General features: G+C 62.2%; 90 protein-coding genes, 1 tRNA gene, 2 pseudogenes and 1 riboswitch (2 of these 94 only partly in view). Of the genes and pseudogenes, 40 read left to right on the top strand and 53 right to left on the bottom strand.

What is annotated here, in order from left to right; all coding sequences use genetic code 11:
- The 5 genes from mgtA to FRT59_RS21565 form a co-directional block, all read left to right on the top strand.
- Positions 1-2,643, top strand: partial view of a magnesium-translocating P-type ATPase gene (mgtA, locus tag FRT59_RS21585; RefSeq protein WP_153872348.1) — the 3' portion only. 63 nt of this gene lie to the left of the window's left edge; 2,643 of the gene's 2,706 nt are visible here — the last part of the coding sequence; the start codon falls outside the window, past its left edge; the stop codon is at positions 2,641-2,643.
- 35 nt (positions 2,644-2,678) lie between these two features.
- Positions 2,679-3,395, top strand: coding sequence for an MgtC/SapB family protein (locus FRT59_RS21580; protein ID WP_034119060.1), 717 nt, complete (start codon positions 2,679-2,681; stop codon positions 3,393-3,395).
- A gap of 289 nt (positions 3,396-3,684) precedes the next feature.
- On the top strand, positions 3,685-4,311 hold the full coding sequence (locus tag FRT59_RS21575; protein ID WP_034119061.1) for a response regulator transcription factor: 627 nt from the start codon (positions 3,685-3,687) through the stop codon (positions 4,309-4,311).
- 1 nt (position 4,312) lies between these two features.
- Positions 4,313-7,927, top strand: a complete 3,615-nt coding sequence (locus FRT59_RS21570) for a transporter substrate-binding domain-containing protein (RefSeq protein ID WP_198809725.1) — start codon at positions 4,313-4,315, stop codon at positions 7,925-7,927.
- Between the two features lie 134 nt (positions 7,928-8,061).
- Positions 8,062-8,484 carry a hypothetical protein gene (locus FRT59_RS21565; RefSeq protein ID WP_034119186.1) on the top strand — a complete coding sequence of 141 codons (423 nt, stop codon included), beginning with the start codon at positions 8,062-8,064 and terminating at the stop codon, positions 8,482-8,484.
- Here FRT59_RS21565 and FRT59_RS21560 read toward each other — a convergent pair.
- From FRT59_RS21560 to FRT59_RS27395, 5 genes are all read right to left on the bottom strand, one after another.
- The gene (locus FRT59_RS21560; protein WP_153872346.1) at positions 8,481-9,443 is read right to left on the bottom strand and encodes an ABC transporter substrate-binding protein; all 963 of its coding nucleotides are present in this window, start codon (positions 9,441-9,443) and stop codon (positions 8,481-8,483) included. The genes FRT59_RS21565 and FRT59_RS21560 overlap by 4 nt on opposite strands.
- The gene (locus FRT59_RS21555; protein WP_153872345.1) at positions 9,440-9,799 is read right to left on the bottom strand and encodes a (2Fe-2S) ferredoxin domain-containing protein; all 360 of its coding nucleotides are present in this window, start codon (positions 9,797-9,799) and stop codon (positions 9,440-9,442) included. The genes FRT59_RS21560 and FRT59_RS21555 overlap by 4 nt, the downstream gene beginning before the upstream one ends.
- Complete coding sequence (locus tag FRT59_RS21550; protein ID WP_153872344.1) at positions 9,799-11,721, bottom strand: TonB-dependent receptor plug domain-containing protein; 1,923 nt, start codon at positions 11,719-11,721, stop codon at positions 9,799-9,801. Before FRT59_RS21550 ends, FRT59_RS21555 begins: the two co-directional genes overlap by 1 nt.
- 91 nt (positions 11,722-11,812) lie before the next feature.
- Positions 11,813-12,017: riboswitch (cobalamin riboswitch) on the bottom strand.
- A 63-nt stretch (positions 12,018-12,080) separates the two neighbouring features.
- A complete protein-coding gene (locus FRT59_RS21545) occupies positions 12,081-13,178 on the bottom strand; it encodes a 3-deoxy-7-phosphoheptulonate synthase (protein ID WP_034119064.1) in 1,098 nt (365 codons plus the stop codon).
- Positions 13,179-13,516: 338 nt separating this feature from the next.
- Entirely contained in the window at positions 13,517-13,651 is a 135-nt protein-coding gene (locus FRT59_RS27395; protein WP_267910996.1) for a hypothetical protein, read from the bottom strand.
- A gap of 145 nt (positions 13,652-13,796) precedes the next feature.
- Between FRT59_RS27395 and FRT59_RS21540 the strand changes: the two genes are divergently transcribed.
- From FRT59_RS21540 to FRT59_RS21480, 13 genes and pseudogenes are all read left to right on the top strand, one after another.
- A complete protein-coding gene (locus tag FRT59_RS21540) occupies positions 13,797-14,546 on the top strand; it encodes a carbon-nitrogen hydrolase family protein (RefSeq protein WP_153872343.1) in 750 nt (249 codons plus the stop codon).
- 1 nt (position 14,547) lies between these two features.
- The gene (locus FRT59_RS21535) at positions 14,548-14,994 is read left to right on the top strand and encodes a GNAT family N-acetyltransferase (RefSeq protein WP_034119066.1); all 447 of its coding nucleotides are present in this window, start codon (positions 14,548-14,550) and stop codon (positions 14,992-14,994) included.
- A 117-nt stretch (positions 14,995-15,111) separates the two neighbouring features.
- Positions 15,112-15,477 carry a helix-turn-helix domain-containing protein gene (locus FRT59_RS21530; RefSeq protein WP_153872342.1) on the top strand — a complete coding sequence of 122 codons (366 nt, stop codon included), beginning with the start codon at positions 15,112-15,114 and terminating at the stop codon, positions 15,475-15,477.
- A 151-nt stretch (positions 15,478-15,628) separates the two neighbouring features.
- On the top strand, positions 15,629-16,270 hold the full coding sequence (gacA, locus tag FRT59_RS21525; protein WP_003190387.1) for a response regulator transcription factor GacA: 642 nt from the start codon (positions 15,629-15,631) through the stop codon (positions 16,268-16,270).
- Position 16,271: 1 nt separating this feature from the next.
- The gene (uvrC, locus tag FRT59_RS21520) at positions 16,272-18,095 is read left to right on the top strand and encodes an excinuclease ABC subunit UvrC (protein WP_153838451.1); all 1,824 of its coding nucleotides are present in this window, start codon (positions 16,272-16,274) and stop codon (positions 18,093-18,095) included.
- Positions 18,096-18,127: 32 nt separating this feature from the next.
- Entirely contained in the window at positions 18,128-18,688 is a 561-nt protein-coding gene (gene pgsA / locus FRT59_RS21515; protein WP_034119069.1) for a CDP-diacylglycerol--glycerol-3-phosphate 3-phosphatidyltransferase, read from the top strand.
- A 60-nt stretch (positions 18,689-18,748) separates the two neighbouring features.
- Positions 18,749-18,824: transfer RNA gene (locus FRT59_RS21510), tRNA-Gly, on the top strand.
- Between the two features lie 173 nt (positions 18,825-18,997).
- Positions 18,998-19,141: pseudogene (locus FRT59_RS21505) on the top strand (integrase); the annotation flags it as partial.
- Positions 19,142-19,525: 384 nt separating this feature from the next.
- The gene (locus tag FRT59_RS21500) at positions 19,526-19,963 is read left to right on the top strand and encodes an HIT family protein (protein ID WP_034119071.1); all 438 of its coding nucleotides are present in this window, start codon (positions 19,526-19,528) and stop codon (positions 19,961-19,963) included.
- A gap of 188 nt (positions 19,964-20,151) precedes the next feature.
- On the top strand, positions 20,152-20,928 hold the full coding sequence (locus FRT59_RS21495) for an N-acyl amino acid synthase FeeM domain-containing protein (RefSeq protein ID WP_233094219.1): 777 nt from the start codon (positions 20,152-20,154) through the stop codon (positions 20,926-20,928).
- A 38-nt stretch (positions 20,929-20,966) separates the two neighbouring features.
- Positions 20,967-21,365 (top strand): nuclear transport factor 2 family protein, encoded by a 399-nt coding sequence (locus FRT59_RS21490; protein ID WP_153838450.1) that lies wholly within the window; start codon positions 20,967-20,969, stop codon positions 21,363-21,365.
- A gap of 69 nt (positions 21,366-21,434) precedes the next feature.
- On the top strand, positions 21,435-22,097 hold the full coding sequence (locus FRT59_RS21485; RefSeq protein WP_034119074.1) for an iron-containing redox enzyme family protein: 663 nt from the start codon (positions 21,435-21,437) through the stop codon (positions 22,095-22,097).
- Between the two features lie 137 nt (positions 22,098-22,234).
- The gene (locus FRT59_RS21480) at positions 22,235-24,067 is read left to right on the top strand and encodes a long-chain-acyl-CoA synthetase (RefSeq protein WP_153872341.1); all 1,833 of its coding nucleotides are present in this window, start codon (positions 22,235-22,237) and stop codon (positions 24,065-24,067) included.
- Between the two features lie 211 nt (positions 24,068-24,278).
- Here the strand turns inward: FRT59_RS21480 and FRT59_RS21475 are convergent, their stop codons facing one another.
- Positions 24,279-25,589 carry an MFS transporter gene (locus FRT59_RS21475; RefSeq protein WP_153872340.1) on the bottom strand — a complete coding sequence of 437 codons (1,311 nt, stop codon included), beginning with the start codon at positions 25,587-25,589 and terminating at the stop codon, positions 24,279-24,281.
- A gap of 93 nt (positions 25,590-25,682) precedes the next feature.
- Positions 25,683-26,999, bottom strand: a complete 1,317-nt coding sequence (locus FRT59_RS21470) for an L-fuconate dehydratase (RefSeq protein ID WP_034119077.1) — start codon at positions 26,997-26,999, stop codon at positions 25,683-25,685.
- A gap of 83 nt (positions 27,000-27,082) precedes the next feature.
- Between FRT59_RS21470 and FRT59_RS21465 the strand changes: the two genes are divergently transcribed.
- Complete coding sequence (locus tag FRT59_RS21465) at positions 27,083-28,069, top strand: LysR family transcriptional regulator (RefSeq protein WP_198809724.1); 987 nt, start codon at positions 27,083-27,085, stop codon at positions 28,067-28,069.
- Between the two features lie 4 nt (positions 28,070-28,073).
- Here the strand turns inward: FRT59_RS21465 and FRT59_RS21460 are convergent, their stop codons facing one another.
- The 3 genes from FRT59_RS21460 to FRT59_RS21450 form a co-directional block, all read right to left on the bottom strand.
- Positions 28,074-29,654 (bottom strand): aldehyde dehydrogenase (NADP(+)), encoded by a 1,581-nt coding sequence (locus FRT59_RS21460; protein WP_153872339.1) that lies wholly within the window; start codon positions 29,652-29,654, stop codon positions 28,074-28,076.
- Positions 29,655-29,727: 73 nt separating this feature from the next.
- Complete coding sequence (locus FRT59_RS21455; protein ID WP_153872338.1) at positions 29,728-31,275, bottom strand: UxaA family hydrolase; 1,548 nt, start codon at positions 31,273-31,275, stop codon at positions 29,728-29,730.
- Between the two features lie 166 nt (positions 31,276-31,441).
- Positions 31,442-32,401 (bottom strand): LysR family transcriptional regulator, encoded by a 960-nt coding sequence (locus FRT59_RS21450; protein ID WP_153872337.1) that lies wholly within the window; start codon positions 32,399-32,401, stop codon positions 31,442-31,444.
- Positions 32,402-32,521: 120 nt separating this feature from the next.
- Between FRT59_RS21450 and FRT59_RS21445 the strand changes: the two genes are divergently transcribed.
- On the top strand, positions 32,522-33,718 hold the full coding sequence (locus tag FRT59_RS21445; protein WP_153838447.1) for a fumarylacetoacetate hydrolase family protein: 1,197 nt from the start codon (positions 32,522-32,524) through the stop codon (positions 33,716-33,718).
- A 114-nt stretch (positions 33,719-33,832) separates the two neighbouring features.
- On the opposite strand, the gene uraH is transcribed toward FRT59_RS21445, so the two are convergent.
- Positions 33,833-34,243 (bottom strand): hydroxyisourate hydrolase, encoded by a 411-nt coding sequence (gene uraH, locus FRT59_RS21440; RefSeq protein ID WP_153872336.1) that lies wholly within the window; start codon positions 34,241-34,243, stop codon positions 33,833-33,835.
- 10 nt (positions 34,244-34,253) lie between these two features.
- Positions 34,254-34,757: a GlcG/HbpS family heme-binding protein gene (locus FRT59_RS21435; RefSeq protein ID WP_153872335.1), complete on the bottom strand. Its 504-nt coding sequence runs from the start codon at positions 34,755-34,757 to the stop codon at positions 34,254-34,256.
- 147 nt (positions 34,758-34,904) lie between these two features.
- On the opposite strand from FRT59_RS21435, the gene FRT59_RS21430 reads away from it, so the two are divergent.
- Positions 34,905-35,576 carry a heavy metal response regulator transcription factor gene (locus FRT59_RS21430; RefSeq protein WP_153872334.1) on the top strand — a complete coding sequence of 224 codons (672 nt, stop codon included), beginning with the start codon at positions 34,905-34,907 and terminating at the stop codon, positions 35,574-35,576.
- Positions 35,573-36,943 (top strand): heavy metal sensor histidine kinase, encoded by a 1,371-nt coding sequence (locus tag FRT59_RS21425; protein ID WP_153872333.1) that lies wholly within the window; start codon positions 35,573-35,575, stop codon positions 36,941-36,943. Before FRT59_RS21430 ends, FRT59_RS21425 begins: the two co-directional genes overlap by 4 nt.
- A 137-nt stretch (positions 36,944-37,080) precedes the next feature.
- Here FRT59_RS21425 and FRT59_RS21420 read toward each other — a convergent pair whose 3' ends face one another.
- A complete protein-coding gene (locus FRT59_RS21420) occupies positions 37,081-38,307 on the bottom strand; it encodes an acyl-CoA dehydrogenase family protein (protein WP_153872332.1) in 1,227 nt (408 codons plus the stop codon).
- A gap of 298 nt (positions 38,308-38,605) precedes the next feature.
- Here FRT59_RS21420 and FRT59_RS21415 point away from each other — a divergent pair, with 298 nt between their 5' ends.
- From FRT59_RS21415 to nikE, 5 genes are read left to right on the top strand one after another with little or no spacing between them, the layout of a single operon-like run.
- Complete coding sequence (locus tag FRT59_RS21415; RefSeq protein WP_153872331.1) at positions 38,606-39,673, top strand: ABC transporter substrate-binding protein; 1,068 nt, start codon at positions 38,606-38,608, stop codon at positions 39,671-39,673.
- A 4-nt stretch (positions 39,674-39,677) separates the two neighbouring features.
- Entirely contained in the window at positions 39,678-41,912 is a 2,235-nt protein-coding gene (locus FRT59_RS21410) for a TonB-dependent receptor (RefSeq protein WP_153872330.1), read from the top strand.
- 48 nt (positions 41,913-41,960) lie between these two features.
- The gene (locus tag FRT59_RS21405) at positions 41,961-43,121 is read left to right on the top strand and encodes an LLM class flavin-dependent oxidoreductase (RefSeq protein ID WP_153872329.1); all 1,161 of its coding nucleotides are present in this window, start codon (positions 41,961-41,963) and stop codon (positions 43,119-43,121) included.
- 5 nt (positions 43,122-43,126) lie between these two features.
- Positions 43,127-43,963 carry an ABC transporter permease gene (locus tag FRT59_RS21400; RefSeq protein WP_153872328.1) on the top strand — a complete coding sequence of 279 codons (837 nt, stop codon included), beginning with the start codon at positions 43,127-43,129 and terminating at the stop codon, positions 43,961-43,963.
- Positions 43,960-45,504, top strand: a complete 1,545-nt coding sequence (gene nikE, locus FRT59_RS21395; protein ID WP_153872327.1) for a nickel ABC transporter ATP-binding protein NikE — start codon at positions 43,960-43,962, stop codon at positions 45,502-45,504. Before FRT59_RS21400 ends, nikE begins: the two co-directional genes overlap by 4 nt.
- Here nikE and FRT59_RS21390 read toward each other — a convergent pair.
- From FRT59_RS21390 to FRT59_RS21370, 5 genes are read right to left on the bottom strand one after another with little or no spacing between them, the layout of a single operon-like run.
- Complete coding sequence (locus FRT59_RS21390) at positions 45,501-46,457, bottom strand: ABC transporter permease (protein WP_198809723.1); 957 nt, start codon at positions 46,455-46,457, stop codon at positions 45,501-45,503. The genes nikE and FRT59_RS21390 overlap by 4 nt on opposite strands.
- The gene (locus FRT59_RS21385; protein WP_153872325.1) at positions 46,454-48,037 is read right to left on the bottom strand and encodes an ABC transporter substrate-binding protein; all 1,584 of its coding nucleotides are present in this window, start codon (positions 48,035-48,037) and stop codon (positions 46,454-46,456) included. Before FRT59_RS21385 ends, FRT59_RS21390 begins: the two co-directional genes overlap by 4 nt.
- Entirely contained in the window at positions 48,037-48,210 is a 174-nt protein-coding gene (locus FRT59_RS21380) for a hypothetical protein (protein WP_198809722.1), read from the bottom strand. The genes FRT59_RS21385 and FRT59_RS21380 overlap by 1 nt, the downstream gene beginning before the upstream one ends.
- A 21-nt stretch (positions 48,211-48,231) precedes the next feature.
- On the bottom strand, positions 48,232-49,308 hold the full coding sequence (locus FRT59_RS21375) for an ABC transporter substrate-binding protein (RefSeq protein WP_153872324.1): 1,077 nt from the start codon (positions 49,306-49,308) through the stop codon (positions 48,232-48,234).
- Entirely contained in the window at positions 49,305-50,666 is a 1,362-nt protein-coding gene (locus tag FRT59_RS21370) for an amidohydrolase (RefSeq protein WP_153872323.1), read from the bottom strand. The genes FRT59_RS21375 and FRT59_RS21370 overlap by 4 nt, the downstream gene beginning before the upstream one ends.
- A gap of 266 nt (positions 50,667-50,932) precedes the next feature.
- Here FRT59_RS21370 and FRT59_RS21365 point away from each other — a divergent pair, with 266 nt between their 5' ends.
- Positions 50,933-52,009: a sigma-54 interaction domain-containing protein gene (locus FRT59_RS21365; RefSeq protein WP_153872322.1), complete on the top strand. Its 1,077-nt coding sequence runs from the start codon at positions 50,933-50,935 to the stop codon at positions 52,007-52,009.
- Positions 52,010-52,021: 12 nt separating this feature from the next.
- Here the strand turns inward: FRT59_RS21365 and FRT59_RS21360 are convergent, their stop codons facing one another.
- From FRT59_RS21360 to FRT59_RS21335, 6 genes are all read right to left on the bottom strand, one after another.
- Positions 52,022-52,825, bottom strand: a complete 804-nt coding sequence (locus tag FRT59_RS21360) for an ABC transporter ATP-binding protein (RefSeq protein WP_153872321.1) — start codon at positions 52,823-52,825, stop codon at positions 52,022-52,024.
- A 17-nt stretch (positions 52,826-52,842) separates the two neighbouring features.
- A complete protein-coding gene (locus tag FRT59_RS21355) occupies positions 52,843-53,598 on the bottom strand; it encodes an ABC transporter permease (RefSeq protein WP_153872320.1) in 756 nt (251 codons plus the stop codon).
- On the bottom strand, positions 53,595-54,377 hold the full coding sequence (locus tag FRT59_RS21350) for an ABC transporter permease (RefSeq protein WP_153872319.1): 783 nt from the start codon (positions 54,375-54,377) through the stop codon (positions 53,595-53,597). The genes FRT59_RS21355 and FRT59_RS21350 overlap by 4 nt, the downstream gene beginning before the upstream one ends.
- 197 nt (positions 54,378-54,574) lie before the next feature.
- Positions 54,575-56,818 carry a TonB-dependent receptor gene (locus FRT59_RS21345; protein ID WP_153872318.1) on the bottom strand — a complete coding sequence of 748 codons (2,244 nt, stop codon included), beginning with the start codon at positions 56,816-56,818 and terminating at the stop codon, positions 54,575-54,577.
- Positions 56,819-57,116: 298 nt separating this feature from the next.
- On the bottom strand, positions 57,117-58,178 hold the full coding sequence (locus tag FRT59_RS21340) for an ABC transporter substrate-binding protein (RefSeq protein ID WP_153872317.1): 1,062 nt from the start codon (positions 58,176-58,178) through the stop codon (positions 57,117-57,119).
- A gap of 12 nt (positions 58,179-58,190) precedes the next feature.
- A complete protein-coding gene (locus FRT59_RS21335; RefSeq protein ID WP_153872316.1) occupies positions 58,191-59,321 on the bottom strand; it encodes an LLM class flavin-dependent oxidoreductase in 1,131 nt (376 codons plus the stop codon).
- A gap of 265 nt (positions 59,322-59,586) precedes the next feature.
- Here FRT59_RS21335 and FRT59_RS21330 point away from each other — a divergent pair, with 265 nt between their 5' ends.
- A complete protein-coding gene (locus tag FRT59_RS21330; protein WP_198809721.1) occupies positions 59,587-60,336 on the top strand; it encodes a class II aldolase/adducin family protein in 750 nt (249 codons plus the stop codon).
- Between the two features lie 98 nt (positions 60,337-60,434).
- On the opposite strand, the gene FRT59_RS21325 is transcribed toward FRT59_RS21330, so the two are convergent.
- The 3 genes from FRT59_RS21325 to FRT59_RS21315 all read right to left on the bottom strand — a co-directional run bounded on the left by FRT59_RS21325 (position 60,435) and on the right by FRT59_RS21315 (position 63,638).
- Positions 60,435-61,478: an alpha/beta fold hydrolase gene (locus tag FRT59_RS21325; RefSeq protein ID WP_198809720.1), complete on the bottom strand. Its 1,044-nt coding sequence runs from the start codon at positions 61,476-61,478 to the stop codon at positions 60,435-60,437.
- 127 nt (positions 61,479-61,605) lie between these two features.
- Positions 61,606-62,031 (bottom strand): N-acetyltransferase, encoded by a 426-nt coding sequence (locus tag FRT59_RS21320; protein WP_153872313.1) that lies wholly within the window; start codon positions 62,029-62,031, stop codon positions 61,606-61,608.
- Between the two features lie 134 nt (positions 62,032-62,165).
- Entirely contained in the window at positions 62,166-63,638 is a 1,473-nt protein-coding gene (locus FRT59_RS21315) for an MFS transporter (RefSeq protein WP_153872312.1), read from the bottom strand.
- 112 nt (positions 63,639-63,750) lie between these two features.
- Here FRT59_RS21315 and soxR point away from each other — a divergent pair, with 112 nt between their 5' ends.
- Together soxR and FRT59_RS21305 are read left to right on the top strand one after the other, a co-directional pair.
- A complete protein-coding gene (gene soxR / locus FRT59_RS21310; protein ID WP_153872311.1) occupies positions 63,751-64,203 on the top strand; it encodes a redox-sensitive transcriptional activator SoxR in 453 nt (150 codons plus the stop codon).
- Positions 64,204-64,243: 40 nt separating this feature from the next.
- The gene (locus FRT59_RS21305) at positions 64,244-65,323 is read left to right on the top strand and encodes an NAD(P)/FAD-dependent oxidoreductase (protein WP_198809719.1); all 1,080 of its coding nucleotides are present in this window, start codon (positions 64,244-64,246) and stop codon (positions 65,321-65,323) included.
- Positions 65,324-65,326: 3 nt separating this feature from the next.
- On the opposite strand, the gene FRT59_RS21300 is transcribed toward FRT59_RS21305, so the two are convergent.
- Positions 65,327-66,250 carry a LysR family transcriptional regulator gene (locus tag FRT59_RS21300; protein WP_153872310.1) on the bottom strand — a complete coding sequence of 308 codons (924 nt, stop codon included), beginning with the start codon at positions 66,248-66,250 and terminating at the stop codon, positions 65,327-65,329.
- A gap of 142 nt (positions 66,251-66,392) precedes the next feature.
- Here FRT59_RS21300 and FRT59_RS21295 point away from each other — a divergent pair, with 142 nt between their 5' ends.
- Together FRT59_RS21295 and FRT59_RS21290 are read left to right on the top strand one after the other, a co-directional pair.
- Entirely contained in the window at positions 66,393-67,238 is an 846-nt protein-coding gene (locus tag FRT59_RS21295; RefSeq protein WP_153872309.1) for an SDR family NAD(P)-dependent oxidoreductase, read from the top strand.
- 160 nt (positions 67,239-67,398) lie between these two features.
- Entirely contained in the window at positions 67,399-68,922 is a 1,524-nt protein-coding gene (locus FRT59_RS21290) for a sensor domain-containing diguanylate cyclase (RefSeq protein ID WP_198809718.1), read from the top strand.
- Positions 68,923-69,157: 235 nt separating this feature from the next.
- Here the strand turns inward: FRT59_RS21290 and FRT59_RS21285 are convergent, their stop codons facing one another.
- Positions 69,158-69,583: a helix-turn-helix domain-containing protein gene (locus FRT59_RS21285; protein WP_153872308.1), complete on the bottom strand. Its 426-nt coding sequence runs from the start codon at positions 69,581-69,583 to the stop codon at positions 69,158-69,160.
- An 81-nt stretch (positions 69,584-69,664) separates the two neighbouring features.
- Here FRT59_RS21285 and FRT59_RS21280 point away from each other — a divergent pair, with 81 nt between their 5' ends.
- Entirely contained in the window at positions 69,665-70,147 is a 483-nt protein-coding gene (locus FRT59_RS21280) for a DUF2938 domain-containing protein (protein WP_153838441.1), read from the top strand.
- A gap of 1 nt (position 70,148) precedes the next feature.
- On the opposite strand, the pseudogene FRT59_RS21275 reads toward FRT59_RS21280, so the two are convergent.
- Positions 70,149-70,289: pseudogene (locus FRT59_RS21275) on the bottom strand (GNAT family N-acetyltransferase); the annotation flags it as partial.
- A 228-nt stretch (positions 70,290-70,517) separates the two neighbouring features.
- On the opposite strand from FRT59_RS21275, the gene FRT59_RS21270 reads away from it, so the two are divergent.
- A complete protein-coding gene (locus FRT59_RS21270; RefSeq protein WP_153872307.1) occupies positions 70,518-71,363 on the top strand; it encodes a DNA/RNA non-specific endonuclease in 846 nt (281 codons plus the stop codon).
- 6 nt (positions 71,364-71,369) lie between these two features.
- Here the strand turns inward: FRT59_RS21270 and FRT59_RS21265 are convergent, their stop codons facing one another.
- The 6 genes from FRT59_RS21265 to FRT59_RS21240 form a co-directional block, all read right to left on the bottom strand.
- The gene (locus FRT59_RS21265; protein ID WP_153872306.1) at positions 71,370-71,609 is read right to left on the bottom strand and encodes a hypothetical protein; all 240 of its coding nucleotides are present in this window, start codon (positions 71,607-71,609) and stop codon (positions 71,370-71,372) included.
- Complete coding sequence (locus FRT59_RS21260; RefSeq protein ID WP_034119108.1) at positions 71,606-71,863, bottom strand: DUF6555 family protein; 258 nt, start codon at positions 71,861-71,863, stop codon at positions 71,606-71,608. Before FRT59_RS21260 ends, FRT59_RS21265 begins: the two co-directional genes overlap by 4 nt.
- A 140-nt stretch (positions 71,864-72,003) precedes the next feature.
- Entirely contained in the window at positions 72,004-73,344 is a 1,341-nt protein-coding gene (locus FRT59_RS21255) for a c-type cytochrome (RefSeq protein WP_153872305.1), read from the bottom strand.
- Between the two features lie 16 nt (positions 73,345-73,360).
- Complete coding sequence (locus FRT59_RS21250; protein ID WP_153872304.1) at positions 73,361-75,610, bottom strand: xanthine dehydrogenase family protein molybdopterin-binding subunit; 2,250 nt, start codon at positions 75,608-75,610, stop codon at positions 73,361-73,363.
- Entirely contained in the window at positions 75,610-76,065 is a 456-nt protein-coding gene (locus FRT59_RS21245; protein WP_153872303.1) for a (2Fe-2S)-binding protein, read from the bottom strand. The genes FRT59_RS21250 and FRT59_RS21245 overlap by 1 nt, the downstream gene beginning before the upstream one ends.
- A gap of 270 nt (positions 76,066-76,335) precedes the next feature.
- The gene (locus FRT59_RS21240; RefSeq protein WP_153872302.1) at positions 76,336-77,271 is read right to left on the bottom strand and encodes a LysR family transcriptional regulator; all 936 of its coding nucleotides are present in this window, start codon (positions 77,269-77,271) and stop codon (positions 76,336-76,338) included.
- A gap of 109 nt (positions 77,272-77,380) precedes the next feature.
- Here FRT59_RS21240 and FRT59_RS21235 point away from each other — a divergent pair, with 109 nt between their 5' ends.
- Complete coding sequence (locus FRT59_RS21235; RefSeq protein WP_153838435.1) at positions 77,381-78,880, top strand: CoA-acylating methylmalonate-semialdehyde dehydrogenase; 1,500 nt, start codon at positions 77,381-77,383, stop codon at positions 78,878-78,880.
- A gap of 173 nt (positions 78,881-79,053) precedes the next feature.
- Positions 79,054-79,830 carry an ABC transporter substrate-binding protein gene (locus FRT59_RS21230; protein ID WP_153872301.1) on the top strand — a complete coding sequence of 259 codons (777 nt, stop codon included), beginning with the start codon at positions 79,054-79,056 and terminating at the stop codon, positions 79,828-79,830.
- Positions 79,831-79,861: 31 nt separating this feature from the next.
- Here FRT59_RS21230 and FRT59_RS21225 read toward each other — a convergent pair whose 3' ends face one another.
- From FRT59_RS21225 to FRT59_RS21145, 17 genes are all read right to left on the bottom strand, one after another.
- A complete protein-coding gene (locus FRT59_RS21225; RefSeq protein ID WP_034119114.1) occupies positions 79,862-80,488 on the bottom strand; it encodes a helix-turn-helix transcriptional regulator in 627 nt (208 codons plus the stop codon).
- Entirely contained in the window at positions 80,488-81,621 is a 1,134-nt protein-coding gene (locus FRT59_RS21220; protein ID WP_153872300.1) for an NAD(P)/FAD-dependent oxidoreductase, read from the bottom strand. Before FRT59_RS21220 ends, FRT59_RS21225 begins: the two co-directional genes overlap by 1 nt.
- Before the next feature lie 13 nt (positions 81,622-81,634).
- On the bottom strand, positions 81,635-82,582 hold the full coding sequence (locus tag FRT59_RS21215) for an ornithine cyclodeaminase family protein (RefSeq protein WP_153872299.1): 948 nt from the start codon (positions 82,580-82,582) through the stop codon (positions 81,635-81,637).
- Between the two features lie 346 nt (positions 82,583-82,928).
- Complete coding sequence (locus tag FRT59_RS21210) at positions 82,929-84,311, bottom strand: isochorismate synthase (RefSeq protein WP_153872298.1); 1,383 nt, start codon at positions 84,309-84,311, stop codon at positions 82,929-82,931.
- Entirely contained in the window at positions 84,308-84,616 is a 309-nt protein-coding gene (locus FRT59_RS21205; RefSeq protein WP_034119118.1) for an isochorismate lyase, read from the bottom strand. The genes FRT59_RS21210 and FRT59_RS21205 overlap by 4 nt, the downstream gene beginning before the upstream one ends.
- The gene (locus tag FRT59_RS21200; RefSeq protein ID WP_153872297.1) at positions 84,613-85,362 is read right to left on the bottom strand and encodes a thioesterase II family protein; all 750 of its coding nucleotides are present in this window, start codon (positions 85,360-85,362) and stop codon (positions 84,613-84,615) included. The genes FRT59_RS21205 and FRT59_RS21200 overlap by 4 nt, the downstream gene beginning before the upstream one ends.
- Positions 85,359-86,957, bottom strand: coding sequence for a (2,3-dihydroxybenzoyl)adenylate synthase (locus FRT59_RS21195; RefSeq protein ID WP_153872296.1), 1,599 nt, complete (start codon positions 86,955-86,957; stop codon positions 85,359-85,361). Before FRT59_RS21195 ends, FRT59_RS21200 begins: the two co-directional genes overlap by 4 nt.
- Complete coding sequence (locus FRT59_RS21190; protein ID WP_198809717.1) at positions 86,950-87,669, bottom strand: VOC family protein; 720 nt, start codon at positions 87,667-87,669, stop codon at positions 86,950-86,952. Before FRT59_RS21190 ends, FRT59_RS21195 begins: the two co-directional genes overlap by 8 nt.
- Positions 87,666-88,811, bottom strand: a complete 1,146-nt coding sequence (locus FRT59_RS21185; protein ID WP_153872295.1) for a Gfo/Idh/MocA family oxidoreductase — start codon at positions 88,809-88,811, stop codon at positions 87,666-87,668. The genes FRT59_RS21190 and FRT59_RS21185 overlap by 4 nt, the downstream gene beginning before the upstream one ends.
- Positions 88,808-89,986: a cytochrome P450 gene (locus FRT59_RS21180; protein WP_153872294.1), complete on the bottom strand. Its 1,179-nt coding sequence runs from the start codon at positions 89,984-89,986 to the stop codon at positions 88,808-88,810. The genes FRT59_RS21185 and FRT59_RS21180 overlap by 4 nt, the downstream gene beginning before the upstream one ends.
- Positions 89,983-91,659 (bottom strand): class I SAM-dependent methyltransferase, encoded by a 1,677-nt coding sequence (locus FRT59_RS21175; protein ID WP_153872293.1) that lies wholly within the window; start codon positions 91,657-91,659, stop codon positions 89,983-89,985. The genes FRT59_RS21180 and FRT59_RS21175 overlap by 4 nt, the downstream gene beginning before the upstream one ends.
- Positions 91,656-92,690, bottom strand: coding sequence for a class I SAM-dependent methyltransferase (locus FRT59_RS21170; RefSeq protein ID WP_153872292.1), 1,035 nt, complete (start codon positions 92,688-92,690; stop codon positions 91,656-91,658). The genes FRT59_RS21175 and FRT59_RS21170 overlap by 4 nt, the downstream gene beginning before the upstream one ends.
- Entirely contained in the window at positions 92,687-93,790 is a 1,104-nt protein-coding gene (locus FRT59_RS21165; protein ID WP_034119125.1) for a saccharopine dehydrogenase NADP-binding domain-containing protein, read from the bottom strand. Before FRT59_RS21165 ends, FRT59_RS21170 begins: the two co-directional genes overlap by 4 nt.
- Positions 93,784-95,529, bottom strand: a complete 1,746-nt coding sequence (locus FRT59_RS21160) for an ABC transporter ATP-binding protein (protein WP_198809716.1) — start codon at positions 95,527-95,529, stop codon at positions 93,784-93,786. The genes FRT59_RS21165 and FRT59_RS21160 overlap by 7 nt, the downstream gene beginning before the upstream one ends.
- Complete coding sequence (locus FRT59_RS21155; RefSeq protein WP_153872291.1) at positions 95,526-97,265, bottom strand: ABC transporter ATP-binding protein; 1,740 nt, start codon at positions 97,263-97,265, stop codon at positions 95,526-95,528. Before FRT59_RS21155 ends, FRT59_RS21160 begins: the two co-directional genes overlap by 4 nt.
- Entirely contained in the window at positions 97,262-102,715 is a 5,454-nt protein-coding gene (locus FRT59_RS21150) for a non-ribosomal peptide synthetase (RefSeq protein ID WP_153872290.1), read from the bottom strand. Before FRT59_RS21150 ends, FRT59_RS21155 begins: the two co-directional genes overlap by 4 nt.
- 38 nt (positions 102,716-102,753) lie before the next feature.
- On the bottom strand, positions 102,754-109,164 hold the full coding sequence (locus FRT59_RS21145) for a non-ribosomal peptide synthetase (protein ID WP_153872289.1): 6,411 nt from the start codon (positions 109,162-109,164) through the stop codon (positions 102,754-102,756).
- A gap of 299 nt (positions 109,165-109,463) precedes the next feature.
- Here FRT59_RS21145 and FRT59_RS21140 point away from each other — a divergent pair, with 299 nt between their 5' ends.
- The 3 genes in view from FRT59_RS21140 to FRT59_RS21130 are tightly spaced (at most 33 nt apart) and all read left to right on the top strand, a layout consistent with a single transcriptional unit that may run on beyond the window.
- Positions 109,464-110,348 carry an ABC transporter ATP-binding protein gene (locus tag FRT59_RS21140; protein ID WP_153872288.1) on the top strand — a complete coding sequence of 295 codons (885 nt, stop codon included), beginning with the start codon at positions 109,464-109,466 and terminating at the stop codon, positions 110,346-110,348.
- Complete coding sequence (locus FRT59_RS21135; protein WP_153872287.1) at positions 110,345-113,407, top strand: hypothetical protein; 3,063 nt, start codon at positions 110,345-110,347, stop codon at positions 113,405-113,407. The genes FRT59_RS21140 and FRT59_RS21135 overlap by 4 nt, the downstream gene beginning before the upstream one ends.
- A gap of 33 nt (positions 113,408-113,440) precedes the next feature.
- Positions 113,441-115,343, top strand: the 5' portion of a protein-coding gene (locus tag FRT59_RS21130) for a TonB-dependent receptor (RefSeq protein WP_153872286.1). The gene runs 245 nt beyond the window's last position; 1,903 of the gene's 2,148 nt are visible here — the first part of the coding sequence; it begins with the start codon at positions 113,441-113,443; its stop codon lies off the right edge, out of view.

The following is a 115,343-nucleotide window of genomic DNA, read 5'->3' as shown; positions in this document are numbered from 1 at the left end:
CACTTCCGCCGGTTGGCGATGCTTGAGACCGTCACCGACGCCAGCGTCAGCCGCGAAGTCCCGCCAAGCCTGGCGCACACCCTGGTGGCTGCGGCCAATGGCAGTGCCGTGCAGTTGTTGAGCGTGCTGGGCAGCCATTCGGCGGGGCTCACTAACCAGGAGGCCGATGCTCTGCGCGTGCAATACGGCCTCAATGAGGTCGAGCACGAGCAACCGCTGCCGTGGTGGGTGCACCTGTGGCACTGCTACAAAAACCCGTTCAACCTGCTGCTGACGTTGCTGGCGGTAATCTCCTGGCTGACCGAAGACATGAAGGCCGCCACGGTGATTTTCTCCATGGTGGTGCTCTCGACGCTGTTGCGGTTCTGGCAAGAGGCCAAGTCGAACAAGGCGGCCGACGCCTTGAAGGCGATGGTGAGCAACACCGCGACGGTACTGCGCCGGGATGCAGCCAAGCGTATTGAGTTACCGATCAAGCAACTGGTGCCGGGCGACCTGATCGTGTTGTCGGCCGGTGACATGATCCCCGCCGACTGCCGCGTGCTCAGCGCCAAGGATTTGTTCGTCAGCCAAGCGGCGATGACCGGTGAATCCATGCCGGTGGAGAAGTTCGCCCATCAGCAGGACGCCCACACCCGGAACCCGCTGGAGTTGGAGAACATCCTGTTCATGGGTACCAACGTGGTGTCCGGCGCCGCCACGGCGGTGATCCTCGCCACTGGCAACAGCACCTATTTCGGTGCGTTGGCGCAACGTGTCACGGCGACGGACCGCGCCACCACCTCTTTCCAGCATGGGGTCAACAAGGTCAGCTGGTTGCTGATTCGCTTTATGTTCGTCATGGCGCCGCTGGTACTGTTCATCAACGGTTTCACCAAGGGCGACTGGACTGAGGCGCTGTTGTTTGCGCTGTCGATCGCCGTGGGCCTGACCCCGGAAATGCTGCCGATGATCGTCACCTCGACCTTGGCCAAGGGCGCGGTGTTCCTGTCGCGCAAGAAGGTCATCGTCAAGCGCCTGGACGCGATCCAGAACTTCGGCGCCATGGACGTGCTGTGCACCGACAAGACCGGCACGCTCACCCAGGACAAGATTTTCCTGGCGCGCCACGTGGACGTGTGGGGCCAGGAGTCTGAAGACGTACTGGAAATGGCTTACCTCAACAGCTACTACCAGACCGGCCTGAAAAACCTGCTGGATGTAGCCGTGCTGGAGCACGTGGAAGTCCATCGCGAGCTGAAAGTCGGCACCGCGTTTCATAAGGTTGATGAGATCCCCTTCGACTTTAACCGCCGCCGCATGTCGGTGGTGGTGGCCGAGCAGGACCAGCCGCACCTGTTGATCTGCAAGGGCGCGGTGGAGGAGATTTTGTCGGTGTGCACTCGCGTACGCCATGGCGACGTCAATGAAGCGCTGAGCGAAGAACTGCTGGCGCGCATTCGTCAGGTGACGGCGGCCTTTAACGAAGAAGGGCTGCGTGTGGTGGCAGTGGCAGCGCAGCCGATGCCGGCAGGGCGTGACACCTACAGCCTGGCGGATGAAAACGACCTGACCCTGATCGGCTATGTGGCGTTTCTCGACCCACCCAAGGAAAGCACCGCACCCGCCCTCAAGGCCCTCAAGGCTCACGGTGTGGCGGTAAAGGTGCTGACCGGCGACAACGAACTGGTCACGGCAAAGATCTGCCGTGAAGTGGGCCTGGAGCAGCAAGGCCTGTTGATGGGCAATGATATCGAGGCCATGACCGACGCCGAGCTGGCCCTGGCTGTGGAAACCACCAATGTGTTTGCCAAGCTCACGCCCAGCCACAAGGAGCGCATCGTGCGCTTGCTCAAGGCCAATGGGCATGTGGTGGGCTTTATGGGCGACGGCATCAACGACGCGCCGGCGCTGCGCACGGCGGATATCGGTATTTCGGTGGACAGTGCGGTGGACATCGCCAAGGAAGCGGCCGACATCATTTTGCTGGAAAAGAGCCTGATGATCCTCGAGGAGGGCGTGTTGGAGGGCCGCCGTACCTTCGCCAACATGCTCAAGTACATCAAGATGACCGCCAGTTCCAACTTCGGCAACGTGTTCTCGGTGCTGGTGGCCAGTGCCTTTATCCCATTCCTGCCGATGCTGCCGATGCACTTGCTGGTGCAAAACCTGCTGTACGACATCTCGCAGATCGCGATTCCATTCGATAACGTCGATGACGAAATGCTCGCCACGCCGCAACGCTGGCAGCCGGGGGAGGTGGGGCGCTTCATGCTGTTTTTCGGGCCGATCAGCTCGATCTTCGACATCACCACGTTCGCACTCATGTGGTATGTGTTCGATGCCAACACCCCGGACCACCAGACCCTGTTCCAATCCGGCTGGTTCGTGGTGGGGCTGCTGACCCAGACCCTGATCGTGCACATGATCCGCACCCCGAAAATCCCCTTCCTGCAAAGCCGTGCGGCACTTCCGTTGATGCTGATGACGGGGGTGATCATGGCCGTGGGGATTTTCCTGCCAATGGGGCCGCTGGCGCATTACTTCAAATTGCAGGCGCTACCGTCGCTGTACTTTGTGTTTTTGCCAGTGATTCTGCTGGCATATATGGCGCTGACTCAGGCGGTGAAGGGCTTTTATATCCGTAGGTTTGGCTGGCAGTAACCGGTCACAGCCACTGCATTCATGGAGATTTTTTTATGCAGGCAATCAACAACATCAACCTCAACTCCCTGGTCGACACTGTAGTCAGCCTCAGTGCGGCGTTTATCCTCGGTGGCTTGATCGGCTTCGAGCGCCAGTACCGCCAGCGCACCGCCGGCTTGCGCACCAATGTGCTGGTGGCCGTCGGTGCGGCGATTTTTGTCGACATGGCCAACCGCCTTGGCGGCGCTGAGGGCGCTGTGCGCGTGGTCGCTTACGTGGTGTCGGGCATCGGTTTTCTTGGCGCCGGCGTGATCATGCGCGAAGAGGGCAATGTGCGTGGGCTCAATACGGCCGCCACTCTCTGGGCTTCTGCGGCAGTGGGCGCCTGTGCCGGCGCCGACCTGATCCTTGAGGCATTGCTGGGTACGCTATTTGTGCTGGCGGCCAATACCTTGCTGCGACCGATCGTCAATAACATCAACCGCCAGCCGATGGACGTGGTGTCGGCAGAGGTCACCAACATCCTCTACGTCATTGCGCGACGCAGTCAGCAACAGGCCGTCATGGTGTTGCTGGAAGCCGAGTTGGCACGCTGCAACTACCCGGCCAGCGATGTCGACGTGCGACCGTTCGGCAGTGAAGAGGTGGAAATCGAGGCCACTCTGGCCGCAACGTCGGTCGATGGCGACGAGCTGGATGCACTGGTGGCGCGTATCTCAACGTCAACCTTGGTGGTGCAGGCTTTCTGGAGCCCAAGTACCACTGACTGACTGTTGTGGGCAAGTGAGGGTCGGCTAGTCTTTATTGTAGAAAAATCCTACATGCAGTCAGGATTATCCCTTCAGATGAAACATTTTTGCGTTGCTAAGGTTGTGCACTTGCGGCTGCTGGGTCTTCGAGGTCTGGCGTCCGTGGTTATGCTGAGTTAATGGAAAGGGCCAGACACCGCTTGGTTATCGTCCTGAGGCTGTGCAGTACCGCTCGTCGGAACTGTCATTTCTCACAGGTATCCAGGTCAGGTGTGATGTGTAAGGGTATTTTGTCCACAAAGGGAAGTTTATGAGCAAAGCATTAATTGTGGATGACCATCCGTTTATCCGTGCGACGGTCAAACATCTCTTGCAACTGGAAGGGTTTGTTGAAATTTATCAGGCGGGGGACGGCGCCGATGCAATGCAGTTGGCGAGGGAGCAACGTCCTGACCTGATTATCCTCGACCTGGCGATGCCCAAGTTGGGTGGGTTGGAGGTCATCAGCCGGGTCAAGGCATTGGGCTTGCCTTGCAAGATTCTGGTACTGACCTCCTACCTGGCGGTGTTTTTTTCCACCCGCTGCATGCGCGCCGGCGCCATGGGCTTCGTGGCCAAGACTGGCGAACTGGATGAGCTGCAAAAGGCCATCAAGGCAATCATGTCGGGATACAGTTGCTTTCCCAGTTTGCCGACCAGTTCGGTACGCCGGGACGACCTGCAGGAAACAGAACGGCAGATGATCGAGTGCCTGTCGGATCGTGAATTGACCGTATTGCAGAAGCTGGCCATCGGGTTGGGTAATAAGGAAATTGCCGAGGATATGCTGTTGAGCCACAAAACGATCAGCACCTACAAGACTCGCCTCAAGGAGAAGTTACGCATGTCTTCGGTAGTGCACTTGTCCAAGTTTGCCCAGCGCAACCATCTGATCTGAAATGATCACCACCGCGTTTACGAGGTTCGCCACGATCCTTTGGATGAGCCTGTTACCCCTGATCGCGGTGGCCCTCGACGAGCCTCACGCTTTGCGGCTGCTGGGGCACTCCCATATCGAAACCACCGCAGTGGGGCTGGGGGAGGCTGATTGGCGCTGGCTACGCGAGCGGCGCACATTGTTGATGGGGATTTCTGCTCCCGATTACCCACCTTTTGATTTGACCAATAACAACGACGAACTCGAAGGTATCACTGCCGATTTTTCCGCATTGATCGGCCAGGCCCTGCATATTTCTATCGAGGTTCGGCGTTACGGCTCCCGCGATGAAGTGGTCGAAGCCCTGAAGCAGGGCGCGGTGGATTTTCTGGGCTCCGCCAATGGCTATGAGGCTGCCGACCCGCAACTGCTTTTGTCGCGCTCCTACGCCAACGATCAACCGACCCTGGTGACCCGCAGCGGTGACAGCCAAGTGTTAAGTGACGACCTGGCAGGCAAGCGTGTGGCAATGCTGTATCACTATATGCAACCCGACGCAGTCCGGGCATTTTACCCCCATGCCCAGTTGGCGCTTTTTGCCTCGACCTTCGAGGCGATCGGCGCCGTGGCGTTTGGGCGCGCCGATGTCTACCTGGGCGATGCGATAAGCATCAATTACCTGATCAATCGTAACCACCTCAACAACGTGCGCATGGCGGATTTTTCCGGCTTGGAAGTCAACCCGTTTGCGTTTGCCGTCGCCCGGGAAAATACGCGGTTACTGTCGATCCTTAATGCCGCGCTGGAGGCGATTCCCGCGAGTGAGCAGATGGAAATCCTGCGCCGCTGGAGCGGTGGCAACCTCGGGATTGTCGGTGTCGACCGGCTGCACTTGAGTGCCAATGAGCAACGCTGGGTGCAGAAAAACCCACGGGTCAGAGTCGCGGTGCTCAACGACTTCCTGCCGTTGTCCTTTATCGGTGATCAGGGGCAATTCGAAGGGTTAAGTGCGGAGGTGCTGTCACGCATCAGCTTGCGCACCGGTTTGAAGTTCGATGTGGTCCCCGGCAGTTCGTTGCCGCGCCAGATCAATATCGTCAGTGCGGGCACGGCGGATATGCTGGCGGTCGTCACCCCCAGTGTGGAGCGTGCCGAAAAGGTGCGCTTTACCCGGCCCTACCTGACCAATCCATTTGTACTGGTGACCCGTGACAGCCCGCACAGCCCGCTCACGCTGGAGGATATGGTCGGCAGACGCCTGGCCATGGTGATCGGCAATGGCCTGCATGATGAGATCTCGCAGAATTTTCCAGGGATTGTGTTCGTCGACGTGGAGAACCCGCAGCAAGCCATGGCGCTGGTGGCCAATGGTGACGCTGATGGTGCGGTCAATTCACTGATCAGTGCGCGCTATCTGATTGCCCGGCATTACCGCGACCGTTTACGAATCACCAGCACAGTCGGTACTGAGCCGGCACGGGTGACCTTTGGGGTCAATCGCAGCCAGTTGGAGCTGTATTCGATCCTGGACAAGGCACTGCTGAGCATCACACCGCAGGAAATGGACGAATTGATTGGCCAATGGCGCAGCGAAGTCATCATTGAAGACAGCTATTGGCTGCGTTATCGCAGCGTGATCATTCAAGGCTTCGGGTTGGCCGCGCTGTTGTTGGTGGTCACGCTGGGCTGGGTTATCTACCTGCGCAGTCTGATTCGTAAGCGCGTGCAGGCCGAGCGGGCGCTTAGCGATCAGATGCGGTTCATGAGTGTGTTGATAGATGGCACTCCACACCCAATTTACGTGCGCGACCGCCAGGGGCGGTTGATGGCCTGCAATAACGCGTACCTCGATGTGTTTGGTTACAAGCTTGAAGACGTGATCGGCCGGACTGTGGTGGAAACCGACACCGACAACCCTCCACAGGCCCAGTCGTTTCAGGAGGATTACCTGCGTTTGATGGCCGGGGGCGAGCCGCAGATTCATGACCGGATACTCAAGGTGCCCAATGGCGATGTGCTGACCATTTACCAGTGGATGCTGCCCTACCGCGACGGCGACGAGAAGGTGGTGGGCATGATTGCCGGCTGGGTAGACGTGAGCGAGCGGCATCGGCTGCTGGGCCAGTTGCAGGAGGCCAAGGACGATGCCGATGCCGCCAACCGCGCCAAGACCACTTTCCTGGCGACTATGAGCCACGAGATCCGCACGCCAATGAATGCGGTGATCGGCATGATCGAGCTGGCCTTGAAAAATGCTGAGCAGGGGCGGGCCGACCGCGACGCATTGGAGGTGGCATCGGTGGCTTCGCGCGGCATGTTGGAGTTGATTGGCGATATTCTTGATATTGCGCGAATCGAGTCCGGGCATTTGTCGCTGAGCCTGGAACCGGCCAACCTGCATGAGCTGCTGGCGTCCGTGGCGCGCGTGTTCGAGGGGTTGGCGCGGGCCAAGGGGCTGGCGCTGCACGTTGAGCTCGACCCATTGAGTGACCGGACGGTGTTGGTCGACCCGCTGCGATTCAAGCAGGTGGTGTCGAACCTGCTGAGCAATGCCATCAAGTTCACCGCCAAGGGTCAGGTAAGCCTCTGTGCTCAGACCGCGGTCGAAGGCGATCGGTTGAAACTGCAGTTATGGGTGCAAGATACCGGTATTGGTATCAGCGTCGAGGACCAGAAGCGGTTGTTCAGTTTGTTTATCCAAGGCACCAATAACCAGCAGTCGGCCCGCAGCGGGTCTGGCCTGGGATTGGTGATCAGCCGCAGCTTGTGCGAAATGATGGGCGGCCAACTGCACTTGAGCAGTGTGCTGGGGCAGGGCACACGAGTGGATGTGACCTTGGCCCTGGCCACGACAGACACGTTGCCGGCCCGAGCGGCACCCTCGGGTGATGTTGCACCTCAGGGCCGCGCGCTGAGTATTCTGGTGGTGGACGACTACCCGGCTAACCGTTTGCTGCTGGCGCGCCAGTTGAGTTTCCTGGGCCACCGCATCACCACGGCCGAGGATGGTGTTCAAGGGGTTGAACAATGGCGGGCCGGACAGTTCGACGGTGTCATTACCGATTGCAATATGCCGCTCAAGAACGGCTATCAGTTGGCACAGGAGATTCGCGCACAAGAGCATGAACGCGGCTTGGCACCCTGCCTGCTGTTGGGATTCACCGCCAACGCACAGCCTGAGGAAGCTGAGCGTTGTCGGCAAGCAGGCATGGATGGCTGCCTGTTCAAGCCTACCGGGCTTGATGACTTGCGGTTGGCGTTGGCCTCGCGCTCGGCCGACCTTGGCCCGTCGCAGCTGGCGACGTTTGACTTGAGCGGGCTGGTTGCGTTGACGGGGGATGATCACCCCGCGCTGGTCGAGTTGCTGGCACCGTTGCTCGAAAGTCTGGAGGCAGATCGTGCCTTGTTGCCACTGCTGGCAAGCCAGGTTGACTTTGCCAAGCTGCACGACCTGGCCCATCGTGCCAAGGGGGGCGCGCGGATGGTCAAGGCGCATCGGTTGATCGGTGGGTGCGAGGCATTGGAGGCGGCGTGTGAACAGCGCGACCGCCAGGCATTAGGGCAAGCGGTTGAGGCCGTGGGTGAGGCGATCGATGTTTTGCATCATGGCTTGAGCGCTTATTGCAATCAGCCTTGACCGTGGTTCATCACCATTCGGAGTATTTGGGAGAACTCCTACATGAACTGGGAATATGCCTGATTTTGTCGTCGGCATATGTCTGGAAAATGGTCGACGCTCACTGCCGAGCGCTGCCTGCCCAAGGGTTTGCCATGCCAAACAAAGCACTGACCATCCTGATTGCTGATGAACAGCATCTGCAACGCTTGCACATCGAGAAAATGCTTAACCAATTGGGGTATTACCGGATTGTGCCGGTGCAGACTCTCGAAGAGGTCCAGATTCTTACCGCCATTCCTGCTGAACCCTTCGATGTGCTGATCATCAACGCGGGGCTGATGGCCCATCCCTATGGGCCTCAGCTTCATGTGCATCATGTGCTGGTATACGAACATCTGGACCTGGGTGCCCCTGCCGGCGTAACCCCGGCGGTGCGGGTGCGTCTGCCGGGCGTGCCGGACATCGTCAACCTCGAACACTTCATCGACATCGTCGATCCATCCGAGGCTGCTCAGGGCCTGCGGGTATTACCGTGGCTGCGTGAGCTATCCCGCGTGCCGGTGGCCCGGGTCTAGGGGGCGTTCTCAACCACGCGGGATGCCGCAGGCGCGTTGTACGGCGCGCTGGCCTTGAGTTTTCGGGCCAATTCAAGCGCCACCTGGCCGCTGCCGATGTTGGGCACCAAATGGGTAAACGGGATAGCGATCATCCGGTTCTCACGCACCGCTCGCAACTTCGACAATACCGGGTCGGTGGTCAGTAACTGGCGCTTGCGGCTGGCGGGGGACCACAGGGCGTCGGCCAGCACAATGACGTCCGGATCCTTTATCAGCAAGGTTTCGCTGCTCACGGTGACACGTGAAAGGGGTATATCAGCCATCACGTTTCGGGCACCGGATGCGGCCAGCAGGGCGGTGACAAAGCCCCGTTGGCCTTCGCTGTCGAGGCCGTTGACCTCACTGTCCAAGTAAAACACCGACACGGGGCTGGCATCGCTCGCCATTGCCTGGGCCTGCCGCAAGTCGGCATCCAGTGCATCGCTCAATGCCTGGGCGCGCTGGGTCTTGTGCAGCAGGGCGCCGAGGGAGCGCAGGTCCTGGCGGATATGTCCGAAGTAATCCAGCGTGTGCCCGGCGCATGCAGATTCAAGCAGGTAGGATGCCACGCCGTTATCGGCCAGACCGGTGCGGGAGGTCACACCGTTGCCGAACGCGCTGGCGAAGCCACCTACCACCAAGTCGGGGCGCTGCGCATACAACACTTCGCTGGAGGGGTATTTGGCGGCAATCACTGGCACTTCGAAATAGCTGCCCTGTCGATGGGGCATACCGTCGTCATCCAAGTAAGCCACCCCGACCAGTGATGGCCCGGCATCCAGGGCCAGCAGCAGGTCGGCCGCGTGTTGATTGAGGGCGACGATGCGTGAAGGCGGTGTGTGCGGCAGCGTCCAGGCCTGGGCGCAATTGCGGTAGCTGTCCGCCAGTACCGGCGCGCTGCAGAGCAGGGCACCCACGCTTAACCACGGCACTCTCATGAGCGCTCCTGGATCAGCATCTCATCGACCACCTCACCGCCCACCAGGTGCACATCCACCAGGCGTATCACATCGGCCTTGCTGTGTACGCCGTACCAGCAACGCTGTGGATACACCGTGAGCACCGGCCCCAGGTTGCAGGGGAATTGGCAATGGGTGCGGGTCAATAGCACGCCGCCGGGCACTTCGATGCGCCGGTGTTCCAGCAAACGGCGGCGCAGGGTTTTCCACAGCTGCAAGGCACCGCGCTGGGTGCAGCGCGGGCCAGTGCACAGCAATACATGGTGGGCGTGGTCGGGGATACGCGACCAGTCGGGATGGGTATCCACCCCGTCGATTTGTATGATGTCGGTCATCAGAAGCGATACGTATAACGCACCTCTGAGGTGAACGGTCGGCCCAGGTTGTCGACGTTGTTGGAGCGGCTGGTGACGTAGTCGCGGTCGAACAGGTTTTCCACCAGCAGGCTCACGCGGTGCTGGTGCGCAGTGTCCAGGTAGCGATAGGCGTCTGCGTCTACCACCGAATAATGACCGTACTCGACCTGCTTGGAGCTGATGACATCGCGAATATAACGGATGGCCGCACCTGCACCCCACAAGCGGTTTTCCGATTCGAAACCAATGCGTGAACGGGCAAAGAAGCTCGGGATATCGTTGATGGTGACTCCGGCACGCGACTCGGTAAGGTTGCGGGTCATGTCCGCCTGCACGCTCCATTGGTTATTGAGCGCCAGCTTGGCGTCGGCCTCGAAACCGCGCATCTGGATCTGGCCCTGGCCATTGACCCACTGCACACCGTCCAGGGTGATCAGGTCGGTGATCTTGCGCTTGAACAGGGTCACGCTGGCGTTGAAATCGCGCCCGGCAAGCAGGCCCTTGTAGTCGATACCCAGTTCGGCGTTGCGGCTTTTTTCCGGCTTGAGGTTGCGGTTGCCCTTTTCGTCATCTTCATTGACGAATAGCTGCTCGGCGTTGGGCAGCTTGTAAGCCGTGCCGTATTGGCCGCGTACTGCCCAGTTATCGTTGAGGTCGTAGAGCGAGGTGAGCATGCCGACGGTGGCACTGTCACCGCCGCTCATGGCCTCGTGGCGCACGCCAATGCTGGGATGCCAGTCGGGCAGGGCGTCGATCTGTGGGCGCAGTTGGGTGTACAGCGCGTGGGCCTGGGCTTTGTTGTCGTCGATTACCAGCACATCGTCCTGGCCCTTGAACCATTGGTTGTCGCTGCCGACGATCAACACATGCCCTCCCGGCAACTCGGCCTTGCCCTCGGCTTGCACGCCCCAGTCGGTAAAACCCCAGTAGTCGTTGTGGTTGATGACCTTCGTACCACCGCCGTCGAGGTTGTTGATGCGGGTATAACGGGTGTCCCAATCGTTGATATGGCCCTTGACGAAATAGCTCAGGCGTTCGTTGATGTTCTGCTCGAAGGTCGCCGTGGCGATCTGCTGAACGCGGTCGTTGGTGGTCTTGTGGGAAGCCACCGGGCGGGCGAAATCCAGATTGGCATCGGCGTATTGGTAGAACAGTTCCAGGCGCGAATCGTCGCCAATGGATTGAATGGCCTTGGTGCCGAAGGTGGTGACTTCGTAGGAGCGTCGTTTGTCCGTGACGTTTTTCATATCGCGGTTGCGAAACGGTTGGTAGCCCTCGGACGCATTGCGGCTGACGTAGGCCAATAAGCCCAGGTCGCCCCAACCGTTGTTGAAGATTTTCTCGACCCGCGCGTCGCCGGTGGTGCCACCGAAGGTATCGACCCCAAGGTTCACTTCGCCGGAAGCCGTACGCGTTTGTGCGCTGCGGGTGACGATATTGATCACCCCCGAGACTGCCTGGGTGCCGAACAGCAGGCTCTGGCCACCCTTGAGTACTTCGATGCGTTCGATAGCGTTGGCCGGCAGGGTGTCGAGGTACAGGCCGCCGTACAGGCGATTGTTCAGGCGCACGCCGTCGAGCAGAATCAGGGTGTCATCGTTGCGCCCGCCGAGCAGGGAATAGGTACCGTAGTCGAACGGGCCGTTCTTCGGCGCTACGTACAGCCCGGGAATGAACATCTGCATCACCCGGGATACGTCGGCGGCAGGTCCGGCCCGCTCGATCTGTTCGCGGCTGACAACCTCGACTTTGCTGCCGTATTGGGCCATGGCCGCGACGGTGGTGGACTCCACCGATGGCGCCGAGACGATTTGCGGGTTGAGTATCAGGGCGTTGTCGTCAGCCAGCAGCAACGGGCTGAACAGGTAGCCGATCAAGGGAGTGAATGAACGTCGAATCATAGTCTTCTCGAAAGTATCTTCGCAGAAGCACGCAGGAGAAGGCATCGAGCACACGCCAATACCGGCCCATGCCCGCCCACCGCAGGAGTTTGCCAAACAGAAATTCCAGGCCGGTCTCCGGGCTCATGCGTCTGGATACCTCCACCTTCCCATGGCGCGATGGCCACAGTGGTGTATCGAAGGGATCACGCATATACCGTTGCGGGGGCAGCACCGGACTTGCTCGAGCGAGCGTACCGGTTTCCCGTTTCACCCCAAGCACGGCGGCAGGGGGCACCTGAAACAGGAGGGCATCTGAACATTCGCACGACCGTTCGTCAACTTTCCCATTCCTGCTGCCCCTCCCATATTTTTTATCTTTATCCGTCAGTCGGTTTGCGGTGGTCCCGCAATCGCTCGGCCGCATCGCGCAACAACTGCTCGGTACCGTTCCAGCCCAGGCAGCCATCGGTGACCGACACGCCGTACTTCATCGAAGGGCTCAACGGCTGGCAGCCTTCGAACAGGTGGCTTTCAAGCATCATGCCGATCAGCGACGTATCACCCTGCAAGCGCTGCTCCAGCACGTCGTTGAATACCGCCGGCTGGCGCAGCGGGTCTTTGCCGCTGTTGGCATGGCTGCAATCGACCATGATTCGCGCCGCCACTTTGGACTTGGCCAGATCCTGCTTCACCTGGGCCACGCTCTGCGCATCGTAGTTCGGCCCGCGATGACCACCGCGCAGTACCAGATGAGTGTCGGGGTTGCCTGGGGTCTGGATGATCGCCGGGTGGCCTTGGCTGTCGACGCCGAAATGGCGGTGCGGGTGGAAGGCGGACCGCATCGCATCACAGGCAATCGCGACGCCGCCGTCGGTACCATTCTTGAAGCCCACAGGCATGCCCAGACCGCTGGCCATTTCGCGGTGGATCTGCGATTCAGTGGTGCGCGCGCCAATCGCGACCCAACTGAGCAGGTCATCGAAGTAGCCGGCAGCCATGGGTTGCAGCAGCTCGGTGGCGATCGGCAAGCCCAGGCGCAGCATTTCACGCATCAGCTCGCGGGACAGGGTCAGGCCGGCGGCCATGTCATCGCTGCCGTCCAGGTGCGGATCGTAGGCCAGGCCTTTCCAACCGATGGTGGTGCGGGGTTTTTCTACGTAGGCGCGGATCACCAGCAGCATCTGGTCGCTGACTTCAAGCGCCAGCTTCTTCAGGTTGCGTGCGTATTCCATGGCCGATTCCGGATCGTGTATCGAGCACGGGCCCACTATCACCAGCAGGCGTGAATCTTCACCATTGAGGATGGCGCGCACCGCTTGGCGGTGGGCGTGGATCTGTTCATTGAGGAACGGGCTGAGGGGCAGTTGGTGCTTGAGTTCAAGGGAGCTGGGCAGGCGCTGGGTCAGGGCTTCATTGGCGCAAGACAGGGCGCTTTTCATGGCAGAGCGGGGCAAAGCGGCGACGGAGGAGTTCATATTCAAGGCTTCCTGGGCAAGCGGCGGGCGATTCCCGCGCGCTTGGCCTACTGGGGTGTTCGACAATTGGCCGTATCGGCTACGTGTGTTGGCTTGCCACCACGGGGTGACCGGTCGGAGGCGGCAGGCTGTCCCGAACGGAGCTGGCTAAATCGCCATGCAGTGCAAGTGTCGTAGCGGTAATAGGTGGCGTAGTTCATGGCTTGATTCCTTTAAGTGTTCTTGAGCAAACAAATTATTAGAGGCTGAAAAAACAAAACCCCCGGTCGGGGAGCCGACCGGGGGTTTAGATTTCTCTGGTAGGCGACCCCTTGAGTAGTGGGCGCCGATTTCAGGTATCAGGCGCGCCAGTGGCTAAACCAATACCCAAAATAAAAGCCGGCCAGTGCGCTCGAACCGTTCACACGGGTGGCCGACACCGAGCGCAAGGCGCTGGCAGCAGGGCAAACCTGAGTGTGGGTGAGTTGCAACATGGTGGCTCTCCAAATGATGGGGGGAGCTTACTAGAGGCGTACCGGTGGATTCAATCAGTAATTTCTATCGTGTGGGGGGACTTACGGCTATGGGTGTGTGCCGATATGCTGATGACACTTAAACAATGATTGCCAGGACGCGACCATGACTGCCTTGACCCTTGCTGCCGCGCAAACCATTTCCATCCCCGGCGACGTAGCGGCCAATATCCAGCGGCACCTTGCCATGATGCGGGCCGCGGCAGAGCAGGGTGTGCAATGGTTGGTCTTTCCGGAATTGTCGTTGACGGGCTATGAACCCTTCCTGGCGGCGGACTTGGCTATCACCCCCGAGAGCGCGGTGTTGGTTCCGCTGCGTGAGATGGCGCGGGAGCTGCGATTGACGGTAGTGGTGGGCATGCCGGTACGGCTGGCGCCACACGCGGGCGTGCTGATTGGCGCGCTGGTGCTGGGAGCGGACGGTTCAGTGGGCGTCTACACCAAGCAGCATCTGCACTCTGGCGAAGAGCTGGCATTTGTAGCCGGGCAGGGCGGCGAGATCCTGGCGTGGGGAGATGAGCGCATTGCGCTGGCGGTGTGCGCGGACTTTTCCCACGCCAGCCACCCACGGCGTGCGGCTGAAGCGGGTGCCACGGTGTATGCGGCCGGCGTGCTGGTGAGTGAGGGTGGCTACGCGGCGGACAGCGCGCTGCTTCAAGGCTATGCAGCCGAGCATGGCATGCTGGTACTGATGGCTAATCATGGTGGCCCTTCGGGAGGCTGGGCCTGTGCAGGGCGCAGTGCGATCTGGACCGGGGATGGCAACTTGCTTGCCGCTGCACCCGGGGTCGGCGACGCGTTGGTGATCGCCCGTCGCGAGGATGGGCTGTGGGCTGGCCAAGTGGTCGCTGTCTAACATGGCGTTTCACCTGCGCCAGGCGACGGATCAGGACCTGCCGTTTGCCCGAAGCCTCACCTATCAAGCCATGAACCGCTACTACCTGCAGTACGGTTTGCTGTGGTCCAACGACGGCTTCGACACCGCCTGGGCGGGTCGCGAGAACTGGCTGGTGTGCAACGATGATGGCGTAATGGGGTTTGTCAGTCTGAGTCGCGACGAAAAGGCCTTGTATATTCGTGAGTTGCACATGCTGGAACACTGCCGCAAGCAGGGTGCGGGCAGTTGGGTGCTGGAACAGATGGCGCTCAAGACAGGCACCGAGGGCCTGGGCTTTTTACGCTTGACCGTGTTCAAGACCAACCAGGCAAAAAGGCTGTATCAGCGCCTGGGGTTGTGCATTGTGGGTGAAGAGGACTGCTTCTGGCGCATGGAGCGGGAGTGTCGCGCACTCACACCGGACTAGAACAAGCACGCTGTACGAATAAGCGCATACTGCTGTCAGTCACTGCTTACAAATTTGTTTAACGAAGTGATGGTGTATCACCTCTCAGGGTGTGCAAATTCAGGGTCATACGTCCAAATGAATGGAATCGGTTCGCGCTTAAGGCAAGAAAGAGAGCGGCTTGGCTTGTCGCAAAAAGCTTTTGGTGAAATAGGGGGTGTTGAAGCCAACGCACAAGGCAAATATGAAAGTGGCGGTCGCGCACCCAAGGCCGACTATCTGTCCCGTGTCGCCGAAAGAGGTGTAGACGTCCTGTACGTGTTGACCGGCAGCCCAACGCCGATCCAACTGGATAACGTCAGCCAGAACGAAGAAAAAGTGCTGGCTAACTACCGCGCGATGTTCAAGGAAGACCAGGATGCAATCCGTCGCCTGACCAGTACCTTGGCCGAACATTCATCCGTATTGAACGCAAAAGCCAAGGCACAACCCCAGGATTCCTGACCTTTCACCCAGGAAACAGCGTTGCTCGCCACCCGGCGAACAGCCACAGCGCGTTGAATCTCTATATATATGCCACTTGCAACTAGGTCTGCGCCTTGGTTTTTTGTTAAGGTGTTCAGCAACCTATAAGACCATATCGCGAGGTGTCTGCTTGATTAGGGTGCTAGTAGTCGATGACCATGATCTCGTTCGTACAGGCATTACACGAATGCTGGCTGACATCGATGGCCTGCAAGTGGTCGGCCAGGCGGAGTCGGGGGAGGAATCCCTGATCAAGGCCCGAGAGCTGAAGCCCGATGTGGTGCTGATGGACGTCAAGATGCCTGGGATCGGCGGTCTGGGTGCCACGACCAAATTGTTGCGCAGTCATCCGGATATCAAGGTCGTGGTAGTGACAGTGTGCGAGGAAGACCCTTTCCCGACTCGCCTGCTGCAGGCCGGTGCCGCCGGTTATCTCACTAAAGGCGCGGGCCTGGCGGAGATGGTACAAGCCATTCGCCTGGTCTTTGCCGGCCAGCGCTACATCAGCCCGCAGATTGCCCAGCAATTGGCTATCAAGTCGTTCCAGCCCACCAGTGATTCGCCTTTTGACGCGCTGTCGGAGCGGGAAATCCAGATCGCCCTGATGATCGTCGGTTGCCAGAAGGTGCAGACGATTTCCGACAAGCTGTGCCTGTCGCCCAAGACTGTTAACACCTACCGCTATCGCATCTTCGAGAAGCTCGCCATCAGCAGTGATGTTGAATTGACCCTGCTCGCGGTGCGCCACGGCATGGTGGACGCCAGCGCCTGACATGACCACACCGTTTGATCCAAGTGCCTTTCTCTCCACCTGCAGTGGCCGCCCCGGCGTATACCGCATGTTCGACAGCGAGGCCCGCCTGCTGTACGTGGGCAAGGCCAAAAATCTGAAGAACCGTCTGGCGAGCTACTTTCGCAAGACCGGCCTGGCGCCGAAAACCGCTGCCCTGGTGGCGCGTATCGCACAGGTCGAAACGACCATCACCGCCAATGAAACCGAGGCGCTGCTGCTTGAGCAGACGCTGATCAAGGAGTGGCGGCCGCCCTACAACATCCTGCTGCGCGACGATAAATCCTACCCTTATGTGTTTTTATCGGACGGCAATTTCCCACGCCTGAGCATTCACCGTGGGGCAAAGAAGCAGAAGGGCAAGTACTTCGGGCCTTATCCCAGTGCGGGTGCGATTCGTGAAAGCCTGAGCCTGCTGCAAAAAACCTTTTTTGTGCGCCAGTGCGAAGACAGTTTCTACAAGAACCGCACGCGACCGTGCCTGCAATACCAGATCAAGCGCTGCAAGGCACCCTGCGTGGGCCTGGTGGAACAGGCAGAGTACGCCGAGGATGTACGCCACTCGGTGATGTTCCTTGAAGGGCGCAGTAACGCGCTCACCGATGAGCTGTCCGGTGCCATGGAGCAGGCCGCCAGCACCCTGGATTTCGAGAAGGCCGCCGAACTGCGCGACCAGATCTCCTTGCTGCGCCGCGTCCAGGACCAGCAAAGCATGGAAGGCGGCACCGGCGATGTTGATGTGATCGCCGCCTTCGTCAACCCGGGCGGCGCCTGTGTGCACCTGATCAGCGTGCGCGCTGGCCGAGTGCTGGGCAGCAAGAACTTCTTCCCGCAGACCGGTATCGACGAAGAGGTTGCCGAGGTGATGGCCGCGTTCCTTGGCCAGTACTACGTCAGCAGCCCTGAGCGCGACCTGCCGTCTGAGCTTATCGTCAACGTGGTGCATGAAGATTTCCCCACCTTGATCGAGGCTATCCACGAGCTGCGCGGCCGCGAGCTGGACATCAGCCACCGCGTACGCGGCACCCGTGCGCGCTGGCAGCAACTGGCCGTGACCAATGCCGAACAGGCCCTGGGCGCGCGCTTGGCGAATCGCCAACACGTTGCCGCACGCTTCGACGCCCTGGCCGAGGTGCTCAACCTGGACGAGCCGCCCCAGCGCCTGGAGTGCTACGACATCAGCCACTCCAGCGGTGAGGCGACGGTGGCTTCTTGCGTGGTGTTCGGACCGGAAGGGCCGATCAAGTCCGACTACCGGCGCTACAACATCGAGGGCGTCACCGCCGGTGATGACTACGCCGCCATGCACCAGGCCCTCACGCGGCGTTTCAGCAAGTTGAAGGACGGGGAGGGCAAGCTGCCCGATATCCTGCTGGTGGACGGCGGCAAGGGCCAGTTGTCCATGGCGCGAGACGTGCTCAACGAGTTGGCCGTGCCCGACCTGATCTTGCTCGGCGTGGCCAAGGGCGCCACGCGCAAGGCCGGTTTCGAGACGTTATACTTGAATGATGCCGCCCATGAGTTCACTTTGAAGGGCGACTCACCCGCACTGCACCTGATTCAACAGATTCGCGACGAAGCCCACCGTTTCGCCATTACCGGCCACCGTGCGCGCCGTGGCAAAACCCGGCGTACTTCAACCCTGGAAGGGGTTGCCGGGGTAGGCCCGACCCGGCGTCGCGACTTGCTTAAACATTTTGGTGGCTTGCAGGAGCTATCCCGTGCCAGCATTGAGGAGATAGCCAAAGCACCCGGTATCAGTAAAAAGCTCGCTGAGCTGATTTATGCAAACCTGCACAGCGAATAGAATGCCTTCTCACCTCGTAGCCAGTTGTGCCGATGAATATCCCTAATCTGATTACCGTTCTACGTGTCCTGCTTATCCCGATTTTCATTTTGTTGTTTTATTTGCCGTATGAATGGAGTTATGTAGCCTCCAGCTCGGTCTTCGCCTTCGCAGCCGCCACCGACTGGCTCGACGGCTACCTGGCGCGCCGCCTGGAACAGAGCACGCCTTTCGGTGCGTTCCTCGACCCGGTGGCCGACAAACTCATGGTGGCTGTCGCCCTGGTGCTGCTGGTGCAGGAGCACGGCAATCTGTGGCTGACCCTGCCGGCCGCCGTGATCATCGGCCGCGAGATCGTCGTCTCGGCCCTGCGCGAATGGATGGCCGAAATTGGCGCCCGCGCCCACGTCGCCGTGTCGAACATGGGCAAATGGAAAACCGCCGCGCAGATGCTCGCACTGGTCATCCTGCTGGCCAACCCGTCGGACTTCTCGTTCTGGGTCCTTACCGGCTACGCCTTGCTGCTGATCGCCGCCGGCCTGACCCTGTGGTCCATGCTCCAATATCTGCGCGCCGCCTGGCCGCATCTGCGCACGACCGTTGAAAAGAAATAAAACTTTTTTGAATCAAGGGGTTGACGGGTTCTGAGATTTCTATAGAATGCGCATCACCAAGCGGGAATAGCTCAGTTGGTAGAGCACGACCTTGCCAAGGTCGGGGTCGCGAGTTCGAGTCTCGTTTCCCGCTCCAAACATAACGCTACAGAGTTCCAGTGAATTCTGTAAGTGATTGAAAAAAGGACCTTCGGGTCCTTTTTTCGTTCCTGTGGGAACCACTGAAATCCAGCACTATCCGGTGTGTTTAAGTCCTGAATGAGAGTCTTGAATTCGGACGCGCACTGAGTTGGTTTTTTGCTGGAGCAGCTTGGAGAGGGGCGTCAGAGCACACTCTCGCAGATCCTGAGACTCTTCAAAAAAGACACCCTGCCAACGCTCGGCCGGTGGTCCATCTACGAAATCAATCGCCACGACCTGATGCACCTCCTGAGCGGAATCGAACAACGCGAGATGCTGAGCCAGGTTGTCCCCGCGCAGCTTTATTTGTTCGCGCAACGGAGCGACCTGAGCAGCGCATTAGAGAGAACACCTTCCAGACCTGAAACGGTTTGATGTGATATCCAGTCGTGGCCTGTACCGTTTTTCAGGGACAGGTACAAAATCCACCTAAGAAAAATTAAATTAAATCAACTTGTTATGTGTTTTTCAGCAGTTCAGATACAAAACATTTCAAAACTCCCGTGTACAGCTGTGGAATCCCCAGCGTAATTTCACCCTCAAGCTAAGCGTTCAACGCTGTCAGGTCTGCAATGGAATTCGGACCGTAGCATCCCGGATCTTCATGCCTCCACCGGGTATGCACCACAACAATAGAGGGAGCTATCCGTGAACTGCATGTTCTGTGCAATCGCCAACAAAGCATCACCGGCTGCCGTTGTCTACGAAGACGAGCAATGCCTGGCCTTTCTTTCCATCCAGCCGATTACGCCAGGCCATGTCCTGGTCATTCCCAAGGTTCACGCAAGTGGCCTGGGTGATATCCCTCCTCAAACCTTTGGCCACATGATGCGTGTGGGTCAACGGTTGGCCGCCGCCCTGCGCGAAAGCGGCTTGAGCTTCAATGAACAACCCTGCGAAGGTATCAACCTACTGCTGTGCGATGGCGCTGTGGCCGGCCAAACCGTGGGCCACGCCCACCTGCATGTGCTGGCCCGTTTTGTCGGTGATGGTTTCAACCTGGGTCATGCAGACCTTCCGCTCGCTACGCCCCAAGTGTTGGGCGAGCGCGCAGAGCAGATCCGTCGAGCCTTGACCTCGCTGCCACCCTTTTAACCGTAAGTCGCTTTAGTCTAAAGGCACGCCCGCACTAAGAGGAGTGACTGCCTTGCTGCGTGCAGTGCGCAAATCAACCACCTGTAGACATCTACGCAAGGAGGCGCAGCCATGTATTGAACTGTGGAAACTTAAGTGTGCGCTGGGCTGAAATAAATAATAAAAATCACAATAAGAAGGGGATTTTCATGCCGTCACTCGCAAGTAATATGACTGCCTTGCCTTCGGCAAGTATGCAGTTGGTAAACGATGAGCCAGCCGGTTCGGCAATCTACAGTTTCTATGATTCAGTACTTCAAGACTTGTGTCAGTCTGACAAGGTCAAAGTCAGGCAAGTGGTTACGCCTGCGCAGTTTTCCGAACTGTCTCGTGCCCGCAACCGGTTGTATGGGCAACGAAAGGTTTATTACAAAACGTTGTTTGGTAACTCGGTAGACGACACCGTCTGCCTGGATGAGTACGATCCGCGCTCTTATGTGTTTGGCTTTTATTATGATGGTGAAATTATCGGCACCCAGCGTATTACGCCTTTCCCTCACGAGTCGGGCGAGTTCATCAGCCATGAACAACTGGTGCAGTTCTCCGGGCCCAATTATGAGCATGACTGCGTCGAACTCTCGCGACTTATTGTCGACAAGCATTCCCCGGTCAAGAATGTGGTCAACGGATTGGCCATGACCGGTGCCTCGCTGGTTGCCCTGCAAGGCGGCTACAGAAAATTCATCACCTACGTGAAACCAAGGCTGGCGCCGAAGTTCGACAGCTTTGTCTTTGATCAGGACGGTATTTTCTTCCAGATCAAAGCCCGCGGCGAACACTACTACGCTCTGTACAAAGGCGATCTGTTGCCGTCGGTCACGCCGTTCTTCGGCCTGCAAAGCTGCCCCGCAGACCTGATGGATATTGATGACTTGATTCGCCACACCTTGGCCGCCCGAACCGCGAGGCTCCCGCTGGCGGTCTGAGCATCCCAAAATAACGACAATATTGAGGTTGATCCAAGATGGAAGCCAGGAACAAAGAAGTGGTCATCGAGTTTTACGAGCGCATGTTTGGCCAGCGTGAACTGGCGGTCGCCGATACATTGATTGCGGAGGAATATGTACAACACAATAACGTATTTATTCCACCGCGCCGCGAAGGCTTCAAGACCTACTTTACGCAGTTCTTCAAGACATTCCCCGAGTCAGGCACCCAAATTGAGCGAGTCTGTGCCGAAGGCGATTATGTTTTCCTGTATGCCAAGCATTGGGCCAGGCACAAGTTCTTCACGGTGAATTACAAGGTGATCGATATTTATCGTGTGGAAAACGGTGTGCTGATGGAGCACTGGGACACCATCGAAGGCTTGGGGTTCTTCTCCAAGTTTATCTACATCATAAAGTCCGTGCTGCGCCTGTAAGTCGGTGCTCCCCAGAAATTATAAAAAGTGTCATAAGCGATTTATCAACCCGCCAAGGAAGAGAGTGAAATGACTGAAGTGACCGAGTTTCGTAAAGAGCTGAAAGCCGTCTGTGATGCCGAATGGGAAAAGATCAAGATCGGCCGTTTTTTCCAGATGATGAAACGCCCCGAGTTGCAGCGCGACCTCTACATCAAGTCGATTGTCCAGGTGTATCACTACACCAAGAACAACGCGATCAACCAAGCGGTGGCGTGCTGGAACCAGGACCACAAAAAGGTTGGCTTGCTGCGTTTTGCGATGAAGCATGCGTTGGAGGAACTGGGTCATGAAAACATGGCGTACAACGACCTGATCGCCATTGGCGTCGACAAGTCCGAGTTCGAAAAACCCATGCTGCCGGCGACCGAGGCGTTCTACGGCTATCTGGATTTCGTCTCTGTATGCCGCGGGATCATTCCACGCCTGGGCTACAGCTTTTGGGCCGAGGACTGCTACGAGCACCTCGAGCCTTTGATGGACGTATGCAAAAACCATCTCAAGCTGACGGATAAAGAACTTACCTTCTTTGTTGCCCACGCGATCATCGACGAGAAACACTCCGAGCAAGTCAACGCGGCCATCGACCGCTGGGTCGTGACCGACGAAGAAAAAGAGTCGGTCAAACAAGTTGCACGTACCACGGTTTATTTGATGGGCAAGATCCTCGAGTCGGTCGCCGACGAGTTCTAAGTCTTGGCAACAGGCGCCCTCGCGCACCCCGCTGCGTGAGGGCTTTTTACATGGCGTGCACAACAATAAAAACGATCGGTTGGTCATGGCGCTTGTCGAGCCGCCTGCCTGCCACGGTCAATCCACTAGGAGGTGCCATGAGTAGCAATAGCGACATGATTACCTGGGGCATGATGCTGCGCAAAATCCCCTCGATCACCCGCGCCATTCCCCGGCTCGTCAGGGGCGTCAAAGTGTCCAAGCTCAAGGCTGATCAACCCTGCGGCCTGGGTTGGGCCTTCGAACAGGCGGTTGCGCGCAACCCTCAAGGACCGGCGCTGCTCTACAAGGACAATCGTTTCAGTTATGAACAGGTCAATCAATGGGCCAACCGTTTCGCCCATTACTTGCTTGCCCGTGGCCTGAAAAAGGGCGATGTGGTCGGCATCTTTATTGAAAATCGCCCGGAATTGCTGGTCAGCGTGCTGGCCGTCAGCAAGATCGGGGGTATCTGCGCCATGCTCAACACCTCGCAGACCCACAACGTCCTGATTCACAGTTTGAACCTGGTCAATCCCTCGGCGATTATCGTCGGTGAAGAGTTGGTACCCTCTTTTGACGCGGTGCGTAACGACGTTGCCATTGATGAGCTGAGCACTTTCTTCCTGGCTGACACCGACACCACGCGCGATGCGGGTATTGCGCCTGAGGGTTACGTCAACCTGACCCGCGTCAGCGAAGAGCATTCCACCGCCAACCCGGCGACCGCCCAGCAGGTCTACTCCGACGACGCTTGCTTCTACATTTACACCTCCGGCACCACCGGTTTGCCCAAGGCTGGGGTGTTCAAGCACGGCCGCTGGATGAAAGCCTACGGTAGCTTCGGCATGATCGCCCTGGATATGCGCCCCGATGACATCGTCTATTGCACTTTGCCGCTCTATCACGGCACCGGGCTGTGCGTGAGCTGGGGCTCGGCATTGTCGGGCGCCTCGGGTTTCGCCATCCGCCGCAAATTCAGCGCCAGCCAGTTCTGGGATGACGCGCGCAAATTCAAGGCCACTACCATTTGCTACGTCGGTGAATTGTGTCGCTACCTGATCGACCAGCCTCCCGCCGGCAACGATGGCGACAACCCAGTGGTGAAAATGATTGGCAACGGCCTGCGCCCCGGCGTGTGGATCGACTTCAAGACACGCTTCAACATCGAGCGGGTCTGCGAGCTGTATGCCGCCAGTGATGGCAACATCGGCTTTACCAACATCCTCAACTTCGACAACACCATCGGCTTTGCGCTCAACGCTTGGTCGCTGGTGGAGTACGAACACGACACCGGCGAGCCGCGGCGCAGCGCGAACGGTTTCATGCAGAAAGTCGGCAAGGGTGGCCAGGGCTTGTTGCTGGCCAAGATCGACGACAACGCCCCGTTCGACGGTTACACCGATCCAGAGAAGAACAAAAAAGTGGTGCTGTGCGACGTTTTCGAAAAGGGCGATCGTTACTTCAACAGCGGCGATCTGATTCGCGATATCGGCTTTGGCCACGCCCAATTCGTCGACCGCCTGGGAGACACTTACCGCTGGAAAGGCGAAAACGTCTCCACCACCGAGGTCGAAAATATCATGGTGCAACACCCCCACATCGCCGAAGCCGTGGCCTACGGTGTGGAAATCAAAAACACCAACGGTCGCGCCGGAATGGCCGCCATCACCCCATCGGCCCCACTGGAGCAACTGGATTTTTGCGACCTGCTGCGTTTCGTCAGAAGCCAGATGCCTCACTACGCGGTGCCGATGTTCCTGCGCATCAAGACCCACATGGAAACCACCGGCACGTTCAAATATCAGAAAACCAAGCTGAAGACCGAAGCGTTCGACCCCGGCCAAACCGGCGAAGACCCGGTCTACGCATGGCTGCCGGGTACCGAAACCTACGTGCGCGTGACTGAGCAGGTGCTGCAGGACATTCATGGCGGCAAGTTCCGCTACTGAAGGGCAACTGCGCGTGGGTTCAACCACCAGGCCCGCAAAGGCGTAAGGCTGCTCTCTAAGCGGAGCGGCCTTACGATTCATCGGAAAACGGGTCTTTGATATCTTCACCGTTCTCGGCGTGGACGGCGATCCCTGCAGTAAATGTTCGTTTCCACCTTCATGGCGGGGTTGGCCCCATATGGCCACCCCCGAAGCGCACTGCCTTGACCTCTCAGGTGGCGGTTTGCTCTTGGCCCTGTCGCAAGCGCGTGCTGACCAGCGCCGCAACGACCAGTAAGCCAGCAATTACCCACAACCCATTGCGCGTGGTACCTGTCGTCTGTTCGATCAGCCCCATCACTGATGGGCCGACAAAGCCACCCAACAAACCGCACGTTGTGACGAACGCCAGGCCACCCGCCAGGGCGGTTCCAGTCAAGCGACTGGAGGGGAAAACAAAGATGATCGACTGCACGACGAACAGCATCAGTGCCGTCAGTGAAAAACCGATCAGGCCAATATAGGAATTGGAAAACGAAGCCACCAGCAGTCCGGCCGACATGGTTAGCAGGCCAAAGAATAGAATGCGTCGGCACCGCTGCGGTGAGGTGGCCAGACGTGGAAAAGTGGCGGCACCAATGGCGGCGGCTATCCACGGTACGGAGGTCAGCAGACCGATTTGCAGCGGCGTCAATGAGCCGTAGTTGCCGATAATGCCGGGCAAGAAGAAGATCACGGTGTAGATGGTGATCTGGTGCACGAAGTAGACGGCGATCGCCAGCCAGATTTGCTTGTCGCGCAACATCTGATTGAGGCGGGTTTGTTGTGGGGCGTCGTCGCTCTCGGCATCCAAGCGCGCTTGGATTTCCCGAGCGTCGGCCGCCGACAACCAGGACGCGGAGGAGGGGCCGTCGGGCAGTTTCTTCCATACTACATAGGCCAGCGCCACGGCTGGCAAACCTTCCAGTACGAACAACCATTGCCAGCCATGCCAGCCGAGCCAACCATCGAGCTGCAACAGGGCACCGCCCAGCGGGCCACTGAGAATATTGGCGATGCAAACACCGAGCAGAAAATACCCCGTGGCGCGGGCGCGTTGTTCGCGGTTGAACCAGTAGGTCAGGTAAAGCATGACACCTGGAAACAAGCCCGCTTCGGCGACGCCCAGCAGCAGGCGCATGACATAGAACGAGGTTTCACCCTGGACGAACGCCATGCCCGTCGAGAGCAGGCCCCAAGTGATCATGATGCGAGTAATCCAGAATCGCGCGCCGACCTTTTGCATGATCAGGTTGCTGGGCACTTCGAACAGCGCGTAGGTCAGGAAGAACAACCCTGCACCCAAGCCATACGCCGCAGCGGAAAGTCCAAGGTCGATGCCCATGCTGGCTTTGGCCAGGGCAATGTTGGTACGGTCCAGAAAGCTCATGACATAGACCACGACCAGCAGCGGCATCAGTCTGCGCAACAGCAGGTTGGTCAAGCGATGCTCGTTACAGGCAGCAGGGGCCTGAGTCACGGCGATGGGGCTTAGGATTGTCATTTTTATAGTCCTAATAGAGTTGGGTGCACGTGTCATGGCGCCCCGTGTAAGGGGCGCCACTGTGCCGTTGTAAGAACGGATGCTGCTTAGCGGTCAGGATTGGGCAAGATCAATCCAAACCGGGCCATTGGGATACTGGTAGCGTTCCAGCGTTTCGGCAGTCATTTCGATGCTGTAGCCGGGCCGTTGCGGGGGCATGTAGCGGCCGTTGCGAATCACCACGGGTTCCAGGAAGTGCTCGTGCAAGTGATCGACGTATTCCAGAACACGATTTTGCAGCGAGCCGGATACCGCGATGTAATCGAACAGCGAGATGTTCTGCACGTACTCGCACAAACCGACGCCGCCGCCATGGGGGCATACCGGCACGTCAAACTTGGCGGCCATCAGCAACACAATCAACACTTCGTTGAGACCGCCCAGGCGTGCGGCGTCCAACTGGCAGAAATCCAGGGCCTGGGCCTGGAACATCTGTTTGAACATTACCCGGTTATGGCAGTGTTCACCGGTAGCGACGCCAATCGGTGCAATGCGCTGGCGGATGGTTGCGTGTCCGAGGATATCGTCCGGGCTGGTCGGTTCTTCGATCCACCATGGATCGAAAGCAGCCAGGCGACGCATGTTTGCCACCGACTCATCAACGCTCCAGACTTGGTTGGCGTCCATCATCAAGGTGCGTTCCCAGCCAATTTCTTCGCGCAGGATCGCAGCGCGGCGCATGTCGTCTTCCAGGTTGGCGCCGATTTTCTGTTTGAAGTGAGTCCAGCCATCGGCTACGGCTTCTCGGGCCAGCCGGCGCATTTTCTCTTCAGAGTAACCCAGCCAGCCCGGGGCGGTGGTGTAGCCGGGGTAGCCTTCGCGCAGCATCTGTGCTTCACGCGTGGCTTTGCCGGGCGCCTGACGACGAAGCAGGGCGATGGCTTCCTCAGGCGTGATTGCGTCAGTCACATAGCTGAAGTCCAGGCAGGCGACGAGTTGCTCGGGTGTCATGTCTGCCAGCAGTTTCCACACCGGCTTTGCTTCGGTCTTGGCCCACAGGTCCCACACCGCGTTGACGATGGCGGCAGTCGCAAGGTGTATCACGCCCTTTTCCGGACCCAGCCAGCGCAATTGACTGTCACCCACGGTGATGTTGTGCCAGAAGCGGCCCATGTCGCTGGTGATCTCTTCCAGGGTCAAGCCGACGATCAGTGGCGCCAGCGATTGCACGGCGGCCACACAGATTTCATTGCCGCGGCCGATGGTGAACGTCAGGCCATGGCCTTCCATACCGCCTGAGGAGTCGGTGTGTAATACCACGTAGGACGCCGAATAGTCTGGCGCGCTGTTCATGGCGTCAGAGCCGTCGAGTGACCGGGAAGTAGGGAAACGGATGTCGCGAACGCTCAGGTGGGTGATTCGAATGCTCATGGAGAACTCTTTTTATAGGTGACCACTTGGGAGTTCGACTGTAGGTTGGTCGGCGATATAGGCATAATCGTCGATTCGTATAGATGGATATTAAAATTGATATGTCAGAGCCGTCGAAAGACCCAACGCTCGCCAGCTCGGCGCCAGCGAAAACCTTCAGCCCGCTGAAGATTTCCAGTCGCCAGATTGCACTGCTCAATGCCCTGGGCGAGTTCCGCAACCTGCGTCGCGCGGCCGCCGCAATGCACACTACGCAGCCGGCTGCGAGCCTGTTATTGCAGCAGTTGGAAGAGCGCCTCGGCGCCAAGCTGTTCGAGCGCCTGCCACGGGGCATGGAACCGACGCTCTATGGCGAAGTAATGATTCATTACGCCCACGGGGCCATTCATGAATTTGAACATGCCGAAGCGCAGTTGGCGGAGCTGGCACGCGGTGCTTCGGGGTTGGTGCGCATCGGCACGGTGATGGGCCCGGTGCCGACCTTGTTGACCCGAGGCGTATTGGCATTCAAGGCGGATAACCCGAAGGTGCGTATCTGTATTGAAGTCGGGACCAGCGACGCGCTGCTGCCGGCGCTGATTCGCGGCGATTATGATGTGGTGCTGGGGCGGCTCCCGGACCAGATCGACAGCCAGGGCCTGGATATTCAACTGTTCGAAAAGGGCGAGCAGATGCGCGTCATTGCACGTCCCGGGCACGCACTGGCCACGGCCGCAAAACTGAGCCTGGCTGACTTGGTGACGCAGACCTGGATTCTGCATCCGATCGGCAGCCCGATGCGCCGCCATGTGGAAAGCGCACTGAAGGCGGGGGGCATGGTGCAGACGCTGGACATCGTTGAAACTGCGTCGATCTTGGCCACCACCTCAATGATCGAGGCCTCGGACATGATCGCCGTGGTGCCCAATGACGTCGCGGAGCACTACCTGCGCTATGGCATGGTAGCGATCCTACCGGTGGAGTTGCCCATCACCATGGTCAACATCGGCCTGCTGACGCGCGAATCTCGGCCATTGTCTGCCGCCGTCAGCAAGCTGTTGGGTTACCTCAAGGAACATGGGAAAGGGTAGAGGTTTACTGGCTGTCGCGGCTGCTCACCCCATTCACCAAGCGCGCGATACCCAGAGGGTTGGCATCTTTCAAGGCATCGGGCAGCAAGGCGTCCGGGAAGTTCTGGAAGCACACCGGGCGCAGGAAGCGGTCAATGGCCAGCGTGCCCACTGACGTGCCGCGCGCATCCGACGTCGCCGGATACGGGCCGCCATGAACCATCGAATCGCAGACTTCCACGCCCGTCGGATAGCCGTTGAGCAGAATTCGCCCGACCTTCTGCTCCAGTAGCGCGGTCAGTTCGCCGAACTGTTCGAAGTCCGCCGGTTCGCCGATGATGGTCGCCGTCAGTTGCCCGTGCAGGCCATGCAACGCGGCACTGAGCTGCGCCTGATCCGCCACTTCGACGAACACCGTGGTCGGGCCGAACACTTCTTCCTGCAAGACTTCATCGCCATCGATCAAAAGGTTGACATCAGCTTTGAACAGTTGCGGCTGGGCCTGATTGCCCAATTGCGCGTTGCCGGCCAGGTGCTCTATGCCAGGGTGCGCGAGGAGTTTTTGCAAGCCTTGGCCATAGCTGCGCAACGTTCCGGCGTTGAGCATGGTTTGCGCCGGTTGATCACCGATCAAGCGCGCCACTTGCTGCACGAACGCGCTGAACTGCGGCGAACGAATACCGATCACCAGACCCGGATTGGTGCAGAACTGACCACAACCCTGAACCACCGAAGCGGTCAGGTCGAGGGCGACGCTGTCGGCCCGCGCCTCCAGCGCCTGGGGCAAGACGATCACCGGATTGATGCTCGACATCTCGGCGAACACCGGAATCGGCTGTGGACGTGCTGCCGCCATGTCGCACAGCGCGCGGCCACCCTTGAGAGATCCGGTGAAACCCACTGCCTGAATCGACGGATGCGTGACCAACGCTTCGCCAACCCCGCCGCCGTAGATCATGTTGAACACACCGGCCGGCATGCCGGTTTTTTCGGCGGCGCGAATCAACGCACCCGCGACGAGCTCGGCGGTGGCCATGTGGCCGCTGTGCGCCTTGAACACCACCGGACAACCTGCGGCCAACGCCGAAGCTGTGTCGCCGCCGGCAGTCGAGAACGCCAGGGGAAAGTTACTCGCACCAAACACCGCCACCGGACCGAGGCCAATGCGGTACTGACGCAGATCCGGGCGCGGTAGCGGCTTACGCTCCGGTAGTGCCTGATCGATCCGCGCCCCATAGAAATCCCCACGACGCAGTACCTTGGCGAACAGGCGCATCTGGCCGCTGGTGCGGCCACGCTCGCCTTGAATACGGGCAGCGGGCAATGCGGTTTCGCGGCAGACCAGCGCCACAAAATCATCATCGAGGGTGTCCAGTTCATCGGCGATTGCGTCGAGGAATTCGGCACGTTTGGCGGCGCTCAGGCTGCGGTAAGCCGGATACGCGATGGCCGCAGCGTTGGCGGCATGGTCAACTTCTTCAACCGTGGCCTGGTGGAAACTGTAAGGCAACTGCTCGCCTGTGCTGGCATCAATGCTTTTGATGATGACAGTGCCGGCAGCGCTGCGCTGGCCGCCGATGTAGTTGTGGCCGGTGATCGTAGACATTTCTGGCTCCAGAAGGGTGGGGTCGCATCGTCTTTTAAGGGGATGTCGGGGGAGGTGAGCAGGGGCCGTCGACTCAGGTGACAGCGCCGATCTGCCAGGGCACGAATTCGTTCTGGCCGTAACCGTGCTGTTCGCTCATGCTGCGTTCGCCCGAAGCGATGCGTAGCATGAGATTGAAGATGGCCTCACCGCAGGCTTCGATGGTCATGGTGTCTTCGGCGATTTCTCCGCAGTTGATGTCCATGTCCTCGCGTTGGCGGTTCCACAAGGCGGTATTGGTCGCCAATTTGATCGACGGGGAAGGGGCACAACCGTAAGCAGAGCCACGTCCCGTGGTGAAGGCAATCAGGTTGGCGCCACCGGCCACTTGGCCTGTGGCCGACACCGGGTCGTAGCCTGGGGTGTCCATGAACACCAGACCCTTCGCGCCGACCTGCTGGGCATACTCATACACATCGACCAGGTTGCTGGAACCTGCCTTGGCGACGGCCCCCAGCGACTTTTCCAGGATCGTGGTCAAGCCACCAACCTTGTTGCCGGCGGACGGGTTGTTGTTCAATTCGGCGCCATTGCGTTCGCAATACGCCTCCCACCAGTGAATCCGTGCGACAAGTTTTTCGCCGACGGCGCGGTTGACGGCACGGCGAGTCAACAGGTGCTCGGCGCCATAGATTTCTGGGGTTTCGGAAAGGATTGCCGTACCGCCACAGGCGACCAAGCGGTCCACGGCATTACCCAGCGCAGGGTTGGCGGTGATCCCGGAATAGCCATCCGAACCGCCGCACTGCAGGCCAACGAGCAGATGCTTGGCACTCACCGGTTCGCGCTTGACCTGGTTTGCTTCTTCCAGCAACGACTTGACCTGGACGATGCCGCTGGCGACCGCCTTGGAGGTGCCGCCGCTGTCCTGAATACTGAACGTGCGCAGGGTATTGCTGCGGCTCAGACCTTGGCTGCTGAGCAGCCCTTCGATCTGGTTGGTTTCGCAGCCCAGGCCGATCACCAGCACAGCGGCAAAGTTGGCGTGGGTGGCGTAGCCAGCCAATGTCCGGCGCAGCAGGGCCAGGCCTTCTCCGGCGGGGTCCACGGCGCAACCGGCGGAATGGGTCAGGGCGACGATGCCATCGACGTGAGGGTACGCCAACAGCGCAGCCGGATTAATGTCGCGGCGGAAATGGTCGGCGATGGCGCGGGCCACGGTGGCCGAGCAGTTCACCGACGTCAGGATGCCGATGTAATTACGTGTCGCCACACGGCCATCCGGGCGCACGATTCCCATGAACACGGGCGCATCGTTCAGCGTCCGCTCGGGTTTCACATCGTGGCTGAAAGCGTAGTCGCGGGCGAAGTCGCCCATGGCCAGGTTGTGCACATGCACATGGTCACCGGCCTGGATTACCTCGGTCGCAAACCCGATGATCTGCCCGTAACGACGCAAAGGTTGGCCTGCCTCGACTCGGTGCGAGGCGATCTTATGGCCGGCGGGGACGGGCTGGCGAACCACCACGCCTTGTGGTTCGAGGACTTCACCCGACAACAATGGCCGGCGGGCGATCAGCACATCGTCCAGAGGATTGAGGCGCAGCACGGCGGCTGCGCCGGTTTTCATAATCAATTCCATCGGGGACTCTCTGGCTATCAAGCGTGGGAGGTCGCTGGCACACGGGCCGCGCCATACCTTTGTCGCGCCACTATAAGAGCCCCCGGACACCGCTGCCTAATGAGACCTTTGGATTGATTGATAACTTTCTCTCATCGATTGGGCGTTCAGACCCTGCAATGGAGGTTCAATGTTTGGTGGCTTCGCGGCGCAACCTGGCGAGCTCCAGCAAGGTATCGGTAAAGTCACGGGCCGCTTCGCTCAGCGGTTCGTTCTTGCGTGTGATGATGCCGTAGTCCTGCGGCTCGACCTTGAACGGTGTGTTGAGCACTTTGAGCAAGCCAATCTGAATCTGCGACTGAACCATGGACTCGGGCAGAAACGCGAGCATCGGTCCCGACTGCAGGAGCTGCAGGAAAGTGGGCATCGAGATGGTTTCAACGGTGTTGGTCGGCGTGCGCATGTTGAATTCGATGAAGGCGCTTTCCATCTGGCGACGTATGGGCGCATTGAAGGGGTACATGACCCACGGCCAGTCACTGAGTTGTTCGGTCGCCACCTCGTCGAGTTGCGCGAGGGGGTGACGGCTATTGACCACCAGGCAAAAAGGCTCGGGCCCTAGCGTCCGAAATTCGAACGGTTGCTGATAACGCTCATCGGTGAAGCGGGCAATGATCAAATCCAGCTTCTTATGCTCGAGCATTTCCAGAAGTTGATTGCTGGTTTGCTCGATCACTTCGATGGACAGCATAGGACGGTCCAGTTTGATCCGGGTAATGGCTTCGGGCAGCACCACCGACGTTGCGGCGAAGATCGCGCCGACTCTCAAGTGACCATGGCCACCTTTGCGGACTTTATTCAGTTGATCGACGAAGGACTGTGTGTCGTACAGCGTCATCCGCGCATACCGGACGACAAACTCACCCAGTTCAGTAAGCGCCATGCTGCGCGTCTGCCGTTCGAACAAGGCGAATCCAAATAATACTTCGATGTCGCGCAGCATCTTGCTGATGGCGGGCTGGGTCAGATTCATCAGCTCGGCGGTGGTGTGCATGTTGCGGGTCCGGGCCAGCGTATCGACCAGCATCAGGTGCTTGATCTTCAGCCACTTGCTGACACTGGCGAATGAAATCTCGTCGTTTTCCATACGGTACTCAACCTGATTGATAACGAAACGATATCAAATGCTGAAAATATGTCATTGGGATTTATCAATCAAGTCCACTAGTTTTTGCCCGAACGACATCCAATTGATAGGGATTGCCTTATGCCCACTGCGAAATTGACCTGTGAAAATACCCTCCCGATCGATGGCTTGCACGGGACACTGATCGGGCGAGCCTGGGTACCGGGGAAGACAGCAGGCCCATCGCCAGTCGTACTGCGCGCCGATGGCGTATTTGATTTGTCCGAAGCGTTCGCAACGTTGAGTGATCTACTGGAAAGTGCATCGCCGCTTGAGGCGGTTCGCAACGTTCGCGGTCGATACATCTGCACCACAGCAGCACTGTTGGCCAACACCGGATCGGGCTCTGACCCTGCCAAGGCGTACCTGCTGCCACCGGTTGACCTGCAAGTGATCAAGGCCGCTGGCGTGACTTTCGCTTCGAGCATGATCGAGCGCGTGATTGAAGAGCAGGCCGGGGGCGATGCGGTCAAGGCCGAAACCGTACGTAGCCTGGTCAAGTCAGCCATCGGCGATAACCTGGGCTCGATCAAACCCGGTTCGGCCGAAGCGGCGCGCCTCAAGGATATGTTGATCGAGCAGGGGTTGTGGTCGCAGTATCTGGAAGTGGGCATCGGCCCTGATGCCGAGATATTTACCAAGGCCCCGGTTCTTGCGTCTGTCGGCAGCGGCAACGACGTCGGTATTCATCCCAGGTCGAAATGGAACAACCCTGAGCCGGAAATCGTTCTGGCGGTGAGCAGCCGTGGGCAAATTCACGGCGCAACGCTGGGCAATGACGTCAATCTACGCGACTTCGAAGGCCGTAGCGCCTTGCTGCTGAGCAAGGCCAAGGACAACAACGCATCGTGTTCGATCGGCCCATTTATTCGCCTGTTCGATGAAAGCTTTTCCCTGGATGATGTGCGCTGCTGCGTGGTCGAGTTGGACGTCGAAGGCGATGACGGTTTTATCCTGCGCGGCAGCAGCTCGATGGAGAAGATCAGCCGCGATCCGTTGGAGTTGGTGGCCCAGACCGTGGGTAGCGATCACCAGTACCCAGACGGTTTCATGCTATTTCTCGGCACCCTGTTCGCCCCGACGCAAGATCGTGAAGAGCCGGGCAGCGGCTTCACTCACAAACAGGGCGATAGCGTGCGCATCGGCAGTCCGCTGCTGGGCGCTCTGCACAACCGCGTCACCTACAGCAATGAGGCTACACCCTGGACGTTTGGCCTGCGTGCATTGATGGGCAACCTGGCCGCTCGCGGTCTGGTGGCAGGTAAGTCGCTGCACTGATTTACCCACTGGAGGTGGCGGGTAGATAAAACACAGGGTGTTGATGCCAAATAATCAAGCACAAATGCCGCCCATGAGATTAGGGGCGGCCTTGTCTCTCTGTCCGGTAGAAGCTCAATTCCCTCTGTAGGTAGAGAAACCGTAGGGGCTGAGCAGTAATGGGATGTGGTAGTGCGCAACGGTACCGTCCACCTCGAAAATAACCGGTACCTCTGGAAAGAAGCTGGAGATTTTGTGAGCTTTGAACCACTCACCGGTTTTGAAGGTGACACGGTAGATGCCTTTTTCCAGGGCCCGACCATCGGGGTACAGCCCGGGAATACGACCTTGCTCGTTTGTCGCTGCGCTGTTGAGCGTGTTCCAGTTCTTGCCGTCCTGTTTTTCCAACGTGACATTGACACCAGGGGACGGCAAACCATCTTGTAAGTTGAGTACATGCACGCTGAGCGGGTTTGCTGCCGCTAATGCCAATGACGAAACGACACTCAATACAACGCCAGCGAAAAAAGTTTTTATTACAGTCATGATCAGGTCCTTAGTTTTTAACAGCAGGTAAAATTTTGTTGATAGCGACTAATGCGCAACCTTCATCGAATGCTGCCCCACCGGCACCGGCCACTCCGATAGCGCCAATGACTTGCCCTTCAAACAACAGCGGCACTCCACCGCCCAGTAGCAATAGCTCATTCAGGGTGTTGAGGTTTTCAGCATCGGGTGTACTGCGAGCACGCTCTGCCAATAGTCGTGTTGGCGTCTTGGTCGATAGGGCGGTATAGGCCTTGCGTTGGGCTGCTAATGTGTTGTGTGGGCCCACGTTATCGTCGCGCTGCAGGGCGACTAAGTTGCCTCCACGGTCGACAATTGCAGCAACACTTGTACCGCCATCGGCATGACACGCTGCCAGCGCGGCATTTAGCAAATCATTGGCCATGGCCAGTGAAACGTCGTTGCGCTGCACAACTTGATCCGGGGCTGCGACGGCGAGCGCCGAGCTCATTGCGAGTGACGTCAGCAATGAAGTCGATAGGCTTATACGCATGCTTTTTCCTTTGTGTTGTCTGGGTGAGTCATAGCCAGACATGATGACCAGTGCATTCCGTCAGAATGATTGCCCCATGATTACCAAGATGTAATGTGCCAAAAACAGCGAGGCGCGCTAGCCTATGCTCCAGCTTTGGAGGAAAAGATGCGTATCCTGGTCGTTGAAGATGAAGCGAAAACAGCGGATTACCTCCACAAAGCCCTGACTGAATCGGGCTATGTGGTTGAGGTCGCCTTGGATGGCCTGGAGGGCCAGTATCTGGCGCAGGAAAGTGAGTTCGACCTGATCGTTCTGGACGTCATGCTGCCGGGCCTGGACGGATGGCAATTGCTTCAGATTATTCGGCGCAAGTGGCAAACCCCGGTGCTTTTTCTTACCGCCAGGGACTCTGTGGAGGATCGGGTCAAGGGGCTTGAATCCGGGGCAGATGATTACCTGGTCAAACCTTTTTCCTATGCCGAGTTGTTGGCACGCGTACGTACTCTGCTGCGCAGGGGACCGCCCCGTGAGGTCGAGCAGTTCTTGGTTGCAGACCTGAGCCTGGATCTGTTGCGACGTAAGGTTACGCGCGGGGGTGAGCGCCTGACCTTAACCAACAAGGAGTTTGCTCTGTTGCACTTGCTGGTCAGTCGTGAAGGGGAGGTGCTATCGCGCTCGTTGATTGCCTCACAGATCTGGCAGATGAACTTTGACAGTGATACCAATGTGGTCGATGTCGCCATCCGACGACTGCGCGCCAAGGTTGACGATCCTTACCCACTAAAGTTGATACACACAGTGCGTGGCATCGGCTACATGCTTGAGGTGCAATCCTGAAACTGTTTCCGCGTGCCCTGAGCTTGCGCCTGGCGGTCATGTTCGCGTTAGTCAGTGCGCTGCTGCTGGGCTCCATTGGTTTTTATCTTTATCAGTCGTTACAGCGAGAAGTCGCGTGGCGCGATGACCAGGCCCTGCTCGGGCGCCTGGAGCGCATGCAGGCGTTGATCAACGACAGTGACAGCATCGAGCAACTACGAAATCGGCCCAAACTTTACGAAAACATGCTGGGCAATCGCGACAACCTGCTGTGGATTGTCGATGACACTGGCCAGGTGCTGATCGAAATCAACCCCGTCAGCATGAGCTTGCCCAAGTTACCTGTCGCAGCCCAGGCTCAGCTCGGTGAGGGCCACTCTTCAGTACCAGTGCGGCTTGCCTGGCAGCATGTCATGCAGGGTGATCGCGGCTTGACCCTGATTGCTGGCAAGTTGTTAAGTGAGCGCGAGCAGATGCTGGCGGCTTACCGACTCAAGCTCTGGCTCGCGATGTCAGTCGGCTCGCTGCTGGCGTTTGTGCTCGGCGGGTGGGTCAGTCAGCGGGGCCTACGACCTGTGCGTCTGCTGGCGAAGCGCGCTGCCGCAATCGATGTACACCATCTGTATCTGCGGCTGGATGAGTTCAACGAACTGAGTGAACTACAAGCGCTCAGCCAGGCGCTTAATAAAATGCTTGCACGCCTCGAAGAGGGGTTCGCCCAGCTGTCACGATTCTCAGAGGATCTCGCCCATGAGATGCGGACCCCACTCTCTAACCTGATGGGGCATACCCAACAATCCCTGAGGCATGGTCGTTCAATCGAGGACTATCAGAACCTGCTGGTTTCCAATCAGGAAGAGTATGAGCGTCTAGCGCGAATGATCGACAGCATGCTGTTTCTCGCGCGTACCGAGCAGGCGCATGCCTCTGTAAGTGATGAGCTCATCAACCTGCACGATCTGGTAGAGCAACTGTGTGAGTATTTTGAAGGTGTGGCGCAAGAACGTGATGTCACTCTGATCAATCACGCCCATGATCAGTTGCGTGGTGATCCTGCCTTGATCCGTAGAGCATTGGCTAACTTGCTGGCCAATGCGTTGCGTTATGGCTCTCCTGCTACGGCAGTGACTATTAGCAGTGTGGTGTGGGAAAACAGGATTGAAGTCACCGTGCACAACCAGGGCCAGCCGATTTCAGCGCAACATCTGCCTCGACTGTTTGATCGGTTCTACCGTTGCGACCCCTCACGCAATCAGCCGGACGATTCCGGTGGCCTGGGGCTGGCAATCGTTCGCTCGATTCTGCAGCTGCATGGCGGTCGAGTGACCGTAGATAGCAGTCAATTAGGAACTAGCTTTCGTCTGGAGTTTCCTATTCGAAACGCTTGAATTGTTTTGTTTAAATGACAGCGCCCGCTTACCCAATTTAATCCGCGTTCACTTACGGATTCCGGACACCTTATAGGTGGAAACATACTTGGGATCACCCCTTTTTCCATACGGCCAAGGGGCGATTTGCCCGCTGACTACTGTCCGCGATCCCGACCCTGTTCCCCTTTGGCCAGGATCGCCGTGTATTCGCCGGGGTCCACCCCGTTGAGGTAGTAGTTGCCCACGTGGTGCAAGCGCCAGCGAATCGGGTCGTGGGTGGTGTGCACGCGGGCATTGCGCCAGAAGCGGTCGAGGTTCCATTTGCTCAGGGCGGAGCTGGCGCCGAGCAGGGAAAACATCTCGCTGGAGATCTTCAGTGAAGCGCTATCGGAATGGGCGCGCACCGTCGCCACCGCCAGAATCAGCTCGCTCTGCAACGCCGTGTCGTGCTCATCCTGCAGGTGCTGGTCGAACAACCGCGCGGCCTCGCGCAACAATGATTCGGCAGCGCGCAAGGCCAGGGCGAATTCGCCAATCTGGCGGATCACGTGGGGCTCTTCACTGGCGCGGTCCACACCACTTTCCACCCAAGGCCTGGCATGCTGGCGCAGGTACTCGACCCCGGCCTGCAAGGCGCCGGCTGCGATGCCCGTGTCAATGGCGGCGTGCAGGATTTGTGGAAAGGTCAGCCCGGTACGTTTCATCGGCCCTTCGCGCAGCAGCACGTAATCTGCATCCAGGATGATGTCTTCGAAGCGTACAGTGCCGCTCACTGAGTGCTGCTGACCGAATGCACGCCAGTCGTCCACCAAGGTCAAGCCAGGAGTGTCGCGGTGCAGCCAGATGCCCGCGCCGCCTTGCTCCGAGGCCGCGGCCAGCCAGATCCAGTCGGCCAGGTAAGCGCCGGTCGAGTAGAACTTGCTGCCGTTGAGCACCAGTTGCCCGTCTGCGCGACGCTCCACGCGGGTTTTCAAGGCAAATTTGTTTTTCCCGCCGACTTCGGCCAAGGCGTTGGCTAGGCGCTTGCCGGCCAATACATCGCTGACGATGCGTTGGCGTGCCGTCTTGCTGTAGTCCTCCAGTATGCCGCGCAGCATTACGTAGTGAATCTGCAGCAATTGGCCGACACCCCCGTCAGCGGCGGAAATGATCCGTACTACCTCCACCTGGGTGAGTATTGACGCCCCCAGCCCGCCCAGCGCCGCAGGCACGCCAATCGCCGTCAGGCCGTAGTCGCTAAGCCATTGAGCCTGGCGGCTGGGCAACTGCTCGTTGTGTGCAGGATCGTTTGCAAGTTGGGCGATCCGCACGGCGGCGGCGGCAGCGGCTTCCAGGGCGTGGCGTTCGGTGCGCAGGGGGAGATGAGGGGCGATGTTACTCATGGATGAAAGTCTCGCAGGGCAGGTAAAAGTAGGTCCATACGGGTGCTGAGCAAGTTCTGCGCCAGCGCCTGTTCGCCCGTGTGCGCTGGCGGTGGCAGGGTGCGTGTGTGGCGTGTTGTGGCAGCGGCAGCAATGGTTGCTGGTGGCCTGCTGCGCTGGCAGCAGTCGGTTGTTTTTAGGGTCTCTAATTTAAATTAAATCCTTGTAAATCAGGTGCTTGTTCTGTTGGCATGGTCGTTGCGATGGGCTGCGTATCTACCCGTTATCGGGTCTTTCATTCGCGCTGATCGGAGTTCCCATGCCCATTGCTGCCACCTTGCCCACCCCCACGCTGGACACGCTGTGGTTCACTCGTTGCCCGGTACCCACCGCGTCCGGTATTGCGTTCAAGTTGGGCTGGTTGGCCGAGGAGTTCGCCCGCGACGGCATCCGCGTTGCCACCTTGCAGGACACTCAGCAGCTGGGGCGTCACCACTACGATCACGAACTGCCTGGGCTGTTTCGCGAAGGCGGCAACGTGCCGGCCCTGGCCGCGCGCGGCGCTGGTACGCCGACACGTTTGATCGGTCTGACCTGGATCGAGGAATGGCAAACCATCCTTGTGCGTCCCGACTCGGGCATTCGCTCTCCCCGCGACTTGCGTGGCAAGCGCCTGGCGCTGCCAGCTTGGGAAGCGGGCGACCGCCCCGGCAGCATCGCCCGTGCCATGAGCTTGTCCGGCTACAAGGGCGCACTCTCGTTGGCGGGCCTGGACTTCACTGATGTCCACCTGGTGGAGGTGGCCCTGCACCCCCGCGACGACAGCCTGCCACCCCAGGAAGGTCTTCAGCGCCTGTGGTCGGGCCTCGATCACCTTGTACGCGGTGAAGTGGACGCGGTGTACGTCAAAGGCGCCTCCGCTGCCGACGCCGCCCAGCGACTCGGGTTGGTGGTGGGCATCGACCTGGACCAGGTCGCCACGCCGCGCCAGCGCATCAACAATGGCACGCCACGGCCCATCACCCTCCACCAAAACCTGTTGGACGAACACTACGACGTCGTGGTGCGTTTCCTCGCACAAACCCTGCGCGCCGCCGATTGGGCCAGCCAGAACCTCGACGCACTGCGGGGCATCCTGGCGGAAGAAACCCGCGCCGCCAGTGCCGGTGTGGAAGCGGCCTATCGCGGCGATTTCCACACCTCACTGCACCCGGACCTGTCGACCGAGCGCCTGGAATACCTGGCGCTGCAAAAAAACTTCCTCTATCGCCACGGTTTCCTCGAGCACGACTTCGACCTCGCCCAATGGGTCGCCCCCCAGCCCCTGCAAGACGCCCGCGCACTGCTGTCGAGCCGTGCCTCTGCCACGCCGACGCAAGGACGCTAAGCCCATGCCCGCACAATGTCGCTACAACCGCCTGGCCTTGGCGATTGCTGGCACCCTGGCGTGGCACAGCCAGGTTGCCTTCGCCGCCGTTGAAGGAGTTGGAGGCAACGATGCCTTACCCACTGTCACCGTCACCGCGCAAAAGCGCGAAGAGTCGCTGCAGGATGTGCCTTCAGCGATCTCTGTAGTCGGCGCCAAGGACATCGAGAGCAGCGGTGGCGGTTTCAGCGCCGGCAAGGCCTTGCGCAACGTACCCAACGCCATCGCCCCGGAGTTCGCCGGGCACCAACGGCCGCGCTGGTACATCCGTGGCATGGGCTCCGGCGATATGGCCTCGACCACGGTCTACCCAGTGGGCATCTACGCCGACGACGTGTACATCGACCCCCATGTCGCCACCGGCTTTCCTCTGTACGACATGGAGCGTGTCGAAGTGCTGCGCGGCCCCCAAGGCACCCTGTGGGGCAAGAACACTACCGGCGGGGCGATCAACTTTGTCTCGCGCAAACCCACCTTTGAAGACCCCGCGGGCTACTTCAAGGCCGATGCCGGCAACTACAACGCCAAGCTGTATGAAGGCGCCTACGGCGGCACGTTGCTTAAGGACAAGCTGGCCGGACGCGTGTCGTTCATCGACCAGAGCAGCGATGGCCAGTTGAAAAACAAGGTGGATGGCCACACCGTCGGCAACATCCACGATCAGGCGCTGCGCCTGCAATTGCTGGCGCAAATAAACGATGACCTGCAAGCCACCCTTCAACTGCATGCTCGTGACTACAAAGGCCAGGGCATTGCCACGCGTGCCTGGGGCGCGGGGCCGGGAGGTACCACACTGTTCGGCCCGGCACCCAAGCCCAATACCGGCCATGCGGCGTTCACCGGCAAGGCTGAGGACCGCATCCAGCACAATGGTGTGCAGCTGGCGTTGAAGTGGAACCTGGGCGATCTGCAACTGGATTCGATCACCGCGTTCGACGACATCCAGGAAAAGGCCCAGGGCCCGAACATGAGCATCTACGAGTTCGGCCGTTCCTATTCTGACGACCATTGGAAGCAGGCGTCCCAGGAACTGCGCCTGTCGTCGGCGAAGAACCAGCCGGTCAGCTGGATCATCGGTACCCATCTGTTCCACGAACACCTGGACAGCGCCGCCAGCAGCGCTTTACTGCCGGCCGACTACAACCAGGCCTTCGGCGTCGCCGATTACGGCAAAACCTCCATCGACCAGAACACCGACAGCTTCGCTCTGTTTGGCAGCACCACCTGGCAGGTCACCGAGCCCTTGAGCCTCACTACCGGCCTGCGCTGGACCCGTGAAACCAAAGACATCGACCTGCAACGCGTGGCCGCCACCGACAGCAACGATGTGTCGTTCCGCAGTGCGAACTCATGGTGGAAGCATTACACCGGGCCGCTGGCCACGACCGTGATCCAGGACGAGAAACGCACCTGGAACAAACTCACCTACGACATCACCCCGCAGTACCAGCTCAACGACAACGCCCGCGTGTATTTGCGCTATGCCAAAGGCTTCCGTTCCGGCGGTTTCAGTGGCGGCGCGTTGGTACAGGCCGAGGCTGCGGTGGTGGCGCCGGAAAACGTCGACGCCTATGAGCTGGGCATCAAAAGCGAGTGGTTCGATGAGCGCCTGACCGCCAACGCCAACGTTTTCTACTACGACTACTCGGACATTCAGGTCAACGCCGTGTCGGTGCGCGACGGCCAAGTGGTGTCGTTGCTGACCAACAGCGGCAAGGGCGTGATTCGCGGCGCCGAATTCGAGCTTGAAGCCCTGCCGATCAACAACCTGCACCTGAATGCCTCGGTGGGCTTGCTGCATACCCAATTGCAGGACTTCGAATCCGGTGGCATTGACTACTCCGGCAACCGCATCGCGCGGTCACCGTCGCGCACCCTGGCGGTGGGTGCCAGCTACCGCATCCCGCTGGACAACGGCGACTCGCTGAATTTCGGCAGCGACTGGCGCTACCAGAGCCGCATCTACTTCCTGCCCACCGCCCAGGAAGACCACAGCGTCTCGCAGGGCGGTTACACGCTCGGCAGCGCCAGCGCCACCTACCATTTTGGCGGGCGGCTGGACCTGGACCTGACCGCCTACGTCAACAACCTCACCGATAAACACTACAAGACCGACAGCGTGCCCTTGCCCTTCGATGTGGCCTGGGACGCGCGGGGTGATCGGCGCACCTTTGGTGTCAGCGCGCTGACCCGATTCTAAGGCCATGCCCACGCGTGCATCCCTGACCTTTTACTGGAGCGACACAGCATGACAATCAAACTCTTGTGGTACCTCACCGCCCCCGACGGCCCGTACCCGTGGGAAGAAGCGGGGCGCTGGGTGACCGGTTTCGAGCAACTCAAGCAGATCGCGGTGGTTGCCGACCGCCTCGGCTTTTATGGCTCGCTGTTGGGCACCAGCCCCAATGCCAACCTGGCCACCGCCGCTGCGTTGATCGATGCCACCCAGCGCCTGCGCTTTCTGGTGGCGCAGTACCCCGGTGAATTGTCACCAGCGGTCCTGGCCAAGTGGGCGTTGAGCTTCGATCAGTATTCGGGCGGGCGCTTGTTGCTCAACCTGGTCAACGGTGATGACAGCGGCCTGGCGTCCTTGGGCGTGCACTTCCCCCACGATGAGCGCTACGACTTCAGTCGCGAATACTGGCGCGCGTTTCGCAGCGTGTATGCCGGTCAAACCCAAGGCTTTGACGGCAAGTACATCAAGCTGGCGCCGCGTGACCCACAGCAGGCCCATCACCCTCTGGGTGGGTGGTTGGCACCGACGCAATCCACCCCGATCGAGTTCTGGGGCGCGGGTACGTCCGATGCCGGGGTTGCCCATTCGGCGGACTTGCTGGACGTGTACCTGAGCTTTGCCGACACCCCGTCACGTCTGGGTGAGAAATTTCGCCGTGTCGGCGCCGAAGCGGCGAAGCGCGGGCGCACCCTGCGTTTCGGCACACGCTTACAGATCATCGTGCGCGAGACCGAGGAGGAGGCGTGGGCCCACGCCGAGTTATTGTTACAGCGCACCTCGCTGCAAACAGCCCTGGACAGCGTCGCGGGGCAACTGCCTCCCGGCGAAACCCTGGGCAGTTACGTCAGCGAAGATCCCCAGGTGCAACGCAACCTGCAGACCCTGCGTGAAGGGCGCCTGCCCTCGGCTCGGGAGCTGGAGATCTACCCCAATGTATGGCTAGGGCCAAGCCTCTTCGGTTTCGACATCCTGCGCCCGGCGGCCGGTACCTACCTGGTGGGCAGCGCCGCCCAGGTCGCCGAGCGCTTGCGCGAGTACCAGGCACAAGGCGTGTCGGCGTTCATTCTCTCGGGCTATCCGCTGATCGATGAAGCCCAACGCGTGGCTGACCTGCTGTTTCCATTGCTGGACCTGGATCATGGTTTCGAGATCCCGTCGTTGTCTGCGAGGTGAGCCCCATGTTGTCTCTTCCTTGGCGCGCTCTGGCGGCCAATCGACAAGTGCGCCAGGGCGCGGGGCTGAGCCTGCTGGTGATCGGCCTGGCGCTCGCCGGGCCGTTGCTGGCGCCCTATGGCGCCAGTGAATTGCTCGGGCCGGTGTACGGCGCGCCCACGGCCGGTGCGCCGTTGGGGTACGACTACCTCGGGCATGACGTATTGTCGCGAGTGTTGGTGGGCGGCTGGAGCGTGGTGTGGATGTCCCTCGCGGCGTCGTTGCTGGCGCTGCTGACGGGCGCCGGGCTGGGGCTGCTGGCGGGGTTCTCCCGTGGGCCGCTGGACCGGCTGATTCGCTGGAGCGCCGACGTGTCCCTGGCTTTTCCCGAGTTGATCCTGGTGCTGTTGGTGGTGTCGTTGCTCGGACGTGAGCCGTGGGTGATCGTGCTGACCGTGGCCTTCGCGTTTCTACCCGGAATGATTCGCCAGACCCGCGCCAGTACCCAGGCCGTGATGGAGCAGGCGTTTATCGAAGTGCTGCGTGCCATGGGATTACCGCGCCGGCACCTGTTGTTACGCGAAGTACTGCCGAACATCCTCACGCCCATGCTCGTGCACTTGGGCAGCATGCTGACCTGGGCCATTGGTATCTTGTCGGGGCTGAGTTTCCTTGGCTACGGTGTGGCGCCACCGGCGGCGGACTGGGGCCTGATGATCAGTGAGAACCAGGGCGGGCTGGTCCTGCAACCCTGGGCCGTGCTGGTGCCGGCCTTGTTGATTGGCGTGTTCGCCTACGCCACCAACATGCTTGCCGAAGGCATAGGTCGGGTGCGCGCCGGGGTGTTGGAGCATACGCCATGAAACCGTTGCGCGTTGAGCACCTGCGGGTGCAACTGGACAGTGGCAGAGACGTGATTGCCCAGATCAATTTCGAATTGAGTGCGGGGCAAATCCTTGGCCTGGTGGGGGAGTCCGGTTCGGGCAAAACCACGTTGGCCACCGCACTGTTAGGCCATGTGCGCAAGGGCGCGCAGCTCACGGATGGGCGGGTGATTGTCGCGGGTGCCGACGTGCTGAGTCTGCATGGCGAAGCGCTGCGCAAAGCCCGTGGCGGTTTGGTCGCCTATATCCCCCAGGACCCGGCGATGGCGCTTAACCCGGCGTTGCGCATCCTCAGGCAGTTGCACGAAACCCTGGCGGCCCATGCGCCGCAATTGTCCCGTGCGGCGCGGCAACAGCGCCTGCGGGAAACCCTGCAGCAAGTGGGATTGCCGGATGACGAGGGCTTTCTCAAACGGTTTGCCCATCAATTGTCCGGCGGCCAGCAGCAGCGGGTATTGCTCGCCCTGGCGTTTATCTTGCGGCCACAGGTGGTGGTGCTGGATGAGCCGACCACGGCGTTGGACGTGACCACCCAGGCGCGCTTCCTGGCCTCCCTGCGTCAGTTGTGCAAAAGCCAGGGCGTGGCGGCGGTGTACGTGTCCCATGATCTGGCGGTGGTCAAGTCGCTCGCCGACCGCGTAATGGTGCTGTACGCCGGCCGAGTGGTGGAGTGTGCCGAGACCGCGCAGTTGTTTCGCCAGCCCAGCCACCCCTACAGCCAGCGGCTGCTGGCTGCGGCCACGTTGGCGGCCAGGCCCTCGACGGTGCTTGCGCCGCAACCGGTACTGTTGGCGGTCAGCGAGTTGGCGGTGCGCTATGCAGGGCGGCCGGTCGTCGAGGGGGTGAGCCTGCACGTGCACGTGGGCGAGTGCCTGGCGTTGGTGGGTGAGTCTGGCTCGGGTAAAAGCAGCGTGTCCCGTGCCCTGGTCGGGCTGGCGCAGGAGGCGTGCGGGCAGTTGCGCTTTGCCGGTGAGCCATTGAGCCTGGCCGTGGGCGGTCGCTCGGCAGAGCAGCGCCGTCGTATCCAGTACATATTCCAGAATCCGCTGCGCGCCTTGAACCCGCGTCACACCGTGGCGCAAAGCCTGGCCACGCCGTTGCGGCATTTCTTCGGCCTCAAGGGCGCAGCGTTGCGCCAGCGTATTGAGCAAGCGTTGATCCGTGTGGCGTTGCCCGTGTCACTGGCTGACACCTACCCCGGCAGTTTGTCGGGCGGTGAGCGCCAGCGCGTAGCGATTGCTCGCGCGCTAGTGTGTGAGCCCCGGTTGCTGATTTGCGATGAGATCACTTCGGCCCTGGATGTTTCGGTGCAGGCGTCGATCCTGGCGCTGTTGCGCGGCCTGCAGGATGAGGGGATGGCGTTGCTGTTTGTCACCCATGACCTGAATGTGGTGCGGGCGGTGGCGGATCGGGTGCTGGTGCTCAAGGACGGCAGGCTGGTGGAGCAGGGCGCGGTGACCGAAGTGTTCCAGCAACCGCGTGCGGCCTACACGCGGCAACTACTGGAGCACTCGCTTTAGGGCTGCAAACGCTGGGTGCGCAGTGTCGCAATACACAGCGTGGCCAGCAGGTCCGCGAGCAGATTCACCAGCACCACAAACGCCGCAATCGCACTCACCGCGGCCTGAATGACCGGCACGTCGCGCAGGCGAATGGCATCGTTGAGCAAGCTGCCCACCCCGGGGAAAGTAAATGCGATCTCCACCAGCAACGTGCTGCTGAAAAACACGCTGAGCGTCAAGGCCAGCCCCTGGATCAGCGGCAGTGTTGCGTTGGGCAAGGCATGCCCGAGCACCAGGCGCCAGGGTTGCAGGCCACGCAGGCGTGCGGCTGCGACGTAGTCGCTGTGCAACGCTTCGATCATCGCGGCGCGCACCAGGCGGATCAGGTACGGCGCGCTGGCCAGCACCAGCGCCGCCACGGGCAGTACCAGATAGCGCCCCTGGGCGAACGCCGAGCGTTCGGGGTCCAGTAGTGACACGGCCGGCAGCCAGGTGAACAGGCTGGTGGCGAACAACATGATCAACGCAATCGCCAGCACAAACCCCGGCAGTGACTTGAACATCACCAGCACCGGCAAGGTCAGGCGGTCGACCCAGCGGTCGCGGTATAGCGCCAACAGTGTGCCTAGTCCCACGGCCAATAGCAGGTTGCACAGCGCAACCAGGCTGAGCAGGGCCAGGGAGTTGGCGAAGCGCTGGTCAAGCAGTTGGGTCACAGCGACCTGTGAGTCCAGCGACAGGCCCAAGTCGCCACGCAACGCTGCTGCGAGCCATTGCAGGTATTGCTGCCACAGCGGCAAGTGCAAACCCAATTGCTCACGCAGCGTGTGTAACGACGCCTCGGGGGCGCCTGGCCCGAGGATCACCCGCGCCGGGTCCGAGGGCAGCAGGCGGATCGCCAGGAACACCAGCACGCTGATCAATAACACGGTGCCGAGCCCGGATAACAGGCGCCGTGCCAGCCAGCTCACGCCGGCTCCTTGAGCCACAGGCTGTCGAAGCGCCAGGTGGGGAACAAGGTCTTCTCGGCCTGGGCCCCGCCGACGCGGCTAGCGATGCCATCGAGCAGGTTGGCGTAGCCCCAGATCAGCATCCCGCCCTTGTCATGTTGGATCTGTTGCGCTTGGTGCACCAGCAAACGGCGTTTTTCCAGATCGGGTTGGGCCAGGGCCTCCAGGAACAGCCGGTCGAAAAGCGGGTCGCTGAAGTGGGTTTTATTGGCCACTGACACCGGCGCGTCAGCGTGCAGCCCGCAGGTCAGAAACGGCGCACCGATGCTGCCACCGGTGCTCAAAGGCCATTGGGTCAGTTGCGGGCCGTTGAAGGTGGCGCTGTCCACTTGGCGCACGCGAATGTCTACGCCTGCGCGCTTGGCCTGTTCGGCGAACACCAGCGCCGAAGCGACGGCGCCGCTGTCGTGGTCTGCCACCAGTTCCACGCTCAACTGTTCCTGGCCGGCTTCACGCAACAGGGTTTTGGCCCGCTCCAGGTTGTAGGGGCGTTGCGCGATGCTGTGGTTGAAGGTCGGGTCATTGGGAGCATACAGGTCGTTGGCCACGCGCCCTTGGCCATTCAAGGCACGAGCCACCAGTTCGTCGCGGTCAGCCATCAGGCGAAAGGCTTCGCGCACCCTCGGGTCGTTGAACGGCGCTTGGCTGAGGTTCATGTCGAAGGACAGCCAGTTGCCGGTCACAGAGGTCAGCACTTGCAGTTTCGGATCGGCCTGTACCAGGCGCAGGTGTTCGTTGGCCAAGCCATTGGCCAGGTCGATCTGCCCGGATTGCAGAGCCGACAGGCGTGAGGTCTGATCCTTGAAGTCGATGATCTCCAACTCATCGGCGTAGGGTTTTCCTGCCTTGTAATAGTTCTCGAAGCGGGTGAACAGCGACCGTTGGCCAGGGGTGAAGCTCTTGAACTTGTAGGGGCCGGCACCCACCGGGTTGGTCACCGGGTGATAGTCCACCGGCACGATGCCACCGAAGTTGACCCAGGTTTCCGGCAGCGGCACGAAACCGGCGCCGTCCTTGAAGCGCACGCGAAGGGTTCGCGCGTCGAGTTTCTCCAGGTTATCGCGGTCGATCCAGTGCAGCAGTGCGGCGTAGGGCGAGGCCAGTTGTGGGTCGGTGAGGCGGCGGATGGAGAACACCAGGTCGTCGGCGTCGATGGTCTTGCCGTGGTGAAACTCCAGGTCCTTGTGCAGGCGCAGCGTCCAGGTGCGCGCGTCCGGGCTGACCTCGGCCTCTTCGGCGAGGGCCAGGCGCGGCAGCATGTTCTCGTCCCATTCCCACAGTTTGCTGTAGAGCGCAAAGCCGCGAATGATGCCGCTGCCCACGGGTTTATGTGCGTCGAGGTTGCCACTGCGGCTGCCATCGATGACCCCCAGGCGCAGGCGCCCGCCATACTGTGGGCCGCTGGTCGCAGTGATGGCCTTGGCCGCCGGCGCTGCACCGTCGCCACAGGCGCTGAGCAAACTGCTGCCCAGCACGAGACTTGAGCCCAGGGTCAGGCTGTTGCCGAGGAAGCGTCGGCGGCTTAAAAACGTCTGTTCCATTACGCCACCTGTTCGCTAGGGTGCGCCGGATGCCGCGCAGCGGGCTGACGAAGATGGCGAAAGTGCGGGCGGATGTGTTCGCCCAGGCGGTAGTTCTCCTCCAGGTGCGGGTCGCCCGGCAGGAATCGGGTTTCGCCATGCAAGGGCAGGCGGGTGAAGAAGTCCATGCTCATCAAGCGATCTCCGGGAAAGGGTTAGCGGGTGCTCTCGACCTGGGCCTTGAGGTCGGGCCACAGGTCCACCAGGCCCAGGTCACGAATGGCTTGGTGGGTGAAGCGGGTGGCCAGCGACTGGCTGAGGTCGGGCTGGGTGCTGATCAACTGATTATTCAGGGCGTACTGGGACAGAGCGGCGAAGTGCTTGAGCAACTGCGCATCGGTTTTCGGTGCCCAGCGTTGGGCCCACGGCACCGGGTCGCCCTGGTCGTCGCGGCGCAACACGCTTTGCGGGGTCCCGGCCAGGGACGAGAAGCGGTAGTACTCATCGGCATTGCGTGGGTCGGCGAGCCATTGGCTGGCTTTGACCCAGGCGGTGGCGACCAGTTGGGTCAACTGCGGCTGGCTGTCGACAAAGCGCTCGGTGCCCCACAGGTCTGACACAAGGCGCCAGTCTGCATCGCCTTGTTTGCTTGACCACAGCACCCGGCCAACGTGTTTGTCTTCCAGCAGATACGCCTCGCTGAGCAGCACCGCGGCGTCCACCTTACCCGCCGACACCGCTGCGGCCCCGACTTGCGGGTTGATATTGGCGATCTTGAAATCCTTGAGCGCCAGGCCCTTGCTGGCCAGGAACTCACTGAAGGGAAACTCCCATGGACGGCCACGGTGCAGGGCCAGGCGTTTACCCTTGAGGTCTTCAATGGAATGCGCCGGCGAGTCCTTGGGCACCACGAGGTAAATGTTGTTGCCGCTGCCGCCGGGCACCACCAGTTTGCCCGGCACACCACCGGCCAGGGCGATGACCGAGGGCAGGTCGCCGCGTACGGCGAAGTCCATGCCATTGTTGGAAAAACCCTCGTTGATTTGCGGGCCGGCGTTGGCGTGGGGCAGGGCTTGCCACTCCAGGGCGACGCCGCGTTTTTCAAGTTCCTGTTCCAGCCAGCCCTCTTCGATCACCCGCCCGGGGATGCCGCCGAATACCGGCTTTCCGCCTTGGGTGAACGAGACAATCCCGATGCGCACGCTGTCAGGGGTAGCAGCGGCCAATGCCGTCAGGACCGGGCTCAGGGCCAGCGCCAGTGTGGCGATCAGGCGTTTGTAGGGCAGGTTCATGGCTGTACTCCAGCAGGCAGGTTGAAACCGTTGTTGGCGAGATAGGCCAGTGTCACGCGTGAAAGCGCGCGCACGCCCACCGGCAGGGCGTCGTCGTCCATCAGGAATTTGGGTGAATGATTCGGCCAGGTGTGGGCAGGATCGATACCGTCGGGCGTTACGCCCAGGCCGAAGAACACGCCGGGGATCCTGCGCGAGTATTCGGCGAAGTCGTCTGCTGCATAGACCCCGGATTCGATGTCCACCGCCAGCGCGGAAGAGGCTTTGAGCTGGGGCAGCAACGCATCCACCAAGGCGCTGTTGTTGTAACCTGCCGGGTAGGTCGGCGTGACCTCTATGTGGGCACTGGCGCCGGCACTTTCCGCGATTTTGCTGGCGGTGCGGCGCAGGCGTTCGATCACATCGTCGCGCTGGGCCTGGCTCAAGGTACGCACGGTGCCTTCCAGGCGCACCTGGGCGGGGATGATATTGCTGCGTACGCCCGCGTCGATGCGACCGACTGAAATGACCGGCGCCGGCAGTGCTACCAAGTCCATCTGGCGGCTCGGGATGGTTTGCCAGCCCAATACGATTTGCGCCGCCAGCGGGATCGGGTCGATGCCAGCCCAGGGAAAGGCGCCGTGGGTTTGCTCGCCGGTCACTGTGGCCACAAAGGTATCCGCCGCGGCGGTGGTGCGTTGGCGGCTGATCGACAGCGACCCGGAAGCCCCCGGGCCCACATGCAGGCCGAAAATCGCTGCCGGCGCCGGGTCAGCCAACACGCCTTGTTCGATCATCAAGCGTGCGCCGCCTTTCTCGCCCACCGGCACACCTTCCTCGGCTGGCTGGAAGATGAACTTGACCGTGCCGGGCAGGCTGTCCTTGTGCTTGGCCAGCACTTCGGCCACCCCCAGTACAATCGCGATATGCGCGTCATGGCCGCAGGCATGCATCACGCCGACGGTCTTGCCGGCCTGGCTGAAATCGTTGCCGCTGTAGGGCACGGTAACGCTGGAGGCGTAGGGCAGACCCGTCTGTTCGGTGACCGGCAGCGCATCCAACTCTGAGCGGATAGCGACCACTGGGCCGGGTTTGCCGCCGTGCAAAATCCCCACGACACCGGTGTGGGCCACCTCGGTCTGCACCGTGATCCCAAGTTCACGCAAGCGTTTGGCTACGCGTTTGGCGGTGTCGAATTCGCGATTGCCCAGTTCGGGATGCTGGTGAATGGCATGACGCAGTTCGATCAGTTGCGGCGTGGCGCGCTGGATATCCTGATCCAGTTGGCTCAACCGCTGTGGGTCGATCTCGGTGGCCATGGCCAGCGGCGATGCCAGCAGTGTGGCGATCATCGCAGGCAGGGAACGGGTTGATTTCATGAACAGGCCTCGGTGGTCAAACGACGAATACCGGGCTACAACGCAGAATGCATGCCAGCCGCCAAAGCGCCCTGTACCAGAGGGTTTGACGGGCTCAAGGGGGGATTTGTGCTGGTCAGGCAGCGACCGATTGCTGATGGGTTGCTGCTCCAGCAGCAGCTATTTTTATATTCTTTAATAGAATAACCAAATACTAATTAATAATTATTTTATCTATGCGGCTTGGTTCAATATGAGCCCAAGTACTTTGGACACAGGACCGTAAGATGTCATTGCTCACCCACCCCAACGCCCGTGAACTGAGCAAAACGGTTCGGGCCACCGTACTGGTTTTCAAAGACCCGCGCTCCCAGGAACTGCTCAACCGCATCGAGCGCCTCGCCCCCAGTGAAGCCAATGCCTTGATCATTGGCGAGACCGGCACCGGCAAAGAATTGGTGGCGCGCCAGATTCATAATCTGAGCCGGCGCAGCCAGGAGAATTTTGTCGCGGTCAACTGCGGTGCCTTTCCCGAAACCCTGGTGGAAAGTGAGCTTTTCGGCCATGAGAAGGGCGCGTTCACCGGCGCCACCCAGAACAAAGCCGGCTGGTTTGAAGCGGCCAACGGCGGCACCTTGTTCCTCGATGAAATCGGCGACTTGCCGCTGGGCATGCAGGTCAAATTGCTGCGGGTACTGCAGGAGCGCGAGGTGGTACGCCTGGGCTCGCGTACGCCGATTCCGATCAATGTGCGGCTGGTGGCGGCCACCAATATCAACCTGGCCGATGCCGTGGTGGCGGGTAATTTCCGTGAGGATCTGTTTTACCGGCTGCATGTGGCAACCATCCGTCTGCCGCCTTTGCGTGAGCGTCCGGGAGACATCCTGCCGCTCACCGAGTTCTTCGTTGCCGAACACTGCCGGCGCCTGGGCTACAGCAGTGCACAACTGAGTTCTGAGGCCGAGCGCAAACTGCTGGCCCACAACTGGCCAGGCAACATTCGCGAGCTGGAGAACGCCATTCACCACGCCTTGCTGGTGTGCCGTCAGCAATTGATCCAGCCGGGGGATTTGCATCTGGTGGAAATGAGTGCCGCCGTCCGCCAGGAAATCCAGGCGCCCCTGGGGCTTGCGGCGAGCGGCGGGGATCTGGAGTCGGCCTTGATCAGCCTGTTCGAGAAGAACCTGGACAACCTGTTCGATCACATCGAAGAGTGCGTATTTCGCACGGCCTATCAGTTCTGCCATGGCAACCAGTTGCAGACCGGTCGCCTGTTGGGCATCAGCCGCAATATCGTACGTGCGCGTCTGGAGAAGATCGGCGAGTTGCCACCCATCGGTGGCTACCCGGTCAAGCCTGAGTAAGGGGGAGCGGCATCACGCGTGATGCTCGCCCAGCAACTCGCTGCGCAGTTGTACCTTCAGCTCATGCAGGTGCGGGGACAGGGGGTCCCTTGGGTGGGGCAGGCCCACCGTGATTTCCCGCCGAATCTTCCCGGGGTGCGCCTGCATCACAATCACCCGGTCCCCCAGGTAAAGCGCCTCTTCGATGTCATGGGTCACCATGATGACCGTGCAACGTTGCTGAGCCCAGATGCGTTGCAGTTCCTGTTGCAGATACACCCGGGTCAAGGCATCCAGGGCGCCCAGCGGCTCATCCAGCAACAGTACTTTGGGTGTGTTGATCAGCGCACGAGCGATGGCCGCGCGCTGGGCCATGCCGCCTGACAGCTGATGAGGGTAGGCGTCGGCAAAGCCTTGGAGGTTGACCTTGGCGATGTGTTCGTCCACACGTTGTTGCTTGGCCTGGGGGCTCAGGCGGTGGTTTTTAAGGGCCAGGGCGATGTTCTGGCTGACGGTCATCCACGGGAACAGACGGTGGTCCTGGAACACGATGCCACGGTCCAGGCTGGTGCCGAGCACGGGTTGACCGTCGAGCAGGATCTGGCCCTGATAGTCGTTGTCCAGCCCGAGGATCAGTCGCAGCAACGTGGATTTGCCGCACCCGCTGGGGCCGACGACGCTGACGAACTCCCCTGGTGCGACCTTGAGGTCAATCCCGTCCAGCACCGCGAGGCGCTGGCCCTTGAGGCTGTAGTTCTTGCTCAGCCCTCTGATCTCAAGAGCGCCGGGAAAGGTGTGTGGGGTAAGAGAAACCATGTCCGGTGCGATTGCAGTCATTTCCAGGCCTTTCAAAGTCAGGGGCGCCAGCGCAGCAGATAGCGGCTCAGGCGGGTGAATAACAAGCTCATGCCGTAGCCCAGGGCGGCGATGCTGATCACGCACAACAGGATGATCTCCATGCGCGCACCGGCTTCGGCATTCATCATCAGGTTACCCAGCCCTGGGCCGGCAGACAGGAACAGCTCGCTGCCCACCGCCGTGACCCAGGCGAAAGCAATCGCTTGCAGCACGCCGGTACACACACTCGGCATCGCTGAGGGCAGCAGCACCAGGACGAAGCGCTGGCGGCGTGTGAGGACCAGGGCCTGGGCCACTTCCAGGTGGCGGGCGTCGACCTGGCGCAAGCCTTCAAAGGTGTTGAGCGCCATTGGGTAGCTGGCGGCCAAGGCAATGATCAGTACCTTGGAGCTTTCGCCATTGCCGAACCACAGCGCGATCAGCGGGATCCAGGCAAGCATCGGTACTTGGCGCAAGCTATGGAACAGCGGGGCGATCAAGCGTTCGCCCCAGGCTGACAGGGCCATGGAGGCGCCCAGCGCCGTACCGGCAGCCACACCGAACATCAGGCCCTGGCTGGTGCGCAACAGGCTGGCGAGCAGGTTGGTCAGCAGTTCGCCATTGCCGATGATTTCCAGCAATCCGGCGCCGATCTGTGCCAACGGCACCACCGCATAGGCACCGCTGGCACCGCGACTGGAAGCCCAGTCCCAGGCCGCCAGTAACAGCAGGGGCAACACCCAGCCACGGGCATAGTTGAACCCTGACTTCATGACGCCACCCCTGGCGGCTGCCAGCGCTGCAAGTGGCGTTCAAGACGGCGCAAGGACCAGTCCAGGGCGAAGCCGACGATGCCGGTGACCACGATGCCGACCATCACCACGTCGATGCGCAGCATCTGCCGCGCCATCTCGATCATCTGGCCCAGGCCGCTGTCGGCTGCCAGCAGCTCGGCAGCGATCAGCACCACCCAGGCGCGGGTCAGGCCGATGCGCAGGCCGGTGACGATCTGCGGCGTCACCGCCGGCAGCGCGACCTCTTTGACCAGGCTCAGCCAGGGCAGGCGATACACCGCCGCCACCTCGAAATAGCTGCGGGGAATGCCCTTGATGCCTTGGCTGGTGGCCAGCGCGAGGGGAAAAAAGGCAGCCTCGGCGACGATGACGATCTTGAACACTTCATCGATGCCGAACACCAGCACCAGCAACGGGATCAGCGCCAGGCTGGGGATCTGTCGCAGGCTGTGGAACAGCGGCCCGCAATAAGCTTCCACGGTCTTCGACAAGCCCATCAGCAAGCCGAACAGCAATCCGCTGGCGGCGCCGATACTCAAGCCCCAGCCCAGGCGGGTGAGGCTGGTGAGTAAGTGTTCCAGCAGCTCGCCATTGCCCAGCAACAGCTCGAAGGTGCGCCACACCTGCAAGGGGGGCACCAGCAGTTGCCGAGGGAACACCCCGGCTGCGGCGACGCCGGCCCATAGCGCGAGCAATGCCAACGGCGAAATAAGCCAAGAGAGCCTGGACGCAAGCGCCGGCAGTGAGAGGTTGGGCATGCAAATACTCTTGTCAGTCTGCTGGCTGCGAATCTTGCAGCTTGTATGCCAAGCCTCGAGGCCCGGCAAACACGGGTGGGTGAGGGGTACCGCGCTGCTGCGCGTGCAGCGCGTTGCTGGAGCACTGCTGCCAGGGCAGCAATCAGGCCGGGACTGGCAGTTGGCGACGTGCCGAAGAGGACGTCTTCATGGGCGGCTCAGAACTTCGCCGTGACGGTGACACCTGCCGTGCGTGGGTCACCAAACGCGGCCCAGTACGGCGCGCTGCCGCGATTGAGGGACAAGCCATGGGTCTGGTAGTGCTTGTCGGTGAGGTTGTTGACGAAGCCGGTGATGTTGTATTTCTCATCGGCCGTGGTGTAGCTCAAGTGCGCATTGCTGACGGTGTAACCGCCCTGGTTGAGCCAGGTCCACTGCGACTGCTGGTAGGCCGAGATGAAGTACTCCTTGCTTTGGTAACGCAGGTCGCCGCCCAGCACCAGGGAGCCGGGAATGTCCAGCGCGAAGCGGTAGTCGGCACCTAGCGCATAGGTGTGGCGCGGCGCGCGGATAAAGCTGTTGCCTTTCCACAAGTCGCCGGTGAACTCACTGCTGAACAGCGATGCGGCCAATTGCAGGTGCAGGTTGTCGGTGGCCTGGGCTTCCAGTTCGAACTCCGCACCACGGGCCTTGCCCTCGGCGCCGTTGGTCAGCAACGACACCAGGCTGCCGCTGGTGGTGGTCGTGGTGGCGCTGACCTGCATGTCCTTGTAGTCGTAGTAGAAGACGTTGGCGTTGGCGTGCACACGGCCGTTGAGCCACTCGGACTTGAGCCCCAGCTCATAGGAGTTGAGGGTCTCCGGCTGTACCGTACTCAACTGCTCCAGGCTGCTGGACAGCCCGGTGTTGAACGCGCCAGAGCGGAAACCCTTGGCGTAGCGTGCGTACACCCGCAGGTTATCGTTGATACGGTATTCCGGGGTCAGGTCGTAGGTCACCGCACTCCAGGTCTTGTTGCGGCGGGCGTTGCCGTTGGTGGTGATGCCTGCGCCCGTCACGTCCACCGGGTTTTGCAGGGAGCCGGCGTCCCACCAGTCGCCACTGAAGTTGCTGCCGGTGGTTTGCACCAGGTCCAGGTCGATGTCTTTTTTCTCACGGGTCCAGCGCAGACCGCCAGTCACGGTGAACTGGTCGGTGAAGTCGTAGGCGAGGTTGCCGAACAGCGCGTAGCTGGTGTTCTTGTGATCGAACGAGGTACCGGTGTAGCTCGCTTCTGAAGCGCCGGCATCCGGCAGCGCCGAGGTGGCGCCGGCGCTTTGCAGGTCTTCGTGGAAGACATGCGTGCCGAGGATCCAGCGCAGGGTTTCGCTGGTGGGGGAGGCGATACGGAATTCCTGGGAGTACTGGCGCCAGCGGTTGTTGGTATAGCTGCGACCGCTTTCTACAGGAGACAGGTCATCGTCGCCGATAGCCCGTTGTTTGGTTTCGTCGTAGGCACTGATCGATGTCAGGCGGTAGTCGCCCAAATCGTAGTTGAGGGTCAGGGACGTGCCGGCGTGTTCGATCTTCGATTTATTGTCGACGTTGCTGTCGATGTAGCGTCGATCCGGGTTACTGCGGCTATAGCCGCCCAGCCACGGGAACCGACCCACCGGTAACAGGCCCGCCGCGGTGCCGCGGGCCTGGCTGTCATGCAGGCTCCACAGCGCGGTGAGGTCGGGGTTGAACTTGGCGAGGAACTGCAGGCGTACGGCTTTGTTGTCGACGCGGTCGTAATCCTTGTCGTCGTAGACGTTCTTGATAAAACCGTCGCGCTCCTTGGAGTACAACGACACGCGTGCAGCCAGGCGGTCTTCCACCAGGGTGCCGCCGAGTGCGCCATTGACGATCTTCTCGTTCTTGCTGCCGTAGCCGAGGGTCGCGTAGCCGTCGTTTTCGAAGGTCGGCTTTTTGGTCAGGATATTCACCGCGCCGCCAGTGGTGTTCTTTCCGTACAACGTGCCTTGTGGTCCGCGCAGGATTTCGATGCGGTCCAGGTCGAACAGCGGGTCACCACCGGCCAGCGGCGCGTTGAGGTAGACGTCGTCGACATACACACCCACCGGGAACACGGTGGCGGCGCCTTGATCGCCGGTGCCGACGCCGCGAATGTACCAGCGTGGTCGCGCATCGCCGTCGGGGTTGTTGGCCTGGGCGTTAGGCACAAACTGGATGGCTTTGCCGATGTAGTCGGTACCGGTCTGGCCAAGGCTTTCCCCTGACACTGCACTGACGGCGTTGGCGATGTCCTGCACACTTTCTTCGCGGCGTTGGGCGGTGACCGTCACCGATTTCAACGTCGGTGCCGTGTCCTGTTCTGCGGCGGGTGTTTGTTCCTGCGCCAGTGCAGGCAGGCTATGCCACGTGCCCGCCAAGGCCGTGGCCAGCCAGATGCTGCGGGTAATCCTGTTAGTGCTGTGCATAACCCCTCCGAAAGTAATTTACCTGTCACTTTTCGGTCTGCTTAAGTTGTCTTTTAAATGCGCTGCAAACCTTGAAAGTAACTCTGTATAGCAGGGGGTATGCCAAGTTACTGGTGTGATCTAAAGCCTTGTTTTAATTGGATTATTTTTTTTGATTTTGGCGTGAGTTACTGAGTCGGCCGAAAGGAGTGCTGCCCCAGCAGCAGCGCGTCAGCAAGGGCTGTTTTAATTTCCGACAAGCGCGTTTAGTCAGGCAAAAAAAAGGCCGGTAAACCGGCCGAGAATGCATGCAGTGCAGCTAGATCGACAATTTTGACGTGGCCCCCAGCACGCTTTCCAATACGCTGAAATCAATCCAGTCACGCACATCGAAACGCCGTGGAATGAACTGCCAGCGCTGCAGGAAATCGGTGAAGTCCTGCAGTGCCAGGATCGACTGTTCATCGAGCATGGTGCGTAAACGTCGATGGGCATCTTCGCCGTAGGCGGTGGCGACCCAGTACTCGCTGGTGTTGAGTTCGCGGGCGAGGAACTGACGGGTTTTTTCGGGGTTGGCCCAGGCCCATTGCTCCGCGCGCAACACGCAATCGACGATGGTTTTTGCCGCGTCGAAATGATGCTCCAACAAGTGCCGGTCTACGGTGAGGGTACGGGGTGTACCGTTATTGGAGCGGATCATCGGGTCGGGGTGGGAGCCGGTGTCGATGACGATGTGCAGGCCGAACTCATCGGCCAATTGCACGGCGTGGGCGCCCTTGAGAAAGATCGCATCAATGTCCCCGCGCAGCAGGCCGATCAATTCATTGTTGCGTCGCTGGGTGCGATTGAAGCCGAACGACACCTGGGCGCCGTGGACGTGGCGTACTTGTTCGTCGCTGTAGGTGCCGCCATAGGGGTAGTCCACCAGGTCCACATCGCTGACGCTCATGCCTTCGAGCTTCAGTGCATTCTCCAGGCCACGCAGGGCCTGGGCACGGGTGAAATCGATTTGCACATTGGCCCACTTGGGGATGCCAAAACGGCGGTGTTTGAGGTCGCGGACGGTTTTGACCCCGCTTTCGACCGTAGTCAGGATCAGTTGTACTTCGTCGCTCCACGACAGTCCCAGCAGGCGTGTGTCGCTGCAGTTGGCATAGGCCCAGATCGCCGGGATGTTGCCGCCATGGCGGACCGAATTGGGCAGGTGATGGTCGAAGTGCGCTTCGCGAATATCCCGTTCACTGGACTCGCGCAGCGCCTGGATATTCGTGCCCGTTGGCAGGAACGCTTCGGCCAGGCGTCCGGATTCCACGGCAATGCCCAGCCCGGTCGGGACGGGGCTGTGGGTGTACCAGAGGGTGTCGAGAGGTGTTTGGCTCATGGTCATCCTTGTTCAGCGCGAAGGGCGGTCTTGCACCAGTGGCAACACTTCCTGGCCAATGCGCAAGGCTTCTTCCAGGTGTGGGTTGCTGGCGAGGATAAAGGTCGAGAAGCCCGCGTCACGGTATTCGACCAGGCGTTCGGCGACATTCTCGTGGCTGCCCACCAGGCCCACGGTCGGGCCGGGCTTGGCCTTGGCGAAGCCGGCCCACAGGTTGGGGCCGATGATCAGGTCTTCGAAACGATCGACATTCTGGTGATAGGCCGTCTGGCGTGCAGCCCCCACCGAATCGGAGCCACCGACGAAGGCCTTGGCCTCGCTGCTGCCGCGATTACCCACGGCATCGAATTGACGACGTAGATCGCGCCAGGCGGCTTCTTCGGTTTCCCGGGCGAACAGGTCGACCCGCAGGCCGAAGCGCACTTCGCGGCCCTGCTGGGCCGCGCGTTCACGCACGCGCTCCATGTGTGGCTTGAGGGTGTCCAGGGGCTCGGCCCAGTTCAGGTACACATCGGCGTGCTTGGCGGCCACATCCAGGGCCGGCTCGGAGAAACCGGAAAAATAGATGCCGGGCTTGCGCTCATCGCGCAGGCCGGGGGGCAGGGAGCCGTTCTCCAACTGGTAGACCTGGCCTTCATAGGAGAACTGCTCGTGCTCCCACATGCCCTGGATGATGTCGAGGAATTCCCCGGTGCGGCGGTAGCGCTGGTCATGGTCGAGGAAGTCACCCTGGGCACGCTGGCTGGCAGGGTTGCCACCCGTGATGATGTTCCAGTCCAGGCGGCCGTGGCTCAAGTGCTGAAGGATGGCAGCCTGTTGCGCGGCATAGGCGGGAAGCGTCCAGGTGGCCTGGAAGGCAACCAGAAAGCGGATGCGTCGGGTCTCCCGGGCCAGGGCCGCGGCGACGATCCACGGCTCGGGGCCGGTGGGCAACAGTGCGCCTTCAAAGCCGGCCAACTCGGCGGCTTTGGCCACTTGGGCGATGTAATCGATGTAGGTAAAACCGTCAGGCTGACCGTTGGGTCGATGGCCGGGCGCGATATGCCCTGGGCTTGAATTGAAGCTGCCGCGATTGTGCAGGTCTGTACTCAATTGCTGGCCGTCGGTGCCCAAGGGCAGCCGCCAGAAAAACTCCGTGCTCATGCAGACTCCGAAACGAAATGGAAATAGCGTGGCTGTTAAAGCCTGATAGCAACGCTCATGCCATGCCCGGGCATTGGCGTAATCACGCGCCCGATCCTGATGCTCGCCGGGCGAGGTGCTGCTGTGGCAGCAGTCGGTCAGCAGGGGCTGCTGGAGATTCAACAGTCACCGCCCGCTACAGGCCGCAGAGCCTGGCCTGACGGCGGTGGCACAACTCGTGCTCTGGCTTTGCAGGTGACTATTTCTGAGCATGGAGTTGAATAAATTGAGCCAGATTGCCTCGTTGAGTGAAGCCGTACTGCAACAAGTCGAACAGACCAAGCGCGACACCGCGAAGATCTTCAGGGTCTTGAAAGAGACCCGCACGCTGACCGCGACCAATACCTTCCAGGCCCATGTTCGTGTGACTGGCACTGATCTGCTGATTGTCGTGGCCACCCCTGGGCCCTGGGATGATGACCAGGGTATCCGCGCCGTGGTCGCCAGTTATGACGGCGTGGTGCATCTGGATGAGTTCCTGCCCGTGGGCGCGCCACTGAGTGAAAGCCGCCAGGGTGGCGGTGGCCGGCGCTACGCAGCGGTGTTTCGCGAAGCACCCCAGGTCAATGTGGTGATCCATGTGCACACGCCGTACCTGGGTGGCTGGGCCGCCGCGCACAGGGTGTTCCCGCTCAACTATGCAGCGGCGCAGCGCGTGACGCTCGCTCGCGAACTACCGGTGTATATCGACCGGCGTCAACCGGAGTCGAGGTTCATTCTCGATGCGCTCGCCGCCGACCCTCATGTGCCTGCGGTGCTGGAAGCCAATGGTGGCGCGACGTTCTTTGGGCCGCGCCTGTTGCAATCGGCGCAGTGGATCCTGCTGTTTGAAGAGGGGGCTTACTTCCAGGCCTTGGGGGAAAACCTGGGTGGCGTGCAGCCGTTCGGCGAAGGTGTGCTGGAGCAGCAGTGGCGCATGACGGGATTGTGGGAGGAAGGGCGCAAGCTGATTCAGCACCAGCGTGCCCCGTCTTGAATACAGCGTGCGCCTTCTGACCTGTTCAGGGCCGCGCCATGGTATCGGGTGGTACAGGTTTGGTCAGGCCGATGGCTTTGCTTTGGACAAACGCATCGTCATAGTTGATACGACGAGGGTCGTGATTCCCACTTTCTATTCTTCAGCCAGGTGCTGATGGCTTCAACGAGCTCTGTCTTGCATTCCACCGGCAGCCAATGCCCGCCGGACAGGCTCGTCACGGTGAGGTCTGTGCAGGCTTCACGCATGGGGTCGCCCAACGGGTTGCCCTTGATAGTATTCATCGGGTCGTAATCGCCGTTCACAAACAATACGGGCAATGATATGCGGCCGCCATTGGGCGCTCGGTGGGCATACTCGATGTTGGCATCGTCGTTGAGATACCACGCGCAGGGGGCGAGGAAACCATGGGCCTCGAAACTATGCACCAGTGCAGCGAAGTCCGCTTGCGGCCAGAGCGCGAGGTCGGGTTGGGTAGGTGGGGCACGGTGCGCTTGGCCGAACCGCCCCCCTTTGCGGGTCACTTGAGCATTTGATGCAACCTTGCCGATGCTCGCCGGGTCGCCTCGTCGATAGATCGACGCCAGCGACGCGGCTTTATCCGCATCCAGATCAGCGACGGCGGACGCAAAGTGCGTGTTGTAGTAGCGGTAATAGTCCCATTGACCGTCTGGATACTGATCCACCGGATAGATCGTTCGGTCAACCAGCGGGACGAGCGTCGGCAGTGCGTTCGTGGAGGGGAAGTACGGGACCGAAATCAACACGACGCCGCGGCTGCGCTGAGGTTCATGAGCGACCAATTCACCCGCCACCACGCTGCCCCAATCGTGGCCCACCCAGATGGCGGGCATTGCACCGAGATGGTCATGAAGTTCTGCCATGTCGGCCACGATGTTTTCAAGGGTGTACGCATTGGTGAGGGCTGGTGCAGAAGAGCCACCATAGCCGCGCATGTCGGGTGCGACGCAATGCCAGCCTTCGGCAGCGAACGCTTCTAGCTGTGCGCGCCAGATCAGGCTCAGCTGCGGCCAGCCGTGCAGGAACATCATCAATGGCCCCTCGGCAGGTCCCATCTCTACATAATGCGTGGTATGGCGTGGCGTGCAGAAGACACGCGAGGTCAACTCGGAAGTGGACACAGTAGCTCTCCATTCTACGCCGGCCGATAAACGCCAGGCGCCAACACTATACTGAGCGGTACGTTGGGTCGTTTGTTCCCGTTTGATAATGCCTTCACGTCCTACGGGCGCGACGTTCCGCGATAGCTCAAGCCACCCAACGCATGACCTTCTCCATGTGACCGGTGTGTTCATCCCGTTGTTCATTGAGTACCACAAAGCCTTGCTGCTCATAGAAACGAATGCTGGGCGTATTCGCGCAATACACGCTCAACTGTAGAGCTGTCTTGCCCGCCTTCGCGTCCGCGAGCAACTGCGTGCCGATGCCGCGCCCTTGATGCTCAGGTGATACGAACAGTGCCGCAATGGTATCTGCGTGGACGGAGCAGAAACCGACGGGTATCGCGTCTGCCTCGAACACTCGTGTCATGGCGCTGGGCAGGTATACCTCGCGCATGGCGTCCAGTTGTTCATGCCAGAAGGTGGGGGCTATGAAGTGATGGGCCTGGATTGATGCTTGCAACCATATGTCCAGTACAGCGTCCAGGTCTGCGTTTTGAAAGTCACGAATCATGAGGTCTCAACGATTGAGTTATGAGCGAGGCATTGTGCCATAGCGGGCTCTGCGCAACTGGCTGGCTAAGCCTGGGCCAGGCGTCCTGTGCGCGACCAGCCCACGACCACTGCGCCAATCAGCAAGTTTCTGCCTTATTGGTTTTGGTGACGCGTGCGGATCACTCGCAGCGTGGTCAAAACGGCAAGTACCGGTGCGAAGGCGAACACGCCAAACAGCCAGCCAGCTGCGTTTGCCATGCCAGGGATACCACCGGGCTCCGTAAGCCCGGCAAGATTTGCCACCATTCCCGCCAGTGCAGCGCCGAGCGCGGTGGCGAACAACTGCACAGTGGTAATCGACGACGCCGCCAGGGCTTGCTCACCCGCCGGGGCGACCTGAAGGATACGGGTCAGCAAATGAGGCCAGGCCAGGCCCACGCCCAGCCCGATGGCGACGAGCGCAAGGCAGATCGGCGCGAGCGTCAGCCAGCCACCGGCGCTTTCGGTTCGAATCAACACCGCAAGCGCCAGCATGCCAGCCAAGCCAAGGAACGGGCCGGCGAGTAAGGCGCGGCGGATGCCTTTGTCGTTTGCCCCGGCACTGGCGATAGACCCCAGCGTCCATCCGGCCGCCATGAGTGCTGCGAGATAGCCGGCGATGAGCGGCGATTGGTGGTGGAGCTCCTGGAGGAACAGCGGCACGAAAATCTCGCCACTGGTCACGGCCAGGGCAAGCAGCGACAGGGTTGCATACAGCGCGCCCAAGGGTGATGTGAGCCTGAATGCTCCGGCCGGCAGCAGCCTATGGCGGGCACGGCTGTGCGTGGCGATCAGCAGCGTAGTCAGAAGGGTGGCGGCGCCAAGTCCGGCGATGTTCCAGAAGAAAGTTGGCGAGACGCTGCCGGCTGAAACGGCGAGCACCGTCGATGTCAGCAACACCAGTTGGGCAATGGGCAGGGGTGAGCGCGCCGACTGCTCAGCACTGCGCTTGGGTAGCACGACCATTGCCAACAGGGCGAACAAAGCGGCCACGGGGATCAGCGACCAAAAAGCCGCTCGCCAGACGCCGTGTTCAGCAAAGAGGCCACCCACCGCAGGGCCGATCAGGGTTGCCACGCCCCACATGCCCGAAACCAGCGCCATTGCCCTTGGCCACAAGGCTTGCGTGAATACCAGTCGGATCATGGCGTAGGAGAGGGCGAACAGAAAACCGCCGCCCAGCCCCTGTACCAACCGCCCGACCAGCATCACAGGCATTGACGGCGCGAACGCACAAATCAGCGCGCCGCAGGCAAACACCAGCGAAGCAATGGCGTACGCACCGCGCGGCCCTGCGCTGACTAACAGCCTGGCCGAGAGCGCCGAACCGAGGATGGAGGCTGCGACGAACAGCGTGGTGTTCCAGGCGTAGTAGTCGATGCCACCGATGTCCCTGACCACTGACGGCAGGATCGTGGTCGCGATGTAGACGTTGATCGCATGCAGCACCACCCCCCCTGCCAGCGCAAGGGAGCGCACACCATTTGCACCCGACAGCATGGCTTGCCAGCCGCTACTGTCAGGGCTGCCACCCGGTGCCGGGACGGATCGCGGGCGTTGATCAACTGAGGCTTGTTGCTTACTCATGTCGGCTCCATGTCGAGATTCCACACGCAGTTGCGCGTGAGGCTTGCAGCGGCAAACCGACATCCCTTATAAAACCTCATGTAAACATGAGGTCAAGAGAAAGGATGAATTCATGATCAATGTACAGCTGCCGCTCTCGGTGGGTGAGTTGGCCCGCAGATGCGGCGTCACGGTCGCAACTGTGCACTTTTACGAGGCTAAAGGCCTTATTCAAGGCCAGCGGAGTGCGGGTAACCAGCGTCGCTACACTCGGGAAGTGCTGCGCAGGATTGCCGTGATCAAGGTCGCGCAGCGCGCAGGTATCCCTTTGGCGACCATCAAGGCTGCGCTGGATGAGCTTCCGTCCGGGCGCCCGCTAACGGCAAAAGACTGGGCACACCTCTCCACCGTTTGGCGGGATATGCTCAGTGAACGGATTTACAGTCTTATCCGGCTACGCGATCAGCTTGACGGCTGTATCGGCTGCGGGTGTCTTTCCATGGACGAATGCCCACTGCGCAATTCCGGTGATCATTTGAGCAAGCTCGGCACGGGTGCCGTTTTGCTCGAGGAAGGTAACCTGTGATCGAGAGAAGAGTATTAATACCAGGGAGGGGAATTCTTTAGTGAACCAGGATGATTCATACGATTTGATTATAGTGGGCGCCGGAATTCATGGCGCATCCCTAGCCTATTACAGTGCCCAGGCAGGGCAACGCGTGTTACTGATTGAGGAGTCGCGACCGGCCAGCGGCGCAAGCGGCCACGCATTCGGCTGGATCAATGCCAGTGCATTGAGCGGCCCTGTCCAGCAGTTTGCGCAAAGTGTGATAGATGATTACAGGCACCTCCAGGCAGAGTTGCCGTCGTTCCCGTTGCGTTGGAGTGGGGAGTTGACCTATGGGGTCTGCCCGGAAAACCACGAGGTGCCAGAGGCAGGCCTGAACCTTTCTGCCCTGCAACCCGTGACCATTTCGCAGGATGAAATCAGGGCGCTTGAGCCCAATCTTGCCCACCCGCCCAGTCGAGCCCGCTATACCCGGGCTGCAGGGATAACCGCGCCGAGCGAAGCCATTGAATGCCTGATTCAAGCCGCCAAAGGCTTTGGTGCCAGTGTGGTCTGTGATTGCGCAGTCAACGCGCTGCTGGTTGAAAATGGGCAGGTGGTTGGTGTCAGTACGCAGGCGGGCAATAGGTATGCAAGTAACACAGTACTGGCTGCCGGCTTGGGAACCCTTGATCTCCTGGCTCGTCATGGCATGCACCTGCCCATTCGGCCATCCCCTGCGATTCTGATCCAGTTTGACGTGGCGCACGATTTTCTTAATGGCATTGTTTCGAACGCTGAAATGGAAGCCCGTCAGGCCGGAGCGCGCACGTTGATCGCGGCCGAAGACTACATCGACGATACGCAAGAAAATGGCCCATCGGCGATTGCGCTCAGGGCCCTTGACGCCATTCGTGGGCAATTGAACGGGGCGCACTCCATAGCGCTGCGGTCCGTGGCGGTAGGGTGGCGACCGATACCCGCCGACCGCCTTCCTATCGTCGGGCCAATGAGTGAGTACGGCGGGCTTCATATCATGAGTGCCCATCCAGGATTGACCCTGGCGCCCACCCTGGCGCGACTCTTGAGCCAGGAGCTGATAACCCGCATTGCTACGCCGTTGCTGAGTCAGTTTCGGCCAGCGCGCTTTCATGTGTGAGCGCTACCCGCCAGCGCAAAAGCGCGGGGAGACGTTGGCATCGAGCAAGGCGATGAAGCTGGCTATCAGCGGTGATTCGTTGTGGCGGTTCCAGTTCAGATACAGGCCGATGGCCGGGTTGGGCGCATCGGTCACCCTGGCGATCCGGCGAAACACAACCTTGTCGCGCATGCCTGAATGGGCAATCGACTCCGGTACCAGGGCGACACCGAAGCCACAGCCTACCAAGCCGACCAGGGTGTGGAGCTGCGCGGCCTCCTGCACCACCTTTGGGTAAAAACCGGCGGCTTCACACAAGGCGATCAACTGGCTGTGGTAACCGGTGCCCAGGGCATGAGGGGTGAATACGAAGTCCTCCCCGGCGAAGTCCCTCAAGTCGAGCGGGCCATCCTTGGCCCTGGGGTGATGGGCAGGCAGCGCCAGGACGATCTCTTCATCCAGCAGCAGGCGTGTCTCGACGTTCTGCGCCGCCACCGGCAACTTGCGCATGAGGGCAATATCCGTTTCCCCCGCCACAAGGGCCTTGGCCTGGCTGGAGGAAGGCATTTCCTTGATGATCAATTGGACCTTGGGAAAGGTCTCGCGAAACTGGCGCAGGCTACTGAGCAGCGATTCGTAATAGGCGATCGACACCGCGGTCACCGTCAGTGTGCCGGCGATACCTTCGGATACCTGGCGTGCGTGTTCGATGCCCAGCTCCAGCTCGCTGAGGGTGCGATAGGCTGCATGCTGAAATGCAGCGCCGGCCGGGGTCAGCGTGACTGCGCGTTTGTTGCGGGTAAACAGGCTGAATCCCAGCTTGTCTTCCAGGCGATGGATAGCTTGGCTCAGTGGCGGCTGGGCCATGTGCAAGCGAAGGGCCGCCTTGTGAAAGTGCAACTCTTCAGCCACGGCGATGAATTGGCGCAGCAGGCGGGTTTCGATCATTTCTTCTGTTCCTTCATTTGAATTGATCAGTGTGCTGGTCAGGCCATTGATATGCGCCAGGTATCAACGTGCGCCGCCGTTAGTATTAAACAACGTAAAGGCACCTCGTTAAGGTGGGAGGGCACTCAAGAGGAAACAGCCAATGAACTTTACAGGAAAAACCGCCGTTATAACCGGAGCTGGCCGAGGCTTGGGTTTCAGTTACGCACAAGCGTTGGCCAAGCTGGGCGCCAATGTGGTGATCAGTGATATCGGCGCGGATAACCTGGGTGCTGGAGGCGATAGCTCCATTGCCATGGACGCTGCACACACCCTCAGCAGCAAGGGGTACAACGTGGTCGGGCATCACGGTGACCTGTCCACCGAACAGGGTTGCCAGCAATTGGTAGCGAAGGCCATCCAGACGTATGGCCAACTCGATATCTTGATTCACAACGCCGGTTGGGTCGGCTACCAGCCCATTGAAGAGGCCGATGCAACCTTCATCAACCGCGCGGTGGATATCAATATCTATGCGCCCGTGTGGTTATGCAAACATGCCTGGAAGTACCTCAAGCACTCTACTGCCGCCCGGGTGGTGCTGACGACCTCTGACCGTGCGATGTACGCGCACTATGCACAACCGGGCCTGGTGGCGTATGCCGCTGGCAAGATGGCGCAACTGGGCATCATGAATGCATTGAGCATGGAGGGCGGCCCGGTGGGCATCCTGGTCAATGCCGTATCGCCGGTGGCCAAGACGCGCATGTGGGGCGTGACCGGCGAACCGGAAAACCTCAAGCCCGAATGGGTGACGCCTGGGGTTGTCTTTCTGGCGTCGCAGCAATGCCGGGACAGCGGTTATGTACTGCGCGCCAGCAACGGCCAGTTTACGGCGACGCGGTTTGTCGAAAACCCAGGTGTTGACTACCCGGTCGATCTGGCCCGGGTAAAAGCCGCCACTGCCGAGCAGGTTGCCCAGCTTTGGGACCACATCAAGGAGCGTTGAACACGCCTGCCCAAGAGGTTCTCCGTGTTTTTCGGCCTGCCAGGCTGATGCAACCTCGGCAGACTGCTTGTATGCTTGCGCCCCGGAACATGTGCCCGCGGTGAGTGCTGGCGCTTGCACGATGGCTGGATCGGAAACCGGACTGCCTTAAGGGACTGACGTGAAGCGTGATATCCGCCTTGTGATGCTGTTGCTGTTGGTGATTGGCTGTTCCCTGACCTCGCTGACCATCTGGAAAGTCCTGTCTTCCCGTGACCGAGCGCTGGCAGAGGTGAACATTCATGGTTTGAACCTGACTCAGGCACTCACGACCTATACCGAAGGTATCGTCCGGCAAAGCTCGCTGTTGTTGCTCGGGTTGGTCGAGCGCCTGGAAACCGAAGGCAGTGGCCCGGCGCAAATCCAGCGCATTAGTGCGTTGATCGGTCGACAGCAGCCGCTGATGCCGCAACTCAGTGGCATCACCGTTTATGACCATCAGGGCCGCTGGTTGATGTCGTCCAATCGACCGATTCCGCAGGGTGCCAACAGCAGCGATCGCGCCTATTTCATTCATCATCGCGATGATCCGAGCCGTGAACCTTTCATCGGCCCGCCGATTCGCAGCCGTGCCAATCAGGAATGGGTGGTCACCGTCAGCCGCCGTTTCAATGACGCACAAGGTAAGTTCGCCGGTGTCGTCGCCGTCACGCTGGGGGTGGAAAACTTTCTGCGGGTGTTCGGCAAGCTCGATGTAGGCCAGGAAGGGGCGATCGGCTTGTCCTACGCCGACGGCACGTTGCTGGTGCGTTATCCCTTCCGTGAACAGGACATGGGCCGCAACTTTTCCAAGTCGCCTATCTATACCCAGTATCTCGTCGACCAAACGGTCGGCACCGCCGCGTACACCTCAAGCCTGGACGGTGTGGAGCGGCTCTATGCCTTCCGCAAAAGCGAGACCCTGCCACTGATCACCACCGTCGCGTTGGGCAAGCACGAAGCCCTCGCGGCGTGGCGTATCGAGGCGGCGCTGTCAGCGGTCGTGGTGGCGGGGCTGCTGGGGTTGACCGGGTTGATCGGCGGGTTCCTGATTCTAGATATCCGCCGACGTACTGCGGCGGAAGAGGCGTTGCGCGTCGCCCAGCAACAGTTGCTCGACTCCAATCGGCAATGGGCGCAATTGGCGAAGAAAGATGCGCTGACCGGCCTGGCAAACCGCCGCTGCTTCGACGAAACCCTGGCCCTTGAAGCGCGACGGGCGCAGCGCGAGGGTACGTCGCTGGCGTTGCTCATGATCGATATCGACCATTTCAAACGGTTCAACGATGCCTGTGGTCACGTCGCTGGAGATGCTTGCCTGCAAGCGGTCAGCACACTGTTGGAGACGAGTGTGCGGCAGCCGTCAGACCTGGTGGCGCGTTATGGCGGAGAGGAAATGGCGATCATCCTACCTGCCACTGACAATGAAGGCGCGGTGGTGGTCGCGCGGCGGATCCTCGAGCGTCTGCAGCACGAAAACATTCGGCATCCCAGCAGCCCGCTCGGTTACGTGAGTGTAAGTATCGGTATTGCGGCGGGCAGGGGCTCACGGCTGGAGCCGGCACTGGGTTTGATCGAGGCGGCCGATGCGGCGCTTTACCGTGCGAAGGCTGCCGGGCGCAATGGCTTTTCCCTGCAGCCCTCGGGAGTTGCTTCGGACGGCTGAAAACGGCCTGTACCGATGTGCTTGCCGGGTCGCCGTTCACATCCCAAGTGTTGGCATCGTGAGTTCGCCGCATTCCATGAGTTGGCCGGCTGAGACTTGTAGATGTTCTGTGGGTTTGGCCGCATAGCCAGCGATGAAGCCGACGCTGAGCAGCGTAAGGCATAGGGCGGCTTTAATCAGGATCATGGGAATGGTTCTCACATCGGGTCGAAAGGGTGAACCACAGATTGTGAATTCAAGAAAAGGTTCCTGGGTGGCGGACAGTACCGCGCTTGAAGGCCCCCGCGGCGGCGATTTTGAGCAGCCGCCGAAAATTCGGGCACTGCGCGTGGTTAGGGGCAGGGCAGGCGGCGGCGTGACGTAAACCGCGACTCATGGCCTTCAACTGTTTGATCGTCGCATCAATCTCGTCGGCCTTGGCCAGCAGCACGGTTCTATCCACCTCGGCCTGGCCATTGGGCGACAGCATGGCCTGTATTTCATCCAGCGACAGGCCACCTGCCTGGCCGAGTGCGATCACCGCCAACTGCTCAACCACCGCCGCTGCAAACTGGCGACGAGCACCCGGTGGGCTGATCGATGTGATCAAGCCTTTCTTCTCATAGAAACGCAACGTGTGGGCAGGCACGCCCGTGCGTTTGACGACCTCGGTGATATCCATTGGCAGACCATTGACTTGAAGTTGACTTCAACTTCTATGATGCCTGTGCAGGTTCAATGGGTCCATGAATAAGAGGTCGATATGGCAGCGCTGGAAGTGGTTGCACAGGTTGTGTTGTTGGGAGCAGGGGCCACCCTTGTGATGGATATGTGGATGGTGCTGATGAAGGCCCTTGGCGTTCCAACCCTGAATTTCGCGTTTGTGGGACGTTGGGTCGGTCATGCGTGCCAAGGCAGGTTCACGCATTCCAGCATCGGGCACGCATTACCCGTTCGCGGTGAGGTGGCCCTGGGCTGGATCGCCCACTACGTCACCGGTGTGGTTTTCGCGCTGGTGCTGGTGTGGGTTGAAGGGGTTGCGTGGCTGCAGGCACCCACCTTTGTGCCGGCATTGGTGTTGGGTGTAGTGACCGTAGCCGTCCCGCTGTTGGTGATACAGCCGGCCATGGGAGCGGGGTTTGCCTCCTCCAAAACGCCGACGCCGGGCAAGAATTGCTTGCGCAGTCTGATCAACCACGGGGTGTTTGGAATGGGCCTCTATCTGGCTGCGCTGGTGATTGTGTAGATCAGCGAATGAATTTGACGTACACGCGTTCTGGGTCACCTTCGTCAAGGTTGTCGATCTGCCCGCTGGGGACAAACCCGGCCTTGGTCATCAGGGCCTGGGATGCGGTGTTGGAGGCATTGGTGGACGCGAACAGCTTCTTCGCGACGAGGCTTGCCGCTGGCCTCCACTTCCGCGCTGTGCTCTTGTTCAAAAAATAAGCGTTGAAACGAACTTGTCATACTATTGATGCTTTATTGCGCAGCGCAGATGGGGGCAGAGCACGCCTGATGTGCGCTCTTCTCCAAGCAATCATGGCGCGATCCTGCTAATTGCCCAGTTAGTGGCATAATGCCTGCGTTATCAGTGATTCACCCCAAGGAGTAACACCATGCAAGGAAGCAAGCAGTGCAAGTACCTGGCGTTTTTGTTGATCCCATTCATTGCCGCCTGTACCACACCCACACGCCAATCCGCGGTCACCATTGAGCCACAGCAGCCACTCCCATTCGATAACTGTGCAGTCGGCTGCCCCACCGGCGGCGGCCCGCTGACGTTGAACCGCCAGGCGTACACGCTGAACAACAATGGTTCGACCAAGTTTGCCAACTGGGTCTCGTACAAAATCACCAAGGACACTCCGGCCAGCGGCCGCTCGCGTGACTGGCGAACCGACCCGGATATCCCCGCCGGGGAGACGCTCGACCCGGTGGATTACAACGGCGCCAACGTTGCGCTCAAGGTCGACCGCGGGCATCAGGCCAATCTGGCGTCGATGGCTGGAGTTGCCGACTGGCAAACCCTTAATTACCTGTCGAACATCACCCCGCAGAAGGCCGATCTCAACCAGGGGCCGTGGGCACGCCTGGAAGACCAGGAACGCAGCCTCAGCAAAGCGACCGGCGTCGAGCAGGTGTATGTCGTCACGGGGCCGCTGTACGAGCATTTTGTCGGCACGTTGCCGGGGACGAACAAGGTGCACACCATTCCCAGTGGCTACTGGAAAATCATCGTTGTGGGCAGTTCACCTGAAACGGGCCTGTATGCCTCCTTTGTGATGAACCAGGAAACGCCCAAGGGCGCAGACTTCTGCAATTACCAAGTCACCATCGATCACATCGAAGAGCGCTCTGGGCTGACGTTCTGGAGCACCCTGCCGCAGGCGGTGCAGGCCACGCTGAAGTCCAGACCGGGGCAGTTGCCGAGCCGGATCGGCTGTAAACCCAAAGGCGCCTGAGGCAGGTTACTTTCTCATCGCACGCTGGATGCGCATCCATTCTCGATAAGCCGCAGTACGGTGCGTATCTGCGGTTTTCTTCGCCTCGGTGAAGAGCGCCCAGGTAGCCGCATCGCCGCTGTAGGACTCGATGATTTGATAAGCCTGGGCCTCCAGGCGATCAGCTTCGAAGAACATCTGGGTGTTGTGCGCTATTTCGTCGTCCCACGTCCGTGTTGGGGTGGGATCAAGCACGCGACTGTTCATGATGTGAGGCCCTCCGCCCACTGGATCTGTGCCGCGCGGCACCAGCGCACATCGGTAATGCCGTACTTTTCCGCCATCGGTTTGGACACACGCTTGAGTGTGTGTTGACCGAACCTGGGGATAACCGCCACGCCGGCATCACAACTTGCCCAATGCCAGGCCTCGGCGTTATTCATCAGTGGCGCGCGCAGGATGAAGGACTTGGGCTTACCGTGAAGTTGGTATTCGATTGTAAAGAGATCGTTGGTGTTCATGAGGTCTCCCTATGCTCATGAAGTACAGATAATTGACGTCAAAGAAAATTCCAAAAATTGTTGGACAAGGCGATGGCCGTGAATGCCCGCCCCCATGCAGAGTATGGGAGCGAGCGGTAAGCGCCGTTATGAGGGGCGTCTCAGCGCATATGCAGGATGATCGGGCTGCTGCTGGCCGGGTCGGTGTGCCCTCGCAGTTTGCCGACCGCCTTGGCGTCGACCGCGCCGCCCTGGTTGCCCCAGGTGCTGCGCACGTAGGTCAGGACCTGGGCAATTTCGTCGTCGGACAACTGCTCGCGGAACGCCGGCATACGGTATGCATCGGGCAGGCCGGCAGTCACCACCCGTTGGGAGCCATTGAGAGTGATGTTGATCGCGGAGGCGTTTTCCTTGGCCAACGCCGACGTGGCACCGGCCAGGGGCGGCATCCATTCGGGCTGGCCTTTGCCGTCGAGGCCGTGGCAGGAGGCGCAGCGGGTCGTGTAAGTGTGGGCACCGGGAACATCCTGGCTCGCCGCCACCGCCTGATACTGCCAGGGGCTGCCATCACGCTGCGGGTCGCCGGGCAGTGACTTGAGATAACGGGCGATAGCGGCCAGGTCGTCGTCAGCCATGAACTGCGTGGAGTTGTTGAACGCTTCGGTCATCGAACCGTAAACCACTGCATGGGCATTGCGCCCAGTCTTGAGGAACTGCACGATCTGCGCCTCACTCCAGCGGCCCAGGCCGGTGTTGTGGTCCTGGCGCAGGCTCGGCGCGTACCAGCCATCGAGCAGGGCGCCGGCAAGGAAGGGCGCGCCGGACTCATCCAAGGCTTTCTCGTTGAAGGCCAGTCCGCGCGGCGTATGGCAACTGCCGCAATGGCCGGGGCCCTGGACGATATAGGCGCCACGGTTCCACAGCGCATCCTGGCCGGGCTTGGCTGCATAGGTCGCGGTGGGCGCGAAGACACCGTTCCACAGGGCGATGGGCCACCGCATATTGAGCGGCCAGGGAATATCGCTGGGGATGTTGGGCGGGTTGGCCGGTTGGACGCCTTTCATGAAAAACGCGTACAGCGCCTTCACGTCGTCGTCGCTGAGCTTTACATAAGACGGGTAGGGCATGGCCGGATAGAGCCGCCGCCCGCCCGGCGCTACACCATGGCGTACGGCGCGGTCGAAGTCGGCCAGGCTATAGGTGCCAATGCCATGCTCGCGGTCGGGGGTGATATTGGTGGCGTGGATCGCCCCCAGTGGGGTGGCCATTTCCAGGCCACCGGCGAAGGGCTGCTTGCCAGCCAGGCTGTGGCAGGCCACGCAGTCACTCACGCGCGCGACGTATTCGCCGCGACTGATCAATGCAGGGTCGAAACTCGTGGCCTGTTGCTGTTCAAAAGGCGAGGCGGGCTGGCGCGTGACGTACCAGGCCAGCAGGCCTGCGGCGACCACGCAGGGCAGCACCAGCCACCCTGCGGTTCTTGCGAATCGGCGGTTGTTCATGGGCGTTCCCTGTCGGTTAGCTGAAGGTGTAGCGGCTCAATGGCAGACTGCGGATGCGCTGGCCGGTCAACTGCGCCACCGCATTGGCCACGGCCGGCGCCACTGCGGGCAGCGGCGGTTCGCCGATACCGCCCATCTTTTCGCCACTCTCGACAATCCGCACATGCACCCGCGCCATCCGAGCAGGCGGCAGCACCGGGTAAAGGTCGTAGTTGCGTGCCCGTGGCTTGCCGTCCACGTACACCGCTTCCTCCATCAGCGTTTGCGACAGCCCCAGGGCCACGGCACCGTTGACCTGGGCTTCGATGATCGCCGGGTTGACGATGCTGCCTGGGTCGATGGCCTGCCAGATGTCATGCACCTTGACCTGGCCGTTTTCAATCGACACTTCGGCGATCACCGCCGCGTGAGAGCCAAACGGCGACGCCATGGCCACGCCACGGGCACGTCGGCTGCCGTCTTCGGCGGTGAACGGGCCACGCTTCCAGCCACCGGACAGCTCACCCACGGCTTGCAGCAGGGTGGTCAGGCGCTGGTTATCACGTAGCAGGTGCAGGCGCAGCTCAAAGGGATCGTGGCCGCCCTTGTCCGCCAGTTCATCGAGGAACGCTTCGTAGAAGAAATCGTTGAGCGAATTGCCCACCGAACGCCAGTAGCCCAGCATGACCGGCCCCTTGACGTAGATCTGCGCGATGCGCTTGTTGGGGATTGCATAAGCCTTGCCTGACAGCCCTTCAACGGCAGTGGGGTCGACTTTTTCACCCTGTTTGCCGGCGAGGGCTTCGGTCGGGCCTTCGGTGGCGCTGATCGCCTCGATGGCCACCGGCAAGCCCTTGGCGTCGAGGCCGGCGCGGAACTTGACCACGGCTACCGGGCGCAGCACATCGCGCAGGAACTCTTCTTCGCGGCTCCAGATCAGTTTGATCGGGCGACCCACGGCCTTGGCCAGTTCAATGGCCTGGGGGTAAGGGTTGGCCGACTCATAGAGGAAATGCCGGCCAAAAAAACCGCCCAGCAACGGCGAGTGCAGGGTGATTTTCTCAGCGGCCAGACCGGTGCGCTTGGCTATGTCGTCACGGAACATATCCGGCGCCTGGTTAGGCAGCCACACCTCCAGCGTGCCGTCCGGGTTGTAGCGCGCCAGGGCCGAAGGCGGCTCCAGCTGGGCGTGGTTGAGGTATTGATTGTGGTAGGTGGCTTCTACCTGGGTCTTGGCGCCGGCCAGCGCGCCGGCTACATCGCCTTCGTTTTCGTCATCGCGGGCCGGGCCTTGTTGGGCGGCGAGAAAGTCGCGGTGCTTGTCGCTGGAAAAGTCTGCCGGCATCACCCGCACTGTCGAGTCGGCAGGGGCTTCCTGCCAGTCAACCTGGAGGGCCTCCACCGCACGTTTGGCGTGCCACCAGCGCTCGGCCACCACCGCCACGGCGCCGGGCAGCAGGTGCACGGAATGTACGCCGGTCATGGCCTCGACCTGGGCCTGGTTACGCAGGCTGCCCACGCTCATGCCCAGGCGCGGCGCATGCTGGACCGCGGCGTGGAGCATGCCGTCGACCTTGAGGTCGATGCTGTACTGCGCCTTGCCGGTGGATTTATCGTAGGCATCGAGGCGCTTCACCGGCTTGCCGATCCAGCGGAACTGGCTCGGGTCGCGCAGGGTAATGGTGGCAGGGTCGGGCACCGGCATGTCCAGGGCGCGACCGGCCAGCTCACCGTAACCCAGGGAGCGGCCCGACGCGGTATGCAGCACACGGCCAGGTTGTGTGGTCAATTGCGCCACCGGCACACCCCATTGTTGCGCCGCGGCTTGCAGCAGCATGGCCCGCGCGAGGGCGCCCAAGCGACGCATGGTCGGGTAGCTCATGCGCACCGACATACTGCCGCCGGTGATGCGCATACCGTTTTCCATCACCACATAGGCTTCGCCCGGTGGCGCGCTTTCGACGATGAAGGTGGACGGGTCGGCATCCAATTCTTCGCCAACGATCTGCGCCATGGCCGTGTGGGTACCTTGCCCGCCTTCCATGAACGGGCTGAGCAAGCGCACGCTGCCGTCCGGGCGAATCTCCAGGAACGCCGGCACCTGAGTGCCGCGTTCGGCGGCGCCAGCGGTGGCGGCTTGCACGCGGGCCGAGCCCAGTGGCAGGCCGAAACCAATCACCAGCGCGCCCACGGCGGTGCTGGCCAGGAAGCGGCGGCGGGACAGGTTGATCGGCTCGCCCGATGACAGGTCGAGCAAGGCTTCAGGGAGCTGGATGGGCGTGTTCATCAGACGCTCTCCTGCTTGGCCAGGTCTTGCATGGCGCTCTGGATAGCGTTGTAGGTACCGCAGCGGCACAGGTTGATCATCGCCGCTTCAATCTGCGCATGGGTGGGCGCCGGAGTGTGCTTGAGCAGCGCAGTGGCCGCCATCACCTGCCCGGACTGGCAATAACCGCATTGCGCCACCTGGCGCTCGACCCAAGTAGCGACCACCCGTTTGCCGACCTCATCGGCTTCGATGGCCTCGATGGTGGTGATTTCGCGGCCGACCACGCCCGCCACTGGGGTGACGCACGAGCGCACCACATTACCGTCTACCAGCACCGAGCAGGCGCCGCATTGGGCCAGGCCGCAGCCGTACTTGGTGCCAGTCAGCCCCAGGTTGTCGCGGATCACCCACAACAACGGTGTGTCGGCTTCGGCATCGACTTGATAGGCCTTTTGGTTAATACGTAATTCCATGGCTCACCTGCTGATCAACGGTTGGTGGTGCTGTTTTTATCAGGGAAGTGCGGGGTGGCACTGCCCTGGGGTCGCTCACAGGCGACTTGATATGGCGGCGGGGTTGAGAAGGGTTTTCATCTCGACTACGCGCGCATTATTGGACTCTAGACGACGGTGCAAGGGGTATCTATCCCGGTAGTCGATAAGTCGGAGAATCAGGCAAGTATTCGCGAGGATTGAGCTATAGCAAGCCCTCTTGTTCATTGATGCCAGCCAACCCCACCTTGATCAAACAACCCGAAATCCTCCCGCCAGCTTCTCCTTCAAATACCCCACCAACGCCGTCACTGACTTGGGCACGTGGGGCGAGTACGGCCGAATCAAATAGATCTCATCGGCAAACGCCCCCTTGAGCGTCCACCCCTTTAACACCTGCACCAACTTGCCGCCGGCCAGGGCGGCATGGGCGCTGAAGTCCGGGAGCAGGGCAATGCCCAGATGGTTGAGCGCCGCATCGCGCAGCGCCTCGCTGTTGTTGGTGGAAAAACTGCCGGCGATGGGCACGGTGACGCGCTGGGTGTTTTTGCTGCCGCGTTCGAAGGTCCAGGCAGGTTGGTCGCTGCCTCGTGGGTAGTAGAGGCAGTTATGCGCGCCGAGGTCTGCCGGTGTTCGGGGTTCGCCGTGGCGTTGCAGGTAGTCCCGGGTGGCGACCAGTACCGAAGTGGTGTCGCACAGCTTCCACGCCACATGGGTTTCCGGCACCTGGAAACCGTGACGTACCGCCAGGTCGTAACCCTCGGCCGCCAGTGAACTCAGGGCGTCTGACACGTCCAGTTGAATGCGTACCTGCGGGTACTGCTGCAAGAAGCCTGAAAGGTGTGGCACCAATTGCTGCCGGGCGAACGCTACCGGCGCGGTCAGGCGCACCAGCCCGCGAATTTCGCCGACGGAGTCGCGCACCGAGGAAAAGCTGCGGGCGATCTGCGCGTAGGCGCTGCGTACCTCGCGGGTCAATGACAGCCCAGCCTCGGTCAGCCGCACACTGCGGGTGGTGCGGGTCACCAGGCGCGTGCCGGTGGCTTTCTCCAAGTCGGAGATGCGCTGGCTGACCGCGGATTTGCTCACGCCCAGGCGCGCGGCGGCGGCGGTGTAGGTGCCTTGTTCCTCCAGCACCGACAGCCAGTGAATGTGGGTCCACAGCCCCTCGATCTCAGCTTTTTCCATGATCGTATTGTTCGCCTGCAAGGACAATAAGTTCTGGATTCTGCTCTGGTTTGGAACAAATCGAAAGCCTATCGTGTGCTCCAACGCTACTCACCTGGGATCCATTGCCATGACCACAACCATCGAGCACTACATCAACGACCAGCGCGTGAGCCGCGATGATCGTTATCAGGACGTCTACAACCCGGCCACCGGTGAAGTGACCGGGCGCGTCGCACTGGCCAGCCGCCAGACCGTCGCCGAAGCCGTCGCCGCTGCCCAGGCCGCATTTTCCGGTTGGGCCGACACGCCGCCGATCCGCCGCGCCCGTGTGTTGTTCGAATACTTGCACCTGCTGCGTGAGCGCAAAGACGACCTGGCGCGCATCATCGTCGCCGAGCACGGCAAGGTGTTCACCGATGCCCAGGGCGAAGTCGACCGTGGCATCGACATCCTCGAATTCGCCTGCGGCATTCCCAACCTGCTCAAGGGCGAGCATTCCGACCAAGTCTCCCGTGGCATGGACAACTGGACCCTGCGCCAACCCCTGGGCGTTGTCGCCGGTGTTACCCCCTTCAACTTCCCGGTGATGGTACCGATGTGGATGTACCCCATCGCCATCGCCGCGGGTAACACCTTCATCCTCAAGCCCAGCCCGACCGACCCGAGCGCCGCGCTGTTCATGGCCGAGTTGCTGCGTGAAGCCGGCTTGCCCAAAGGCGTGTTCAACGTGGTGCAAGGCGACAAGGAGTCGGTGGACGCACTGATCGAACACCCCGACGTCAAGGCCGTGAGCTTTGTCGGCTCCACGCCTATCGCCCAGTACATCTACGAGACCGGCGCGCGCCACGGCAAGCGCGTACAGGGCCTGGGCGGTGCAAAAAACCATATGGTGGTGATGCCCGATGCGGATATCGAGCGTACCGTCGATGCCCTGATGGGCGCCGCCTATGGCAGTGCCGGCGAGCGCTGCATGGCGATCTCGGTGGCGGTGCTGGTGGGGGATGTAGGGGACAAAGTCATTGCCGCCTTGACCGAGCGCGCCAAGACCCTGCGCATCACCGATGGCCGCGATTTGAAAGCCGAGATGGGCCCGATCGTGTCGCGGGCGGCGCTGGAGCGCATCAGCGGCTATATCGAGCAGGGCGTACAAGCCGGCGCGCAATTACTGCTGGATGGCCGTGACTATGTGCCCTCTGAACCCGGCCTGGAAAACGGCTTCTGGCTCGGCGCCACGCTGTTCGACCACGTGACCCAAGACATGAGCATCTACCGCGAAGAGATCTTCGGCCCGGTGCTGGCCTGTGTGCGCGTCAACGATTTCGCCGAGGCCGTGAAACTGGTCAACGACCACGAGTTCGGCAACGGCGTCAGCTGCTTCACCCGCGACGGTAACATTGCCCGCGAGTTTGCCCGGCGTATCGAGGTGGGCATGGTCGGCATCAACGTGCCGATCCCGGTGCCGATGGCCTGGCATGGTTTTGGTGGCTGGAAGAAGAGTCTGTTCGGCGACATGCATGCCTACGGCACTGAGGGCGTACGTTTCTACACCAGGCAGAAGTCGATCATGCAGCGTTGGTCGGAGAGTATTGAGCAGGGCGCGGAGTTTGCGATGCCAGTCTCCAGGTAAAGTTTAAGCTACGCCGCAGAACCTGATGTGGGAGGGCTCAAACCCCTCCCACTTTTTTTGCCAGTTGACGGCAAATGACATAAAAGTCCAGTATGGAATTATAAGTACAAAACAGTTGCTGCACATTTTTCTTCACTCTTGCCAAACCAACAACAACCCGCGAGAACCCGATCATGAAGAAACGCCACCTCATCCCCGCCCTGGCCCTGAGCTTGTTCGCCGCCAGCCATCTGTTGGCCGCCGAGAAAACCCTGCGTATCGGCATCGAAGCCGCTTACCCACCGTTCGCGTCCAAGACTCAAGACGGCAAGATCGTCGGTTTCGACTACGACATCGGCAACGCCCTCTGTGCGCAAATGAAGGTCAAGTGCGTGTGGGTTGAAGGTGAGTTCGACGGTCTGATTCCATCCCTCAAGGTCAAGAAAATCGACATGGCCCTGTCATCCATGACCATCAACGAAGACCGCAAGAAGTCGGTGGATTTCACCCACAAGTATTACTTCACCTCCTCACGCCTGGTGATGAAAGACGGCGCGGTGGTGGATGACCAATACGCCAGCCTCAAGGGCAAGAACGTCGGCGTACAGCGCGCCACCACCACCGACCGTTATGCCACCGAGGTGTTCGAGCCCAAGGGCATCAAGGTCAAGCGCTACAGCAATAACGAAGAAATCTACATGGACCTGGCAGCCGGGCGCCTGGATGCGATCTTTGCCGACACCATCCCCTTGAGCGACTTCCTGTCGATGCCACGCGGCCAGGGCTACGCCTTTGTCGGCCCGGAACTCAAGGACCCGAAATACGTGGGCGAGGGCTCGGGGATTGCCGTGCGCAAGGGCAATACGGCGTTAGTCAGCGAGTTGAACGCCGCCATCGACGGCATACGTGCCAGTGGCGAGTACCAGAAGATTTCCCAGCACTACTTCAAGTCCGATATCTACGGCGACTGAGGATCACGGCAGCGAACTGTTGTGGCGGGCGTTAACCCTTCAATTCCTTCAAATGCTTGTAGACCGTCGCCCGCCCCATGCCCAGCACATTGGCCACATAGTTGGAGGCGCTCTTGCCCTTGAACGCACCTTCGGCATGCAGCGCGAGCACCAGTTCGCGCTTGTGGTCGCGGGTCAGCAGGTTGAGGCTCAACTGGCGTTCGCGCAGCCAGGCGTGCAGGAACGTGTTGATACGTTCCTGCCAATCATCGCGAAACAGCGCGTCCGGCTGTGCGATCAGCTTGCTCGGCGACAGGAACAGGTCCAGCGCTGCCTTGGCGGTTTCAAACATTGAGATATTCAGGTTGATGCACAGCACAGCCAGCCGGCGACCTTTGTGGTCGTGCAGTACGCTGCTCAGGCTGCGGATTTTCTGGCCGTCCCAGTTGAGCTTTTCGTACGGGCCGATATTCACTTCGCTCACGTCACCCTCCAGCATGTCCTCCAGCGACGAATCGTCGCCGATGCTGCGCTTGGACAGGTTGTTGGCGATGTAGTCGACGGTTTGCGTGCGCAGATCATGCAGCACCACTTCCGCATGGGGAAAGAACAGCGTGGCGATCGCATCGGCGATCGCACGAAAGTTCTGCATGACCTTGTCTTGTTCAGCGGTGTTCATCAATGGGGCTCCAGGCGGACGGGGGAGAGCATACCAGCGTCCAGGCCGAACCGCGTCAGCGCCTCGGGCAGCGGCGCACCGCGCACCAACGCGGCACTCGCCTGGCCCATGGCCGGTGAGGTCTGGATACCATAACCACCCTGTGCCGCGACCCAGTACAGCCCCGGCACCTGCGGATCAAAACCGGACAACAAATCACCGTCGGCCACGAAACTGCGCAGCCCGGCCCATGTGCGCGTCGGGCGGCGGATGGTCAGTGTGGTGGCCTCCTCGATCTGGTAGATACCCATGGCGATATCCAGCTCTTCGGGCTGCACGTCCTGGGCCTGAACCGGGTCGGCGTTAGCGGGCGAGCCGAGGAACATACCGGCATCCGGCTTCATGTAGAAGGCTTCGTCGAGGGCTACCAGCATCGGCCAGTCATGGCTGGCCAGGCCATCGGGGCCGGCGAAGATGAACGCCGAGCGGCGCTTGGGTTGCAAGCCGATGGACGCTGCGCCCGCCAGCCCACCGATATGGTCAGCCCAGGCGCCGGCAGCGTTGATGATGATCGGTGCGGTGAAGACTGCATCCTGGGTATGCACCCGCCACAGGCCTTCGGCGTCGCGGCTCAAGCCCAGCACATGGCTGTCGGTGCGCACCTGGCCGTGGTTGCGGCGAATGCCGCGCAGATAACCCTGGTGCAGGGCGTCGGTGTCGATGTCGCAGGCGGTAGGGTCATAGATTGCACCGTGGACTTTTTCACGACGCAGGATCGGTAGCCGCGCACAGGCCTCGTCGGCACTCAGGCGTTCCACCTGCTCCACGGTGGCCTTGGCGCTCAGGTATTGGCTGTCGAGTTCCGCCGGGTCACCGTTGAAGTCGACGGTCATTTCGCCCCGGGGTGTCAGCAGTGGGTGCTCACAGAACCCAGCGGGTGGCTGGTCGAAAAACGCGCGGCTGGCCAGGGTCAACGCCCGCACTTGCGGGGTGCCGTACGCCGCGGTGTAGAGCGCCGCCGAGCGCCCGGTGGAGTGATAGGCCGGATGGTTTTCACGTTCCAGCACCAGCACTTTGCCGTGCTGTGACAACCAGAAACCGGTGGACGCGCCGGCAATGCCGCCGCCGATGATGATGTAGTCTGCCTGGTGCATAAGAATCTCCTGATCAGCGCTGCAGTTGGTACAGCGCGTTGGCCAATGCAATGTCTTCCAGGCCCAGGCCGATGGAACGGAAGAATACCGGGCGCTGGTAGTCAGGGCGCTGCGCCATGTCGCTGAGCAATTCGGGCAGGTCGCCGAGCACTGCGCGTTTATCCCAACCATGCTGTTCGCTCGCGATCAGCATTTCGCCGGCCGAACCTGGAGTGGTCTGGCGGTAGTCGCAGTACACCTGCATGTGGTTGAGGCTTGCCGGGGGCACTTCATGGGCACGCGGAGCGTTGGTGCTGATGGACGTGATCAGCGCGGGTTTGCGCAGGTGCATCGGGTTGATCACCGGGCCTGCCGATGAGGTGCAGAGCATAATCACATCTGCGTCTTCCAGGGCAGCCTCGCAGCTGGCGGCGAGGGTCAGGCGCGGGTCCAGGCTGCTCAACTGTGCGCGGGTTTCGGCGCTGGCGCTGCCAAGGCTGGGCGAATACAGCTGGATGTGCTGCCAGTCGCGCAGGTTCTGTACATAGCGCAAGTGCGCCTGGGCGACCTTGCCGCTGCCGATGATCGCCAGGCGCTGCGCCGTCGCCGGGGCCAGGGCGTCCACCGCCAATGCGGTGGTTGCGGCCGTGCGTGCAGTCGTCAGTTCAGAGGCATCGCATAACAGTAACGGCTGGCCGCTGTGCATCGACATCAACAGCGTCCAGGCCGTCACCAGAGGCCCTTGTTCACGCACGATATAGGGCGAGGTCTTGACCCCATATACGCCGTCTTCGGCCAGCACGCCCAGGTAGTTGATAAAGTCCCCGGCGCCTTGGGGAAACTCCACCAGCTGCTGCGGCGGTTGCACGGCCTGCCCGGCGGCCAGGTCGCGGAACAGCTTGCGCAGGATAAGCGGCACGTCGATCTGGGCGAGCAATGCCCGCGCTTGAGCTTGATCGATGATGAGGGGGGCATTGGACATGGATGTCTCCGAAAGAACTAATTTGTCCATTATGGACATTTAGTTCTTGTGCGCAATAACCTGGGGGAAAATGAGATCAATGTGGGAGGGGGCTTGCTCCCGATGGCGATATGTCAGTCACAAATGTGCTTACTGACACTCCCTCATCGGGAGCAAGCCCCCTCCCACAGTTTTAGCCGCGTTTTAGGCAGTGGCTTTTGTGCAGCTCAGGCACTCGATGGAGCGATCCACCGTGGTCTTGGCGATCTCCAACAGGCGCCCTGCGCACAGCCACCATAAAACCTCCCATTAAAAACCATGACCAAATGCCACTAACCCCGCGAGCTTGCCGTGGGACCAAAACCGATCAGGTCGTCGCTTCAGTATCAGCCATGCAGGCCAGCAACAACGCCTGCTGCATGCTTGCCAGCTTGATCTGAGTCTCCTCGTACTCGTTAGCCGGCAGCGAACCCTCGACAATCCCGCAGCCGGCAAACGCATGGCAATGCCTCGGGGTGATCAGCGCCGAGCGCAGGGCCACGAGGAAATCGCCATTGCCATTGGCGTCCAGCCAACCCACGGGTGCTGCATACCAGCCGCGGTCAAACCCTTCATGTTCACGGATGAATGCCAAGGCCGGCGCCCTGGGCAGGCCACCGACGGCGGGCGTGGGGTGCAGCGCCTGGATGCCATCAAGCAAACGCTTGCCGGCATTGAGCCGGGCGGTGATGGGCGTGCTCAAGTGCTGCACAGTGGCGAGTTTGAGCAGGCCGGGTCGTGGCGCGGCCTGCAGGTCGCTGACCTTGCCGTGCAGGGCCTCGGTGATGGTTTGCACCACCAGTTGATGTTCGTGCTGCTCCTTCGGGTCTGCCAATAAGCGTTCCCCCAGCGCCTGGTCTTCTTGCGGCTTGAGCCCGCGACGCGTGCTGCCCGCCAGGGCGTGGGTGGTCAGGCGGCCCGCGTCACAACTGAGCAGCCGTTCCGGCGTGGCGCCCATGAAGCACTGCTCGCCACGGTGGATGGCGAACAGGTGCGAAGCGTTGCGCCGGGCGTGCAAACGGCCCATTACCGCGCCGGTGTCGAGGGCTGCATTCAAGTGGTGGTCGATATGCCGCGCCAGCACCACCTTGTTCAAGTCACCCTGGGCAATGGCGTGCAGCGCGGTCTTGACCTTGGCCTGCCATTCGAGTGGGGGCAGTGCGGTGCGCTTCACTACAGTGGGTGTATGCGCGACGTAGATGCCCGGGTTGAGCAGATGCTCATAGGCGGCCAGGCTGTCGCGCACCAATGCACCAGGATCGCTGCCCGGCTCGATCACGCGCTGGCAGCGCAGCCAGCGCCCTGTGGCGTCCTCGCTGAGCAACCAGTGGGCGAGGTGGAAACTGGCGTCGGCAAATGGCGCCCAATGGGGCGCACAGGGTTGCTGCTCATCGAAGCGCATGCCGCCCAACAGTAAGGGCGGGTAGGGCCCCTTCACCAGCGCATCGGCGCACAGCGCAAACCATTGGCGATCCACCTCGGCCATGCGCCGCGGCCCGGTGGCATCGATCTGCCAGGCGCAGCCCAGGCCGAACAGGCTCAGGTCCGGCGAGTGCGCGCACCAGAAGAAACCCTGCCGATGGGCTTGATACAGTGCCAGAGGCTCCAGCGTCGGCGCGGGGTACGCGCTCACGGCAATCACTGGTCGCTGGTACGCCACCGCCCGTTGATGCGCAGCCTGGAACACACTGAGCAAGTCGGCAGCGTTCATACTGCCTTGCTCTTTTTCTGCAGCCAGAACGCGGTCTGCTCGGCGATGTACCAGTGGATGATCTGGTTGAACAGGCTCTCGATAAACTCCCCATCCAGCCCGACGTCCTGCGCCCATTGTCGGCGTTGGGGCAGCATCGCCGCGACGCGCTCCGGGGCGGCGATGCTGGCCTGGTCGGGCTTGAATGCGGAGGCGGCCTTGACGTACTGCATGCGCAGGCCGAGGGCGTCGATGATCTGCTGGTCGAGGCTGTCGATCGCGTGGCGGATGTCTGCCAGGCCTGTGCACGCTTGCGGGGTTTTCATAGCAGGGCTTCCTGAGGCAGGTTGGCAACGCGTTGCAGCAGGTGATCGATCACCGGGCGCGGCTGTTGCTTGAGATAAAAATGATCGCCTTGGAACAGGCGGATATCCGTGGCGTGATGGCTCAAGTCGGCCCACGCGCAGGCTTGCTCAAGGCTGACCTCCGTATCCTCTCGGCCCAGCAGCACATCAATCGGCGCTGTCAGGCGCTTAAGTTCGGCGGGGCGCCAGGTCTCGATGGCCTGATAGTCGCTGCGCAACGTGGGCAGGAACAACGCACGCAACTGCGGGTTGGCCCACAGGCTGGCGGCCTGGGCGTCCTGGCGCAGGATGTCGGCGATCAGCGTGGCGTCGTCCTGGCGGTGCAGGTCGCTGGGCGGTTGCCGGTGCGGTGGCGCGTGGGCCGAGACAAATACGTGGGCGGCCCCCCTGCCGACGGCTTCAAGTTGCACGCCCACGGCATAGGCAAGTGCTGCCCCCATGCTGTGACCGAACAGCAACAAGGGCCGCGCCGGCAAGGCCAGCAGCGCTTGGGTAATGTGCTCAGCCAGGGTCGCCAGGCAGGGCACATGGGCTTCGTTGAAGCGCTCTTCACGGCCGGGATACTGCACCGCCAGCAGGTCGATATCCCCCGGCAGGTGCGCCAGCCACGGGCGGAAAAAACTCGCGCTGCCACCGGCATGGGGCAGGCACACCAGGCGTGCGCGGGGCTGTTGGCCCTCACGCAACACGCGCAGCCATGGGCTCATAATGCCAATACCTGTTCGGCCAGGGCCTTGCGGTTGACCTTGCCCAGGCGCGTCAGCGGAAACTCGCGCAGCACCTGCAAGCGGTCCGGCAACTTGTAGGCTGCCAGCCCACGTTCGCGCAGCCAGGCGTTGATCGACGCCAGGTCCAATGGCGCACCGTGGGCCAGTACGCAGGCGCAACTGCGTTCCCCCAGCAACTCGTCGGCCAGGGCCACCAGCGCCACATCGCGGATCAGCGGATGGCCGAGCAGCAGGTTCTCGATTTCCTCCACCGGAATCTTCTCGCCGCCGCGGTTGATCACATCCTTGCTGCGCCCCTCGACAATCAAATGCCCCTCGGGCAGGCGCCGTACCAGGTCGCCGCTGCGGTAAAAGCCGTCGGCGGTAAACGCCCGCTGGTTGTGCTCGGCGGCGTTGTAGTAGCCGCGGATGGTGTAGGGCCCGCGCACCAGCAACTCACCTACGTCACCGGGCGCCACCGGCACATCATCGGCGTCGACGATACGGATCTCATCGGCGGCCGTCAGGGGCAGGCCCTGGGTCTGGAAGATACGCTCCTGGGGGGCGTCCAGCGGCGTGAAGCACAGCAACCCTTCGGCCATGCCGTACACCTGTTGCAGGCCACAGCCCAGGGCCGGGCGGATGCGTGCGGCGATCTCGGCCTTGAGGCGCGCACCGCCGACTTGCAGCCATTGCAAACTGCTGAGGTCATTGTCGGACCATTGCGCCACTTCCAGCCACAGCAACACCAGGGGCGGGATCAAGGCGGTGTGGGTGATGCGTTCGCGTTCGATCAGTTCGAAGGCGGTGTCCGGGCTTGGCTCCGGCGCCAAAACCACGGTGGCACCGACACTGAATACCCCGAGTGCGCCGGGTGAGGCCAACGGAAAGTTGTGCGCCACCGGCAACGCCGCCAGGTAACGGGTGTGGCCGTCGAACCCGCAGGCCTGGGCCGCCAGCCGCGCGTTGCACGCGTAGTCGTCATGGGTGCGCGGGATCAGCTTGGGCAGGCCGGTGGTGCCGCCGGACAACAGCAGCACCGCCACGTCCCGTGCGTCCGGCGCGGGGAAGTCGCGGGGCGCGGCGACGCAATCGGCCAGGGCCACGAACTCCTCGGCCGCACCCACCACCCACACCTGTTGCAGGCTCGGCACTTGCTCACGCAAGGTGCGCGCCAGCGGCCGGTAATCGAAGCCCAGGTGCTGATCGACAATCACATAGGCCACCGCCTGGCTCAGGTGCCCCAGGTGGACCAATTCATGTTCGCGATGGGCCGGCAGCGCGAACACCGGGATCACGCCCAGGCGCAGCAGGGCGAAGGTCAGGCTGAAAAACTCGGCGATATTCGGTAACTGCACCAGCACCCGCTGGCCGGCAACCAGCCCGCGCTCGGCAAGGCCGGCGGCCAGTCGGTCGGCGTGTTGGTCCAGTTCGGCGTAGCTCCAGCGCCGATTGCCATCCACCAGGGCTTCCTGCTGCGGTGTGCGTCGGGCTTGTTCGCGCAGCAGTTGGCCCAGGGGCACGCCTTGCCAATAGCCTTGCTCGCGGTAGCGGCGGATAAAATCTTCGGGCCAGTCAGTGCATCCATCAAGCATGGGAGTCTCCTTCGGCGGTCGGGCAGTTCAGCAACTGAGCGCCGTGCAATGTCAGCGGTTGCGCCAGGCCGGCGATTTGCACCGCCTGTACGCCGGTAAATTCAGCCGGTTGCAGGTGCAACATGGGGTCGTCGCCTGCCAGCAGGTTGAGGGCGGTGCGGTCGGCGGGGCTGACGCCCAGATGAATCGCCGCCAGCCCGGTCGCGCCGTTGGGGTGGATCAGCCGCGCCGGGTGCTGGGAAGGGGTGTAGGGCGTGACCAGGAACGGCAGGCGCGCATGGCGCGGGTACACGAACCGAAAGCGCGTCTGGCTGCCGTCCACGCAGGTGCGTTGCCACTTCACCATCCGGCCCATCGCCACACCGCAGGCCGCCAGGCCCTTGAGGCGCGGCGCCAGGTGCTGGTCGTCGCAGAGCAAGGCCAGGTCACAAAAGCCTTCGCCGTGGGCGGCCCAGCGCAACATGCGCCGCCCGGCGCCACGCCCGGCCAGGCAGTCGATGGGCCACTTGAACAGCCAGGCGTGGCGCGGTGTGGTGAGCAACTCGATGATCGGCCCGTGGCTGAACCAGATATGCGCGTGTTGGGCGCGGACCTCGGCGGTGGCGTAAGTGACTTCGAAGCCGGCAGCACGAAAGTTCGCCACGGCCTGGTGCAGGTCGCGCACCCACAGCAGCACATGGCTGCAGGCAGAACGGGATTGGGCAGTGTTCACAAGGGCAGGGCTCCCAACAGTTGCGCGCTGGGGTCAGCGCAGGGGGGGTGCACGGCGTCGGCGCGGCGGTGCAGTTCGGCCAGCGGCAGCGCTCGGGGGATCGGCGGCTCGATCAATTCGGGCATGCCGATCAGGCTGTTCATTTCGCGCCAGGCCATCGACACCTCGGTGGCCCATACGCCGCTGCGCAGGCGCCGTACCGGTTCGTCGATGTCGTCGCACAGCGCGTCGAGGGCGACGCTGACCGCGTCGGGCCAGAGCTTGCTGAAGACTTGGTGATAGCTGGCGGGCATCTGCGGGTCGAGCACCACCATGCTCGGCCCGGCCAGCCGCTCGCTGCCTTCGCCTGCCATGATCAAGCGGTCGGTGCTGTCCCGTGGCGCGTGCAGGCGTGGGTTCCACAGCACCGGGCCATGGGTGTCGCACAGGCTCAGCACGCCGGCTTCACAGCCGACTTCAAGGCGATGCAGCAGGAAGGAGTGGTTGTCCGGGTCCTGGGGGTGCACCTGGTTTTGCACGCGCAGGCTGATCGGCACGCCATTGAAGCTGGCGTTCAACCGTGTAAACGGCTGTGCACCGACACTGGCGGCCGGTGCCGCAAATGCCCAGGGCCGCAAACCGCCGGCCAGCCGCCCGAGAATATCCAGCAAGGGGTAGGCCACCTGGCTGTTACAGGTCGCGTCGATATACGCCAGCCCCTGTTGCTCGCGCAGGTACGCGGCCACCGCGAGAAAACGCCGGATCGCGAGGATATTCGGGTACAGCGTATTCACCGCGTAGGCCGCCTGGCCCTGGCGTGCCGCCTGCATGCACGCGGCGATTTCGCGGTGGTGCACCGGGTGTTCCTGCAATACGTGAATGCCACGGCGCAACAGTTGCTGGGCCAGCTCACTGCCGGCGCCACCGGTCGCGCCGGAACGCACCACCACGCAGGCAATATCCACCGTTTTGGGCAGGTGCTCGACCGCATCGAACAGCGGCACGCCATAGTGGTCGGCGCAGGCTTGGGAATAGGCATTGCCCCGCGACAGGATGCCCACCAGTTCATAGCGCTCATGGGCGCGGGCCAGGGCTTGCAGGTAGATGCGGCCAAAGGCGGTGCCGGCGACGATCACGCGTTTGCGTGCCGGGGCGCGACTCATGACCAAGTCACCGGCAGGCAATGGGCGCCGCGAAAGAACGTCGCGGTTTTCCACAGCACCTCACCGCAGCGTTGCAGGTTGGGCAGGCGCTCCACCAGCGCTTGCAGCGCCTCTTGTAATTCCACCCGCGCCAGGGCCGAACCGATGCAGTGATGCAAGCCGTGGCCGAAGCCAAAGTGGCCGCTGGCATCGCGCTGCAAGTCGAGGGTCTGCGGGTCGGCAAAGCGCGCCGGATCGTGGTTGGCCGCACCAATCGAGGCGAACACCGCTTCACCCCGGCGCACTAGGGTTTCACCGACCTGGATGTCGTCCAGGGCGTAATGCACAAACATCGCCGCCGACGCCAGCGGGATATAGCGCAGCAGCTCTTCCACCGCCTGGGGGATCTGCTCGGGATGGGCCTTGAGCTGTTGCCACTGCGCAGGGTTGTCCAGCAGTACCTGGATGAAGTTGGGAATCTGCGAGGCGCTGCCTTCGTAGCCAGCGACGAGGATGGCGATGCACAACAGCAGCAGGTGTTCTTCGCTCAGGCACTCGCCTTTCTCATCGGCCTGGGTCAGGGCGGTCATGAAATCGTCCTGTGGCTGGCGGCGCCGCTCGGCAACCAGGCCGTTGATATACGCGGCGAGTTCGCCCAGGTGTTGCTGGGTCAGGGCGGCGTCTTCGGCGCGGGTCGACAGCAGCGAGTCGTTCCACACCTTGAAGCGTTCACGGTCTTGCAGCGGCACGCCCAGCAGCTCGCAGATCAACGCCAGCGGCAGCGGCAGGGCGTAGTCATTGACCAAGTCGGCGGGCGGGCCGGCGGCGAGCATGCGGTCGATCAGCTCATGGGCGTAGGCCCGGGCATGGGGGCGCAAGGCTTCGACGCGGCGCCGGGTAAACGCCTGGGCGGCGCGGGAGCGAATACGCGTCAGTTGCGGTGGATCCATCATCACAATGCCACCGGCAATCCGCGGGAACGCCCGGGGGGTGTCGTCGCGGCGAAACGCTTCGCTGCGGCTGAAACGCCGGTCGCCCAGTACCAGGCGCACATCGTCATAACGGGTGGCGAGCCAGGCGGGCGCGCCGATGGGCATCTGGATACGCAGCAGGCCCGGCGCTTGCTGGGCATGGCGGTAAGGCTCGGCCAGCTCCAGGTCGGTGAAGGCGTTGAAGGGGTAGGCCAGCGGGTTCATGGCAAGTCCTTGGCGATTGGCAGGTCGGGCAAACGGTCGAGCAATTCAAGCTGCAGGTCGGGGTGTTCCAGGTGGGCGGCCAACGCGGCACGGCTCAGGCGCAGGCTCGGCACCTGAGCGACGAACACGCGATGGCCAAGACGCGCCAACGGGTGTTCGGCGGCGGGCAGGCTGCGATTGCCCTGGAACCCGGCGCGGGCCAGGGCGGTTTGCCATTGGTCGAGGTCGAGGAAGGTGGTGCTGCTCAGCGCACGCTCATCACTGGCCTGGTTGAGCATGAAGGCCTGGGACGCCATCACCCAGAATTCCTCCTGGGTCGGTTCGCTGAACACCAGCCAGCCACCCGGCTTGAGCAAGGCCAGCAGCGTGGCGAGGGAACGCTCGGTGTCGCGGGCGGCGTTGAGCACGCCACCGGCAACGATCAAGTCCCAGCTTTGGGTACGGTAACCCTGGGCCAGGGCGGGGCGGTCGATGTCGAATACGCCGTGGCGCACCCATGGCCAGGCGCGCAGGCGCTCGGCGGCCTGTTCACTGAAGTAACGCGACACGTCGGTGCACAGGTAGTCCACCGCTACATTTGCCAGGGCCGGCAACAGCGCCTGGGTGGTAGAGCCGGTGCCCGCGCCGACTTCCAATACCTGCAACGGTGCGTCGGTTGCCTGGCGTGCTGCCCAGGCGCCGACCCAGTGGGCCACTGCGCGATGCTGGTACTGCGCCGCGAGGCTTTCGCGGTACAACGCCGCCGCACGTTCGGTGCGGCCTTCGGGAAACAGCAGGTGCACTGCCGCGCAGTCACCGCGCATCAGCGCCGGCAACTGGCGAGCATTGTCCCGCGCATAGTCGAGGGTGGCGCTGCCGCCGGTATTGCGCGCCCAGTCCAGGCTCAGTTGTGTCCAGATGCCTTCCAGGCTGGCGTCGCTCCAGGCGCTGGCGTCGAGGCTGGTATGCAGGAAATCGCCTTGGCGGCGTAGCAGTTGCTGGGCTTGCAGCACGTCAAGCCAGCGCGCGATCAAGGGCCGGTGGCCGGGGGCGATGCCGGCGTTGGCGAGGCTTTGGGCCATGTCGTGAAGCGGCGCGGGCAGCAGGCCGCAGTGCTCCAGGCCGTTGAGCATCGACAGCAGCGCGGCGTGGCTCAAGCGTTGGTTCAACTCTACGGCGTCGTGCAGTTGCGCGGCGCTGAACTGCTGATCGATGGCGGCCTCGGTCGCGTCCAGGTGATCGTCCACCGCTGCCGGTGCGCAAGGCTGGGGCACGGCAAACAAGGTCTGGCTATGCAGCGCGACCGCACTCACCAAGGCATGCTCCAAGGCCCGCTCACACCAGCGCTGGTGCTCAAGCTTGACGCTGGCCAGCTCGCGCCCGTCGTCGCTAAAACCCTGCACGCGGCAATCGAGTTGTGCCGCAGCGCGCTCTGCCAGTTGCCAGTCGCCGGGGCGTGGGCTGACGAACAGCACCTGTTCCAGATGGCTCAGATCACTCAAGGCCAGGGCGGGAAAATCCAGCAGGCGTTCCAGTTGTTCGGCGCCCATCACCACCACTACCGGGCGCTGGCGTTCGAGCACCGCGAGCAAACGGGCCGGCGCCTGTTGATGCACGCCCAGGTCGGTAAAGGCCGGTAGAGGCCAAGGCAAGGTTGCGGTTGGCAGGTCGATCAGCAACGTGTCGATATTCATGCGCGAACCCCTCTGGCGTGGAACACGCGTTGCCCCGCAGCGGCGAGCGGTTCCGACGCGGCGGGCCATACCTCGAGTAACTCGAAGCCGGCCGCCTGCAAGGCCAGGCGCCAGGCGTCGGGCGCCATGAAGGCTTCATCGCTGGTGCGCAACGGCGCGTCGAAGGGCGGTGACAGCAACAGGTGCATGAAGGTCAGCATCGCCGGGTTGTCGGCGATCGATTCGCTGAACAGCAAGGTGCCGCCATCGCCCAGGCAGGTGCGGATCTGCCCAAGGCAATAGGGCAGGTCGCGGGCGTTGTGCAGCACATTGCCAGCGATCACCAGGTCCTGGCTGCGCGGCGCGATGCCTTGGTCGCTGAAGCTGCGATTGAGGTCGAGCAGAGCGAATTGCATGCCCGGTTCAAGGCGCAACTGTCGTTGCGCTGCGCCGGTAAACAGCGAGCTGATATCGGTAAAGCGATAGTCCTTTTCACGCGCTTGCAGCGCCGTCAGCACCGCATCAGTGGTGCAGCGGGCGCCGCCGCCCAGTTCCAGCACCCGCAGCAATCCATCTGAGGCGCTGATTGGCTGTGCCCGTTCGGCCAAGGCGTGATTGATCGCCGCAGTGAAATGGTTGTGCTGGTAGGCGCCCAACACCTTCACCGGGTCCCCGCCGAGCATCAGCAAGTGGGTGAGGGTGAATTGATCGCGCAGCAGGTCGGGCAGGCACTCGATGACTTGGGTGTGCAGGCGCGCCATGTTGGCGGGAAAGCCCAGCTCGGCATACAGGCGCGGCAGTTCACCCACCTGCGGGTCGAGGGGCGGTGCTGGCCAACCCAACTGTTCACCGTTTTCTCGCAGGATGCCTACACGGGTCAATGCCGCCAGCCAACGCCGTACCACCCAGGCATGCCGTGCGGCTGTGCCCAGCGCTGCGTTGATCTGTTCGGCGTTGCGCCAGGCCTGCAACGGCAATGCTTCGGTGTGCAGCAGCACCTGGGCCATCACGCCCAGGCTCAAGTGTTCCAACTCGTTCAGGGCGGTGTTCATAGGCAACCTTCTTCGGCGGCATGCAGTTGATCGAGTGGGCTGTGCAGCAGGTTCAGGGCACGAATCGCCGAGGTGCGCAGCAGGCGCTCAAGGCTGGCGGCGGGCGGCAAGGCCTGGGCGGCTTCATGGCAGCCGGCGCGGATCTCACCCTCGACCACGCTGACCACCGTGATCGCTGCCATGGCACCGGTCAGCGCCGCATTGCCGGCACCGCTGAGCACCAGGCTGCGGGTCAGGACCTGATCGTGGTGCCGGCCATCGAGTTGCAGCAGCAGGGTGACGAAAGGCGCCTGGCCGCTCATATCCAGGCGGCTGGCGTCGCACAAGCGCTGCACGGCGTCGGCCCGTGGCAGGCCATGGGCCTGGTCGAGGGCCTTGAGCACGTAGCCGTCGGTGATCACGTTGAACCACTGGCCGACTTCAAGGTTCAGGTCCACGGCCAGGCGTTCGCCCTCAAGGTTCAAGTAGGGCAACAGGTGCACCTGGCCGGGAAAGCAGGGTACCGACACCTCGCGCTGGCGCCGCAGTGCGCGGCTGCGGCGGCCGTTGTGCCAGGCCGCCAGCGGTTCGCTGCTGCCGTCCACGGCGCCTTGTAAAAAGTCGTCGGCGGCCACGGCGGTGAAGTGATCGCGCACACCGAAATAGCTGGTCAGGCCCCGCACCTGGGTGAACGCCTGCTCGGCCAGCCACCGCGGCAGCAGGCCGGTAAGCCCGGGTTGCAGGCCGGCGCCCAGCACTGCGCAGCGGCCACGCCACTGGGCCGGGTCGAGGTGCGTTGGGCCGGCAGCATCGACGTAATGGGCGTCGGCGTGCAACGCGGCGTGTGCGGCACGCTCCTCTACGCGCCAGGAAGGGCCGGCGCAGTTGAGCAGCACATCGCAACTTCGGGCGAACGCGGCCAGGGCCGGGCCGTCGTTGAAGTCCACTGCGGCCCATTGCAAATGCGCTTGGGGCCATTGCTGCTGGAGTACTTCCATGCAGCGCGCACCCTTGACGGCATCACGCCCGCCCAGGCGCAGAGCGTTCACTCCCAGCTTCAACAACGCCTGGGCGCTGGCCAGGCCCACATCGCCACTGGCGCCCAACACCCCGATCAGCATGGCTGGGCCTCAGCGCCCAAGCGCCAGCCACCGGCGCGCTGGCGGTCATGCCAGAACCCGGCGTAGCGACCGTTGCGGGCCAGCAACTGTGCATGGGTGCCCGACTCCACCAGGCAACCTTCATCCAGCACCAGGATCTGGTCGGCGGCCATGATGGTCGGCAAGCGATGGGCGATCACCAGCACGGTGGAGCTTTGCATCAGGCGGCCAATTGCTGCCTGTACGAAGGCTTCGTTGTGCGGGTCCAGCGCCGCCGTGGCTTCATCCAGTAGCACGATCGGCGCACGCTTGAGCAAGGCGCGGGCCAGGGACACGCGTTGGCGTTCGCCGCCGGACAGCGCCGTGCCGCCTTCGCCCACTGGCGTGTTCCAACCCTGGGGCAGGCGCGCGACGATTTCATCCACGCCTGCCAGCCGCGCTGCTTCGGCCACTTGCTCAGTACTGGCGTCCGGGCTGCCGACGCGGATGTTCGCCTCAAGGCTATCGTCGAACAGGTAAACGTCCTGCATTACCAAAGACAACTGCGCCATCAGCGCGGCGTTAGACAGCTCGCGCACGTCCACGCCACCGACCTTGACGCTGCCCTCGCTGGCATCGAAAAAACGCATCAACAGGCGCGTGACGGTGGTCTTGCCCGAGCCCGAGGCGCCGACAATCGCGGTCATCGAATGGGCCGGGGCGTTGAACGTCAGGCGGTGCAGCACCTTGGGCCCGCTGGGGTAAGCGAAGCTGACCTGGTCAAAGGCCAGGCTGCCGGGCGCCGTCAGCGGCTGGCTCACAGCGGGTTCCGGCAACGACGGTTCGCGCAGGATGCTCACCAGTTGCTCCAGGTCGTTACCGGCCATGCGCAACAAGCCGCTGCGCGCCGCCGCTTCGGCCAGTGGCCCGACAAAACGCGCGGCCAGGGCGAGCAGGGCGACCAACTGGATGGCGTCGATTTCACCCTGGGCGGCCAGGGCAATGCCCACGCCCACCAGTAGTGCGAACGCCAACTGCACGGTCAAGCCACCGGCCAGCAATTTCGGAAAGGTCTGGGACAGCATCGAGCCGCCCGCGTGTTTCTGCGCCAGGTTGGCAGCTTGCAACGGCGCGTAGCCGTCCTGGGTGCGACCAAAGGCACGCAGTACTTGCTGGTAGCGGGCGAACTCCACCACGCGGTTACCGGCCAGGGTTGCGGCGGCTTCCACCCGTGCGTCGTTGCTGCCGATGGCCGCAGCCGACCAATGATGGGTGAAGTAAATCAAAGGCGCGCACAGCACGGCGGTCAGGCCCAGGCGCCAGTCGAACACAAACAGGCTCAACGCAACCGTGGCCGGCACCACCACGCCGGACACTACCGGCCCCAGGTAATGGGCAAACAACCCGGTCACCATCAAGGTGCCGCTGGTGGCACTGCGCGACAGGCGACCGACTTTTTCCGAGTTGAACCAGCCCAGCGGCAGGGTCACCAGGTGCTGGCCGAGGCGATCATGCAGGGTAGTCAACACCACCAGCGCCAGCGCGAACCCCTTCATCGCCTGTTGGTAATGGGCAATGCAGGTCAGCACCACCATCGCCGCCAGGCCCGCCAGCCAGAGGCCTGCGCTGTGCAGGTCGCCGGCAAACAGCGCGTGCAGGATCGGCACCAGGAACGCCACGGCCACGCCTTGCAGCACGGCACTGGTCACCAGCCACGCGAGGTAGCGGTACAGGCGTGCGGCATGGGCCGGGCCTAATAAAGTCACAAGGCTGCGGATCACAAGGACATCTCCAGGTCGGGGGCGGTGGTTTCGGCGCCGGCGCGCCACAGGCGGGCATAGGCGCCGTTGGCCTGCAGCAGTTGTTCATGGCGCCCGCTTTCGAGGACGCGGCCCTGGTCGAGCACGACGATTTGGTCGACCCCGCAAATGCTCGCCAGGCGATGGGCGATCACCAGCACCGTGCGGCCCCGGGCGAGGGCGGACAGGGCGTCCTGGATCAAGGCTTCGGACTCGGGGTCGGCGTGGGAGGTGGCTTCATCGAGGATCAATACCGGCGTGTCGGCCAGCAGCGTGCGGGCGATGGACAGGCGTTGGGCTTCACCGCCGGAGAAAATCGCGTCTTCACCGATCACCGACTGGTAGCCCCGGGGCAGGGCCTGGATGCGCTGATGAATCTGCGCCGAACGGGCGGCGGCTTCGACGTCGGTGTCGCTGGCTTCGGGGCGGCCCAGGCGCAGGTTATCGGCGACGGTGCCGTGCACCAGTTGCGCGTCTTGCAACACAAAGCCCACCTGTTGATATAGCTGGCGCGGGTCAATTTCGCGCACATCCACACCGCCGACGCAGACCCGCCCGGCGTTGACGTCATGAAAGCGCGGCACCAGCTTGGCCAGGGTCGACTTGCCCGCGCCGGAGGCCCCCACCAACGCGGTGACGCTGCCGGCCGGGCAATGCAGGTCGACGCCATTGAGGATCCTATGCGCGGGGTCGTAACCGAACTGCACCTGTTCAAAGCTGATGTCGCTGCCCTGTGGCGGCACGCATACCTTGGGCGTGGGCAGTTCTTCGACGTCCAGCAGCGCTTCGATGCGGTCGGCCGCCGCCAGGGCGGTGCGCTGCGCGGTGAGGCTCTGGTTGATCACCAGCAGCGACTGCGGGATCACCACCGCCACCAGGGTTTCTGCGAACAACTGCAACGGTGTGATCCAGCCTTGGGCCAGCAACAGGCTGCCCACCGTCAGGCTGACCAGCAGGATCACCGGCACACTCAAGGCCATCGACGAAAACGCTTCCAGGCGCAGCAATGGTTTGACCCAGCCAGCGTATTGCGTGCTGAACTGGTTGACCGCCTGCTGATAGCTGCGATGGGCCTGGCCGACCTGGCCGAACGCCTTGACCACGGCAATGCCGTGGACAAACTCGACAATCGCCGCGCTGACCCGGGTCATGCTCTTGTCGAGCAACTGCATCTTGGCGCCGAAGCCGCGCATCATCAGGCTGTAGGCCACCGCGTAGATCGGCAGGGTCAGTACCGCCAGCAGTGCCAGACGCCAGTTCAACGTGGCCAGCCAGGCGAGCCCGGCCAGCGGCGTGACAATCGCGGCGGTAAGCTCCACTGCGTGATGGGCGATCAGGTGGTGCAGGTCTTCGAGGTCGTCCTGCACCACCTTGCGCACGGCGCCGGAGGTGGTGTCGGTGTACCAGCCCAGGGGCACGCGCCCGAGTTTGCGCACCATGGCTTCGCGCAGGCTCGATTGCAGCCGGTGGTCGGCCACATGGGTCAGCCACAGCGCGACGCCGCTGGCCATCCAGCCCAGGCTCAGGGCGATGACCACCAGCGCTGCCCACTGCCATAGGGTGGAACTGTCGGCATTACCGGCGAGCAGCAAGCGGCCCAGTTCGGTGAGGCCGATAAAGGGCACCAGGTTGACCAGCGCGCCGATTGCGGCAAACACCACGCCGAGGCGAATCAAGCGGTTGACCGGACGTTTCAGGGTATCCAGAGCAGTAGTCATGAGTTTTTCCGAAGGGCCTCGAGCAGGTGCGCGGTGACGGTGTGCACATGGGGCGGTTCGATCACGCTGAAGTGGTTGCCGGGCACATCGATCAAGTTGAATTGACCCAGGCACGCGTCTTCCCAGAACGGCGCCGCCAGGTGGCCGACACCGCCGGTGATACCGAACGATTGCTGCTCCAGGCAGCGCAGGTAGGTCATGTTGCCGAGGAAGGGCGGCGGGTCGAACCGCGCCGCTCGCATGCTGTGGCGACATACGCGGAACAGGGTCGGCACCAGTTCGGGGCCGATGGGCACCCCGGCCTGGCCGGACGCCAGGCGTGCGTACTCGGCCAGGCGCTCTTCCTGGCTGCGCGCCGATTGTTGCTGCACCGCCAGCGCCAGCGCCTCCAGGCCGGGGTCGCCTTTCAGCGCAGCCATGGCCCCGGCGGGCACGCGACGGTTGTCGCGGGCCATCAGCAGGTCGATGGCGCGGTACACGTCGTAGTCTTCGATATGGGCGCCGAACACGGTCTTCACCGGGTCCAGGTTGAGGTTGGGCACGAAGATCGCCTCATAGGCCAGCTCTTCGTCGGTGTCGATAAACATCGGGATGCTGTCGATCAGGCTCAGGTCCACCACCTCCATGCCGCGCTCCAGCAGGCGCCGGGCGACTTCGGTGGCGAGCAGGCCGCCGAGGCAGTAGCCGATTAACTGGAAGTGCTGATGGCCGTCGGCGATCAAGCGGTCGGCATAGTCCTGGGCCACGCTTTCGATCAGGCGCTTGGGCTCCAGGGCCAGGTACTGCGCGGTGTCGGCCACCGCAAAGCCAATCACCGGCCCGGCTTGCTGGGCGGCGAGTGAACGGCCCAGGTGCTGGAAATAGTCGAGGGTGCCCAGGGCAGCATGGAACATCACCCGCACCGGGCCGACCTCGCCACCGCCGAACGGCACGACCAGGGCGTTGCTGTTGGTTGCGCGCTGCGACTCGTTAGGCATCGCAGCGGTGGGCGCGCTTTCACCGTGGTTGAGCAGGCGCGCCAGAGCGCTGACAGTCGGCTCGTTGAGCATCTGGCGCAGCAGCGTGTCGTAGCTCAGGCTTTGCGCCTGGGGCAGTTGTTCGCGCAACTGGCCGGCGACGCGGGCGAGGATCAGCGAATCGGCGCCTTTCTCGTAGAAACTGTCGTCAGCGCCGATCTGCGCCAGGCCCAGGGCCTCGGCCCACACCTGGCACAGCTCGGCGGTGAGCGGGTCGCTGGGCACCTCATCGCTAGTGCCGGCCTGGGCATCGACGGCGGGGCGCCAGGTGGCCAGGGTCTTGCGGTCGACCTTGCCGTTGGCGGTCAGGGGCAGGCGGTCGAGCACTTGCAGGTGCGCCGGCAGCATGTAGTCCGGCAGGCGTTGCGCCAGGGCGCGGCGCAGGCTGTCGACGCTCAAACGTTGGAACCCGGCCTTGAAACGTGCGGCGAACACTTGCATACCGAGGGCGGCCAGCGGGTGGTCGGCGTAGGGCAGGGCCGGCAGGCATTCGCCGCCGAACGCCTTGACCCTGGCCTGCCAGACATCCGCACCACGCAAACCGCTGCGGCCCTGGTCGCGGTCGTCGCCCGTCGGGGTCATCATGAAGCCCTGGGTCAGCAGGATCGGCGGCCACTCGCCGGTTGGTTCGCTGAACACCAGCCAGCCACCCGGGCTGAGTAATTCGGTGATCTGGCCGAGGGCGTTGTCGATGTCCTTGACGCTGTTGAGCATGCCCGCGCACAGCACGATATCCACGCTGTTGCTGGCCAAGCCCTGGGGGCGGATGTCCTGGTCAATGTCCAGCACGCCATAGCGTACCCAGGCGTGGTCGGCAAAGCGCTGCTTGGCCGCCGGCAGGAAAAACGCGGTCATGTCGGTGAACAGGTAATCCACTTCCAGGCCATCGAGCAGGCTGATCACCGGCGCGCTGGTGGCTCCGGTGCCGGCACCGATTTCGAGGATGCGCAGCGGGCCATCGCCGTCATGTTGGGTGACAAGACGGTTGATCAGCGCGGCGATGCTGTGGTTGTTGTAGCGCGACACCGCATCCCCGCCATACAGCTGCAACGCCAGGTCTTGCTGGCCCTGGGGGAACAGCAGATCGAACGGGTTGACCTCGCCGCGCAGCAGTTGCGGCAGTTGCCACACGTGGCTGAGTTGATAGTCGAGCAGCGTCTGGCTGCACAGCCCGGACGCGACCGCGTGCTCCACCCGGCCCCAGGCCAGCGCCGGGTTCGGCGCGCTGTGCAGCAGGCGATAACGGGATTGTTCACGCTGCAACAGGCCCGCTTCACACAATGCCACCAGCCAGCGACGCACCAGCCAGTGATGGCGCGGTTGCACGTGCAAGGCATCGAGGATCGCGGGTGCATCCGGCTCGGCCAGCGCGCCGCTGAACAGTTGCGCTTTGAGCATGACCTCCAGCATCGAACTCAAGGCAGCGGCGCTCAGGTCAGCCTGATAATCACTGACCTGTTGCGCGTCAAAGCGGCCGATCTGGCTGTCGGCATAACGCTGCACCGCCGTCAGCAGCGGCGCGCCCGGCAGCGGTTCGGGCTCTACCCGCGCCGCCGTGACGAAGGCCAGCAGCTCGCCGCTGAGCAGGCTGACCGCGCTGTCCACGCCTGGGGTGGCGAGCAGCGCGGCGTCGATTTCGCCCAGCTCCACGCGATGCCCGCGGATCTTGACCTGGCCGTCTTCACGGCCGAGAAACTCCAGCTCACCTCCCGGCAGGTAGCGGCCTCGGTCACCGGTGCGATACAGGTGCTGGCCGTCGAGCGGGTGGGCGAAGAAGCGGGCGTCACTCAATGCCGGGTCGCCGAGGTAACCCTGGGCCAGGCCAACCCCAGTGATGTACAGGTCGCCCGGCACCCAGGTCGGCGCATCGCGCCATTGGCTGTCCAGCACTCGAAAACCCTGGTTGGCCAACGGCAGCCCGTAGGGAATACTGCGCCACGCCGGGTCAATCGCGCCGATGGGGTGCAGGTTCGACCAGATCGAGGCTTCGGTGGCACCGCCCAAGGCTACCAGGGCCAGGTCCGGCAACAGCGCTTGCAGCTGTGGTGGCAGGTTCAGTGGGATCCAGTCACCCGACAGCAGCGCCAGGCGCAGGCTGTCCAGGGGCCACGGCTCGGCCTGCAGGTAGTGGGCGAGCATGTGCAGTTGCGCCGGTACTGAGTTCCACAGCGTGACCTGGTGACGCTGCACCAGCTCGGCCCAGTGCGACGGGTCGGCGCCGCGTGCCGGGTCGGGCAGCACCAGGGTGGCGCCTACCGCGAGAGGGCCGAACAGGTCATACACCGACAAGTCGAAACTCAGTTGCGCCAGGCCCAGCACGCGGTCGGCGGCGTTGACCTGGAAGCGCCGGTTGATGTCCTGCACGGTATTGAGGGCGGCGCGGTGGCTGATCATCACACCTTTGGGCTCGCCGGTGGAGCCGGAGGTGTAGATCACATAGGCGAGGTCGTCGGGGCTGGCGTCCTGTGCCGGGAAGTCTGGCGTGGCCGCTGCCAGTTGATCCACCGCATGCCAGTGCAAACCCTCGGGCAATGGCGTGTGGGGCAGCGCCTGGGAGTGGCCGAGCACATGCCGCACGTTGGCGCTGTGCAGTACGCGGTCGCGGCGGGCGGCCGGGGCGTTGCTGTCCAGCGGCAGGTAAGCCGCGCCGGCCAGCAGCACGCCGTAGGCGGCAATCACCTGGTCGCGGCCCTTGGGCATGAGGATTGCCACCGGTTCCTGAGCGCGACAACCAGCGGCGCTCAAGGCTGCGGCAACCGCCAGGGCACGCTCCATCAATGCGGCGTAGGTCAGGCTGCCGTGGGCGTCGACCACTGCCAGGGCTTGTGGCCGTTCCCAGGCCATGGCCAACAGGCCGTCATGCAGGCGGCCGGTGGGCAGCGGTGCGGCAGTGGCATTGGCGGCCAGGCGCTCACGCTGTTGCCAGGCCGGCAGCGGCACTTGCATGGGGTGGTCCCAGGCCGCCGGGTCCTGGGCTAACAACTGCAACTCGGCAACGAACGCTTGCTGCATATCCTCGATCAAACCGTCGGGGAATACGCCCTGGCGCACGTCCCAGTGGATGTGCAAGCCATTCGCGTCATCCATCACCTGGCAATCGAGGGTCACCTGCGGGGTCTGGGTGATGCCGTGACCAACCCGGCGCTGGCTGGCGGCCGGCGGTTCGATCGCCAGCCCAATGGCGCTGGTGAACACCACCGGCATGGCCGCCGCTTCACGCCCGCGACGGCGGCCGATTTCGCGCATCACTTGAATGCCGGAGAACAATCGGTGCTCCAGGTCGGCGAACAATTGGCTGCCCAGTTGCCGTGCCTGGGTGGTGAAATCCTGGCCTTGGGGATCGTTGACCTGCAACAGGCTGACCGAGGTGAAGTCCCCCACCAGTTGGCCCACTTGAGGGTGCAGCGGCAAGCGGTTGAGCAGCGTCAGGTTGAGGCTGAAGGTGGGTTGCTGGCTCCAGCGTTGCAAGGTGCCGGCATAGGCGCTGAGCACCACGATGGATGGGGTGAGGCCGAGGGCGTTGGCGGCTTTTTTCAGGGCGCCCCATTGCTGCGCATCGAGTTGCGCCGAGTGGCGTTGGAAGCGTGGCACTGTGGTGTCTTCGCCGCTCAACGGCGCTGGCAGTTGCGGTGCTGCGGGCAGTTCGTCGATGCGTGCGAGCCAGTAGTCACGGTCGCGCTGGTGGCGGCTGCCTTCGAGCAGGCCGCGTTCGGCCAGCAGGTAATCGCGGAAGGTGATGTGCAGTTCCGGCAAGCTGGCCTGGGGATCGTGCAGCAGTTGCTCCAGCTCATTGAACAGCAGTTGCGCGCTGGCCCAGTCGGCGATCAGTGAGTCCATGGAAAAGTGCAGGGTGTCGCCGTTGTCGCTGCGGCTCAGGCGCAGTTCGAACAGTGGCCAGGTCTCGGTGGGGTAGAGCTTCTGCTCCATGGCCTGGCGGATGTGTTGCACGCCGTGCTGATGCTGCTCGCGGGTGACGCCGCGCAGGTCCGCGACCGCCAGCGGGTAATGGGCGACCTCGGCGAGCACGCGTTGGGAGCCTTCGCTGGCGATCACCGCACGCAGCATGTCGTGGCGCGCGATCAGGCGGTTCCAGGCCTGTTCTACGAGCTGCGGGTCGAGGCGCGGCCAGCTCAGTTCGAGGTAACCATGACAGGCCACATTGCCGTAGCCGAACGACGACTGGCGGCCGAGCAGGTAGGCGTTCTGCACATCGGTAAGCGGGAAGGGCGCGTGGCGCTGCGATGGGTCGGCCACGACCTCGGGGCGCTCCTGGGTTTGCAGCAGGTGCAGGATCTGCTGTTTGTGCTCGCGCAGTTGCGCCAGGCGCTCGGCGTCGAGCAGGCCCTGGGGCGCGCGGAATTTGAGTTGGCCATCCTGGGGCCAGAGTTCGACGCCCAGGGACTTGAGTTCGCTTAACAGTTTGGCGGCGGGCATGGGGACAGCTCCTGGAATAAGGGGAGGTTGCACGGGCATCAGATAACGCCCTCTTCAACGGTGTGCGGGGTGGGCTGGCGCTCGAGGGTTTGCGCCACTTCTAACAGGCTGGCGGCGCCGAACAACTGGCCCATGGGCAGTTCCAGGCCGAGGCGGCTGCGTAGCATTTCGAGAAACCGTGTGGCCAACAGGCTGTCGCCGCCCAGGCGGAAAAAGTTGTCGTGGCGCGACACGCTGGGCACGTTGAGTAACTGCTGCCACAACTCGGCAACCAACTGTTCAGCGCCGCTCAGCGGGGCTTCATCCTGCGCCGGGCGGGCCTGGGCTGCAGCGGCCAGCGGCGCGAGCAAGGCACGGCGATCGACCTTGCCGTTGCTGCTCAGGGGCAGGCGATCCAGCACCAGAATCTGTTCCGGGCGCATATAGGCCGGCAAGCACTGCTCCAGGTGCAGGGCCAGCACCTCGGCGCAGGTACTGGCGGAGACGGCGGCGAGCAAGCGCTGGTCCGCGACCAACGCCACGGCCTGGTTCACGCAGGGATGACGGACCAGGGCGGCTTCAACTTCACCCAGCTCGATGCGATGGCCACGAATCTTCACCTGGGTGTCGGCGCGCCCCAGAAATTCCAGCAAGCCGTCCGGGTGGTAGCGCCCCAGGTCGCCGGTGCGGTACCAACCGTCGACAAAACGCTCGGCATTCAACTGCGGTGCATGACGGTAGCCGCGTGCGACGCCGGCGCCGCCGATCCACAACTCGCCGGTGACCCAGTCCGGGCAGTCGCGACCAAGGGCGTCCACCACGCGGTAAGCCTGGTTCGCCAGCGGCACGCCGTAGGGGATCGAACGCCAGCCCGGCAGCGGCTGCCGCACCTCGAAATGGTTGGACCAGATCGCCGCTTCAGTCGCACCGCCGAGGGCGATAAAGCGGCAGTTCGGGGCTTGTTGTCGCAGGCGTTGCGGCAGGTCGAGGCCAATCCAGTCGCCCGACAACAGTGCCACTTTCAATGCCAGGGGTTGCTGCTCCAGAGCGTTGGCTTCCAACAGCATATCGAGCAATGCCGGCACGCTGTTCCACAGGCTCACGCGGTGCTGTTGCAGGGCCTTGAGCCAGGCGCGGGCATCACGGCGCTGGTCTTCGTCGATCAATACCAGGGCGCCGCCTACCGAGAGCAGGCCGAACAGGTCATACACCGACAAGTCGAAGTCCAGCGCCGACAGCGCCAGGCCACGGTCTGACGCATCGATGCCGTAGCAGCGGTTGATCTCGGCCACGGTGTTCATCGCGGCGCGATGGGTGATTTCCACGCCCTTGGGTTGGCCGGTGGAGCCGGAGGTGTAGATCACATAGGCCAGTTGGTTGGCGCACACCGCCAGCGGGGCCAACAGCGGTTCAGCGCTTTGCGCCTGGGACGGCTTGAGATGTTTGACGCCCGGCAGTTGCGGGTCGTGCTCGGCGAGGATCAGGCTGACGCCGGCCTGTTGCAGGATGCGCTGGCACCGCTGCAACGGTTGGTCGACACCCACCGGCAGGTAGGCGGCGCCGGCGGCCAGCACCCCCAGCACACTGGCGAGCTGTTGCGGCCCCTTGGCCAGGGACACTGCCACCAGGTCACCGGCTGCGACGCCTGCGTCCATCAGGCTGCGGGCGATGCGCAGCGCACGCTCGGCGAGTTCGCCATAGCTCAGGCTGCCCTGCTCGCCCCACAACAATGCGGGGCGTTGCGGGGTGTGGTGCGCGTGCTGGAAGAAGCCCTGGTGCAAGGTTGAGTCACGCGGCACGCCGGGGCCAGGGGCATTCAGTCGGGCGCGCACCTGTGCCTGGGCCAGGGGCAGCAAGTCCGGCGGGGCGCTGTCCCAGACGTGTTCGGCCAGCCAGTTGAGGCTGTGCAGGTAGGCGTCGAACATCGCTTCCACGAGCCCGTCGGGAAACAGGCCGACCACCCGGTCCCAGTTCAGGGCGATGCCGCCGTCGGCTTCCACCACCTGATGGTCGAGCCACACCTGCGGGGTCTGGGTCAGGCCGAATACCTGTTTGGCGAACGGCCCGTCCACCGGCGCGGCAGTGCCATCCGGCACCCCCAAGGCGCTGGTGAAGACCACCGGCATGCTGACCTGTTGTTCGCCGCTGCTGCGCGCCAGTTGGCGCAGCAAACTCACCGAACCGACGCAGCGGTGCTCCAGGGCGTCGCCTAGATGCTGCTGGGTGCGCCGTGCGCGGTCGATCCAGCGTTCGCCCGCCACGGGCACATAACCGAGCAGGGTCAGGGAGGTGAAATCGCCCATGACCTGATCGATCTGTGGGTGCACCGCACGGCGGTCGAACAGCGTGAGGTTGAGGCTCAGGTCCGGGCGCGCACTCCAGCGCCCGAGGGTTTCGGCAAATGCACAGAGCAGCACCGCCGAGGCGGTCAAACCATGCTGTTGAGCCTTGGCCAGGATCGCTCGCCAGGCATCGGCGTTGACCTGCCCTTGCAGGCGTTCGAAACGTGGCTGGCCCAGGCTGGCGGGGTCGGCAGCCAGGGGCAGTTGCGGGTGCGGCGGCAGTTCGGGCAAGCGTGCCTGCCAGAAGCGTTGCGCGGCGTGCAGTTCGGCAGGCTCCACGCGCGACTGCATTTGGTAGTCACGAAACGACAGTTCCAGTGGCGTCAGGGCCAGCGTCGGCTCGCGGTATAACGCGTCGAGTTCGGCATAGAACCGCAGGATGCTCAGGGCGTCGAGGATCAGGTTGTCCAGGCTGATCGCCAGGCGTGTATGGCGGCCCTGGGTCACCACCTGCACATCGAACAGTGGCCATTGGGCCGGATCGAATACGCGGTGGGCACAGTGTGCGCGCAGTGCGTCGAAGCTGGTGTGGCGCTGGCCGATCACGAAGGTGGGCACCTGTGGGAGGATGCGCGCCTGGCCCGCGTGATCGAACACCGCGCGCAGCATTTCGTGGCGCCCGATCAGGCGCCCGAGGGCGTGTTGCAGGCGCGGCAGGTCGAGGTCTTCGACCTCGTATTCGCGGTAGAAGTGGCAGCTCACGCCGCCCAGCACCAGGCTCGGGTCACGGCCTAGCCAGTAGGCTTGCTGCACCTCGGTGATGGGGAAGGGCGCGTGGCGCTGGGCGATGTCCGGTACCAGGCTGCGCTGAGGCTCGGCCTGGGCCTGTTGATGCAGGCTGGCACAAAACTGCGCCAGCACCGGCTTGGCGAATACCTGGGCGATGCGTGCACCGCCCAAGCCTTGCTCGGCCAGCAGGCGCACCAGGCGTGTGGCGCTCAGGGAGTCGCCACCCAAGGCAAAAAAGTTGTGCTCGCGGCAGACTTCGCCACAGCCAAGTAACTGCTGCCAGGCTCGGGCCACCTGTTGTTCGATGGCCCCGCAGGGCGGCGACAGCCGGGCCGTGGCAGCGCCGCTATGATCGGCCAGCCAGCCGTTCAGCGCCTTGCGATCCACCTTGCCATTGGCGGTCAACGGCCACTGTGCACAGCCAAGGATCAGGCTGGGAATCATATAGGCGGGCAGGCGCTCGGCCAGGCCCGGCAGCTCCAGCGCAGTAGGGTGCGCCGGGCCTTTCGCCAGACGCACCACCGCCGCCAGGTGCTGGCCGGCGAGCAGCGCCACTGCCTGTTCGACGCCGGGGCAGGCCAGCAACGCATGCTCCACTTCACCGGCTTCGATACGGTAGCCGTGCAGCTTGAGTTGGAAGTCGTTGCGCCCAAGGAACTCGACGGTGCCGTCGGGGTGGTAGCGCGCACTGTCGCCGGTGCGGTACCAGCGCAGGCCCTGATACTTCACAAAGCGTTCGGCACTGCGCAGCGGATCACCCCGATAACCTTCGGCCACCCCGGCACCGCCGATCCACAGTTCACCGGCCACCCAGTCCGGGCAGTCATGGCCATGCTGGTCGACGATGCGCAGGCTGACGTTGTCCAGTGGCTTGCCGTAGGGCAGGCAGTGCCAGTCCAGCGCCTGGCCGGGCACGACTTCGAACAGCGTCGAGTGAATCGCCGCTTCCGTCGCACCGCCCAGGGCCATGAAGCGGCAGCCGGGGGCTTGGGCCCACAGGCGCGGCGCCAGTTGCGGCGCAACCTTGTCACCGCCAAGTAATACCGCGCGCAGCGGCAGTGGAGCGTCGGCGCAGCCAAGCAGCATGTCGAGCAGCGCCGGCACACAATTGAGCACGCTGGCGCGGTGCTCCATGGCCAGTTCGCGCCAGCGCAGGGCGTCGCGTTGCGCGTCGGGCTCGATCAGGATCACCGCCGCACCGCAGGCCAGCGCGGCAAACAGATCGAACACCGACAGGTCGAATTCCAGTGCGGAGAGCGCCAGGATTCGGTCGTTATGGTTAAGCTGCAAGCGCCGTTGCAGGTCCTCCAGGGTGTTGGCGGCGGCCAGGTGGCTGATCTCCACGCCCTTGGGTTCACCGGTGGAGCCGGAGGTGTAAAGGATGTACGCCAGGTCGCTGATCGCCCCGGCTCGTGGCGCCGGCAGTGCGCTGCCAACGTGCGGCAACTGGGTGAGCAGCAAGCGTGCGCCGGAGGCATCGCAGATCTTGCGGCAACGCGTGGCAGGCTGGTCGACGCCGATGGGCAGGTAAGTGGCGCTGCACGCAAGGATGCCCAGCACCGCGATCACCTGCTCGGGGCCCTTTTGCAGTTGCAGGGCCACTACGTCACCGCGCTGCACGCCTTGGCCTTCGAGGTAGGCCGCGACGCCCAAGGCACGCTCGGCCAACTCGCCATACGTGATGGCGCAATCGCCGTGCAGCAGTGCGGGCAGCATCGGCGTCAATTGCGCCTGGGTAAAAAAACGCTCGTGCAGGCGCTCGACCGGTAGCGCTACCGATTGGCCTTGGGCGGCGCTGCGTACGTCAAGTTGGCGCGCGGGGATCAGTGCCGGCACTGGCTGATCCCAGGCCGTGGCGTCATGGCACAAGCGCTGTAACAGGCCGGTATAGGCGTCGAACAGCCCGTCCAGCACGCCATCGGCAAACAGCCCTTCACGGGCGTCGAGGTTAACCAGGATGCCGCCGTCCAGCTCGGTGACCTGGGCGTCCAGCCACACCTGCGGGCCCTGGGAAATGATCCATGCCGGCTGGCCGAAACTCGCCTGTACGCCCTCGGCGAACAATTCCCCCAGGCCCAGGGCGCTGGTGTACACCACCGGCGCCAGCACTTGCTCGCCGCGATGGCGCGACAGTTCGCGCAACACCTCAAGCCCCGAAAACGCGTTGTGCGCCGCATCGCCATGGAAACGCCGTTGCAGCGCTGTGGCGCGGGCGGCGAAGGTGCCGACCACACGGCCATCCCAAGCCAGCAGGATTGATGAGGTGAAGTCGCCGACTAGGTACTCGACATCGGCATGCAGCGGCGTGCGGTTAAACAGCGGCAGGTTGAGCAACAGCTCGGGTGATTCGCACCAGGCGCCGAGGGCTTCGCAAAACACTGCCGCCAGGGCCATGGCCGGGGTAAGGGCGTGCCCGCGGGCGTGGCGTTCAAACGCCTGGCGCTGGGACGGCGACAACCAGTGGTGACGGCGGCGCACCTGACGCTCATCGCCTTGGGCCTTGATCGGCAGGCGTGGCGCGCCGGGTAACGCGTCCAGGCGCTGCAACCAATAGTCGCGGGCTTGTCGGTGGCGTTCACGGTGCTCAGGGCTGGCCTGTTCCTGGCGCAGGTCGGCCAGGTAGCGGGGGAAGCTGTAGTTCAGCGCGGGCAGCGGTTGTTGCCGATACAACTGCACCAGGTCGCCCAGCAGGGTACGCAGGCTCAAGGCGTCGGCGGCGAGCATGTCGAGGTTCAGGTGCAGGCGCGTGCCTTGGGGCAATAGCGATAACTGGATGTCCAGCACCTGGCCGTGTTCCACCGCCAACTGGCGATGGGACAACTCGGCGCGCAAGGCCTCCAGTTGTTGTTGCACCTGTGCGGCATCGGCCTGGCGCAGGTCATGCACCTTCAGCCCTGCCCACGGGCTGCGCGGCAGGATCTGTTGGCGTCCATCGTCGAGAAACTGCGCACGCAACATTGGGTGGCGTGCCAGCAGGGCATGCACCGCAGCTTCCAAGCAGATCGGATCAACTCCGTGACCGTCGAATTCGTTGTAGAAGTGCGCGGCTACACCGCCCAGCGCTTGGCCAGGTCCACGGCCGATCCAGTACGCGTGTTGCATGGGCGCCAGCTCGAAGGGCAGGCCGTCGTCCGCACTGTGATGGATGGGCGCCGGGGCAGCGGGCGCGCCGTCAAGCAGCGCCAGCCAGGCGCACAGGCGTGGGTCGGCCACCAACTCGGCGAAACGTGCGGCCAGGCCCTGGCGTCGCCATTGGCCGGCGAGGCGGATCAGGGTGACGGAATCCAGCCCCCATTCGATCAGGTTGGCCTCCAGGGGAATCTGGTCGGCGGGCTGGCCCAGGGCTTCGGACAGGGAACGGCGCAGCAGTGTTGCGGTTGAGGTGCTGGAAGTGGCCATGGCTCAACGTCTTCTCATCGCTAGGGCCCGGGCCGGGGTTGGCCCAGGCGCTGGGGGCAGGTCAATGCGTGGAAGGTGATGCTAGTCATTCTCATTATGTGGACTACCCGGATCGAATCGTTTTTGCCCCGTATCCGTTTGCCAGGCACGGGGCAGGGCGTGGCGGCGGTGGGGCGTAACGCCGATCACTGCGCGGGATGCGGTTGGAAAATGACTTGAATCGGGTAGAGCCGCGCCACCGGCCTTGACTACCGTCGCTCGCCGCCCTTTTGCAGGGCTCGTCCTTGATGGAGTTGTGGATGTCAGTCAATTCAGGTTTACAGGTGCGCGGTTTGTGCAAGCGCTACACCAACGGCGTCGAAGCGCTGCGCGGCGTGGACCTGAGCGTGGGGCCGGGCATGTACGGTTTGCTTGGCCCCAATGGTGCGGGTAAAAGCAGCCTGATGCGTACCTTGGCGACCTTGCAGCTACCGGATGCGGGCAGCATCCAGCTCGATGGCGTGGATGTGTTGGCCGACTCCGAGCATTTGCGCCGCCGCCTGGGTTACCTGCCGCAGCAGTTGGGCGCCTACCCTGGGGTGAGTGCGCGGGATTTGCTCGATCGGTTTGCCTGGCTAAAGGGCCGTACCGACACCCGCCAGCGTCGCGAGGAAGTCGAGGGCCTGCTGGCCAAGGTCAACCTGCAAGAAGCCGCGCACCGGGCGCTCGCCACGTATTCGGGGGGCATGTTGCGCCGCTTCGGCATCGCTATGGCGCTGATCGGCTCGCCGCGCCTGCTGATTGTCGATGAGCCCACCGCCGGCCTCGACCCGGCCGAGCGCAACCGCTTTCACCGGGTGCTGGCGGATGTAGCCGCCGAGTCCATCGTGTTGCTCTCGACCCATATTGTCGAAGACGTCGAGAACCTGTGCAGCCGCCTGGCGGTACTGGCCGGTGGGCGGATTATTGTCGAGGGCCACCCGGCGGACTTGCTCGGCGCCGAGCAGGGCCGCTTGTGGGAAGCCTCGTTCGGCCGTGGTGAGCCGCTGCCCGCCGCCTTGCATGTGGCGGCCAGCCCCGCCGGCAGCCGCGTGATCGTACACGGCGAGCGCCCGGCTGACCCGCGCTTCACACCCCACGCGCCGCGCCTGGAAGACATCTATTACCTGGCGCTGGCCCAGGCCGGTGAGGCGCTCGAGGCATGAATACTTTTGCTCTGTTGATGCGCGAGGCCTGGGTGGAAGTCCGCGCCGGGCTACGCAGCGGGATTCCGTTGCTGGTGTTCCTGGGCTTGACCGGCTATTTGCTGATGTCCCTGACCAATGCCGACTACGTGCAGAAAATGGGTGCCAGCGACATTGCACGCAATGCGCCGAGCCTGATCTACCTGATGTCCTGCGGTTGCATGTTTTTTCTGTTTTTCGCCTGGGCCTGGGTGTTCGCGCAACCGGCCTTGCGCGACCGCAAGGCGCAGTTGGAAGAGGTGTTGTTGGCGTTGCCGCTGTCGCTGCCGGCGCTGCTGTGGGGGCGCTTTATCGGTGCGGCGTTGGTGGGCGGCTTGCTCGCCAGTTCGCTGATTGTCGGCTTCCTGGTCAGCCCGGTACTGGGCTGGCTCGGCTGGGTGCCGGCGGCCAGTATCGGTGCGCCAATGTGGTCGGCGCTGGGGTTTGCCTGGGTCGCCTTGCTGTTGCCGGTCAGCACCGGGATCGGTGCGTTGTATTACCTGCTGGCGTTGCGCAGCCGTGGCCTGGCGGCACCGTTCGGGTTGGCGACGGTGTTGATGCTGTTGTGGATGTTTGCCGTGGTGGTGCTCAAGGGTGGGCATATCAACCCGCTGTTGGCCGCCAGCCTGGACCCGTCATTGTTTACCTTTGCCCAGGCTCAGGTGGAGACTTGGAGCGCCGCGCAAAAGTCCCAATCGCTGCTGGCCCTGACTCCCGGGTTCTGGCTTAACCGTGTGTTGTGGTGCGCGGTGCCGCTGCTGTTGCTGGCCGTCGTATTGGCCCGCACCACGCGCCAGGGCTTGATGGGCAAGCGTAGCGGGGCGGTATTGGCCGAGCCGCCGATGCTGCTGGCGAGCGCGGTGACCTTGCCTGGCCCGCTGGTGAGCAGCCAGTGGCCGCGCGCCTTGTGGTGCGAGGCACGTTGGCAGGTACGCCAGTTGTTCGCCCGGCGCATCTGGTGGGTGGCGCTCGGCTTGCTGTTGGTGATGGGCGTGCTCAGTGGCTTTGTCCATGGCGTGTGGCATGCGCGTGGGCCGATGGTGCCCCGGGCGGATCTGACCCTGCCGTTGATGTCGAGTGCGTTGTTTCTGGTGATCGCGTTTATCGTCGCAGCCCTGGTCGGGCTGGTGTGCCGACGCGATGACGTCGAAGGCTTTGGCGCCATGCTGCAGGCGACGCCTGCGCCGTCCTGGCTGCGTTTGTTGGGGCGGGTGGCCTGTGTGCTGATAGCGACACTGGCCCTGGCGTTGGTGCCGGGCCTGGCCAGCTTGCTGATCAGTGCGATTGTCGCGCCCGACAGCCTGGCCCCGGGTTTTGTTCTGGTGTATCAGGCGCTGGTGTTCGCGCCGCCGCTGCTGGAACTGGCGATGCTTGCGGTGCTGGTGCACGCGCTGATTCGCCGCTCCGGGCTGGCCTATGCCACTTCGATGCTGCTGACGTTTTTCCTGGTGCTCAACCATGAGTTGGGGTTGGTCAGTTACCCGGCCTATGCCATGGCGATCCCGGCGCATGTGGGGGTGTCGCTGCTGACCGGTTGGGCGCCATGGCTGGCGTTTCTCGCCACCTTGGCCAGTTGGAAACTCGCCGGTTGCCTGGTGTTGCTCGCGGTGGCGGCACTGGCCTTGCCCCGTGGCCCGGAGCGTCGGCGGTTGAGCGATGTGCGCCGTGGTTTACTCGGCTTGCCCGGTGCGTTGCTGGCCCTGGGCATCGTCGGCTTGCTCGGCAGCGGTGTGCTGTTGCAGCGGCATCTGGTGGAGCAGGGCGAGTACCAGTCCGTCGCCGAGCAACGCGCCGAACGTGCCGACTGGGAACAGCGCTGGGTGCCTGGGGCGAGTGCCTGGCAGGTGGCGGGTGGGCAGTTGCAGCTGCAGGTTGACTCGGCGGCGCGGCACGTCGTGGGCCAGTGGACTTTGGACGGGGTGGTCGCTGCCCATCTGGATGCCGAGTTACCGCCGAGCCTGCACGTGACGGCGGTCAGCGTGATGGGGCGACCGGTTGCGTTTGAACAGGCCACCGAGCATCTGCGTGTGCCCTTGGACGGGTGCGCGGCGAGCGGCTGCCAGGTGGTCTTGAACTGGACGGTGAGTGCTGATGGCTGGCCTGCCGAAGGCGAAGCGTTTTGGCTTGGCCCCCAAGGCGTATGGCTGGAAGCGCGCCGCGTGGTGCCGCGCCTGGGCCTGAACAGTGAGCGGCTGTTGCGTGCGCCGGCACAGCGTGACGAAGTCGGTTTGCCCGCCGCGGTGCCGCAGTTGCCCGCGGGGGCGGCAGTGGCAGTAGATGCCGTCGCACCGGCCGGCAACTGGCAATGGCAGCTTGCAGTCGATGGCCAAGCCTTTACCGGCAGCAGCCTGGGGCCATTGGACTTTGCCTACGCCACGCCGGCTCAGAAAGATATCAGTCGTGAGCAGACCGCCCGTGAAGTGCAGGAAGACTTGGACGTGATGAGCGCCTGTGTGGCGCGCCGCCTGGGCAGCTACCCGCGTGTCGTACACCTGAGCCAGTGGCCAGCCGGCATGGGCGCCAGCCGCTTGAGCCACGGCCACCTGCTGCTCAGCCAGTCACCCAATTGGGACGTGGCAGCGGCAGGCGTCGGGCGCTGGGCACGTCGCGCCCACATTGCCGAATTGCTCGCCCGCCAATCGCTGATCGAAGCCAGTAACCTGCGCCAAACCCCCGGCTACCTGTGGCTGAGCCAGGGTGTGGCGGGGGCGGTGGGCCTGCTGTGCGTGGAGGATATCGACGGTGCTCAGGCCCGTGCCGCGTTGGTCAAGCTGACAGCCGATGACCTGACCCGCGCCCTGGGCGACGACGGTGAGCCCGTCGGCACCTTGGCCGATGCCCGCGAACAGGGCTGGGCCGCCAGCTACGCAGCGCTGGTCAGCCTTGACTGGGTCGCCGCACAAACCCCCGAACACCTCACGGCGATGACCGCCCAAGTCCGTCACGGCCAGGGATGGCCAGCCGCGATCCAGGGCCTGCTGGGCGCGCCCTCCGATCCCGCGATTGCCACCGCGCTCAAGCGCTGGGGGCCAGCGCAATGAAGTTGAACCATCCCTGCCTTTTGGAGCTTTGTCATGTCATCTGAACTGTCTATCCAGCCGCTGCGTCGTCCTCTCGGTTGGCGGGCCAACGTATTGACCCAAGCCATGGCGCTGACCTTGTCCAGTCAGATGTGTGCGGCCTATGCCGCTGACCATCAACCGGCCGCCAGCGCCGAAACTATCGAGCTGGCACCGGTGACGGTGAGTGCGCGGTTGAACCAGGAGAGTGCCAAGGATATTCCGTTCGGTCTCTCGGTGCTCGATGGGCAAGCCCTCGAGACCCGGCGCCTGCGTACCCTGGAAGATGCCTTGCGTACCACGCCGGGGGTGGATGTGAACTCCTGGGGCGGCGCCAACGATGCCAACGTACGTATTCGTGGGGTCGGCTCGCTGAACCAGATGAGCATGGATGACGGCTCGGTGGTGCTGAACGTGGACGGGGTGCCGATGTCGGTGCGCAACGCGGCGATGGCGACCCTCGACGTGCAGCAAGTGGAAGTGCTCAAGGGGCCACAAGGCACGCTGTTCGGGCGCAACAGTGAAGCCGGGGCGATCAATGTCACCACGCGCAAACCCACGCGTGAACGGGAAGGCTACGTGCGCGGTGAAGTGGGCAACCAAGGCCAGTTCATGACCGAAGGCGCAGTGGGTGGGCCGCTGACCGAGTCCCTGGCCGGGCGGATTGCGGTGCGGCGCAGCGGCTTTGATAACTGGGTCGACAACCAGCAGGACGGCGACCCCCTGACCCAACCCCGCGACCTGGCCCTGCGCGGTAGCCTGCTGTGGGACAACGACGAAGGCACCACCGGCCTGCTGACCGCCGAGCGCCAGCGCGCCGATCACTACGCCGGCTCGGAGATCCTGCGCCCGTTCGGCAATCGCCCAAGCCTCGACTACACACCGGGCACCTTCAACGGCAACAAGAAGACCAACGAGCGTTATTCCTTCGAGCTCAACCACGACCTGGCCCAGGCCCGGATCACCTCGATCAGCGCCTACACCAGCACCGACTTCAAGGCGATCAAGGGCTACGATCGCAACATCACCCAGGCGTTATATGGTCAACCTTTTGAGTACCTGGTCGAAGACGTCGCCCACGAGCGGGTCTGGAGCCAGGACCTGCGCCTGGGCTCGCTGGCGGATGCCGAGGTGTTCTGGGTAACCGGGGTGAACCTGTCCCGCTCCGAGCGCAGCTTTGATTCGACCAACTTCAGCAACGGCGCCCGGCAAATACGCGATTTCACCACCAACAGCTATGCCGCCTACGGCGAGGTGACCTTCCCGATTGCCGAAGACTGGAAACTCACCACCGGCCTGCGCCACACCTGGGACCGCAAGACCTACGGCGCCGACTACACCGGTGGCGGCAACCTGGTCAGCGACAGCCGCCGCTTGCAGGACGACTACAACACCGGGCGCGTGGCCCTGAGCTACGCGTGGACGCCGCAGACCAATTTGTATGCGGTGTTGTCACGGGGCTACAAGTCGGCCGGGTTCAACGATTACGCCACCTCGATCAAGGACAGCGAGCCCTACAAGGCGGCCAAGGTCAACTCCGCCGAAGTCGGCTTCAAGCATGAAAGCGAAAGCGGTGCGTTGAGCCTGGAAGGTGCGTTGTTCATCACCCGCGTGCAGGATGACCACCTGCTGGGGTACGACTTTAAAAGCATGGCGGTCAGCGCAGTGAATGCCGACACCCGCAGCAAAGGTGCCGAGTTGTCGAGTACCTGGCATATCACCGATGAACTGACCCTGGGCAGTGCCATCAGCTACACCAACGCGGTGGTCACCTCGGATGCGCCAGGTGTTTCCGGTGGTGATGTGGCCAAGGGCAGCCGCGTGCCGGATGTGCCGTTGTGGAGTGGCAACTTCAGCGTGGCCTGGAACAAACCCTTGGGTGAACTGCTGGGCTTGCCGGCGCCGCGCCTGAATACTT

This window comes from Pseudomonas haemolytica, from assembly GCF_009659625.1.
In the GTDB taxonomy this organism is placed as follows: domain Bacteria; phylum Pseudomonadota; class Gammaproteobacteria; order Pseudomonadales; family Pseudomonadaceae; genus Aquipseudomonas; species Aquipseudomonas haemolytica.
This window is presented reverse-complemented; position numbering and strand designations above follow the sequence as displayed.

Bases quoted from the DNA above. Each gene is read 5' to 3' on its own strand.
- FRT59_RS21215 (WP_153872299.1), bottom strand. From the start codon at position 82,582: ATGTCCAATGCCCCCCTCATCATCGATCAAGCTCAAGCGCGGGCATTG.
- FRT59_RS21300 (WP_153872310.1), bottom strand. From the start codon at position 66,250: ATGATCGAAACCCGCCTGCTGCGCCAATTCATCGCCGTGGCTGAAGAG.
- FRT59_RS21225 (WP_034119114.1), bottom strand. From the start codon at position 80,488: ATGAACACCGCTGAACAAGACAAGGTCATGCAGAACTTTCGTGCGATC.
- FRT59_RS21575 (WP_034119061.1), top strand. From the start codon at position 3,685: ATGAGCAAAGCATTAATTGTGGATGACCATCCGTTTATCCGTGCGACG.
- FRT59_RS21550 (WP_153872344.1), bottom strand. From the start codon at position 11,721: ATGATTCGACGTTCATTCACTCCCTTGATCGGCTACCTGTTCAGCCCG.
- FRT59_RS21465 (WP_198809724.1), top strand. From the start codon at position 27,083: ATGGATATTAAAATTGATATGTCAGAGCCGTCGAAAGACCCAACGCTC.
- FRT59_RS21270 (WP_153872307.1), top strand. From the start codon at position 70,518: ATGCAAGGAAGCAAGCAGTGCAAGTACCTGGCGTTTTTGTTGATCCCA.
- FRT59_RS21350 (WP_153872319.1), bottom strand. From the start codon at position 54,377: ATGCCCAACCTCTCACTGCCGGCGCTTGCGTCCAGGCTCTCTTGGCTT.
- FRT59_RS21400 (WP_153872328.1), top strand. From the start codon at position 43,127: ATGTTGTCTCTTCCTTGGCGCGCTCTGGCGGCCAATCGACAAGTGCGC.
- FRT59_RS21250 (WP_153872304.1), bottom strand. From the start codon at position 75,610: ATGAACACGCCCATCCAGCTCCCTGAAGCCTTGCTCGACCTGTCATCG.
- FRT59_RS21485 (WP_034119074.1), top strand. From the start codon at position 21,435: ATGACTGAAGTGACCGAGTTTCGTAAAGAGCTGAAAGCCGTCTGTGAT.
- FRT59_RS21155 (WP_153872291.1), bottom strand. From the start codon at position 97,265: ATGACTACTGCTCTGGATACCCTGAAACGTCCGGTCAACCGCTTGATT.
- FRT59_RS21480 (WP_153872341.1), top strand. From the start codon at position 22,235: ATGAGTAGCAATAGCGACATGATTACCTGGGGCATGATGCTGCGCAAA.
- FRT59_RS21340 (WP_153872317.1), bottom strand. From the start codon at position 58,178: ATGAGCCAAACACCTCTCGACACCCTCTGGTACACCCACAGCCCCGTC.
- FRT59_RS21200 (WP_153872297.1), bottom strand. From the start codon at position 85,362: ATGAGCCCATGGCTGCGCGTGTTGCGTGAGGGCCAACAGCCCCGCGCA.
- FRT59_RS21430 (WP_153872334.1), top strand. From the start codon at position 34,905: ATGCGTATCCTGGTCGTTGAAGATGAAGCGAAAACAGCGGATTACCTC.
- FRT59_RS21150 (WP_153872290.1), bottom strand. From the start codon at position 102,715: ATGCCCGCCGCCAAACTGTTAAGCGAACTCAAGTCCCTGGGCGTCGAA.
- FRT59_RS21265 (WP_153872306.1), bottom strand. From the start codon at position 71,609: ATGAACAGTCGCGTGCTTGATCCCACCCCAACACGGACGTGGGACGAC.
- FRT59_RS21220 (WP_153872300.1), bottom strand. From the start codon at position 81,621: ATGCACCAGGCAGACTACATCATCATCGGCGGCGGCATTGCCGGCGCG.
- FRT59_RS21260 (WP_034119108.1), bottom strand. From the start codon at position 71,863: ATGAACACCAACGATCTCTTTACAATCGAATACCAACTTCACGGTAAG.
- FRT59_RS21445 (WP_153838447.1), top strand. From the start codon at position 32,522: ATGCCCACTGCGAAATTGACCTGTGAAAATACCCTCCCGATCGATGGC.
- FRT59_RS21535 (WP_034119066.1), top strand. From the start codon at position 14,548: ATGGCGTTTCACCTGCGCCAGGCGACGGATCAGGACCTGCCGTTTGCC.
- nikE (WP_153872327.1), top strand. From the start codon at position 43,960: ATGAAACCGTTGCGCGTTGAGCACCTGCGGGTGCAACTGGACAGTGGC.
- FRT59_RS21475 (WP_153872340.1), bottom strand. From the start codon at position 25,589: ATGACAATCCTAAGCCCCATCGCCGTGACTCAGGCCCCTGCTGCCTGT.
- FRT59_RS21255 (WP_153872305.1), bottom strand. From the start codon at position 73,344: ATGAACAACCGCCGATTCGCAAGAACCGCAGGGTGGCTGGTGCTGCCC.
- FRT59_RS21385 (WP_153872325.1), bottom strand. From the start codon at position 48,037: ATGGAACAGACGTTTTTAAGCCGCCGACGCTTCCTCGGCAACAGCCTG.
- FRT59_RS21500 (WP_034119071.1), top strand. From the start codon at position 19,526: ATGTTCTGTGCAATCGCCAACAAAGCATCACCGGCTGCCGTTGTCTAC.
- FRT59_RS21570 (WP_198809725.1), top strand. From the start codon at position 4,313: ATGATCACCACCGCGTTTACGAGGTTCGCCACGATCCTTTGGATGAGC.
- FRT59_RS21320 (WP_153872313.1), bottom strand. From the start codon at position 62,031: ATGATTCGTGACTTTCAAAACGCAGACCTGGACGCTGTACTGGACATA.
- FRT59_RS21360 (WP_153872321.1), bottom strand. From the start codon at position 52,825: ATGACTGCAATCGCACCGGACATGGTTTCTCTTACCCCACACACCTTT.
- FRT59_RS21245 (WP_153872303.1), bottom strand. From the start codon at position 76,065: ATGGAATTACGTATTAACCAAAAGGCCTATCAAGTCGATGCCGAAGCC.
- FRT59_RS21175 (WP_153872293.1), bottom strand. From the start codon at position 91,659: ATGAATATCGACACGTTGCTGATCGACCTGCCAACCGCAACCTTGCCT.
- FRT59_RS21170 (WP_153872292.1), bottom strand. From the start codon at position 92,690: ATGAACACCGCCCTGAACGAGTTGGAACACTTGAGCCTGGGCGTGATG.
- FRT59_RS21405 (WP_153872329.1), top strand. From the start codon at position 41,961: ATGACAATCAAACTCTTGTGGTACCTCACCGCCCCCGACGGCCCGTAC.
- FRT59_RS21165 (WP_034119125.1), bottom strand. From the start codon at position 93,790: ATGCTGATCGGGGTGTTGGGCGCCAGTGGCGATGTGGGCCTGGCCAGC.
- FRT59_RS21565 (WP_034119186.1), top strand. From the start codon at position 8,062: ATGCCAAACAAAGCACTGACCATCCTGATTGCTGATGAACAGCATCTG.
- FRT59_RS21420 (WP_153872332.1), bottom strand. From the start codon at position 38,307: ATGAGTAACATCGCCCCTCATCTCCCCCTGCGCACCGAACGCCACGCC.
- FRT59_RS27395 (WP_267910996.1), bottom strand. From the start codon at position 13,651: ATGTTGCAACTCACCCACACTCAGGTTTGCCCTGCTGCCAGCGCCTTG.
- FRT59_RS21145 (WP_153872289.1), bottom strand. From the start codon at position 109,164: ATGGCCACTTCCAGCACCTCAACCGCAACACTGCTGCGCCGTTCCCTG.
- FRT59_RS21380 (WP_198809722.1), bottom strand. From the start codon at position 48,210: ATGAGCATGGACTTCTTCACCCGCCTGCCCTTGCATGGCGAAACCCGA.
- FRT59_RS21370 (WP_153872323.1), bottom strand. From the start codon at position 50,666: ATGAAATCAACCCGTTCCCTGCCTGCGATGATCGCCACACTGCTGGCA.
- FRT59_RS21530 (WP_153872342.1), top strand. From the start codon at position 15,112: ATGAATGGAATCGGTTCGCGCTTAAGGCAAGAAAGAGAGCGGCTTGGC.
- FRT59_RS21210 (WP_153872298.1), bottom strand. From the start codon at position 84,311: ATGAACGCTGCCGACTTGCTCAGTGTGTTCCAGGCTGCGCATCAACGG.
- FRT59_RS21335 (WP_153872316.1), bottom strand. From the start codon at position 59,321: ATGAGCACGGAGTTTTTCTGGCGGCTGCCCTTGGGCACCGACGGCCAG.
- FRT59_RS21230 (WP_153872301.1), top strand. From the start codon at position 79,054: ATGAAGAAACGCCACCTCATCCCCGCCCTGGCCCTGAGCTTGTTCGCC.
- FRT59_RS21545 (WP_034119064.1), bottom strand. From the start codon at position 13,178: ATGAACTCCTCCGTCGCCGCTTTGCCCCGCTCTGCCATGAAAAGCGCC.
- pgsA (WP_034119069.1), top strand. From the start codon at position 18,128: ATGAATATCCCTAATCTGATTACCGTTCTACGTGTCCTGCTTATCCCG.
- FRT59_RS21490 (WP_153838450.1), top strand. From the start codon at position 20,967: ATGGAAGCCAGGAACAAAGAAGTGGTCATCGAGTTTTACGAGCGCATG.
- FRT59_RS21235 (WP_153838435.1), top strand. From the start codon at position 77,381: ATGACCACAACCATCGAGCACTACATCAACGACCAGCGCGTGAGCCGC.
- uraH (WP_153872336.1), bottom strand. From the start codon at position 34,243: ATGACTGTAATAAAAACTTTTTTCGCTGGCGTTGTATTGAGTGTCGTT.
- FRT59_RS21555 (WP_153872345.1), bottom strand. From the start codon at position 9,799: ATGACCGACATCATACAAATCGACGGGGTGGATACCCATCCCGACTGG.
- FRT59_RS21135 (WP_153872287.1), top strand. From the start codon at position 110,345: ATGAATACTTTTGCTCTGTTGATGCGCGAGGCCTGGGTGGAAGTCCGC.
- FRT59_RS21345 (WP_153872318.1), bottom strand. From the start codon at position 56,818: ATGCACAGCACTAACAGGATTACCCGCAGCATCTGGCTGGCCACGGCC.
- FRT59_RS21450 (WP_153872337.1), bottom strand. From the start codon at position 32,401: ATGGAAAACGACGAGATTTCATTCGCCAGTGTCAGCAAGTGGCTGAAG.
- FRT59_RS21280 (WP_153838441.1), top strand. From the start codon at position 69,665: ATGGCAGCGCTGGAAGTGGTTGCACAGGTTGTGTTGTTGGGAGCAGGG.
- FRT59_RS21185 (WP_153872295.1), bottom strand. From the start codon at position 88,811: ATGAGTCGCGCCCCGGCACGCAAACGCGTGATCGTCGCCGGCACCGCC.
- FRT59_RS21315 (WP_153872312.1), bottom strand. From the start codon at position 63,638: ATGAGTAAGCAACAAGCCTCAGTTGATCAACGCCCGCGATCCGTCCCG.
- FRT59_RS21140 (WP_153872288.1), top strand. From the start codon at position 109,464: ATGTCAGTCAATTCAGGTTTACAGGTGCGCGGTTTGTGCAAGCGCTAC.
- FRT59_RS21180 (WP_153872294.1), bottom strand. From the start codon at position 89,986: ATGAACCCGCTGGCCTACCCCTTCAACGCCTTCACCGACCTGGAGCTG.
- FRT59_RS21540 (WP_153872343.1), top strand. From the start codon at position 13,797: ATGACTGCCTTGACCCTTGCTGCCGCGCAAACCATTTCCATCCCCGGC.
- FRT59_RS21470 (WP_034119077.1), bottom strand. From the start codon at position 26,999: ATGAGCATTCGAATCACCCACCTGAGCGTTCGCGACATCCGTTTCCCT.
- FRT59_RS21355 (WP_153872320.1), bottom strand. From the start codon at position 53,598: ATGAAGTCAGGGTTCAACTATGCCCGTGGCTGGGTGTTGCCCCTGCTG.
- FRT59_RS21560 (WP_153872346.1), bottom strand. From the start codon at position 9,443: ATGAGAGTGCCGTGGTTAAGCGTGGGTGCCCTGCTCTGCAGCGCGCCG.
- uvrC (WP_153838451.1), top strand. From the start codon at position 16,272: ATGACCACACCGTTTGATCCAAGTGCCTTTCTCTCCACCTGCAGTGGC.
- FRT59_RS21415 (WP_153872331.1), top strand. From the start codon at position 38,606: ATGCCCATTGCTGCCACCTTGCCCACCCCCACGCTGGACACGCTGTGG.
- FRT59_RS21365 (WP_153872322.1), top strand. From the start codon at position 50,933: ATGTCATTGCTCACCCACCCCAACGCCCGTGAACTGAGCAAAACGGTT.
- FRT59_RS21580 (WP_034119060.1), top strand. From the start codon at position 2,679: ATGCAGGCAATCAACAACATCAACCTCAACTCCCTGGTCGACACTGTA.
- soxR (WP_153872311.1), top strand. From the start codon at position 63,751: ATGATCAATGTACAGCTGCCGCTCTCGGTGGGTGAGTTGGCCCGCAGA.
- FRT59_RS21455 (WP_153872338.1), bottom strand. From the start codon at position 31,275: ATGGAATTGATTATGAAAACCGGCGCAGCCGCCGTGCTGCGCCTCAAT.
- FRT59_RS21375 (WP_153872324.1), bottom strand. From the start codon at position 49,308: ATGAACCTGCCCTACAAACGCCTGATCGCCACACTGGCGCTGGCCCTG.
- FRT59_RS21460 (WP_153872339.1), bottom strand. From the start codon at position 29,654: ATGTCTACGATCACCGGCCACAACTACATCGGCGGCCAGCGCAGCGCT.
- FRT59_RS21285 (WP_153872308.1), bottom strand. From the start codon at position 69,583: ATGGATATCACCGAGGTCGTCAAACGCACGGGCGTGCCTGCCCACACG.
- FRT59_RS21410 (WP_153872330.1), top strand. From the start codon at position 39,678: ATGCCCGCACAATGTCGCTACAACCGCCTGGCCTTGGCGATTGCTGGC.
- FRT59_RS21240 (WP_153872302.1), bottom strand. From the start codon at position 77,271: ATGGAAAAAGCTGAGATCGAGGGGCTGTGGACCCACATTCACTGGCTG.
- FRT59_RS21195 (WP_153872296.1), bottom strand. From the start codon at position 86,957: ATGCTTGATGGATGCACTGACTGGCCCGAAGATTTTATCCGCCGCTAC.
- FRT59_RS21205 (WP_034119118.1), bottom strand. From the start codon at position 84,616: ATGAAAACCCCGCAAGCGTGCACAGGCCTGGCAGACATCCGCCACGCG.
- FRT59_RS21295 (WP_153872309.1), top strand. From the start codon at position 66,393: ATGAACTTTACAGGAAAAACCGCCGTTATAACCGGAGCTGGCCGAGGC.
- FRT59_RS21435 (WP_153872335.1), bottom strand. From the start codon at position 34,757: ATGCGTATAAGCCTATCGACTTCATTGCTGACGTCACTCGCAATGAGC.
- FRT59_RS21495 (WP_233094219.1), top strand. From the start codon at position 20,152: ATGCCGTCACTCGCAAGTAATATGACTGCCTTGCCTTCGGCAAGTATG.